This is a genomic window from Rhabdobacter roseus (assembly GCF_014202275.1).
GTDB classification, from domain to species: domain Bacteria; phylum Bacteroidota; class Bacteroidia; order Cytophagales; family Spirosomataceae; genus Rhabdobacter; species Rhabdobacter roseus.
The window spans coordinates 230,685-346,027 of sequence record NZ_JACHGF010000003.1 but is presented as its reverse complement, the minus strand read 5'-3'; the positions used below and the strand labels follow the sequence as shown (position 1 = coordinate 346,027).

Below are 115,343 nucleotides of genomic sequence, written 5' to 3'. Positions count from 1 at the left end.
TACATCTTATTATCTGGCCCGAACGCCAGCGTGCGGTTGGGGTGCTGGCCGCCGTCGGGCAGGTCGTCCAGGAGCATTTGCGGCTGGCCCAGGGAGCCGTCGCCGTTGATAGTAGCTCGGTACAGCTCCTTAACGGATACAATGTACAGCTGGTTGTCGTGAATGGCCAGCCCGTGGGCTTGCTCAATGGTAGCTACGACGCGCTTGCTGTCCGACACGCCGTCGGCGTTGGTATCTTGCAGCAGTGTCACGGTTCCGGCGTCGCGGTCAGAGAAATAGACGTGCCCGGCGCTGCTTACCGCCAGGATACGCGGCTTGCCGAGCTGCTCCGCAAATTTATTCACCTGAAAGCCCGCCGGTACCCTCAGTTGCCGCACGTTTTCGTCACTGGCGGGAGCCAAGGCTGGTTTGAATACATACCCGGCGATTTGGCTGGAGGTAGGATCGTCGTTAGTTTCGGGAATGAACGAATCCCAGAAGTCGCTATCCTTACAGCCCACTACCACACCCGCTAGCGCCGCTACGAGCATCGTTGATTTAACCCATGTCTTCATTGTTTTTAGTAGTTTTAGTTGACGTGTTGAATAGGATTATTAATTGGTACTTGAATACAGTTGTAAAAAAGGGTTGGGTAAGACTCACGATCATTGGCAAGGTACTTCGCGAGAGGCCCGAAAAAAATATACTCTTGGCAGCAGCCATAAGACTGAACTAAAACGATGCCAGGTGGAGAAAAGCAGCAGGTTGGCGATTAACAGCAACAAGGCGTGCACAGGGTGGCATTGAAAAAAATCCCCAACGGGGATTTCCTCAAAGTACTTTTTGGGGCCTGATACCAGGAGTGAACCGCTCTTTATTCTCTATAAAGAGCTTATTACTTCCAAAAGAAAGCCCAGAGCCTTTTGGGATAGTGCAAAGCTGTGGGCTAATAAGTGGGGTGGGGCAAAGGGTGGTATGGCTTTTATAACAGTAAGTGAAGTTTACATTACTAGCAACGAGAATTGAGCGGAGGATCATTAGAGACCGGAAAATTCTCACAACAAACTAAACTATGGACACTTCAGTCGCAGATCTAAAACAAAAGGTCGATCATTTCAATCCAGAACACAAAGAAGGGAAAGTGGCCAAGGCCATTGAAGAGCAAACCTCCAAGATACCCTCAGATACCTTTCTGTGGGCCGCACTGGGCGCCATGGGCGTATCGCTGACGCTGAAACTTCTCCGGAAAGACGAAGAGGCGTTGTTTGTGGGCCAATGGCCCGCTCCTTTTCTGCTCCTGGGTATTTATAACAAGCTGGTGAAGCAGGAAGGCCACGACTCAAAAAGCTAATTGCCGGTAGCTGTACGTAAGTACTGATACCCCAAAAGAGGAAGCGTAAGCCTCCTCTTTTTTTTGTGCCCAAGTACCTACAAAGTACCCCTACCGCCAGGCCAGTGAGCGGGTCTTGCCGTGCTCGGCCAAGTTGCCTGCGAAGGCATGGAGCGTGAGGTCCACCCCCTGTTTTCCAAACTTCGCCGTGAGCCAGCCCACGGGCTGGTCGTCGGCAAAGTTGTAGCCCACGGCCGGCTGGTTGATCAGGTGCAGGCCGTCCAGGGTGTCGTAGTGGTAGCGGTGCGAATGCCCGTAAAAGAGTGCTTTCACTTTTTGGTGGGGCTTGATGATCTCCAGCAGCCGCTCCACGTCCAGCAGGGAGCTGTCGTCGTCGGTGAGGGTGTGGTGCACAAAAAGCACCGTCGGCTTGGCGTCGGAGCTACGCAGGAACGTATCCAGCCAGGTACGTTGGCCCTTGCCCAGCAGGCCGGGCGTTTTGTTCACGTACAGTAGCGAATCCAGCAAAATAAAGCGCGTAGCGGGCTGCTCTACCACCAGCACGTGCCGGTCTTTGACGGCCTGAAGCTCCTGGCTGGGCGGAAACGCCTGGTGAAAATGGGCGCGGTCGTCGTGGTTGCCGAGGGTCATGTACACGGGTTTCTTGTCGGCAATGGGGGCCAGCAGGCGGGCTACCTGGGCGTAGTCGCCCGCTTCGCCGGTGAGTCGGGCTACGTCGCCGTTGATGAGCACGGCGTCGGGCTGGGCGGCCAGTACCTGCGGCACTGCTTTCTGGAGATTTTGGTGCGGAAAAAAGCCCCGGTACTGGTTCTGGGGATCTTCCGCAATGTGAATATCCGAGAGCAGCGCCCAGCGGGTTTCGTCGGCGCTTTGGGCCTGTACCCACGAAGTGCCCAGGCCGTAGGCCGTAAGTACCCCGGCGGCCTGGGCGGTGGTTTTGAGGAAGGAGCGGCGGTTTTGGGTATGGTAAAGTCCGGGCATAGCGAAGGTTGGTTTTGAGGGGTACTTTGGAAGAGTAAGTATAGAAAATGTTTCGTTGAGAAAGTACCTTCCGGATAAAAAATAACAGTTACGTAACGAACTTCCGGTTTCTATTTCGCCTCATTAAGATCTAATCGCCTGCTCAACCGGGCCGTGTGTGATCCCACTGGGGGCAGGGTACTTTGGAATGAGGTTATGGTCTATATACGTTCAACTGGGATTTGAAGACAACAGCGACATTCCTACCGAACCCCAAAACCCCGCTGGCATCAAGGTACTTTGGGGATCTTTTTTTTCACTAGAAACTGTATGCTTGTTGTTGTAAACTTGGTACTATGTAAATTATAATTTACATTTGGTGCTGTATACTTAACATCCTTATTCTGATGAAAACAAATAGCCAATCATTGATCTCCTGGTTCAGAGGAAGCTTTTACGTGGGTATGGTCTTTACCCTATTTGCCTTGGGAGCCTTGGTTTTTGAGATAATCAAGCATGGAAACTGGTTTGTTGAAAGCCTAGTCGGCCATTTGGCCCTGGGTTTGTTGTTCCTTTATTTTTCGGGAAAGCCCATGATCGACGAACGGATTCGGTACCTGAAGTTCAAAGCACTCACGCTTGGATTCGTCATTACCTGCCTGGCGGGGTCTATCATAAATTACCTAGTAACGTACCCCGATGGAAATCAAGAAAAGGCCGTATCATCCTATTGGTTTGCCTTGGTTTGTCTGCTTATTGCCTTTATCAGTTTTGGGGTTCTTAAGTCCAGAGAATGAAAAATCTTATTAAAGTGGAACGGGCCAGAAATGACTTGTCGCAAGCGGCCTTAGCAGAAAAAGTGAATGTGACCCGACAAACGATCCATGCCATTGAAAACGGGCGATTTGTGCCTTCAACGGCCTTGTCACTAAAAATCGCCTCGGTACTTAAGATCAAGGTGGACGATCTTTTTGAACTGGAAGAATCTGACTGGAACTGAGTTATTTCAGTATCCAGGGCAATGACGGGTACTTATGCAAGTACCCGAAACCACAAAGTGGAGTGATTGGCAACACGAATTATAAGATGGATAAGTCAGGGTTAAGGTACCCTGAAGGGTACGTTGCCTCACCGCCATCCTTCGCTACGGACGCTTCACGCCCATCACGATGCCCGTAGCCCATACCTGGCGGGTGAGCCACAGGTCGGGGCGCTGGTCCAGCGCGCGGAGGAGCCGGGTGGCCTTTTCGGCGTGGCCTTCGGGCCAGTTGGGCTGAGGCAGCATGTCGTCGATGAGGTACAGGCCACCGGGTTTGAGCATCGCCAGGGCTTCGTCCAATAGCAGGTACTTGCCGTGCCAGGTATCGGCAAAAATATAGTCGAAACGCTCGTGAAGATTCTCTTCAAACCACGCGCCGCCGTCGGCCTCGATCAGCGTGAGGCGCGGGTCGTGGCCCAGGTAGGTACGGGCGATGGCCAGGTACTCGGGAGCATTATCCACCGAAGTAAGGGTAGCGGCGGCATCCATGCCGTCCAAAATCCAGGACGTAGACAGACCTGTGCCGGTACCTAGCTCAAGCAAGCGACCACCCGGCTTGGTAGCGGCCAGCGTGCGCAGCAGCGAACCGGTGAGGGCGTCGGACGCCATACTGAAGTCGGCTTGCCGGGTAGCTTCTTCGATGAGGGCATAAGCGGCAGGAAAGCGGGCGATTTCGGTGTTCATGAAAAAGAGAAAATTAGAGAAGAGAAGAGTACCAGGTACCCAGGGCTGCTAAGGGGTACTTGGGCTGTATGAAAGGTACCTTCGTCATACGATTGGTTAAAGCAGGGGTAGGTAAATGTAAAAAGTCGCCCCACTACCTTCCTCGCTTTGGGCCAGGATGTAGCCGTGGTGATTCTCGACAATTTTCTTACAAAGAGCCAGGCCGATCCCCGTACCGGCGTAGGTTTGTTTGTCGTGCAGGCGCTGAAAAATGGTAAAGATTTGGTCGGCGTATTGCGCATCGAACCCGATGCCGTTGTCCCGAAACACCAGCTCGAGGTACTTGTCGTCCGGCTGCGCGTCCGTGGGAATGCGGATCTGAGCGGCGGAAAGAAAACGGGCCGTAATACGAATGAAAGGCTCTTTTTGCGAAAATTTAAGCGCATTGCCAATCAGGTTTGAAAAGAGCTGGTTGAGTTGCAACGGAATTCCCTTCACCACGGGCAGCGGGTCGCTCTGGATCACCGCTCTTTTTTCCAGAATTTGTAATTCAAAGTTATCCCGAATGTTTTCAAGTACCTGATTCAGATCGGTATACTCGAAGCTTTGGCCATTCATGGAAAGGCGGCTGTAGTTCAGTACGGAGCGGATCAACTCCTCCATGCGGCGGGCCGAGTCGTTGATCTTGGGGAGGTACTTCATGGCCGTGCCGCTGTGGGTGACGTTCTGCTGAATAATATCCGCGAAAGTCTGAATTTTGCGAAGCGGTTCCTGCAAGTCGTGCGAAGCGATGTACGCGAATTGTTCCAGCTCGTGGTTTGATTTTTTGAGAAGGATGTTAATTTCTTTCAGCTCGCGCGTTCTTTCTTCCACCATTTTTTCGAGCCGGTCCGACTGCATTTTTTGCTCGTTGATGTCCATCGCCGTACCGTGCATCCGGATGGGTACCTGATTGGCATCGAAGACGATCTTGCCGTTCAACCTCACCCAGTGGCTGGTGTGGTCGGGCCAGAGGATGCGGGCTTCGTACAGCAGCATTCCCGTTTTGAGGGCTTCTTCGTGGGCTTTGGTTCGTGCTGCCTGATCATCGGGATGAACCCGGTTGCGAAAATCGTTGCGGTTGAGCGGCTGGGTAGGGTCCATACCAAAGATGCGGGCAAAGCGGTCTGAATAGATGAGCTCGTCCGTAATCATGTTCAGGTCGTAGGTACCCATTTCGGCGGCTTCGATGGCCAGCTTTTGCCGGGCTTCGCTCTCTTCTACCTCTTTTTTGGCTTTCACCAGATCCGTTACTTCGTTGGAAACCGCCATGATGGCTGTCACATTCCCGGCATCGTCGTACAGAGGTTCCAGCGCAAAGCTGACAAAAACTTCCTCGGTCTTCTTACGGCGGGACAAGTGGAGATTGTACTCCGAGCCAAAAAAACGCTGGCCGGTAGTAAATACTTTTTTCAGAATAGCTTCTACGCCCTGTTCTTTCAATTCCGGAAGTACCTCGAAAAGGGGCTTGTTCATGACCTGGTAGGCCGATTGCCCCCAGAACTCCAGCAGCTTGTTATTGGCTACCTCAATGATAAAATCGGCCCCGCGGTAGATGCCCATCGCTACCGGGGCCTGCATGATCAGGGTCCGGATTAGCTGGTCATTTTCTACTATATTTTTGGGTTTTTCTTCAAGGGTTTTCAGCCTACCCAGCGCCGCCGCGATGGGTCTGGCGGCCATATCCAAAAAGAGCCGGTATTCTTCATCCAACGCCAGCCGGGGGTTTATACCGGCAATCAGGCAACCCAGCGCTTGCGGCTGGTCCGGCACCAGCAGGGGAAGCAGCAAGGCTCGGCTGGGCACCGGGCCCGGCGGAAGTACCGTCAGCTCCGGCGGAAGGTCGAAAAGAAGGGATTTTCCATTCATCCCAAAAACCTCGGAGAGGGGCCAGGTACCTGAGTCGCTCCGCAGCGGGATCGTTTCGGGCAGAGCCGCGTGGTTTTTATCGGCAAAGCCACTGTGCGCCAGAAGCCGCGCTGGGGACACGGGGTCCGGCTGGCTGTACAAAATCAGAAAGGGGAAATCCTGGGGATTTTTGGAAAGCACGTCCATCAACCGGGCCCCAACGGCTTCGGCCGTAGGTAGCATCGAAGCGTCAACCCGGGCCACAGCGGCCAACGTACCAAACCGACGCTGACTAAGTACCTGACGGGTGGTTTCGTGGAAAGTACAGTAAACGCCTCCGGTACGGGTGCCGTCGTCGACGGGAATAGGGCTGAACGAAAGCGTGAAGTAGCACTCCTCCGGAAAGCCCTGGCGGTTCAGAAGTACCGGCTGCGCGGTGATAGATGCGGGGATTCCGGTGTCGCGTACCCGCTCCATGCCGGGGCTCAGTTGCTCCCAGAGTGCGGGCTGGGTACCTATTACCGACTGGCAGGCGTCATTATAAAATAAGATCAGGTCCGTACCCCAGGCCAGCGCCATGGGTTGGTCCGAGCCTAGCATCCGGGCCAGGGCAGTTTTCAGGCTTTGCGGCCAGTGAGCGGGTTCTCCTAGTGGGGTGGAAGCCCAGTCGTACGCGTGGGGTACGAAGCTCGTTTCCCAACCATCCTGAAGGAAAAACTCTCTAGTCATGACGGGCCTGACAGCTACTAATTCTGAAATAGTTTAGACAAAGTACTGGTAAGCGCCCCGATGGTAGAGGGTTTCACGATAAAGTCGGCGGCGCCTAATTGCCTTGTTTGGGCAATGGCGCTGGGGTCGGCGGAGGTCGAGTACATGTATATAGGGATATGCTTCAGGCGGTCTATCTTTTTTATTTCTTCCAGGCACTGCACACCCTTCATGCGGGGCATGTTCATGTCAATAAAAATAAAATGCGGGATAAAGGCCTGATCCAGATTGAGCTTTTCCAGCGCCTGGACGCCGTCGTTGGCACATTCACAGGTGACGGCGTTGTAGGCATCCTGCAAGGCCATGGAAAAAATTTCCTGGTCGTCTAAGTCATCATCTATGAGAAAGCAGCGGATAGGTAGTTCCATAGCAAACAAAGCAAATAGGAATTTGGGTTTGCGAAATTGGGCAGCAAAATCGTAAAAAAATCAATACTCACAACGGAGTTCCGACTGTTCCAATCGGCACGGTGTACAAAATACTCAAAAAGCCTTTTGTGGAACACTGCATCCACAAACGAGCTATCAAATATACTACTCTTCTTGATATGTAGATAAGTACCCGACTGAAATAGCAGAAAGCGTGTACTTATCTATAACGATTTTAAGTACCCGCCCCAGCCGGTACCGGCCGAAAGAACCTCACTGGGCTCGCCAGAAGGGCTGTTCTATTGCATTTGGTGCTTGTGCAAGGCCGAGTCCGGTTTGTTGGTGATGATAAATTGCCGTACCTCTCCTTTTTCCCAGGCGTTGGCGGCAGGGTCGGGCTTGGGCATGGGTATGTCCGCCCGGTTCTGCCGGGTTTCTTCGGTCGATACCTTGAAACGCGCGTCGCGCTCCTGGACCAGGTGGGGGTGAATTTGCCCGTCTTTGGTGAAGCCCATCATGATCATCGGTGAGCCGATCGGCAGGTTGCGCTCCTGGTCGGTGTGCCAGGTATGGATGGTCTTTCCGTAGGTAGTTACGAGTTTTTCCATAAGCTCATGCTCGGCTACTTTGGGAATGCCCGGCGCAATCAGCAGGCCGGATTTGACCTCGTAGGCGTGGCTGTGCCAGAGTTTTTTTTCTTCGGCGGATAATTGGTCAAACATCCTTTTGGTCACGATGTACTCAATGCCCATGATCTTGGCGTCGTCGCCGTTGCCGTCCAGGATCAGCGCCTGGTACACGTCTTCGTTGAGCTGCATTACGTAGTGGTGGGCTTCCATTTGGGCGTTGGGGTTGCCGTTGTAGAAATGAAAGCCGTCCAGGTAGGTGTTGAATTTTTTCAACGGCGACTTATCCTGCATCAGGTCCGCACCTGTACTCAAGAGTTTATCCTTAGCGGTTTTTTCGTCGCCGGGTGCTTCTACGTTCGACGACGTATTACTCCCCCCGCAGCCCGCCAGCACAAGAGCGATCCCGACATAGCCGATCAGTACGTGTATCGTTTTCATAAAAGTACCTGTTTCGTTTATTTAGGTTGTATAAAATTGATGCCTAACAAAAACAAAACGCGTCGGGTACTTCGGGAAGGCCTGCCAGCAGAACCCGCCCAACGGCAAAAAGGTACTTATTTCTACCGAATGTTCAGGGTAGTACCAATGCGGAAGCCAAGCCCCTGATAACCCACGCCAGCCTGCGTGCCGGGCCGGAAGTTGGCCACGCCTTCGATCCGGAAGAGCCGCAGCAGTCCGTCGATTCCGTAGACTACTTCCGTGTAGGCACCTACCGGCTGGGGCGTAAACAGCGCGTGCGTTTGCAGCGTTTCTTTCAGGCCCAGCAGCCGCAGCGCCGGGATGCGGGTAATCAGAAAACGCTGCGACGACCATACCACGTGCAGCTGGGCAAAACGCTTGGCGGTACTGTATTGGTAGTAGGGCAGCATCCGGAACTGGGTGGTAGGATTGCCGGTCAGGAAAAAGAACTCATTGCCCATGAAGTGGCGGTAGTCCGGAAAGTAGAGCGAGCGGGCGCGAAGGAAAGCCCCCGCATTCAGGGCGTAGGAAAGCTCACTCCGCGGACCGAGGTTTTGGTTGTAAGTACCTCCAAGCTGGAGGAAATCGTAGTCGACGGGGTTGAGTCCAACGGGAATGCCCTTGCGGTAGTTGAACTGAAACGTCGGGCCGCTGGCGGAGCGGTAGTAGCGTTTTTGGCCGTTGCGGATCACGTACCGCTGCCAGGGGCGCAGGTTGGCCGTGAGCTCGATCGTCAGGGCGTTGTGGTTGGGAAAGCCCGTGTTAGGTACCTCTAGGGTAGCGGGGCGGTTGGGCGTGAAGGCGCGGTTTTGCCAGTCTATATAGGGACGCGGATTTTCCAGGTTGCTGAGCTCGCTGCGGTAGGCGTATTCTAAGCTGCCCGTCAGGCTCAGCACGTCGCCGAGGTACCGGTAGGTATAGTCGGTACGGAGGAATTGCTTCTGGTAGATCTTCATGAAATTCTGCTCGAAAAAGAGCGTCGTGAGGCTGTTCAGGCCCGGCGGGATGGGGTTGTTCGGATTGAACTGGTACACGTACTCGCCGCCTTCCAGCTGCCAGAGCCACTTGCGCGTAGCGAGCTGCGTGCGCAAGGTACCACTCAGCCGCTCGCGCCCGAAGGCGTACCTCCCCAGGGGCCGCAGGCTGAAGCGGTGGTCTTTGCCCCAGCGCTTGGTCCAGTCCAGGGCCAGGTCGAAGGCGTAACCCTCCACGGTATTGTAGACCAGCGATTGCAGCGGACTTTCGTAGGACAGGGTACTTCGGGTACCTAGCTTGTAGCCGTGCCCCGTGAGCAGGTGCAGCGGCTTGAAGCGCGTGGAGTCCTGCCGGATGCTGTCTTTGCGGGCTTGCTCCTGCCGAAGTACCTTCACGCTGTCCTGGAGCTGGTAGCTTTTTACCTCCAGCTGCGTGAGTGGTACGGGGCGGAGGGTTTCCCAGTAGGTACTATCGCGCTTATGCGCCAGCGAGTCTACCGAAATGGAGTCGTTGCGTAGTACCCGCACGTCTTCGCCCTGCTCCTTGCGCTCCTTTTTCTGGTCTTTTTCGTATTCCTTAATCAGCTTGCGAAAATTCTTCGTGGAAAACTCCTTCTGCTCTTCGATCATTTTTTCGAGCTCGGCCTTGCGGCTGGGGGCGGCCTTTTCGGGCTCTTTTTTATGGTCGTTAATTACGATGTCTTCCCGGAGGTTGGGGTCCACGTCGAGCTTAAGGTAGTTCATGGATACCACGTACTTAAACTCCCCCGCAAAGCCCAGGTACCCGCCCTTGATCCTGAACTGCTGGTTGATGGGCAGCCACACGTTCTGGATGGGATTGAACAGCTGCTTCACCTCCACGTCGAGCCCGCGGGAGGTGGTTTGGAGGTCGAAGCTGTGGATGGCCCAGCGGTCTTCCAGGATGTAGATACTCCCCCGAAACACGCCCTCGCCGTAGGCGCGCGGAATCACCCGGATCTTGTTCACGATCTCGCCCCGATCCTCAAAAAAACCTTCGTACTCAAACTTGTAGTAGGCAAAAGCCTTGGGCGAGAGCGGCGTGATGGTACCGGCTACCTCCGGGCTGTAGAAGCTCGCGAGTATGTACTCGTTGGGCGTAGGGGTACTGTTGTCGAGGCTGTTGCGGGTGGAGACGATCTTCTGGTTGTAGGTATTGGGCCGCCGGTAGCTGATGTCGGCCACGCTTTCGTTCAGGAAGGCTTTGCCCTGCTGTACACCCTCTTTTTTTAGTCGGTTTTCGAGTAAAAACGGAATTTTGGTGGGCAGGGCCGTGCTGCGCGTGTAGGCGCGGGCCGAGTAACTGCGGATCTGGAGCTGGTGAAAACGGGCCTTGGCCACGGCGCGCCGCATGACGCTGTAGGCCGGGTCTTCCTTGCCCTTCCCCACCTGGAGTTGAGCCAGGTTGAGGGCTTGTTCTTGCAGGGTAATATTCAGGTCACTAAAATCACCGCTGATCGTCACGGCCCGCGTTTCCGTTTTGAAACCCAGGTACTGAAACACGACTTCGTACTTGCCTGGTGCCAGGTTCAGCTCGTACTGCCCCTCGGCGTTGGCGAGGGTACCCGTGCTGGTCCCTTGCACCACGATGCCCGCGTAGGGGAGGGGTTCGTTTTGGGTAGTGGTAATGCGCCCCCGAATACCCTGGGCGTGGAGAGCGATGGAGCAGACACTTAAAAACAGGTACAGGGCGTAGCGCATGAAAAGCCAAACAATGGGTACTAATAACGTAAATATACCTAAAAAACGATGCGCGGGTGCGTACTGAATCGGGTACCTGGAAAAGAAACAAGGAGGCGGGTCCCTCTTGACCGTATATTTTGTGGCTCAATAAAAGTAGACCGGCCGCGTTTAACTCTTTTTGCCTCTGGGTAGGAAGCCCAACGGTATACCGTACCTATTCAATCATTCAATTTTTCGTATCATTTATCTATCTACCTATGGAAAGTAAACCTTCCCGCCGTACGGCCCTGAAAAATATGCTGGGTACTGCCGCCGCCGTCGCGGCTCCTTTTTCCCTGACGGATGCGTTGGCCGCCTCGGAGGCTGCGTTGGGGCCCAAGCTGAAAGGCAAGATCAATCACTCGGTATGCCGCTGGTGCTACGGGAAGATTCCGCTGGAAGACCTTTGCCGCGAGGCCAAGGCCATCGGCTTACAATCCATCGAGCTACAGGGCCCCAACGAGTGGCCTACCCTCAAGAAGTACGGACTCTACTGCGCGCTGCCCCAGGGAGCCGGGATGGGGATCGAAAAAGGCTTCAACAACCCGACCCTGCACGATGAGCTGGTAGCCAGCTACGAAGCAATTTTTCCCAAGCTCGTGGAAGCGGGCTATAATACCGTGATCTGCTTCTCGGGCAACCGCAACGGCATGTCTGACGAGCAAGGACTGGAAAATAGCGCCAAAGGCCTGAAACGCCTCATGGCCTCGGCCGAAAAACACAAAGTGACCATGATCATGGAACTGCTCAACAGCAAGGTCAACCACAAAGACTACATGTGCGACCACACGGCCTGGGGCGTGGCACTGTGCGAGCGGGTCGGTTCGGAGCGCTTCAAGCTGCTCTACGATATTTACCACATGCAGATCATGGAAGGCGACGTGATCGCGACCATCAAGAAGTACCACCCCTACATTGGTCACTACCATACGGGAGGCGTGCCGGGCCGCAACGAGATCGACGACACCCAGGAGCTGTACTACCCGGCCATCATGAAGGCCATCGTCGAGACGGGCTACAAAGGGTACGTAGGGCAGGAGTTTATTCCCAAACGCCCCGATGCCATCGCGTCGCTGCGCCAGGGCGTTGAAATATGTGACATCGCGTAGCCGCGGCGCGGGGGTACTTAGCCTAGTCTACAGTACAAAGGCCGAGTGAGCAGCGGGAAGTACTACACGACCCTTTGCTCACTCGGCCTCGCTTTTTTTAGAACACGCTACTTCGTTAATGATTTGTTAACCGGCTTATTCTCTTAAAGATGGTATTTTTGGGTCGAATTGGCGTAGTATGCTGTAATCAATCTATTTCAAGGCACATCTAAATCCTCCCGAAAACAATGGACTCAAGAAGAGAATTTCTGAAAAAAGCGGCGCTGCTGGCGAGCGGGGCGGGGCTGCTCCAGGCACTGCCGGCTTCTATCCAGAAGGCGATGGCCATTAATCCCCCGGCGGGAAGTACCTTTCTGGACGCCGAGCACATCGTGGTGCTGATGCAGGAAAACCGCTCCTTCGACCACTGCTACGGTACGTTGCGGGGCGTGCGGGGCTTCAACGATCCCCGCACCATCACCCTGCCCAGCGGCAACCCCGTGTGGCTGCAGACCAACGCCGAAGGACAAACCTACGCGCCTTTTCGCTTAAACATAAAGGATACCAAGGCCACCTGGATGAGCGCCCTGCCGCACTCCTGGGAAAACCAGGTGGACGCCCGCAACGACGGCCGCTACGACAAATGGCTGGACGTGAAGAAGTCGGGCAATAAAGAGTACGCCCCCCTGCCCCTCACGCTGGGCTACTACAACCGCGAAGACCTGCCCTTTTACTACGCCCTGGCTGATGCCTTCACGGTGTGCGACCAGAACTTCTGCTCCTCCCTGACGGGTACTACGCCCAACCGCCTGTACCTCTGGTCGGGGACCATCCGCGACAAACCTTCGATCACCGCCAAGGCCAACGTCCGGAACGAAGACGTCACCTACCGCCGCGAAGCCAGCTGGACTACCTTTCCCGAGCGCCTGGAGGATAATAATATTTCGTGGCGCATTTACCAAAATGAGCTAAGCCTGCCCATGGGCTTCACGGGCGAGGAGGAAGAGTGGCTGGCCAATTTTACCGACAACCCCATCGAGTGGTTTTCGCAGTACCAGGTGCGTTATTCCAAAGGGTACAATAGGTACCTGAAGCAGCAGGCGGCCCAACTACCCCAGGAAATTCTGCTGCTCGAAGCCAAGCTGAAAAACCTGACGGGGCCGGAAGCCGAAGCGGTCCAAAAAGAGCTGAATACCAAGCGGGTACTTTTAACCACCGCCCAAAGCGAGCTGGAAAAATGGAACGAGCAGCGCTTTGCGAAGCTGAGCCAGCGCGAGAAAAACCTGCACGAAAAAGCTTTCACGACCAACATCGGCGACCCGCACTACCACGAGGTCGAGACCGTCACCTACCGCGACGGCGCCACCGAGCGCGAAATGAAAGTACCCAAGGGTGATATTCTGTACCAGTTTCGGGAAGATGTCAATAACGGCAAGCTTCCGACGATCTCGTGGGTGGTGGCCCCGGAAAACTTCTCCGACCACCCCGGCGCACCCTGGTACGGTGCCTGGTACATTTCGGAGGTCATGGATATTCTCACCAAAGATCCCGAGGTATGGAAGAAAACCATTTTTATCGTGGCCTACGACGAAAATGACGGGTACTTTGACCACGTGCCGCCCTTCGTGGCCCCTCACCCCGACCGCCCCGACACGGGGGCCGTTACGGCGGGGATCGACCCCAGCGTGGAGCACGTTACGATGGAGCAGGAGCTGAAGCGCGAAAGCGCCAACGCCCAGAAACAAGCCCGAACGGGAACCATCGGGCTGGGCTACCGGGTACCTTTGCTCATCGCCTCGCCCTGGAGCCGGGGTGGGTACGTCAACTCGGAGGTCTTTGACCATACGTCCGTTCTGCAGTTCATGGAGATTTTCCTGAGCCACAAAACGGGCAAAAAAATCGAGGAGCCCAACATCAGCGCCTGGCGACGTACGGTCTGCGGCGACTTGACGTCGGTCTTCCGGCCCTACCAGGGCGAAAAAATCGAGCTGCCCGCTTTTCCCGAAAAGGAAACTTTTTTGGAAGGGGTGCATAAGGCGAAGTTCAAAGAACTACCCTCGGGCTTCAAGCAGCTTACGCCCGCCGAGATCGAGCAGATCCGGCAAAACCCCACCGCGCTGGGGGTACTTCCCCGGCAGGAGAAAGGTACCCGTCCGTCCTGCGCGCTGCCCTACGAGCTCTACGCTGACGGCCGCCTGGGTCCCGACAAAAAAACGTTTTCCATCCAGTTGGCCGCGGCCCATGCGGTGTTTGGGAAAAAAGCGGCGGGCTCGCCCTTCCACGTCTACGCGCCCGGCCAGTACCAGGGCCAGATGGTGAAGGCCTGGTCGTATGCGGTGGAAGCCGGACAGCAACTGACAGGTACCTGGCCCCTGGCCGACTTTGACGCGGGCAAGTACCACCTGCAAGTGTACGGACCCAACGGTTTTTTCCGGGAATTCAAAGGGCAAAGTACCGATCCGGCCCTGGAGGTAGCTTGTGCCTACGAAGCTGCCAAAGGCAAGAAAGGTACCTTGAGCGGCAACGTGGAGCTGAAGCTGAAAAATACCGAAGGCCAGCGCGCACTCTCCTTGGAGCTGCTCGACCATATGACTAAAAAAACGCTGTCTATCAAAGTACTCGCTGGGAAGACTACCACCGTACCGCTGGAAGCCAGTAAGCAGTTTGGCTGGTACGATTTCTCCCTGAAGGTACCCGGAGCCGAAGGCTACCAGCGCCGCTGGGCCGGCCGGGTAGAGACGGGTCAGGAAAGCCAGAGCGATCCGGTCATGGGTGGGCTTATCAGTTAATAAAACTACATGAAGTACCCCGGCTCGTGAGAGTGCTTACGAGCCGGGGTACTTCATCCAGAAAATCAAGGTGCCGTATTTTTTAGCTTTTCTATTTGCTGGATAGTAAGCCCCGTTGTCTCAGCAATGATGTCGGCATCTATTCCCATTTTAATCAAATTCTTGGCTACTTTCTCTATTGCTTCAAGTCTTCCTTTCTCAATTCCCTCTAAAACACCTTCTTCCCGAGCGGTATCCAACGAGTTTTTCAAATCGCGGTAGTACTTCAAGCTGTCCTCGTAGGAGCGGATTTGATCCGGGGTGAATTCTTCGCCGAATAATTCCTTAAATCGCTGCAGCAATCCGTCCGTAGTCAGTAAAAGGCCGGTGCCATTAATGTAGCGCTCTACGAATTCTGCCATGGGTTGCTGTTTTATACCCAAAGATACTGGTTTTTACCCCACATGAGTCATGGGTTAGTACAGATTTCTAGCCGCTATTCCACCTTACTCTCGGCGGCGAATAGCTCCTGCGGCAGCTGCCCAGCACTATCCCCATCCACGAAGAGCGTGGCGTTCGGGTGTTTGCGCAGGATCGTCGAAGGGTACTTTTCGGAGATGTCGTCCAGCAGCGTGTGGCCAATGGCGGCGGCTTTGTGGGTACCTGGTACCATGCAGTAGAGGTAGGTACCTTGCGTCAGGGCCGGTACGGTGAGCGTGAGGGCGTGCGTAGGTACCTGCGCCAGGCTTTCAAAGCAGCCGTCGTGTACCTGCTGCTGGCGGCTAGCTTCGTCCAGCGCTACTTGCTTTACCAGTACTTCGTCCTGAAAGTCCGCCACGTGCGGGTCATTGAAAGCAATGTGGCAGTTTTCGCCAATGCCCATGCACACCAGGTCGGTGGGGTACTGCCGCAGCAACGCCGCGTACCGTTCGCACTCGGCTTGCGGATCGGGTGCGTTGCCGTCGAGGTAATGCACGGCCCGCAGAGGTACTTTGTCAAACAACTTCACCCGCAGAAAATTCCCGAAGTTTTGGGGTGCGTCGGCGGGCAGGCCGATGTACTCGTCCATGTGGAAGGCGGTTACGCGGTTCCAGGGTAGGCTTGTGTCGGCGGCCAGCGCGTCCAGGAATTCATTCTGCGAAGGGGCCGACGCAAAGATGATGTTCAGGGTACTTTTTTTATCCAAAAGTTGGCGGATCTTTTCGGCGACCAACCGGGCGGCCTGGCGACCAAGCTGGGCGCGGGAGTCAAAAATCTGAACGTTCAGCTTGTCTACAATTACTTCTCTCATCGGATTGAAATTAGAACAAAAAAATATAGGTTTTTTACGTTAAAAGCGCGTGAAGTACCCTAGCGTTGGGTACCCCCGGAAGGGGTACTTTCGAATACTATTTTGCCCCGCACCAGGGTACTTTGAATGTTGATCTCTGCATCAAAAATAACCACGTCGGCATCCTTCCCGACGGTCAGGGAGCCTTTCTGTTTTTCCACCCCCATGATCCGCGCGGGCGTGGCGGTCAGCATCTCGACGGCCTCCGGCAGGGGTACTTCGGCGAGCTGAATCATGCTGCGAATGAGCTGGTTGGCGGTGGCCACGCTCCCGGCAAAGGCGGTGCGGTCGGGTAGTTTGGCTACGCCGTCTTCCACAATGACTTTCAGGCCATTCTTGAGCGAGCCCAGGGTACTTTCGCCGGGCGGCATTCCGGCGGCCCGCATGGCGTCGGTGATGAGGGCAATGCGGCTGGGGCCTTTGATTTTATAGACCAGCTTCAGCAGCGGCGCGGGCAGGTGGATGCCATCGGCGATGATTTCCACGTCCATGCCGTCGATCAAAAAGGCACTCTCCACGGCTCCGGCGTAGCGGTAGGCGTGGCGGCGCGTCACGCCCAGCATGCCTGAGTACAGGTGCGTAGCCAGGTTGTAGCCGTTTTCGTAGGCCTCAAGTACCTCCTCGTACACGGCCTCGGTATGGGCCAGGGCGGCCACAATGCCCCGTTCCCGGAGGCACCGCCCAAACTCCAGCGCGCCCTCAAGCTCGGGTGCGGCGCTCCAGCGCGCTATGGACGCCGACCGGGCAAGTACCTCCAGGTACTCGGCCGGGTCGGGGTTGCGGATGTAGCGCGGGTCTTGGGCACCGCGCTGGCTCATGGCGAAGTAGGGGCCTTCCAGGTGCATGCCCAGAAACTGCGCGCCCCGGTGGTTGTGGCGGTGCGCCTGCTCGTAGAGCTCCAGCGTGTGCAGCAGGTCCTTTTTTTCGCTGGTAAGCGTCGTCGGTACCAGGGCGGTAGTGCCGTAGCGGGCGTGGGTTTCGGCAATGGCCAGGAAAGCTTCCTCGGTACCATCCATGAAGTCGTGGCCGCCGCCGCCGTGCACGTGGATGTCAATAAAGCCGGGGGCCACGAAGTACCCCTTCGCGTCGATCTCGAGCGCATCGCTCACGTCCAGGTCTGTTTCGCTTACCGCCACTATTTTCCCGTTTTCGATCAGCAGTGTGCCGTTCGGGATGCGGCGGTAGGGCGTGAGCAGGGTGCCGTTGTGTATTTTAATTTTCATAGTAAGGTCAATCAAACGTGGGTTTTCTTAGCCAAAAAGGAGTACCCACGAAGTAGCGAGTACCTTGGGCGTAACGCCGCGGCTCGTCAAACCTGGGCCAGGCCCGGAACCGGTACGGGGTAGTTTCCGGAGGCATCGGGCATCACGGGCGGATTGGCGTCCCAGGCGAAGCGCTCGGGCAGGATACTGATCTCCGAGTTCAACGCCTTTTCCCACTCAATGACTTGCCCCGAGTGCCCCGCCATGCGGCCCATGATGCTGGCCAGGGTACTTTTGGCGCCCCATTCGGTATCGTTGATGGGCTGGCGGGAGCGGATACTTTCAAACAGCTTGTCATGCTCAATCTGGTAGGGATTCAGGGTACTTCGGGTATCTTTTTTCCAGATAAAATTCCCCTTGTGATCTTTGAGGCCGGTGTGGAAATCACCCGTTCCTTTACTACCCAAAAACTGCACCCCGCGCTTGCCCGAGGTGCCGTCCACGTGGCGTACCTGGCTGTGCAGCAGGCTACCGTCGGCGTATTCGTATTCGGTATAAAAGTGGTCGAAGATATCGCCGTGCTCGGGGCCTTTCAGGGCCGAGCGTCCGCCCACGCCCTGGGCCTTGACGGGGTACCCCTTCTTGACCCAATTCACGATGTCGTCGTGGTGGATTTGCAGGCCCGCCGGGGAGCCCGCCCACAGCCAGTTGAAATGCCGCCAGTTGCGCATTTGGTATTCCATCTCGGTTTGGCCGGGCTGACGCGCCACGAGCTTCACCCGCCCGATGAGGTAGTAACTATTGGCCGAAATCAGATCCCCGATGGCCCCTTCCTGCAAGAGCCGGACAAACTCCTGGTTCTGCGGATCGTAGCGGTACTGGAGGCCGACTACCACGGATAAGTTTTTCTTTTTGGCCACTTCGCCCGTGGCCAGAATCCGCCGGATGCCGGGGCCGTCCGAGGCCAGCGGTTTTTCCATAAATACGTGCTTATTGGCCGCCACGGCCGCCTCGAAGTGGTCGGGGCGGAAAGGAGCGGGCGTGGCCAGCAGCACCACGTCGGCCAGTTTTATGGCTTCCTGGTAGGCGTCGAACCCCACGAATTTATGTTTTTCCGGGACGTCGATCTGGTCCTGCAGCTTGGGCTGTTTGGTTAAATGAAAGTAGGCTTCGTCGAGCTGGTCGCGGAAGGCATCGGCCATCGCCACCAGCTTCACCTTTTTGGAGGTACTTAGGGCCTGTGCGGCGGCCCCCGCGCCACGTCCCCCGCAGCCGATCAGGGCTACTTTAAGTACCTCATCCTGCGAGTGGGTGGTGCCCAGGCCCGAGGAGGAAGGGCTGATCATGAACCCGCCTAAGGCCACGGAAGAGCTTTTCAGGAATTCTCGTCTGGAGGTGGAAAGTACCTCCGGGTTGGTGGAATGTTGGTTCATAATGGGTACTTGGGTTTTGAGAAAATACACTATAAAGTAAGGGGGTTGTCACGACTAGGTGGCCTTCCAGGTTTTGATCCGGTGGCCAATGAAGGCATAAAAAACCAGGTACAGGTAGCAGGGGAAAAGTACCCAGTAGGCCGTCCGGACGTCGTAGAGGTCGGCGAAGTGGCCGTAGAAAAGCGGCAGAATGGCGTTGCCACACAGCCCCATGATCAGCAGCGACGCGCCCAGCTTGGTGAAGCGCCCCAGCCCGTCCAGGGCCAGCGGCCAAATGCCCGCCCACACCAGCGAATTGGCCAGACCCAACAGTACCACAAACCAGATGGAGAGATCGGCCCGATGCCCCAGGAACTGCACCGTACCGCTGGCAAAAATAATGAGGAGCGTAAACAAAGTACCCAGCAAGGTACATACCCGCAGGGCGTTGGCCTGGCTGATGAACCGCGGAATGGTGGCAATGCCGATCAGGTACCCGCAGATGGTCACGAAGAGCGTGTAGGAGGGAAATACCTTGGCTTCGAGCAGGCTGATGCCCATCGAGTTGGCGTAACCAATGATGGTGTCGATGGCGATGACCTGGGTACCTACGTGCAGGAAAATCGCCACCGCGCCCAGGATCAGGTGCGGAAACTGGAAAATGCTGCTTTTGCCGGCGTTGGCCGAAGCTACTTCGGGGCTTTCGTGCTCGGTGTTGATTTCGGGCAGCGGCGAGCGGTAAACCAGGTACCCCAGCACCAGCAGGAAAGTACCTACCGTGGCGTAGGGCGGGATCACCCGCCGGATGAGCTCGTCCAGGGCGGCGCTGCGCGCGGTGTCGGTCATGGTACCTAGCTGCGCAAAGAGGTCGGTGTCGGTGGGGCGCAGAATCACGGCCGCAAACACGATGGGCGAGAGGATTCCGGCGGCTTTATTACAAATACCCATGATGCTGATCCGCTGCGCGGCGCGCTCCTTAGGCCCCAAGATGGTGATGTACGGGTTGGCGGCGGTTTGCAAAATGGCCAGCCCGATGCCGATGGTGAAGAGCCCCATCAGGAAGATCTCGTAGGTGCGGGTGAGGGCGGCCGGTACGAAAATAAAAGCGCCCAGCGCCATGGCCCAGAAACCCACCATCATGCCTTTTTTGAATCCGACGCTCTTCAGCAAATACGAAGCCGGTACCGACATGACGAAGTAGGCGATGTAAAACGCAAAGGCCACCAGGTACGACTGGAAGCTGGTCAGTTCGCAGGCGATCTTGAAGTAGGGGATCAGGATGGCGTTGACCCAGGACACAAAGCCGAAAATAAAAAATAACAGCCCGATGATGAGGATAGAAATGGTCGTATCGCTCTTGCTGAGGCTGCCGACTTCGATCGTGGCGGAGGTATTTGTTTTCATAGAGACACGAGGCATGAGGTACCCGATCCGCTACCCAGGGTAGTTCGGGTGGTTAAAAGATGAGGAAGAGGTCAGGAGCCGGAAAAACCGAATTGTACGGCTCCTTTCTTAAGTTAAGTGCAGGAACGGGAAGTACCTTATACGGTAGGCTCCCAGCCTTTCTGGTACTCGCGCTTCCAGAGTTTCTCGGCCTCCTTATTATTTTTAATATGTCCGTTTTTGGGGTCGATGTCGAGCATGCCGCCGCTGCGGAAGGCGATGTTCCCCAGCTGGCAGAGCAGGGTACTTTGGTGCCCACTTACGATGTCAGAATTCAGCGCCGTGCCTTTTTTGATGGCGTCGAAAAAATTCTGAATGTGGATGGCATCCAGCGCCTGCGACGGATTCATGCGGTCGCGCGGGTCGATGGTAAGGTCGTTCTTGACGTCTTTGACCAGCTTATTCTCCAGATCAAAAACCTTGTAGGCGTTGCCCGGCAAGATTTGCAGTGAGCCTTTTTCGCCGTAAAAAACCACCCCCACGCTCTCGCCCTCGATGGTGCGGCCGTTGCAGCTGCGGCCCTCCCAGCTCATGCCGGTGTTGTTGGCAAACTCCAGGTTGATCACCTGGGTGTCGGGCGTTTCCCAGTCGTCCTTATAGTGGTAGCGCCCGCCCGAGGAAGTTACTTTGGTAGGGTACTCCACGCCAAGGCCCCAGCGCATGAGGTCCAGCATGTGGGTGCCGTTGTTGAGGGCCTCGCCGGTGCCCCAGTTCCAGAACCAGTGCCAGTTGTAGTGCACCACATTGTCTTTGTAAGCCTGGCGCGGCGCGGGCCCTTGCCACAGCTCGTAGTCGAGCCAGGAGGGCACGGCGGCGGCTTTGCCGGTACCGATCGAGGCGCGGTTGTTGGTGTACCAGCCCTTGGCAAAGTAGGGCCGACCGATGGACCCGTTCCGGACCTCCTGCACGCCCGCCGCCACGTTAGGCCACGACCGGCGCTGGTTGCCCATCTGGATCACGTTCTTGTACTTTTTAGCAGCGGCTACCAACAGTTCGCCTTCGTGGGGGTTGTGGCTGCACGGCTTTTCCAGGTACACGTGCTTGCCTGCCTTCGACGCCAACAGCGCCGCCGGGGCGTGCCAGTGGTCCGGGGCGGCTACTACCAGTGCGTCCAGGTCTTTGTCTTCGAGGGCCTTCCGGAAATCCGGCTGGTTTTTGGGCTTCGACTTCTGGTTTTCTTCCACCTTCGCCACGCACTTCTCGGCGGCGCGCGAGTCTACGTCCGAGATGCTCACCACCTGGCAGTTGGGCTGCAACGAAAAGTTACTGGCCAGCGCCAGGCCGCGGCTGTTGACGCCCATCACGCCCACCCGTACTTTTTCGTTGGCCCCCAGGATGTTGGCGTAGCTTTTGGGGCTGAATCCGGGCAGGATACCGCCCAAGGAGAGGGCCGCTGAACCTACTACGGTTTTTTTGATAAAATCCCGGCGGGAGTTAGGAGAAGAATTGGTTTGGTTGTCCATAGTTCGAGTGGGGTTTCCCATTTATAACCGTTTGATTCTGATGTTTCTGTAATAAACCTGGTCGCCGTGGTCGGTGAGCATGATGTGGCCGCGGTCGGCCAGGGCGTAGTCGGGGTAGTCTTTGAATTTGGTGGCTGCTACTTTCTTCTTAAACTCCTCGGTACCCCGCGTGTAGGCGGTGATTTTTACGCCGTTGAGCCAGTGTTCGGCCTGTTTGCCCCGCACCACAAGCCGGGCTTTGTTCCACTGCCCGGCGGGTTTTAGCTTTTTGCCCTGGGGCGCATACAACAGGTAGGCCGCGCCGGTGGAGGAAGTACCGCTGGGGTCGGGCTTGATCTCCGGGTGGTTGTAGTCGTCGATGATCTGGTACTCGATGCCCATCGGCGAGTCCTTGTTGGTTTTGGCGTTACGAATCGAGCTCACCTGGTACTTGATTCCGCTGTTGGCGGCTTCCGTGAGGTTAAATTCCCACTCCAGCTCAAAATTATCGTACTGCTGGCGCGTTAGGATATCCCCTCCCCGCTGGCCTTTTTTCATGACCAAAGTACCCTTTTCAACCAGCCAGGCTTCCGAAGGTGCGCTCTCGTCCGTGGCTTTTCGCCATTGATCCAAATTTTTTCCGTCAAAAAGTACCTCCCATTTTTCGGCGGCGGGAGCAAGGTACCCCCGGGAAGGCGATGCGTCGGCGGGAAGTACCCGACTGGTACCCGGAAAGACAACGGGCCAGAGCGCCAGCACAAAACTTAAAACAACAGCGTAAGCAGGCATGAGCATACAGATTTTGAGGGACAGGGTTAGGTCATTTTGAACCGACAATAAAGAAATAAGGCAAAACCGGGTACGTACCCGAAATTTACAAAATTAGTTTGGAATACAAAACTATTGCCTTGCTACCAGCGAAAATTCCTCCGTGAGGACGAAATATTGATACTACCTAAAGTACCCTACAGCGGGCTATTTACTCAGGGTACTTGTTTTCCGGATTCGGGCCGGAATTTATCTTACCGAAAAAGAGCATCCGGGTTTTATGGATTACGGGACTGGATTTTAAGATCGGTGTCAAAGCGCGTGTAGTGGTGGTAGTCGCCGCTCATCCACAGCACATGCACCTGGTTGGCGGGAGCGTGGGCTACCACGTAGGGCCGCACGTTGTTTTTGGTGGAGCCTGAGGTGAGGGCTACGCGGTGCCAGGCCTTCTTCTTTTTCTTCTCCCAGCGCTCGATCTCGAAAGTACCCTCTACTGGCCGCGAAAGGTATACCTGGCGTACGTCAGCCGGGTTCAGCACCAGTCCGCCCGAGTAGTGCGGCTCCCGGGTTTGGCCGCTGGCGGGGGTGATGGGCATCCAGCCCCCGGCTTGGGCAAGTTCTTCATCGACCCACTTCCGGCCGTTCCAGCGGGCGTAGTGGTAGCGGTGGTCGGTTTCGGACGGGAAGCGGTTGTAGACCACCACGGGGCGGTTTTTTGCGTCGAGCGCTACGTCCCAAATCCAGGCGCGCTGGCCGGTCGTGGTAGCGTCGTAGACCTTATTGATGTTTCCGTGCTGTAGCGGTAGCTCCTCCCAGGTACCTATCCGCTCGCCGTTGGTTTGGTGAAAAGTACCTTTTTGGTAGTAGGCGTGGTACACCGAGTTGGTCTCCTCCCGGGAAGGGTGGCCGTCGGTAAAGATAAAATCAATGCGGTCCTGGTGGTTGGAGGTGACTTTGAGGTAGGGGCGGTGGGCGTTGCTCAGGCCCCGGCTGTCGATGAGGGGGCGTTCGTCGGCCCAGGTACTTCCGCCGTCGTTGCTGTACGAAAAGGAAGGACGCCAGTCGCTTCCGCGCCAGAACAGGTAGATGCGGTTGTTTTCTTTTTCCAATAGCACCGGGTGCGAGTAAGAAACCCGGTTGCCGAAGGGAAGTACCCGCTCGTCGTCCCAGGCGCTGATGTCGCCCGGTTTTTTACTTTTTCGCAGGAAGAATTTTCCGTTGTGTTCGGTATAAAAAGCCAGCAGGTGGCCGTCGGGCAGGATGAGGATAGACGGAACGTTGTGGTCGTCGATCTGGAGCTGCTCGTGCAGCACGCAGGTAGTTGTTTGGCCGGAGGCGGTGGTGCGGGCGCTGATGAGCACGTCGCCGCGGCTATTGATGTAGCCAAAGTACAGGGTACCCTGGTGGTACACGGCCCGCGGGTCAGAAAACCAGCACCAGGCGGCGTCGGTGGCGGCGGTTTCGGTGGTAGCCGGTCCTTGGGCCCAGGCTATTGGGCTAGTACCCACGGCGGTCAGGACCAAAGAGGACCAAACGAGGAGCCAGTTTAAAGATGCGTTTTTGAAAACAGGATGATGCATTGCGCAGGGGTCAATCGTATAAAGGAAACAAAGGTACCTATACCCGCTCGTCTTCCAGCTCTAGGCTTCAGTTTTTAGGTAGCATGGGAAAAAAGCGCCGGATCTCCTCGTCGCTGAGCTTACGGCCGTACTCACAGATTTCAAACGACTCCACGTGCGTCACCTTAGCGGCCTGGCTGGGGCCGTACCATTTTTCGAGCGACTTCCGCGCCTCGGCCGAGATCCGGCCTTCCGGGGTGCGGCGGGCCTTCAGCCATTTTTTTCGTTCCTCGGCACCAGCCGGTACCGACGTGTCGCGTTCGGTCCAGGGAAGCCATTCGTATACCTGCGACACGTGCGCGTCCAGCAACGCTACTTTTTTATCCACCACGGGACTGATGTCGATCACGACGTCGGGCCGGAACGGATTGGGGCGTTGAAAACCATCTTCCAGGTAGAGGAAAAGCGGATTTTTCTCCAGTGGCGGTACACTACTCAGGATGTTCGGCACAATGACCAGGTAAGCCGCGTCCTGCACCAGAATCCCCGTGTAGCGGTGGTCGGGGTGGTAGGTATTGGTGCGGTGCGAAATCACCACATCGGCCTTCCATTCCCGAATGCGGCGGATTACCTCCAGCCGGTTTTCCAGCGTCGGGAACAACTCCCCGTCGTGGTTGTCCATGACCTCGTATTCCACCCCGATGCGGCGTCCGGCTTCTTTGGCTTCCAGGGAGCGCCGCCTGGCCAATTCACCGCCGCCCATCTGCTGGTGACCTTTATCGCCGTTGGTCAACGACACAAACTTGACGGCGTGCCCTCCGGCGGCGTACAAAGCAGCTACACCACCTACCCCAAAGTCGCAGTCGTCGGGGTGGGCTCCGAACACGATTACCCGGAGCTTGGGGTCCTGGGCGTGCAGTAGGAAAGGCCCCAGGCACAGGAATAGTAAACCAAGTAGTACTTTTTTCATATGGCGGGTTTAGGAATCCACTCAAAAATGCAAATCTGTACGGCCAAATCCCTGGCAGGGTTGATACTGAAGATTTATTTTTGGGTACGTACCCGAAAGATAGAAATATCTACTAGGATAATGCACATTGCGAGAAATTATTTTGTAAACTAGGTTACAAGTAAAATTTTATAACTCCAAAAACCAGCTTTTCAAATGGTGAACCTCCAAGGGCTATCCAGCACGTGGTGCCCTTTGGTCTAAGGCCGGGGAAAGCCGCAAAGTACCCCCTCAGCCTCTGGGGAACATCGCCAGGTAGTGGGGAGAGGGCTCAAGTACCCCTCCGCTGCGGCGATAGTATTCTTCATCGAGCGCAAAGGTACCCTGGTTCATCCGTGTCCAGGGCGCGTCGGGGGCGGGATGGTAAGTTTGCATGTGGGGCCAGTTCAGGTAGTTCATGTCCCCGTTGGTTTCCAGCAGGCCCATGCCCAACTCCGGAAAGGGAGCCAGGCGGGCGGCCACGTTTTTGTTCCAATCCACCAGGATGGGGTTGGCGGTGAGGTCGGCGCAGAGGCAAGGTACCTGGCGTTCGTGGGCCACCTGCGCTATCTCGAGCGTGCGGCTCAGCGTTTTGGCAATGCCTTTCAAAACCAGCGCGCCGTAGCCCTGCTCGAGGCGTTGCCGTGCCGTGTCGGCATCATGAACACTCTCGTCCGCCGCAATCCGCACGCCCAGATCCGCCACGTTTTCGTGGTACTGCTCCGGGAAGGGTTCTTCAACGAACAGGATCTGCTCCGCCGCGCCGATTTTTCGGGCGTGATCCAGGTACCTGGCCAGCGTTTCCTTTTGCTCGTAGCGCCCGTTGGCGTCCAGCGTATACCACACCTTGCCCTGTGCGGTTTGGGGCGTACTGCACGTGCCGAGGACCGCGTGGATGTCGGTGAGCCGGGCCAGGTCTTTTTCCAGCATTTCCGACTGGCTACCCGGCTGTCCGGTCTTGATTTTAAATACAAAGTACCCCTGCTCCACGGCCTGCCGCAGTTCGGCGACGGGCATGCCGTAGGGTACCTGAAACAGCACCGCTACGTTTGCGTTGCGGTGAGCCAGGGTGGGCCGGTAGCTTTCCGGGAGCATGTCCTCGAAGCGACGGAGGCCATGCTCCGCGGCATAAAGCAGCCAGGCGGCGTTATCAATGCTTACCAGAGCATTTAGAATAAAATTCTCGTGCAGATCGGGTTTGCCCGTCAGTGTAATCGCCTCGGCCCGAAGTGCCGGGAATAGGGTACTTTGAAGGTCCAGCGGCGTGTGGAAAGGAATCTGCCTGACCAGCCGGAGGGCTTTCTCGGTGAGGGCGTACATGAGGGCGTTCCCGCCCGCCTCGGAGTAGGAGGCAAACAGCTCCGCATCGCCGTAGAGTACGCTTTGGGTAGCGAGGCCAATCTGGTGGTGGGAGGTGGTACTGAGCTGGCTTACCGTTTGCCAGAGCTCGGTGAGGTACCCCCCTTTGAAACCAAAGGGCCGGATGAGCTTTTCGCGTTCGAAGTTTGACTGGGTACCTATGACCCGAATCGGCCTGGTAGCTGGATGCATAGCGAGGTACTTTGTTAAGCCCTATTCCGGGCAGGTGCTTACAGCTGAGATAGGGTGGCGGGCATGCCTTGTTGTTGCCAGGCGTGCACAAAGGCATCGTCAACGAGCTGCGGGTAGGCCGCCGTGACGCGGTCGATCTCCTCGTGCTGGCCGGGCGAAAGTTTTTCCTCCGGGTTTAGGGTCCAGGTTCCGGCCAGGATACCTTGCCGCCGAAGTACCTCGTGAATGCCCGGAATGCAGCCATGAAAGGCGTGGCCCGGATCAAAAATAGCGGCGTTCATGTCGGTGACCTGGATGTTGCGGCTCAGCAGCTCGGGTGCGTTGGCGTAGCCGCTGTCCACGCAGGCTTTTACTTCGGCCAGGAGGGCCACGGCTTGCTGGGTCCAGACGGCCCAATGACCCAGCAAGCCCCCCACAAACCGTTTTTCAACCAGCGCGCCGTCTAGCTCAAAGCGATAGGGCGTGAGCAAATCGGCCACAATGTTGTCGTCGTTTCCCGTGTAAAGAGCCACGCCGTGGGTGCGGTCCGAGCCGCAGAGAGCCCGCACTACGTCCAGGGTTTGGTAACGGTTAAAGGCCGCTACCTTCACCGCCTGCACGTTGGGGATGTTCATGAACTGCTTCCAGAAATCGTAGCTAAAGGCGCGTCCGCCAATGGCCGTTTGGAGGTAAAAACCAAAGACCGGGATGATGTCCGAAATCGTCCGGACGTGCTCAATGACTTCTTTTTCCGAAAGAGTATCCAGGCCTGCCATGCTGACCAGGCCCAGGTCGTATCCGTACTTGACCGCCAACGTGGCTTCCCGACGAGCCTGCGCGGTGGAGCCGCAGACCCCCGCTACCTTGATAAAGGGGCGGGTGAGCTGGGCCTGGGCAATCTCCTCGGTGGCCAGCCTATAGACCGATTCCAGCAGGTTTATTTCCGGGTTTCGGATTTCAAATTGCGTGGTATGAACGCCCACGGCCACGCCCCCGGCTCCGCTCGCCAGGTAGTAGCGGGTCAGGGCCCGCTGGCGGGCTTCATCCAGGCCGAGCTGCTCGGTCAGGGCCAGCGGGTGCGCCGGTATGACAGTACCTTGGTGCAGTAATTCCTTTACGGCGGGGTTCAGAGCGGGGGTAGTCATGGCTTAGTAATTTCCTTTTCTTTCCTGAAAATGAGTTGGTTTATTAATGGTCTCACCGCCTTTAAGCAGCCAGTCGGCCGTGATCTGGATCATCTGCTTGAGGGTGGTACGGGGGTAGCCAAAGAGCCGGAACGACTCGGCGGCGTTGCTGAGCAGCGCCGTGGGCTGCTCTTCGTGAATAAACGTAGGTACTTGCTGGAAGTGGGCACCAAACTCGTGCGCGAGCCAGCGTAGGGAAACCGTTTCGGGACCGGTAATATTCAGGATTTTGGACGGAGCCTCGCAGTGCAGCAGCGAGCGCAGCGCCATTTCGTTGGCATCGCCCTGCCAGATGACGTTCACGTGGCCGGTGCTAAGGTCGATGGGTTGTCCCGCCAGCACGGCCTTGGCTACTTCCAGCAACACGCCGTAGCGAAAGTCAATGGCGTAGTTGAGGCGGTAAATCAGCAGGGGCGTACCGTAGACGGAAGAAAAATGCTGGAAGATGCGTTCGCGGCCCAGGCAAGACTGTCCGTACTCGCCCACCGGCTCGGCCCGGTGGGCCTCGGTAGCACCGCCCGAAAGTACCGAAGTGTACGGGTACACATTGCCCGTAGAATACACCACAATGCGGGAATCCCGGTACTTTTCGGCGACGCGGCCCGGCAGGTAGGTATTCATGGCCCAGGTGTAGGGTTCGCGGTTGGTGGTGCCAAATTTAGTACCGGCCAGGTACAACACATTTTTTACGAGAGGCAGCGCCTGGAGTTGTGCGTCGTCCAGGATATCGGCCACGATGGTCTCGATGCCCTCTTCGTTGAGCTGCTGGGCCAGACCCGGCTCGCCAAAGCGGGATACACCGATGACGCGCTTCGGTACCCCCGCCTGGCCCAGCGCCTGGCGGGCTAGCCGGGCTATGCTCGGACCAATTTTCCCCCCGGCTCCCAGTATCAGCAGATCGCCGTCGAGTGAGGCCAGTTCGGCCACCAGGGTATCCGAAGGTTTCAGTAAATCATGCATTTGGTCATTCATTTCCCAACAGTACGAGGTTAAAAAAATAGATTTTTGGCATTAGCCAGGGCCAGAATAATGAGCAGCGCCAGGCCCGCAAAGGCCAGTACGTTTTGCCAAAGGGTATTGACGAGCTCTTTCATCCGAATAAGGTCATTGGCAACCCGTATGAGCGCCACACCAATGAAAGGGACGATCAGGATGGTGATGCTCTGGGCAAATACAATGAGCTCCAGGGGTAGTTTGCCGAAGACGACGGCGATGGCCGCTCCCAGGATCATGACCAGCGCAATCAGCAGGCGAACCGGCCCGGAATGCAGCTGGCTGTTATAACCCAGGGCGTCGCCCAGCAACGAGCCTCCGATGGTGGCGTTCCCGATGAGGGAGGAAAAGGAGGCCCCAAATAAGCCGTACATAAACAGCGCTTTGGCCTGCGGACCCAGCAGGGGTTCGAGGGCTTTGGCCATATCCGTGGCGCTTTTTACCTCGATGGATTGTGGATTCAAAACGGCCGCCGCGCTGATGAGCACCATGCTCCCGATGAGCCCCAAAATCACGATGCCAGAGGTACTTTCCCGGTGGGCTTGCTTGCGCTGCTGGGCCTTCCAGCCCCTTTCCTGTACCAGGTACGACTGGTAGAAAGCCCCCACAACGGAAAACGTAGAAGCTACCAACGCAATGATCAACAGCTCCGAACCGGTAGGAACGATGGGGGAGAGGCCGGATAAAATACCCGTCAGGCTCGGGCGCGCCATCACTACCGTGCCCAGGAAGGCCACCAGCATCAGGCCCACCAGCAGCATCATTACTTTTTCCAGTACTTTATAAAAAGAGCGAAAAAACAGCAGCCCGATGCCAACGAGTGTCATGCCGATGATCCAGGGTATGGACGAAGTACCATACAGCTCGCTAAAAGCCAGTCCCACGCCGATGGTGTTACCGGCCTGAAAAGACGAAACGACCAAAAATACGCCGACACCCAGTAGGGTAGCTACCGGGTGTCCCCATTTTTCCCGGATGATGGTCAGCAGGCTGGCTTCGTTGGCCAGGCCGATCCGGGCGGCCATGCGCGTAAAAACGATCATGAATACCGTGGCAACCACGCTTACCCACAGCAATTGGTACCCGTAGAGCGAGCCGATTTTGGAGGCCAGCGTGAGGCTGCCCGGCCCAAAAACCAGCGCTGCCGTGATAATTCCCGGCCCCAGCGAAGCCAGCCATGAGCGTATTGCCTGATTCATACCCGATGCGTTTGCGGTTGAGATGGGCGAAAGCTACCCATTTTTTTTGAACCCAATACCTAAGTATCAGAACTTGGTATAAGGAATTGTCTAACGATTATATATATACGTAATCGGTTTATGAGCCCTCTTGCTACCACCAAGCCCGGCGGACTCTTACGCCTTACGGGCTTTTTCCAGGACACTCGCCAGCGTCACGGCGGCCCCGCCCCGGCGCTTGCTTTCGTCGGCGGCCTCCATGAACGCAAAAATCTCGATCGTTTCTTCGGGAGCCACGGGTACTTGGCCCGTCTCGAAGTACTTGATGATTTCGAGCAGCAGCGGCTGGTAGCCGTTGTAAGGGCCCAAGGTAGTATTTCCGTCCTGGGTATACACCGTGCCGCCGTAGTTGTGCTTGCCCGTCCGGGTACCCCGGAAAGTACCTACGCGGCCGTCGGCCCAGGTACCTACCACGATGTCGGTACCCTCGTTATGAACCCGCACTACGCTCTGGCAGCCGCGGCCCATCACCGTAAACAGCGTTTCGACGCCGTGCACGCCGTACCAGAAGAAATCCGGGTGTGTTTTTTCCAGCACGGCCGGGCTGTAGGTGTCGGCACCCACCACTTTGCTTTTGTCCAGCCCTTCCACGCCTTTGATGTAGCGCAGCGACGAGGCCGAGAAAAGGGGTACTTTGTATTTTTTGGAAGCTTCAAAAATTTTGAGGGTGTCGGACAGCGAGGCCGCAATGGGTTTGTCGATAAACACCCGCTTTCCGGCTTTAAGTACCTCCGTGGCTTGCTCCAGGTGCAGCCGCCCGTCGTTGGTTTCCAGCAGTACTACGTCTACTTTTTTGAGCAAATCCTGAATGGAATTTACGATTTCCACGTCCAGTTTTTTGACCTCTTCGATGTAGCCCGGAATCCGCTTGGTACTGGTTTCGATGTCCCGACTGCCGTAGGGGTAGGCGGCTACCACTTTATAGCCCAGCAACTCGCCGCTGGCGTCGGCGGCGTTAAGTACCTTGGTGAAGGCGGTACTGTGCGACGTATCCAGCCCGATGATGCCCACGCGCTTGCCGGGAGCAGGAGCGGCCAGGCCGGGTAGTTGGCCGGCCAGGCTAAGGCCCAGGCCGCTGAGGGCGGTTGTTTTCAAAAAGCGGCGGCGGTTATAGGAAGTATCCATGCGGGAGCTTGGTATAGGGAAAAGTAAGGGTTTGGAATAGCCGTTGATGTTAGAAACGGGTACGTACCCGAAAAGTAGGAAACTTTTGTTATTCTGCCTAATAAACCCCATTTATTTTTGAAAAAAGAGGTACTTAACGATGAAGAAAGAGATCAAAAGTACCAACGGAAGTAGATTCTGCGGGTACATTTGAAAAAGAGTAACCGAAGTACCTAGCGGCTCAGTTTCGGTAAAACTCGTGGTTCTCTTCGGTGATAATATCGATGGGCATGAAATGTACCTTGTCGATGCTGGCCGAAAATACCAGCGACTGGTATAGCGCCATGATACCCCGGTAGCCCTGCTCTTCGGGTTGGTGGCAAATCAGGAAATCAATGGTGCCCTGGCGAAGATGGGCTACGTTTTCGGGCAGAAAATCATAGCCAATCAGCAGCAGGTGCTGGCGGTTGGTCGCTTCCAGGAAGGTGGCTACCGTCGATACGCGGGAGTTGGTCACGAAGAGCGCCGCGAGGTCCGGGTGGGTAGCCAGCACGACCGCCAGCCCCGCCGCCACCGATGCGTAGTCGGTCTGGCCGATGTCCACGCGCAGGATCTCTTTTTCGGGCTGATGCTCCCGAAAAAATGCCCGGAAGCCTTCTTCGATGGGCAGGTAGTTGTAGTTAGCTACTTCCTTGGAAATATTCACCACCCCTACCTTGCCCGGCCGGGCCAGCCCGAAGGTAAGCAGGCGCGCGCCCAGGTACCCACTCTGGTAGAGCGGCGGCCCAATGTAGCAGAGGTTGGCCTGGTGGGGCAGGGTGGAGTCAATGTACACAAAGGGGATGTTGTTTTTCTGGCAATCCTGGCTGAACTGTGTCGCTTCCTCCAAAAAAGAAGGTGCTAAAAGTACCCCGTCTACGCCCGCAGCCAGAATCCGCTTTCCCTGCTCGGCAAACGAATGCTTATCGCTCAGGTCAAAGTGATACGGGCTGATCTGCACGCCGTACTGCTTGATTTCGCTCTCGGCCCGTTGAATGCCCTTGAGCGGGGCCGCCCAGAAATCCGTTTCCTGGGACTGGGGAATCAAAATGGCCAGGTGGAGGGTTTTGCGGGAAGCCAGCCGACTCGCCAGGATATTGGGCTGGTAGTTGAGCTCCTCGATGATCGCCATGATCTTGGTACGGGTCTTCTTCGATACGCCCGTCCGGTTGTGAATGACGCGATCGACCGTGGCAATGGATACATTGGCTCGGCGGGCAATCTCCTTTACGCCCATGTATTCGGTAGGTTTCTCCATAGTAGATGAGGTAGTTGAAAATAGCACTCAGGTACCTATGCTCCCGAGCGGGTAGTAGGGACCGTTTTTTTGGACGTATGCTTGCTAACTAAATTGGATTCGTACAAAAGGCGAATTAAAGCAAACGAAAATAATAGGGATATACAAATTGAAGGCTAAAATCAAGTAGTTTTTAGCTTCCGGGTCCTTGTCGTAGCGTAGTACGGATGTACTTTTTATTCCTAATCTCCCCATGAATCGTAGGAGTTTTATCGAACGCATTTCGACGGGTGGAGGCCTGCTGGTGGCCTCGTCCCTGCTGCCGAGCCTGGCAGCCCAGCCACCCGCCCGGGAGCTAACCGCCGACCTGGTGGTGGCCGGGGGTGGGTTAGGGGGCTGCGCCGCCGCGCTGGCCGCCCTGGAAAACAACCTGACGGTGATCCTGACCGAAGAAACCGACTGGCTGGGCGGACAACTCTCGCAACAGGGGGTCCCGCCCGACGAACACCGCTGGATCGAAACGCACGGGGCCACGCAGCGCTACCGCAACTTCCGGACGGCCATTCGCAACTACTACCGCCAGCACTACCCCCTTACCGACGAAGCCAAAACGCGTCCTTACCTGAATCCGGGCGACGGCTCCGTGTCGCGGCTCTGCCATGAACCGCGCGTGGCGGTGGCGGTGCTGACGGCCCTGCTGGCCCCTTACCTAAGTACCCGCAAGCTGACGCTGCTGCTGGAGCACAAGGTAGTAAGTGCCGACCGGACGGGCGACCGGGTGCGTTTCCTGAAAGCGAAGGATCTCCGTACCGGCCACGAGCGGGTACTTTCGGCCCCCTATTTTGTCGATGCCACCGAAACGGGCGAGCTGCTGCCACTCACCAAGACGGAGTTTGTAACGGGTACCGAATCCCAAAAAGAAACCAACGAACTGCACGCCCCCGAGCAGGCCGATCCCGCCAGCCACCAGGCCTTTACGGTTTGCTTTGCGATGGACTACCTCAAAGGCCAGAACCACGTCATCGACAAGCCGCACGAGTATGAATTCTGGCGTACTTTTTCGCCCCAAATGAAGCAGCCGTGGTCGGGCAGGCTGCTGGACCTACGCTATTCCAGCCCTTCTACGCTGGCTCCCAAAGCGCTGGGGTTTCATCCCGAAGGCCACCCCACGGGCCAGGACCTCAACCTCTGGAACTACCGCCGGATCATCCATAAGGCGAACTTTCGGGAAGGTACCTACCCCGGCGACGTGACGGTGGTCAATTGGCCCCAAAACGATTACTTTTTGGGAAATCTCGTAGAAGTAAAGGAGAAGGAATTCAAAAAACACCTGGACCGCGCCAAGCAGCTGAGCCTGTCGCTGCTGTATTGGCTACAGACCGAAGTACCCCGGCCCGACGGCGGCCAGGGCTGGCCCGGCCTGCGGCTACGCGGCGACGTGATGGGTACCGAAGATGGCCTGGCCAAGTACCCCTACGTGCGGGAGTCGCGCCGGATCAAAGCGTTGTTCACGATCCGGGAGGAGCACGTCGGGGCCGAAAACCGGGCGCTCATCACCGGCCAGAAAGCCGGCAATACCGCCGCCGACTTCCCCGACAGCGTCGGGATTGGGTACTACCACATCGACCTGCACCCCAGCAGCGGCGGCCACAACTACCTCGATTTCGGCTCCCTGCCGTTCCAGATCCCCCTGGGGGCGCTCATTCCCCGGCGCGTCGAAAACCTGCTGCCCGCCAACAAGAACATCGGCACTACGCACATCACCAACGGCTGCTACCGCCTGCACCCGGTAGAGTGGAGCATCGGCGAGGCCGTGGGGCTGCTGGTGGCGCAGGCTCTGAAGCAGCGGCAGATTCCCCGCGCCATTTACGAAAATAAAGACCAGCTCAACGCTTTTCAGGAGGTAGTGCGGGCGCAGGGCATCGAAACCCACTGGCCTCAGACGTAGGTACTTTGCGTAGCGGAAAGTACCTAGCCGCCCGCGTGGAGGTACCTGCCTGATTCTCCGAAGAAGAAACTACCGCTTGTCCACCGGCGCGCTGATGGCCCCCAGGTACCTACCCATCCAGTAAGGCAGCAGAAAGGTGTCGCCGGGGCTGAGGGTACTTTGGCCGTTGGCGGGGCGGTCGAGCTTGAAGAGGTTGCGGTTGTGCTTGAGCTCGGGACGCTCGTCGGGCGGAAGTACCTCCCTGAGCGTTTGTCCGCGGAAGTTGGCGGGTACTTTCTCGACGTCCTGCCGGTGGCTGTTCATAACTTGCCACTCAATCATATCCAGGGGAAATTCCCGCAGGTGCCAGACGGTCTCGGGTAGGTCAAATTCCCGCGCGCCCGTCATGGCGTAGCAGAGGTTCCAGAGACCGTTTTTCTCGGGGCGCTCCAGGTCCCAGTGCTCCCGGATGGCCGCCAGGTACTTTTGCTTCAGCTCGGGCGTAAACGCGTAGGGGTACAGGCACCAGTAGGCCAGGAAGTACATTTCGTCGTCGGAGTGGTTCCATTCCGCCGAGAGCTCCTTAGCATGAGCATCGGCGGTAGCGGGAGCCGGGCCGAGCTGGGTCATGGGGCGCAGCAGGTTTTCGAGGTACCCGTGCTTGTCCATGAGCTCGTAGGCTTTTTCTTTGTAAATCTCTTTTTTGGTAAAATGGTACGCCGCCTGCAAGAACCCAATCATATTGGAGGCATACAACTTGCGGTCGCCCACGTTGGTCGGGAAGCCATTGACGTACTCGGGGTTCCAGCGGCCCCAAAGGGTCGGTTTGCCGTCGAAGTCGATGAGGTACCAGTCGTTTTCGATGATGGTACTCATGAGTTCGTCCATGAGCGCAATGGCCTTTTGCCTGGGCTCACCGTCTAGGTGCTCGGCGATGAGCGTAAGCGCGAACATCTGGCCCACGGTCTGGTCGCTGCTGGTGGTGCCGCGCCAGTCCCAGGCGGGGTCGGCAGCGGCCGTCCAGCCGTGGGCGTAGGTACCATCCCACTGGGTGGGTTTGGTTTTGAAGTACCCCCGGCGCTCAAAACCCCGCGCAAAGTACCCCTTCATGCCCGTAATGGCAAAAAGCCGCTGCATGGCCTCGAACGACTCCAGGCAATTTTCCAGCGCCTCGGCCTCGCCCGTGACCTTGTAGCGAAAGAGCTGGCTCGCCAGGTACATGGACGTCCAGAGGTTGTCGCTATCGCGCTGGCCCATTTCCAGGGTACTTAGGTCGCCGTTTTTGAGGGTCGAAACGTCGCAATTGAAGCCGTAGCGAATGTGCCGCTGGCGCACCTGCTTTTCGTAGCGCAGGGCCTTCTGGTGGAGCGTCATTTCCTCAAAATGAATTTCCCCCAATCCTTTTTTAGTTAGAATAAGTAGGTTCCGGCCCTCGCCCTCGGCGATCTGCAGCACCTGGTTGTCGGGCGTCCAGCGCTCGCCGTAGTAGTAGTTGTACTGGCCGTCGGGCCGGAGCATAAAAGTACCCTGGCTGGACCCAAACCACCAGTGGCCGTGCGCGTAGGCAACGGTCGTGAGGTCGGGGCAGGGTAGTTTGGTGTTCAAAGTACCCTGCGGCTTAAAGTCGGCGGCACCAAGTACCTGGTAGCCCTTGGAAGTACCGGCGTAGATTTTCGAGTCAGCCACGTCGAAGCACGTAAGCGCGGCGTTTTGGTAAACGGTTCGTAGCTTTTTGTCGGCTAACGAAAGAGACGAAACTACCCCTTGGCTCAGCAGTAGGTACCGGTGGTGGGTGGCGTCGTACTTGAGGTCGCTTAGCGGCGGCTGGGGTACTTTTCCTTCCCAAAGTACCTGCTCGCCGCGGATGGCCCGCAGGGTACTTCCGTCGGAAACGAGAAAGGTGAAGTCGGGCCCGGCGGACAGGAAGCATGCCTGGGGTAGTTGATGCTGGATATAAAGTTTGCCCGCCCAGGCGTTGCTGAAAACGGTTTGATCGTCGAGATACACCAGCTGTTTTTGGTACAAGCCGAGGGCCGTCACGTTTTTGTCGGCGGTGGGTAGGTAGGCGCGGTCGGGCTGGAGCGAGCCGGGGTACTGAAACTGCCCGCCCTGCGGCCGCAGCAACCCCCGAGACGAAAGTACCTGTACCACCCCGTTGCGGTCGGCTTGGACCTGCCGGAGCTGCACGGTGCTGTCCGGCAGGTAGTACTTTACGCTAAAATCCTGCGCGTAGGGTACATCCCGGTAGGGCGCTGGCTGCGCGTGCAGAGCCGCCAGCGCGCCCAGGGACAAAAGGCTTAGGAACAGGTACTTCATGGTCAGTATCGTTTAGCTGATGCTCGCCCGGATTTGTAACTGCTGCTCGCCCGGATTTGTAATCAGGGCTTCATCTCCTAGCGTTTCAAACGCTATTCAGACACAACCCCTGATTACAAATCCGGGTTAGCGATTCACCGGCGCGCTGATCACGCCCAGGTACCTTCCGGCCCAGTAGGGCAGCAGCCAGATGTCGCCCGCGCTGAGCTCGGACGTGCCGCCGCGCCCGTTCTGGTCAATGGTGAAGCGCGTACGGTTGTGCCGGATCACGGGTAGTTCGTCGGGGGGGAGGATTTCCTTGGTCGTTTGCTTGTAAAAATTCGGCTCCAGCTGCTCGATGTCCCGGCGGTGGCTGTTTTGCATGCCCCATTCAATGAGGTCCAGTGGGTACTCCTGCAGGTACCATACGGCTTCGTTGAGGTCGAAGTTCGACACGCCCGTGATGGCCGTCAGGATGTTCCAGAGGCCGTCTTTTTCGGGACGCTCAAATTCCCAGTGGTCCAAGATGGCTTTCTTAAATTGGGTCTTGAGCGTGTCGTTGAATGCATAGCGGTACAGCCCCCAGTAGCCCATGTAGTACATTTCGTCGTCGGAGTGGTTCCAGCCGTCCGACATCTTCTTGGCGTGCTCGTCGGCGTCGGCGGGGGCCCGGCCGATGAGCTTCATGGGCCGCATGAGGTTCTCGAAGTACCCATGCTGTTTCATGAGTTCGAAGGCCTTCTGTTTGTATTTTTCTTTTTTGGTAAAATGGTAGGCCGTCTGGAGCATGGCCACAATGTTGGACGAATTGAGCTTGCGGTCGCCCACGTTGGTCGGGAAGCCGTTGACGTAGTCGGGATGCCAGCGGCCCCAAAGGGTCGGCTTACCGTCCCAGTCTACGAGGTACATGTCGTTTTTGACGATATGGCTCATGAGTGTGTCCAGCAGCGCCACGGAGCGGGCCTTGAGGTCTTTGTCATCAATGAGCTCGGCCATGGCCCCGAAGGCAAACACGTGCCCGATGGCCTCGTCGCTGCTGGTGGTCGACTTCCAGTCCCACTCGGGGTCGTCGGCGCGGCGCCAGGGTTTGTCGTCGTCTTTGTACCCGCGCCGCTCGAAGGAGCGCGACGGAAAGCCCGGCACGCCGTTGATGGTGTAGAGGCGCTCCATGGCCTCCAGCGACTCGCGGCAGTTTTGCAGGGCTTCGGGGTCTTTGGTGGCTGCGTAGCGGAATATCTCCCCGCCCAGGTACATGGTGGTCCAGAGGCCGTCGTTGTCGGAGTCGCGCAGGGAGCCGGTGGCCAGGTCGCCGTTTTTCATGCGGCCCAGCGTACCGTTGAAGCCGTGCCGGATGTGGCGGCTACGTACCTGCTTGTCGAAGAAAACGGCCTTGTCGTGCAGCGTCATTTTTTCAAAGACCAATTTGCCCAGTCCTTTATCCGTCAGGATCAGCACGGAGCCGTCGGGACCCCCACTGATGTGCACCACGCGGTCGGAGGGCAGCCAGCGCTCCGAGGCGTAGTAGTCGAATTTACCATCGGAGCGACGCTTAAAAGCACCGCGCGTGGAGCCAAACCAGAGCTGGTTGTCGAGCACGGCGAGGGTCGTGAGCTCGGGCCAGGGTAGTTTTTGATTCAAAGTACCCTGCGGCTTCCCGGTTTTGGCGTCCAGCTCCAGGTAACCGCCGGAAGTACCCAGCACGAGCCGCCCGCCGAAGAACTCAAAGCAGGTGAAATTCGTACCGCTGTGTACCTTTTGGAGTTTCTTTTCTTTTCCCGAAAACGAATACACCGACTGCCCCGTCAGTACCCAGAAAGTACCCGTGGTGGCGTCGGCTTTGAGGTCCAGGATCGGCTCGTTGGGCAGGTTTTGTTCCCAGGCCACGGCGTTGTTTTCCAGGTACTGGAGCTTGGATTTATTAGCGATTAAAAAATTGAAATCTTTCCCTCCGGCCAGCAGCCGGGCGTCGGGCAGGGTGTGCTTGGTGTACAGGTTGCCCGCCCAGGCGTTGCTGAACACGGCCTTGTCGTCGAGGTACACAAACTGCCCCTGGTAGAGGGTCAGGCCCGCTACTTTTTTGTCCGCCGTGGGTCGGTACGAAATGTCCTCGCGCAGGGTACCTGGGTACAGAAATGCCCCCGCGTGGGGTGCCCGCAGTCCGGCTCCGGAAAGTACCTTCACCACGCCGTTGCGGTCGGTATGTACCAGGCGGTATCCGGCCGTTTCGTCGGCGTAGTACTTCACGCTGTGCTCCTGCACAAAGGGTACATCCCGGTGCACGGGTTGTTTGGTTTTCTGTGCCCAGACGGGTTGTAAGCAAAGGGTTATTCCAATAAAAAGAAAAAAAGATTTCATGCGTCAATTCAATTATTTAAAAACATATACTCGCTGAAACTGGCTCAACTGGCTCGCCCTGATTTGTAATCAGGGCGTCATCTCCTGGCGTTTCAAACGCGATTCAGACCCAACACCCGATTACAAATTCGGGCGTCGCCACGCCGGGGTTAGCGATTCACCGGCGCGCTGATCACGCCCAGGTACCTGCCCAGCCAGTAGGGCAGCAGCCAGATGTCGCCCGCGCTGTGCTCAGAAGTACCGTTTCGGCCCACGCGGTCGAGCTGGAACATATTGCCGTTGTGGCGCTGGATGGGCCGCTCGTCGGGCGGAAGTACCTCCTTGATGGTTTGTCGGCGGAAGTTGGGCTCCATCTTCTCAATGTCCTTGCGGTGGCTATTCTGGATGTCCCAGTCGATGAGGTCCAGTGGGTGTTCTTTGAGGTACCAGGCGGCTTCGTTGAGGTCGAAGTCGGGCGTGCCGGTGAGGGCCGTAAAAATATTCCAGGCTCCTTCTTTTTCGGGCCGCTCGGCCTGCCAGTGGTCAATGATCGCCTCCTTAAAGTGGGTTTTGAGGGTGTCGTTGAAGGCGTAGCGGTAGAGGCCCCAGTAGCCCACGAAGTACATCTCGTCGTCGGAGTGGTTCCAGCCGTCCGACATGTGCTTGGCGTGCTCGTCGGCGTCTTCGGGTGCTTTCCCGATTACGCTCATGGGCCGCATGAGGTTCTCGAAGTACCCGTGTTTATTCATCAGTTCAAAGGCTTTTTCCTTGTAAATTTCTTTTTTGGTAAAATGGTAGGCCGTCTGGAGCATCGCCACGATGTTGGACGAATTGAGCTTGCGGTCGCCCACGTTGATGGGGAATCCGTTGACGTACTCGGGGTTCCAGCGGCCCCACTGGGTAGGCTTGCCGTCGTAGTCAATGAGGTACCAGTTATTTTTCACGATATGGCCCATGAGGGTGTCAATGAGCGCCACCGAGCGGCGGCGCATGTCCTCATCGTCGATGAGCTCGGCCATGGCTCCGAAGGCAAACACGTGCCCAATGACCTCGTCACTGCTGGTGGTAGCCTTCCAGTCCCACTCGGGATCGGGGGCGTGCTGCCAGCGCTCGGGATCGAAGAGCTGGTCGATGTACCCGCGCCGCTCGAAGGAGCGCGACGGAAAGCCCGGTACGCCATTGACGGTGTAGAGGCGCTCTATGGCGTCCAGCGACTCGCGGCAATTTTGCAGGGCCTGGGGATCTTTGGTAGCCGCGTAGCGGAATATCTCCCCCCCCAGGTACATGGCCGTCCAGAGGCCGTCGTTGTCGGAGTCGGCCAGGTAGCCGGTGGCGATATTGCCTTTTTGCATGTCGTCCAGCGAGGCGTTGAAGCCGTTGCGGATGTGGCGGCTCCGTACCTGCTCGTCGAAGAAAACGGCCTTGTCGTGCAGCGTCATTTGTTTGAAGCAAATTTGCCCCAAACCCGCCTTCGTCAGGATCAGGACCGAGTTCGCCGGGCCTTCGGCGATATGCACCACGGCGTTGGAAGGCAGCCAGCGCTCGCCGTTGTAGTAGTCAAACTGGCCGTCGGCGCGGAGTGCAAAGGCACCTCGCGAGGTACCAAACCACACCTTATCGCCGATGGCCTTTAGGGCCGTGATTTCGGTCCAGGGTAGTTTTTGCTGCTTTTCGCCCAGCTGTTTTTTCTCGCTAAGACCGTATTCCAGGTAGCCGTCCGAGGTACCTATAAGTACCTTTTGGTCGGTGAGATCAAAGGCCGTAAAGTCCGCGCCGTCCAGTACCTTGGTCAGCTGCGGGCTTGGCACCGAAAGCGTCGATAACGATTTTTTGCCCAGCACCCAAAACTGATTGGCCGCCGCCTGGTACCGGATGCTCACCACTTCGTCGCCCGGTAGGGTACCTTTCCAGAGAGTTTTAGAATCCTGCACCAGGTGCAGCGCCTGCCCGTCGGAGAGCAGGAAGGTGAAGCTGGCCCCGGCGGCAAAGAGGCGGGCGGTGGGCAGCCCGTGCCGGGAGTAGAGCGCCCCGGCCCAGGCGTTGCTCAGCACGGCTTTATTGTCCAGGTATACAAACTGCTGCTCCAGGCTGGTCATGGCGGCTAGCTTTTTGTCTTTGAGGGGGCGGTAAGTGTTGTCGGGCAGGAGCTCGCCGTGGTACAAAAAATGCCCGTTGTAAGGCTGCATCAAGCCGTTACTGGAAAGTACCTTGATGTTGCCGTTGCGGTCGGCGTAGGCTTCCAGCAGGGTGGTGTTGGCCTGGGGTAGGTAGTACTTGACGCTGTAATCTTGCCAGAAAGGTTGGTCTTCGTAGACGGGTTGGCTGCCCGGCTGGTTGGCGGAATTTTTGCTGCACCCAAAAAAAGCCAACAGGAAGCAACTCAAGGCTAAATAAGAAAATAATCGCATGGTTAGTAGGTACTTACGTTAACTAAGTATAAAGGTGTCTATTGAATTAATTTAGGATTGACGACTACGTACTTGATCGACTTCCGGGCTTTCTCGCGGTGGGCCGAGTAAGTCATATGCAGCAGGCCGTCGGGCGTCTGGATCAGCGAGGGGTAGGAGTAGCCGCCCTGGTCGCGCGGGTGATCTTCTACCCGGATTTTCCACTTCCAGGTACTTCCTTCGTCGTCGGAGAGGTAGAGGCTCAGGCGGTAGCGGCCGTCGTCGATGTCGTTGCCCAGAAAAGCCCAGCGGCCATCCCGCAGTACCAGCAGCTCCACGCTGGCCGTGTTGGGGATGTCGGTCTTGACGCTGGCCGTCCAGCTTTGGCCGCCGTCGGCTGACTCGCTGCGGTGTACGCGAGTAGGCTCGTCGCCGCTGTCGCGCAGGTAAGCCACCAGGGTGCCGTTTTTCTGGCGGGCCAGGGCGGGCTGAATCGGCCCGCGCCCCACCAGCGGCAGGCTGGGCCGCCAGGTAGCGCCGTGGTCGTCGGAGAGGGCCATCATCGACAGGTTGTAGCCGTCGGAGTAGAGCGGCAGCACGATGCGACCGTTTTCTAAAAGCTGGGGTTTGATGCGGGTCATCCAGCCAATGCTTCGCTTGGGTACATCCTTAGCCGCGGCGATGAGCAGGTCGTCGTACTTAGGCGCGTAGCCCGCCCAACCGGCGGTGTTTTCGGGTAGCTCTTTGAAGCGCTTCGCGATTTCGTCGGCAAAGCGGTCGTCGGGTTTGAGCAGGATGTTGTCCTGCCAGTTCCAGACGGGCGCGCCGCTTTGGGTGTAGTTGGTAGAGGTTTTAAACCGCAGGATCGACTGCTCCCACAGGTTGGCCTGCACGGCAATCCAGACCAGGAACAAAGTACCCTGGCTATTGAGAAAAAGCACCGGATTGCAGTCCGGAATATTCGGTGTATCGGCCAACAGAAAGGGCGCGCTCCAGGCCTTAGCACCCTTCCGGAGCCGGGCACCCATGATCTGGACGTCGTCGGCGGTACGCTCGCCGCTTCCCTCAAACCAGGCCACCAGGAAGTCGCCGTTGGGCAGGGCTACCAGGCTGCTTCCGTGCACGTGCTGCGCCTGCTCGGGAAAGATGAGCTCCGCCCGCACGACGGCCGGGTGCTGGGCCTGAGCCCGCTGGCCGGGTAAGGTACCTAGCAGGAGTACAAAAAACGCGACGAGCGCCAGGGGTACTTTCATTCGAAAAATCATGATTAAAAAAAATTATTTTACCTGCTTCCGTCGCTCCATCAGTTCTTTGAAGGTAGTGAGTACAATGCCCTCGGCCTGTACGTAGGCTTTCAGGTCGGGGTCGAGCATGGAGAGCATGTCGGCGTAGCGCGAGCCGCCCGAGGCGCTGATGTGCTGGAAGGCGTCGGTGATATCGCTGCTGTGCACAATGAACATGGCCACACCGGGCTGCATGGTTTGTAGTACTTTCTTGAATTGCTCGGCCTTGTATTTGCCCCAGGCTTCGGGCGTGACGGAGGTACCTTCGGGCTTCCAGTCGCCGCTGATGGTGTGGAGGTCGTCCAGAACGGGCAGCCCCGCTTTCCAGATCATCTCGCCCACGGCTTTGGATTTTTTAATAATATCCGGCTGGGGCAGCGGGGTACCTTCCTGCCATTTGCCTTCAGCTTTCAGTTTTTTGATCAGAGGCTGGTTGAGGCATTCGGCCAGGAGCTTGTTGTTGCCGCCCGGAAACATCACCGGAATGCCGTACTCTACCCCCACCTTGATGTAGCGCTCCAGGAAGGGCTGGTGCGCAAAGAGGGTACCCATGTGCGAGTCGAGGTGGGTAGGGCGAAGGCCCATGCGTAGCGCGCGCTCCACCTGCGCCCGAATCTCGGCCTCCACGTGGTCCGGATTGGCGTTTTTGACCACCTGCTCCACCGAATGCCACATGCAGCCCTCGTCGTCGACGAGGCTGTGGCTATGCATAAAGCCCGACAGCGGCGGCCAGCGGTACTGCTTCCACTCGGAGGTGAGCGTCAGGTGCAGGCCCGCGTCGATAAACGGGCGGCCTGGCGTTTTGTTGTTTTCCAGGACGTACTTGGTAAAAGCGCCCGCCCAGGGGCAGGGCATCATGATGCTGCACGAGGTAGCCAGCCCGCCCTCGATGGACTTGATGGTACCCTGGTTGGAGGAGTAGGACATCCCGGCGTCGTCGACGTGGAAGATGACCACCTTCGTGCCCTTCGGCCAGCCGAGCTTCTCGGCGTAGGTTTGGGCCTGCGCGTAGCCCAGGCTGAGCAGCGCGAGGGTAGTTAAAAGTACCTTTTTCATGGTTTTTATTTTGTTGAAGTACGTATTGAATAAAAAGACAACCTTCGTTTGTTTCTGCTTATGCGTTTTCGGGTACTTTTCGAAATGCGCTACTGAATCATGCCCAGGTACCGGCCCATCCAGTAGGGTAGTTGCCAGAATACCGGCTCGCGTTCCCGGCTGGGGTCGCCCCCGGCGGCCGTCCAGGGGTTTTTGTCCCAGCGCACGGTCATCCGGATGCTGGGTGGCTGGAGCCGGTCTACCTGCAGGTCTTCGAGCACGGGCCTCCGCACGATCCGGACGTCCTCGCGGCGGGTGTGGTCGATGGGCCAGTCGATAAGGTCCAGCGGGGTATCTTTCAGGAAGGCGATGGAGTTGGGTAGTTCGGCCTTCTGACCCCGGCAGTAGTTGTAAATAAAATTGATGAGCGGGTTGTGGTCGCCGCGGCGGCGCGCAAACCAGTCGTCCAGGTGTTTTTGGTAAAAAGCCAGTCGCTCGGGATCGGTCTCGCCCTTGATCAGCAGCGGGTACACGTAGGCCTGCAACATCACGTCGAAGTAGATAAACCAGGCCGGGTTTTGCTGGGGTACCTGGGCCATGTGGTCGAGGTACTTTTCTTGTTCGATGAGTCGCAGGTACTCTCGTTGGTACTTTTCGTCTTGGGTGAGGTAGTGCGCCAGCTTCAGAAAGGCCAGCAGCTCCATGGCGTTTTGGTGGCGGTCGGGAGCCCATTCGGGGTCACGGTTGAGCTGCTCGGGCGACCACACTCCCCAGCGGGTAGGGTGGCCGTCGACGTCGGTCAGGTTGTAGTTGTGGGCCATGAGGTGGTCCACGATGCGGGCCACGTGCTGCCGCACGGCGGTTTTTTCGGCTTCGTCGGCCGCGAGCTCGTAGTAGAAAAAGTACCCGAACATATGTCCGCACATTTCGTCGCTGCTGGTGTCGCCCTTCCAGAGCCACTGCCCGTCTTTGGACTTCCGCCAGCGCGTCTCGACGGGCTTGAAGCGCGGCTCCTTCACCAGCTCGTCGGCGCGTTGCTGAGGGCTGAAAGTCCGGTTGCCGTCGTGCAGCTCGGTCCAGTGGGTGGGCACGATGGTCCGGGCAAAGAAGCCGTCGGTACCTGTTACTTCCTGGAGTAATTTCAGAAAGCCAAAGGCCTTGCGGGCGTTTTCCCTGGCTTCGGGCGACTTCGTGACGGCGTAGCGAAAGGCCTCCATGGCCAGGTAGTTGCCCGTGTACTCGCCGTCGTTATCGTCGTCTTCGGGTACCCAGGTAGTGGTGTCGCCGGGGGTGGTGAGGCGGCACTGACCCGCGATCCAGGGCGCGCGGATGTGCCGCCTCAGAAGTACCTCCTGGAAGTAGTCGTTTTTCTGCGCCAGCGTCATTTGTTGGCGCTTGATGGCACTCACACCCCGGGCCGTAGCCACCCAGGCGTTGCCCTGGGCGTCGAAAGCGATGTCGTGGACGTGGTCGTGGAGCAGCCAGCGGCGGCTAAAGAGCAGCGAGGGGGTACTTTGGGCCGAATCGTAGCGCACCACCCCAGCCTCGGTACCTACCCAGAGCGTGCCGTGGGGCGCGCGCCGTACGCGGGTGACGTAGGCCGTGGGCAAGCCCTGCTCCGTGGTGAGGGTACCTGCTTTTTTTTGATTTTGTAAAATCGAAACCCCACCCAGCCCCCCGGCCCAGAGCCGCTGCCGGTCGTCGAGCGCGATGCCTTTGACGTAGGCGCTCAGCAAGGCTGTGGTATCCCGAAACAGGGTAGTTTCGGCCTCCGTGACGTGGTACAGCCCTACGTCTGACGCCACCCAAAGGCCACCGTGCTGGTCCGAAAGGGCGTCGCGGATGGAGCGGGCCATGGCGTAGTTTTTCTTCGTGAAAGTATCCCCATCGGCCGAAAACCAGACCCCGTGCGGGCCCAGCGCGTAGGTACCTTCCGGCGCTACGCAGAGGGTGGAGATCGGGGCCAGCGGTCCGTCGATTTTCTCCAAAGTACCCCGGTGGTACTTGTACAAGCCATCCCAGGTACCCAGCCACACGTTGTCCTGCGCATCTACCGCCACCACGTAAGCGGGGCCAGGAGTGGCCCGGCCGCCCTCTTGAAAGGGCGAACTCCAGGTACTTTCGGTTTCTTTTTTGACAAAAATCCCCGCCGCCGTGGCGATCCAGACCTGGCCCTGTCGGTCCACGGCGATGCTGCGCACGTCGTTGGCTTCGGGGGTACTTCCTACGGGATACGCCTCGTGGTACTCCTGCCAAAAGGGTACGTCCTGGTAGGTACTTTCGGCTACCTCCTGTTCCGGCGGGGTACTTTGGCAGGCCAGCACGAGTCCGCCCACCAGCGCCCACAGAGCGGCCCGGAGGGTACTTTTCGCCAAGAGCATAGCCTTATACATTCTCATTTTTAAATAAAGCACGTACTAAACATCTTACTTAGAAAGCGAATACGGAAGGGCGTCGGCCCCTATGCCCCACGACTTGTTGGGCTCGGGGCCCATCACAAACACCAGCTCTCCGCCCGCTACCAGCTCCGACTGCTCGATCCAGCAGCGGTTAAAAGGCTTGCCGTTGAGCGTAGCCGACTGGATGTAGCGGTGCTGCGGGCGGTTGTTTTTGGCAATCACTTTAAATTTCTTCCCCTGGGCTACGGCTACCTCGGCCTCGTCGAAGAGCGGGCTCCCGATGGCGTAGGAGGTACTTCCGGGCGTGACGGGGTAGATCCCCAGGCTGCTGAGTACGTACCAGGACGAGAGCGAGCCCATGTCGTCGTTGCCGCACAGGCCACCGGGACCCGTGCGGTAGAGGCGTTCCATGACCTCCCGCGCCCAGTACTGGGTTTTCCAGGGGGCACCCGCGTAGTTGTAGAGGTAGGTTACGTGGTGCGAGGGCTGGTTGCCGTGTACGTATTGGCCCAAAGTACCTACCACGCCCACGTACTTGGGTGGTGTAATGGAAGCGCTCATGGTAAAAAAAGCATCCAGTCGCTGCGTAAAGGCTTCTTTGCCGCCCAGGAGCTTGACGAGCCCGACGGGATCATGCTGTACCGACCACAGGTACTGCCAGGCGTTCGACTCGGTATAGTGACGGTTGGGGCGGCGGCCCACCAGCAGCGGATCGAAGTAGCGGTAGTAGGAATGTTCCCCAGCCTTCACGATCTCCTGCTCGTGCTGGCCCAGCTCGGGTAGCCAGGAGCCGTCCCGCTTACGGGGACGCATAAACGACGTGCTGGCGTCGAAGAGGTTACGGTAGTTGAGCGCGCGCTGGAAGAAGAGTGCCGCGTCGTCTTTTTTGCCCAGTGCCTGGGCCAGCTGCCCAATGCACCAGTCGTTGTAGGCCAGCTCAAGGGTGTTCGGTACCGACTCCGTCACCACGTCGCAGGGGGCGTAGCCCAGCTTGAGGTAGTCGGTCAGGCCCGAGCGGCCCGCCGAGGTCGGGAGCGGAGGCTTAGGTACTTCTAGCGCCTTGCGGCGCATGGCCTGGTAGAGCGCTTCGGCGTCCCAGTCGCGGTAGCCTTTCAGGTAGGCGTCCACGATCACGGGTACCAGGTGATCGCCCACCATGCCCTGGCCAAACTCGTTGCGGAAGTGCTGCGCGGGCAGCCAGCCGTATTCCTTGGTTTTATTCGCAATGGATTTTACAATATCGTTGACGCGCTCGGGGGCCATGAGCGTCAGCAGCGGGTACTCGGTACGGTAGGTGTCCCAGCACGAAAACGACGGATAAAAATCGTGACCGGCGGCCGTATGTACCTTTTTGTCCATGCCCAGGTACTGCCCGTCCACGTCTTGCCCAATGTATTGCGACAGCAGGCTGCGGTAGAGCGCCGTATAGAAAATCTGCTTCTTGGCCTCGGAGGTACTTTGCACGCTGATGCGCCGGAGCTCCTGGTTCCAGGTTTGGCGGGCCTGGGTTTTGGTTTTGTCAAAATCCCAGTGGGGTAGTTCGGCGGCCAGGTTCTTACGCGCGCCGTCCAGGCTCACGTGCGAGATCCCTACTTTCACCAAAATCTGCTCGTCTTTTCGGGTCGCGTAGCTCACAAAAGCCCCCACGTTCAGGCCCGTTTCTTCGTTTTTGTACGGCCAGGAACCCTCGCCCGACTCGGGCGTTTGGTAGTCGGAGTCCCAGGTGCCGTAGTAGTCGAAGGGGCGGCTAAACTGCGCCACGAAGTAAACCATCACGCCGTTGGCGTCCTTGTAGCCTTCTACGGTGGAGTCGTTGGGTACTTTCACGAGCGAGAAACCGCTGGTACTTTCGCCCCCGATCTCGTGGCCGATGTCCAGCAAGATGGTAGCCTTACGGGCTTTAGGAAAGGTATAGCGGTGCATGCCTACCCGCCGGGTGGCGGTGAGCTCGGCCCGGATGTTGTAGTCTTTCAGGCGCACGGCGTAGTAGCCCGGCGTGGCCGTTTCTTCGTCCTTATCGTAGCGCGAGCGGTAACCCGCGTCGGGGTTTTCTTTGGTGCCGGGCGTGAGTTTAATTTTATCGCCCACGGTGGGCATCACCAAAATATCCCCGCCCGAATTCATCCCCACGCCGCTAAAGTGCGTGTGGCTAAAACCAATGAGGGAGCTGTCGGCGTATTTGTAGCCCGCGCTGTAGTTCCAGCCCTGGGTACCGTGGTCGGGGCTGAGCTGCACCATGCCGAAGGGCAACGTAGCGCCGGGAAACGTATGGCCGTAAAAATCGGTGCCCAGGAAAGGATCGACGTAGTCGACGGGCTCTTGGGGGGGCGAGGGTACTTTATAAGAGGAAAAAAGTCCGGCTACGGCCAGGGCCAAGGGTACGGCCAGGAAATAGGTACTTGGTTTATAAGAGAAAAAGCGGGTCATACGGTAAGCCAGAAATTGATAAAGCCAGGGTAGCACTGCACGTACCCTGATCCCCCTAGTATACTGATTTTGGCGTATTCAGGGCTACTGAAACGCCCGGAAATTTGCGTGGGCTCCCAGCGAGGTACCTGCCGTAGTACTTTTCCCGTTTGGTCTCGTAGGGAATATATATTTATGGGTTAGCATAAAATAGCCACTAGGCCTCATTCGTAATGTATACCCAGGATTACTTCATCAAAAATGTACGATCATCCCCTTTCTTATGTTTAGTCAGCGTGTTTGTTTTCTCAATGCTTTCAGCCGGGTACTTTTGGTAAGCCTGTTGCTGGGTACTTTCGTGGCTCAAGGCAAAGTACCTCCCAAGGAGTTTTTGAATGTACCCTACGGCGATGCGCCCGGCAAAGCCAACCTGCTGGACATCTACCTGCCCGAAGGCCACTCCCCGGCTACCAAAATGGTACTTTACATTCACGGCGGCTCGTGGAGCCGGGGTAGTAAGGAGCAGTTTCCCCAGGCGTTTATTGCCTTATTACGGCAGAATAACTACGCCGTCGCGACCATGAACTACCGCCTGGTGCGCGAAGGTACCAACCAGTTTCCGAGCCAGCTCGACGACGTCAAAAAAGCCATTGCCTTCCTTAGTGGGCAGGCCGGTACCTATGGCTACAGTGGCCAGGAACTGGCTCTGATCGGCGCGAGCGCCGGAGCGCACCTGGCGCTGCTGTACGCCTACGGGCACGATCCGGAGCGGCACGTCAAGACCGTCGTGGACTTGTTTGGACCCACCGACCTGGCCGACCTGCTGGAGAAAAAGGGCGACGGCACGGGCAATAACTCCACGGCCCGTTTTCTGGGCGAGTTTAACCCCAAAGCCAAAATAGTACGGGACGCCAGCCCCATCAACCACCTCAGTAAAAAGACGGCCGTGCCGACCATCCTGTTCCACGGCGAGAGCGATGAGTTGGTACCCGTGGAGCAATCAAAGGTACTTTACGATAAGCTGACGGCCCTGGGCGTGCCGACCCAGCTGGAGCTCTACCCCAACGAGCGGCACGAGCTCAGCCCGCGCTCCCTGCCCGACGTAGCCATGAAGATGATCGGCTGGCTCGTTAAAATGTACCCACCCGCCTAGGCAGCCCCACCTAAGCGGCCCCGCTTAGGCAGCCCCACCTAGGCGGCCCCGCTAGGTATTTTTTGGTCGATGATTTTATTGCCCAGTAGAATAATGCCAATGCTGGTCAGGAACATGAGGAGGCTGTAAATGGCCGAGGGTACCGACATGGCGGCGTTTTGAAGTAGGGTAGAGGCAATGGCGATTCCCAGCGTACCATTCTGAATACCCGACTCGATGGCGATCGTCAGGCTCTGCTTGGTACTTAGCTGGCCCAGGCGGGCCGTGCCGTAGCCTACGCCCATCGTGAGGAGGTTAAGGAGGAGGGTCGCCGGGCCGGCCAGCCGAAAAAATTCGCCCAGATTTTCTTTTTCCTTCGCCAGCGCCGCGCCGATGATCAAAAACAGAAAGACCGCCGACAGGATGCGCACAGGACGTTCCAGCCGGGCCGCAAAGGCCGGGAAGCGGCTGCGGATGCCCATCCCGAGGGCCACCGGAATGATGGTGATGATGATGACGGACACGATGGTCTTGAAAATAGGAAGTACCTGCTCTTGCCCGTCGGGGATGAAATGCAGGATGGCCAGATTGACCAGAAACGGAATGGTAAAAACCGCAATGGCGCTGGACACCACCGTGAGCGTAATGGAAAGCGCCGTGTCGCCCCGGGAAAGATGCGCGATGAGGTTGGAAGTAGGCCCGCCCGGGCAAGCCGCCAGAATAATGATACCCACCGCCAGCTCGTTGGAAAGCCCAAAGGCCAGCACAATGAGCCAGGCGATGATGGGCAACAGCACGATTTGATTCAGAATGCCGAGCGCTACGGCTTTGGGGTATAACACAATACGTTTGAAATCGGCGGTAACCAGCGACAGCCCCATGCCCAGCATGATCAGGGCCAGGGCCAGGGGAAGAAACAATTCGGTCAATACGTTGGATTGCATGGAAGCGAGGAGAATTTTGAGCCTGAGTAAAATTTGAATGTCATCAGTAGTACGTATGGGGCAAAAATAGTACTATTAATTATATATATATTTCTGTGGGTACTTTGGTAGGTTAACAAAATATGGCCTCTGCTTTACCTGAGCGTTAATTCTGACAAGGCGTGCGCAGAATGAGGATTGTTTTGCGTAATCTGCGCAATAGTATGTTTGCATACCTTGTATATTTAGCTGAAAATTAAGCCTGTACTATATTAGCAGGGTACTTATGAGGACTATCGGGCGGCTTTGCGGCTCTTTTAGACCTACAAAAGAGAGCTCGCCGAACGTGCGAATTTTGCCTAAGTAGTAACCCCGGGTTGAATCGGTTACAACAGATTTTGGGTAGGGCGTGGGTTCTGGGAATTTTACCATTTGTTTTATAGACCACAGGCGGCTTTACCCTAAAGTACCTACTAGCAAGTAGCCGGAAAGAGGGCAGAACAAGGGGCGCTTTCGCAGCCAATTGATATGACTTCCACCCAGGCTTAGATGCCAGGTAAAGCAAAGTACCCACTGATCTTTCGATTGGTAAAAAGGGAGGAAAAAGATAGGAGGCAAACGCGTTTTTTCTGCCAATAAAATAAGAAATAACGGATCCGTAATCTGAGCCTGGAAAGGGGTGATTCGGGATTTGAAAAAGGAAAGAGGGGAAGCCGCTTTGGTTCTTCTTCCTTTAGAAGTAGAGCGTGTCAGGGAGTAACAAGAGGAGCTTCGTCCTGGGATAAGATAAGGTACTTGTTACAAGTGTCTTAAAGAAAGAAAAAGGGGACAACAGGGAAGGTCAAGGTTGGCAATAGACCAGCCAAAGCAATAATTTTAACTTAGTTACTTTTGATTGTTAATCGGGTACTTTCAATTGAATTATCTTCTCTTTTAAATCTTCTAAATTTATAAAAACGTAATCAATTACTAACAGTAAAATAAACCCTAGCTTGCCTTATGAAAATAGTATTATTTAATTATTATTTTATAGTTTATGTATAGCACTCACACAAAGACCTTTATCTAAAAACCCAAGCGCATGAAACAAAATTCTACTCAACATCAGGCAGCCCGCTGTCTGATGACGCTGGCCTTCGTCTCAGGGCTGTGTTTATTTAAGGCCGAGGCAAGTAGTTCTACTTATAGTACAACTACTTCCAGCGTAAAATCCGGGCCGTCGGCTACCGTGGTCAGTACGGTCAACGACGACCGCAGAATAACGGGGAAAATCACGTCCAGCACCGACGGCACGCCCATGCCGGGGGTGAACGTCATCCTGAAGGGTACGCAGATCGGAACTACCTCCGACGCCTCCGGAAACTACACCCTGACGGTGAGCACGGCCAATCCGGTACTGGTATTTTCGTACATCGGCTACGAGACTCAGGAAATAGCCGTAGGAAACCAGTCGATCATCAACATGGCGCTGGTTGAAAGTGTAGAAACCCTCCAGGAAGCCGTTGTGACGGCCCTCGGCATCAAGCGTGAGGAGAAGTCGCTGGGGTACTCGGTAGGAAAAGTAGACGGCAAGGAACTGAACCGCGTGGTGCAGGAAAACGTCCTGAACGGCATGGCCGGTAAAGTAGCGGGCGTCACGATCAGCTCCACCGGGGGCACGGGCTCGTCCGTGAGCATGGTGATCCGGGGCGCTACCTCGCTGAGCAGCGACAACCAGCCCCTGTTTGTGGTGGATGGGGTACCTATCGCCAACACGCTCAACAACGTGAGCCAGGTAGGAAATGACAACCGCGCCGACTTCGGAAACGCCATCTCGAACCTCAACCCTGACGACATCGAGAATATTTCCATTCTGAAAGGTCCCAGTGCCGCGGCATTATATGGTTCGCGCGCGGGTAATGGCGTGGTCCTGATCACGACCAAGAGCGGTGCCAAGGCCAAAAAGATGACGGTAAATGTGAATTCCAACACGGTTTTTGACCGACCTTTTAAATTCCTGAAGTGGCAGACGCGGTTTGGTTCGGGTCAGTTTTCGGCCATTCCGCCCGCCGTGAGTGGCAATCCGCTCACCAATCCCTTCGGGAAGCTAATCGAAGAAAACGTGGGTGCCACCTACGGGGCTGAGCTGGATAGAGGCTACGAAGAGGTGCAGTGGAACAGCCCGTTGGGTCCCGACGGCAAGCCTGTTCGGATGCCGCTGGTGTCGCACCCCGACAACGTTAGGAATTTTGTGCAGACGGGCATCACTACCACCAACGGCGTATCGATAGCCAACAGCACCGAGCAGGTAAACTACCGGCTATCGTACTCCAACATGCAGCATACGGGGATCATCCCTAACTCGGATTTGTTCCGAAACTCTCTGAACCTGAATACCTCGGTAAAGGTGAGCGACAAAGTACGCGTGAGCAGCAACATTGACCTCAGCCGCTCGAACTCCAACAACCGGCCCGCCGGTAACCGCGGGGCTAACCCCCTGGAGTGGGCTTACAACGTTTCGCCGCACATCAATATTCTGGATCTGAAAGACTACTGGATTCCCGGCCAGGAAGGATTGCAGCAACGATCGCAGTTCAGAGGCGTTTACAACAACCCTTACTTCCTGGCAAACGAGGTGAATAACGGCTTCAACCGCGACCGGGTGTTTGGGAACGTTCGGGCCGACTGGCAGATCACGCCGGCCTTTAGCCTGATGGGACGCTACGCCCTGGATACCTACAACGAGCGCCGCGAAATGAAGATCGCCAACAGCTACACCAACGATCCGCGCGGAGCCTACGGCATTATCAACATTGGTAATTTTGAAAGCAACGCCGATTTCCTAGGTACCTACCAAAAGGATTTCAACGATTTTAGTATTTCGCTCTCGGCCGGTGGAAACGCCCGCTACCAAAAAGGAACGAACGTAGTAAACGCGACCCGAGGTGGAACGGGACTTATCGTTCCGGGGGTGTATACCATCCAGAACATTGCCCCGGCCAACCTGGACTACAACAGCTCCTGGTTCCAGCGGGCCATTTACAGTGCGTACGGACTGGCCAACATCGGCTTCAAGGACATGATCTTCCTGGACGTAACCGCCCGCAACGACTGGTCAAGTACCTTGCCCGCTGCCAACCGCTCCTACTTCTATCCTTCGGCCTCGCTGAGCGTGGTGCTGAACGAAATGATCCCGATGACCAACTACGTGAGTCTGTTTAAACTCCGCGGAGGCATAGCGCAGGTAGGTAACGACGCCAACCCGTACATGCTGCTGGGTACCTTGGGCAACGCCGGAGCCTGGGATGGCGTACCTCGTCTGACGACGCCCGGTACCTTGCTGATCTCCGACCTCAAGCCCGAGATCGTTACTTCGTACGAAGCCGGTCTGGACCTGAACCTGTTCAACAACCGTTTGCGCTTTGCAGGTACCTACTACATGGTAGAGAACCGCAACCAGATCCTGAGCGCCAAGCTGCCGCCTTCGTCGGGCTATACGTCCAAGAATATCAACGCCGGACTATTGGTGAGCAAAGGGCTTGAATTCTCGCTGGGAGGTACCCCGCTGCAACGCAACAACTGGCGGTGGGACATCAATACCAACCTGACCCGCAACCGGACCACCATCAAGGAGCTTTCGGACGACCTGCCCTACTACACCCTCTGGACCGACGCCAAAGGTGGAGCCTGGACCTACGTGGGTGAGGAGATCGGCGACATCTACGACGCCCAGATCATAACCGTGACCGACAGAGAGTCGCCCTACTTTGGCTACCCAATCCTGGATCAAACCGGTAAGTGGCAGTCGATCGACGCCATCAATACCCGCAACAAGATCGGGAACTTCAACCCTAAATTTATCATGGGCATGCAAACGACGCTGTCCTACAAAGGATTCAGCCTGGGCATGTCTTTTGACTGGCGCAACGGGGGCGACTTCGTGTCGCAGACCTACCGTTACGGCGAAGAAAACGGCCGGTCACAGCTATTCCTGGATAAGCTCATCAACCCGAACGGCCTGGAAGGTCAAGCCCTGCGCGACTACCTGGTGGCCAACCAGGAGGAGTTGATCAAGATCAACGGCAATTACTTCCCGCTGGTGGGTGGCCCCACGCCGGAAGATGGCGGGTACCCCTTCAAGTACGGCCCCTACACGCTGCCCCACGGTGGGGTATTCATCCCCGGCGTAATCGCGACCGGCTACGACGCCAACGGCAACCCGACGGGCTTCAAAGAAAACCTGGGCGGACCCGGAACAACCATCCTTCCCTTTGCGGGTAGTACGGCCTGGTCGTTTACGCGGGCTTTCCTCTACGATGCTTCTTACCTGAAGCTCCGCGAGATCTCGTTTGGCTACGATTTGCCCCAGGGCCTGGTGAAGAAATTAGGGATGCAAAACGCCAGCGTAGCCGTATACAGCCGGAACATCATTCTCTGGACCGCCGCCAAAATCAACATCGACCCCGAAACGGCCTTCCAGCTGGAGTCGGGCGTGCAGGGTGGAGGTACCCAGTTTAAGCAAGGAATTGAACGTTACAACGTTAATCCCTGGGTTATCCCCATCGGTTTCAAAGTTGGGTTAACATTTTAAGGCTTTTTAACTACCAAACAAGATGAAAATTAGCACGTATAAATTTCTGGCCTGCCTGGTCGTCCTCTCCTGCACGGTACTCTCCTGCAAGGATCTGACCGAGCTGAACGAGAATCCCAACGGAGTGAACCCGGAAACGGCCAATCCCAACCTGGTACTTTCTACGGTACTTACCGAAACCGGCAAAGCCTTCGTGAACCTGGGCTACCAGGACATTGCGGGCGTGATGCAACATACCCAGAAAGACGGCTGGGTAGGCGGCCACAACGAATACGACTGGGGCGGCAGCCAAAGCTGGGCGGGCTACTACGACATCCTGCGCAACAACCAGTACGTCTACGACCGGGCCGTGGAGCTGAACTTTGAATTGCACCAGGGTATTTCGCTGGTGATGAAATCCATGGTATTTGGCCTCATCACCGACCTCTGGGGCGATGCCCCCTATACCAGCGCTCTGAAAGGGGCTGAAGGGGGCACAGCCAATACCTTCCCCGCCTTCGACTCCCAGGAGACGATCTACATGGGGATTCTGGCGGATCTGGAAAAAGCCAATACGCTGCTTTCCAAAAATGCCGCCGAATACACCGGCGCCGTGGGTACGGCTGATGTGTACTACGCAGGCAATCCGATGAAATGGAGAAGACTGGCTAACTCGCTGATGCTACGCTACTACATGCGTATCTCGAGCAAGAAACCCGCCGAAGCCAAAGCGGGTATCGAAAAAATCATGGCCAATGCCGCGCAGTACCCCATCATCACGGCCATCGCCGACGACGCCGCCATGCCTTTTGCTGGTAACAGCAACGAGGATTCCTGGCCCGCCAATACAGTCTACGATGCCGGTGCCAGCAACTACCGTCGCCTCAAAATGGCCGCTACGCTCGTGGATAAATTACTGGCTTTCAAAGACCCCCGGATTACGGTTTGGGCCAATAAAGTACAGATCCCGCTGGTGGTAGACGCCTCGCTGCCAGCAGGCACCGACCGAATCGAAGGTGGGAAAAGGTACCTTTCGCCTGATAAAGTAGCGGGCCGAGACGTAAATACCCATCCCGAGTACGTGGGCTTGCCCACGGCGATCATCGGCGGGCCTACCTACAACCTGAGCCCGACGGCCGAGCAGGCCGCCAATAATCCGCACGTGTCGTGGCTGAACGACATCTACCGGCAAGCCAAAGGGCCTTTGCTAAGAGCCCGGCTGATGTCGGCGGCGGAGGTACGGTTTATCCTGGCCGAAGCAGCGCTGAAAGGCTGGGCCGTGGGCGACGCCAAAACGCACTACGAGGCGGGAGTAAAGGCCTCACTGGATACCTGGGGCGTGGGTGGTGGCTATGCTACCTACATTGCAAACCCAGGGGTAGCTTATGAAGGTACCTTGAAGCAAATCATTGAGCAAAAATGGATTGCCAGCTGGACCGCCGCTACCGAGGCCTGGTTTGACTACCGTCGTACGGGCTATCCGGAGCTAAAGGCGGGCCCTCAGGCCAAGCGGCCGGTACTACCCGTCCGGTTTTATTACATGCTGGATGAGCGGAACCTGAACCGGGATAACGTCGATGCTGCCCTCAACCGCATCCAAACGACCACCTACTCCGAGGCCGACGGCAAGAACAGCCCCTGGTCCAAGCCGTGGGTACTTCAAGGCACCACCAAGCCTTGGTAGTTAGCCTTGTTTTTCAGTCCATTTAAAGCCGAAGGGCGGAACGCGTTCCGCCCTTCTTACTATAACCCTTATGAAAAAAAACCTCCTCGTCTTCCTGCTTTTGCTCAGTGTGGCAGGTACTTCTTCCTACGCCCAAACCTTCCGGGCCGGAGCTGCTTTGCGGGTCATTACCCCCAATCCGTTGCTGCCGGTTTCGGGCGGTATAGGTACCCCTAAGGCGGCCCAGGAAAAAAAGGGCGACCTCTTTGTGCGGGCGCTGGTGCTCGAAAACGGCGGTAACCGGGTAGCCATTGTGGGCATCGACAACCTGGGCTGGCCGTCGGCGCTGGGCAACCGCTCGCGGGCTTTGATCAAGGGCATCGCGCCGGAAAACATCCTGATCGGGGCCACCCACACCCACAGCGGACCCGACGCCTACGGCTTTCCGGACCAAACGGGCAAGTCCCTGGCCGACCTCAATTACCTCGACTGGTGCGTAAAGCAGGTAGCTGAAGCCGTCAACGAGGCCGTGGCGAAGCTAGAACCGGCTTCGCTCAAAGTAGCTATGGGCGAGGCCAAGGGCAAGATTGCCTACAACTACTACGCGCCCGAGCTCTACGACCCGCGCTGCGGGGTACTTCAGGCCCTGGCCACCAGCGGCAGCCGGAAAGGACAGACCATCGCCACGCTGGTGAACTACGCCGTGCATCCGGAGGTGATCGGAGCCGGGCGGGGGATCCTGAGCCCCGATTTGTGCGGGCCGCTCTACGACCGCATCGAGAAGCAGGTAGGGGGGATGGCGCTCTTCATGAACGGCGCGCAGGGCGGTATGGTGACCGCCGACACTCGGCGGGAAGCCGGTACCGAAGCCAACACCTGGGAAGAATGCATCCGGATCGGGGAGCTCCTGGCCGACGAAGCCCTGCGCCTCGTAAAAGACGCGGAGGTACTTCCCAACCCCGCGGTGTACTGCACGGCCCGCAAGATTGAGTTCCCGATCGAGTCCGACATCATGAAGTACATCCTGAAAAACTCGCCCCTCAAGTACGACATGACCACCACCGACCGGGCCGTGACGCAGCTCAATCTGCTCAACATTGGCCCGGCCCAGATCCTGACCATTCCGGGCGAGGCCCTGCCCAACATTGGCTACTACGTGAAGCGCCACATGCCTACCAAGTACCCCTTTCTGTTTGGGCTCACCAACGACGCCTTCGGCTACATGCTCACCAAGGTAGATTACAACAGCTTTAAGCGCTACGACTACGTGAGCCGTACCAGCCTGGGCGAAATGACGGGCGAACTATACATGGAGCAGGCGCTGAAGCTCGTCAAGGAAAGTCCCAAGCCGGAGGAAGCTGCCCTGACTAAAAAATAGGGACTTTATCCGTGAAGTATAAATCCAAACCATTCACCAATCCAATTCACTAAAAACCAGCAATGCTAATGAAAAGTAAAGTGCTAAGTATCGTTGTGCTCTGTACAACTTGTTTCTTTTTTACCCTACTGACCAGCCACGCCCAGTCGTCAGTCACGCCCGAAACGGCCTTGAAAAGCTACCTTGACAACGGCGACAAAACCTACCGCTGGGAGCTGAAAGACTCCTTCACGGCCGACGGCGTGACGGGCTACAACCTGCTGCTGACCTCCCAGAAGTGGCGCGAGCACACCTGGCGCCACCAGCTGACAATCTTCGTGCCCAGCGAAAACAAGCACGACGGCGCGTTGCTGTTTATTACCGGCGGCTCCAACAAAGACGAGCAACCCAACTGGAGCAAGAGCGACAAGCTGTGGCCGAGCCTGGCGGCGATGGCCTCCAAAAACAAGGCGATCGTGGCCCTGCTCAAGCAAACGCCCAACCAGCCGCTGTACGGCGATCTGACCGAAGACGCGCTGATCTCCTACACGCTGCACCAGTTTAAGCAGGACGGCGATTACACCTGGCCGTTGCTCTTCCCGATGGTGAAGAGTGCCGTGAAGGCCATGGACGCCGTGCAGGAGTTTGCGCAGCAAAAGCTACAGCACAAGGTAAACGGCTTTGTGATTTCGGGTGCCTCCAAGCGCGGCTGGACCACCTGGCTCTCCGGGGCCATCGACGACAAGCGCGTGAAGGCCATCGGCCCCATGGTGATTGACATCCTGAACATGCCCACCAACCTGGAGTACCAGCTCACGACCTACGGCGAGTACAGCGAGCAGATCAACGACTACGTGCAGCTGGGCATTCCGCAGAGCGCCAAAACCGCCCAGGGGCAGGCCATCAATACCATGATCGACCCGTACGCCTACCGCGCCAAGCTCACCATGCCCAAGCTGATCTTCATTGGTACCAATGACGAGTACTGGACCGTCGACGCCATCAAGCACTACTTCGACGACATCCCCGGCCAGAACATGATCCACTACGTACCCAACGCTGGCCACGACCTGGGCGGGGGCAAGCAGGCGCTGGAAGCCCTGAGTGCTTTCTTTGGTACGACCTTGCAAAACCAAAAGTACCCCGTAAGTACCTGGAAGGCCACCTCCACCAAAAAAGGCGTGCAGCTGACCATCAACCCCGAAGCCAAGGATTTGGTGGAGGCCACGATCTGGTCGGCCAACTCAACGGACCGGGATTTCCGCAACGAAAACTGGACCGCCAAACCGGTGGTGGTAAAAAACAGCGCGAAGATCGTCGTGGACGATACCTTCCCGGCCAGCGGCTACCGGGCCTTTTACGTAGATTTGAAATACAAAGACCCCAACGGAGGCGAGTACACCGTAAGTACCCAAACCTTCGTGACCGACCGCAAAGAGGTATTTCTGCGTAAGTAGGTCTCCTTTCTTTTTCGCATTCCCGCCCAGACGGCACCGGACTTAGCCCGGTGCCGTCTGGGCGTTTTAGGATGTCACCAGTTGTACGGTATTATGTAAATGTTAATTATGAAAAAAAGAAAAATACGAGTAGCCTTTTCCAGATAGGTGGCAGTATGATAGGTGGTTAACCATTTAAGACGAAGCTATGGCGCGCTCGCGGGCTGAATATTTACTCAACAAGCTTATTGACAATAGGCTGTCACGCCGCGAGCTTGACGAATTGCTGGACAACATGGGCCAGGACGAAATGAATGAGGAATACTCCCACGTACTTGAGAACTATTTCAACCAACTGCTGAGTGAGCAAGAAAATGAAGAGGTACCTGAGCCCAAAAAAGAGGACAGCCCCGAAGGGCCAAACCCACAGGAGCGAAACCGAACGACCAAGTTTTCGCTAAGGTACCCTCGGCGGGGTTGGGGTACCTGGCTATCCCAGCTCAAAGTACCTTCGTTCCTGGTGGCTTGGTCTTGGTAAAAAAACACAGCCCTGCGAGCATGAAGTACCTACCGCTAACCTCCGCTTCGTACCCGCTCAGGCTTTTTCCATTTTAATAAAAACAAACGCTAACCACCCCAGACCCATAAAGTACCCATGCACAGAGATTGACTTAACATAAAGAACCATGAAAACCCCCGGTAATACCTCCTAGATGACCAATGAAGAATACAAATGCTAACTCAAACACAAATGAAAAGATCACTACCTTAATTATGATGTACACTATGAAATCAAACCCATTTTTCCGACAAACGTTAAAGCGCCTGTTGGCTTTTTCGTTGGCCGCGGGGGTATGCTCTACTTCGGTGTGGGCAAGTACCCCCTTCACGAGCGAACTGGATAAAAAACGGACCGACGCGGAAAAGAAAGCGTCGGCGGAGACGAGCCAGGTAGCCCGGGTTGTTACCGGGAGAGTCACTTCGGCGGCCGACGGCGGTGGTATGCCGGGTGTCAACGTAGTAGTAAAAGGTACCCAGACGGGTACTTCCACGGATGCTTCGGGTAATTTTTCCATTGATGCGCCCAGTGCCACCACGGTGCTGGTGTTTTCCTACATTGGTTACCAGTCGCAGGAAATCACCGTAGGTACCCAGAGCGTCATTAATATTTCGCTGGAAGAAAGCGCCGAAACCCTCCAGGAGGCGGTAGTAACGGCCTTGGGAATTAGCAGAGATAAAAAATCACTGGGCTATTCCATTGGTCAGGTCAACGGTAAAGACCTCGTAAATGTACCCCAGGAAAACGTCATGAACGCCCTTTCGGGACGCGTAGCGGGGGTGCAGATCAATCAGACTTCCGGCGTGGGGTCTTCGGTGAGCGTGATCATCCGGGGCGCTACCTCACTGAGCAGCGACAACCAGCCCTTGTTCGTCATTGACGGGGTACCGGTAGCCAATGCGCTGAACAACCTTCGTCAGATGGGTGACCGGAATAACGTAGACTACGGAAACGCCATCTCGGACATCAACCCCGACGACGTGGAGTCGATCTCGGTACTGAAAGGCCCCAGCGCGGCGGCACTCTACGGCTCACGGGCCGGTAACGGGGTGATCCTGATCACGACCAAAAAAGGGGTAAAAGGCCGGGGTATGGGCTTGTCGTTTTCTACGAGCAACGTATTTGAGATGCCCTACCGGTACCTCGACTTTCACTACAAGTACGGCAGCGGTAGCCGCACCTCACGGCTCGACGAAACCTCGGCCTACTGGGCGGGCCCCGAGCTGAACGTGGGCAATACGGCCGTACAGTGGAATAGCCCGGTAGATGCCAACGGTAACAAGATCGCGACGGAGCTGCGTGCCTACCCCGACAACATGAAGAACTTCCTGCAAACGGGAATTACCTCTACCAACAACCTGGCCATTTCGGGCTCGAGCGATAAAGGTACCTACCGCTTGTCTTACAACCTGATGAAAAACCAGGGACTCATCCCGAACTCCGACCTGAGCCGGAATAGCTTGTCTTTGGCTACGACCTACGACATCCGTAGCAACGTCAAAGTAAGCTCCAACCTGAACTTCATCCGGTCTAACTCGGACAACCGTCCCTCAACGGCCAATCGCGGAGCCAACCCCTTGGAGGCAGTGTACATCTGGCCGCACGTGAACGTTCAGGATTTGCAGGATTACTGGCTGCCGGGCCAGGAAGGGATTCAGCAACGTCGTCCCGCTACCAACGGCGACAACCCCTACTTCCTGGCCTATGGCATCAACAACGGATTTAATCGGGACCGGGCTTTCGGAAACATCAAAGTAGACTGGCAGATTACGCCGGAGCTCTCGGCTTACGTACGCGGAATGCACGATATATTCATCGAAAAGCGCGAAACCAAAATTCCCTGGAGCTACTCGCGCGCTCAGTTTGGGGGGTACTTTCTACAAGACATTACCCGCCAGGAAAGCAATGCCGACTTCCTGTTAACCTACAAGAAAAAAGTAGGTGACTTTGACGTGAGCATATCCGGTGGAGGTAACTACATGCAGCAGTCGTACCAAGATGCGTTCATTGGGAGTGGCAGCGGCGGTCTGACGATCCCCGGCATCTACCGGGTAAGCAACATTGCCCGCGCTGGTGAAGGGGGAACCAACCTGCAAGTAAGCAACTACGCCGACCGCAAGGGTATCTACAGCCTCTTGGGAAATGCTTCGATCGGCTTCAAAGATATGCTCTATCTGGACCTAACCGCCCGGAACGACTGGTCAAGTACCCTGCCTATCAACAACCGCTCCTACTTCTATCCGTCGGCTTCACTAAGCTGGTTGGCTAACTACACCTTTAATTTACCTCAGGAAATATCGCTCCTGAAAGTAAGGGCCGGTTGGGCGCAGGTAGGTAATGACACGAGTCCATACCAACTGAACCCTATCCTGGGCACGGGTAGCTGGGGAAGCCTTATTACTACGAGCCTACCCGGTACTTTGCTGAACCCGCAGCTATTGCCCGAGATCGCTACGTCTACCGAGTTAGGCATTGACCTGAATCTCTTTGATAACCGCCTGCGTTTTGAAGGTACGTACTACTACGTAGAAAATCAGAACCAGATTCTGGACATCACCACGCCCGCTTCTTCGGGATATAACAGCAAGAAGATCAACGCCGGTTTGCTCGCGAGCCGCGGCTGGGAACTGGTGCTGGGTACCAGCCCTGTCCGGGATCGTAACGGCTGGAACGTAGACGTAAACGTGAACTTCACGCGCAACCGCACCACGATTAAGGCATTGGCGGATGGCATGGATTTCTACCAACTGTGGGATGACAACAACGGCGGGGCCTTTACCCGCGTAGGCGAAGAGATCGGAAATATTTACAGCCGGGGCTTTGCATACGTGAAAGATCCGGCCTCTCCTTACTACCGCTGGCCCATTCTTTCGGCAGCTGGGTCATGGATTGCCGCCAACGACCGCGATGACCGCGTGAAGGTAGGTAACTTCAATCCTCGCTTCCTAATGGGTGCCCAAACGTCCGTTTCGTACAAGCGCTTTACCCTGAACGCCAGCTTCGACTGGCGGTTTGGCGGGCAGTTCCAGTCTTACACCTACCGCTACGGTGGCTCCGACTGGAAGTCGCAGCTGCAGATCGACAAGATGACCCCCGGCGGGCTGTACACGCAGGATCAACTGGTGGCTTTGCTCAAATCCGATCCCGAAAAATACATCATTCCTCAGAATGGTAACTTCCCCCGGGTAGGTGGGTATACCCAGGCTACGGGTGGTATTGGTTTCGATTCCAACGGAGATGGTATCCTTGAATACGACGGCGTGTTCATCCCGGGCGTGATTCAAATGCCCGATGGTAGTTTTGTAGAGCACCTGGGAGGAGCTGGCACGATGGTTCGCCCTGCTTCCAACCAGTTCGCCTGGAGCTTCAACCAACAGGTTACCTTCGACGCCTCGTTCCTGAAGCTGAGAGAAATATCATTTGGCTACGATCTGCCCAACTTTGCGGGTATTCGTAACGCCAACATCTCTGTATTCAGCCGGAACATTGTTCTGTGGACCGCGGCCAAAATTGGTATCGATCCTGAGCGGGCCTTCCAAGCTGACGGCGGACGCTTCCGGCAGGGTATCGAACTCCAGAACGTAATGCCCTGGACGGTTCCCGTTGGATTTAAATTGAATTTCTCTTTATAAGACACTGAAAAAATTATAATCTTATAAAAAATGAACCTACTTAAATTAGCAACCAAGACGATTTTCGCGGGCGTGCTGCTGATAGCTACTTCCTGTGGCGATCACCTGACCGAGCTCAACGAAAATCCCAATGGGATAGACCCTGCGTCGGCCAATCCCAACCAACTCATGCCAACTGTCATGACCGAAGCCGCCAAAGAATACCTGGGCCTGGGCTACGGTGATGTGGGAGGTACCATGCAGCATACCCAGAAAGATGGCTGGTTTACGGGCCACAATAGCTACGACTGGTCCCCGCGCGACTGGAACGGCTGGTACGGCATGCAGCGCAATAATAATTTTCTGCAAAAGCGAGCCAAGGAGCTAGGTTTCAAATTCCACGAAGGAGTAGCCCTCACCATGAAGGCCTTTATCTTCGGAACCGTAACGGACCTGTGGGGAGATGCACCCTACACCACGGCCGTTCGCGGAGGAGAGTCGAATGAGTTCCTGACGCCTACTTTTGATAGCCAGGAGGTGATCTATAGCGGAATCATCGAGGATCTGAAGGCTGCCTCGGCCCTCTTTGCGACGGGCGACAAAACCGGCGTGATCAACAACTACGATGTATACTACGCCGGTGACCCGGCCAAGTGGCAGAAATTTGCCAACTCCCTGTTGCTCCGGTACTACATGCGTATTTCCGCTAAGAAGCCGGATGTAGCGAAGGCGGGTATCGAGAGCATCTATAGCTCCGGGATCTACATCAAAACGGCGGCCGAAGATGCGGTTATGAACTACATTGGGGCTAACAGTGCCAACTCCTGGCCCGAAACCGTTGCTTTTGACCTGACCGAATCCAACTGGAGAAGGATCAAACCCGCTAAAACGCTATTGGACAAACTGGTACCCAGCAAAGACCCTCGGCTTACCGTATGGTTTTCGACGGTGCACGTACAATGGGTAGCAGATCCTACGCTCACCGTGGCCATCGACGATTTCATTCGTAAAGATGGGGTTGTTCAAAACGGAGTAAAATTCCTGACGGACACCCAGTTTCGGGCTCAGAAGGCGCTGGGGCACAAGTTTACCCGCCACTTCAATCCTAACCTGATCCCGGCTACGCTGCGGCTGGACACCAGCGAGTACGTAGGCTTGCCCGCGGGCTTGCTCGATCCTTCGGAGTACAACTACAACCCGACGCCGGGACAAACGGTCGAGAACCAGCACGTTTCGCAGCTTTCTAATGTATACCGCAACAGCAGCGGAGGCATTCTGAAAGCTCGTCTGGCATCGGCCGCCGAGGCTTCGTTTATCCTGGCCGAGGCCGCCCTGAAGGGTTGGTCGGTTGGAAATGGGCAGGCGCACTACTACGCCGGTATCAAAAACTCTCTGGATGCCTGGGGAGTAGGTGGCCAGTACGACGCCTTCATCAAGCAGGAAGCGGTAGCCTACAAAGGTACTTTGGCGCAAGTGATGGAGCAAAAGTGGATTGCCAGCTGGACGGCCGCTACGGAAGCGTGGTTTGACTACCGCCGTACGGGGCTGCCTGCCCTTACGGCCGGACCCGCCTCTCCCCAGCCGGTGTTGCCAGTGCGCTTTATCTACGGCGACAACGAGCAGAATTTTAACAACAACAATTACAAAAGCGCCGTGAGCGCCCTCCAGGATACTCCTTACTCGGTACTACGCGGCAAGAACAGCCAGTGGTCGAAGCCCTGGATTGTACAAGGTACCAACAAACCTTGGTAATGGATAGATAAATAGATTGATTAGGTTAGTTTATTTAGAGACGGGGGCGATGTCTACCCGTCTCTAAATTTTTTAAAACCGTTGATCATTAATTATTTGACTGAAATTAAGGTCGTTATAGTATATTTTAAAAGTAGATGGACCTAGTAAAAGAAAGGATGAATAAAAATCAAAAAATGGGGAAAGGGTACTTTGCGCTCGTGGCGCTGGGCTTACTGTACTTAACAGCCTGCCAAACCCCCTCTGCCCCCTCGGGAAGTACCGTCAAAGACGTCATGGACGCCGTCGTGACACGGCTCTACGAATCCCTCACGCCCGCGCAGCTCGATACGATCAGCCAGGCGTACCTGCTCGCTACCCTGACCGCCGAGGAGAAAAAAGTACTGGCCACCCGCTACTGGACCTTCGAGGTAGACCAGCCCGTAACGGTGTCGCTCATGCGGCATGTAGACCAAAAGGTAGTACCGTTCTGGCTGCCCGAAAGCGGTTTTCAGAAAACCGACATGGTCGTTCGGAATGAAGAGTACACCTACGAAGTTTGGCAAAAGAATTTTGAAAAAGGAAGCGTGAAGCTGGGGATCAACGGCTTCGACAAGCACCGCCCGGTGTACTTCATCACGGTGGGGCCCCAAAGTACCTCGGGTGGCGCGGTGAAGATCTCCGGTATTTTTCCCGAAAACCAGCACCTGGATACCATGCGGCTGGGCGCCTTTACCTACCACGATTGGGACGAGCTCGTGCTCACCGAAGTACCCGAGCCGCTGGTGGGGCATACGCTCTTTACGACCATCCGGGGCCGCGCCCGCGAAGCGCACGTAGTAGGTGCCTTCCGCGAAACCAAGTACCCCTCCTCCGCCCGACCCGACCAGGTGCTCCTCAGCTGGAGCGACGACCCGGCCCGTACCGTGGCCGTGCAGTGGCGTACCCACCCTTCCGTGGCCGATGGCGAGGTACTTTACTGGCTCGAAGGTACCTCCGACACCCTACGTACGTCGGCGGCGGTGTACAAAATGGAAGACCGCCTCCTGCGCAACGACCGCTACGTACACCGCTTTACGGCCCAGCTCAAAAACCTGACGCCCGGCACGACCTACCACTACCGCGTAGGAAGCAAACAAGGCGAGTGGTCGGAAACGGCCTCTTTCAAAACGGCTGCTCAGGGTACTTCGGAGCCGTTTTCGTTCATCTGGTTTGGCGATACGCACAAGTCGCCCGTGTGGGGTGCTATGGCCCAGAAAGCCTTCCAGCGCCATCCCGAAACGGCCTTCTTCTCTATTGTGGGCGACCTGGTGAGTACCGGTCTGAACCGCGACGAGTGGGACGAGCTTTTTCAGTACTCGGGCGAGGTGTTCTGGTCCCGGCCGCTGATGCCCATTCCGGGCAACCACGACAGCCAGGACGGCCTCGGTGCCTGGATGTACCGCGAACAATTCAGCCTGCCTACCAACGGCCCCGAGCAGGTACCTGCGGAAATGACCTACGCCTTTACCTATCAAAACGCTCTCTACCTGATGATGGACGTGACGCAGCCCATCGCGGCCCAAACGGCCTGGATGGAAAAACAGCTGCGCGACTCGAAGGCCCAGTGGAAGTTTGTGATGCTGCACTTTCCGCCCTACAACTTCGTGGAGCCTTACGACGAGATCGTGGCCGAGTGGGGTACTTTGTTCGACAAGTACCACGTCGACATGGTCATGAGTGGGCACATGCACTACTACCTACGTACCAAGCCCATGCACGCCCAAAAGGCCGTGGCCTCGCCCGCGCAGGGTACCATTTACACTATGTCAATTAGTATCGAAGGCAAGCAGGATACCTGGCCCGCCGAAGAGTACGCCCTGGTAAGGTACCCCGACGGCCCGCTCTACCAGCACCTCCGGATCACGGGCAACAAGCTCGAATACCGCTGCCTGGACCCCGAAGGAAACGTAAAAGATCAACTGACGATTGTGAAGTAGTAAGAAGGTAGTTGGTTATTTTTGCCGCATCGCCGGTACCTGGGCATAGGTACCGGCGGTTTTTTAATGATTAATCTCTTTCCAACAGCTTGTACAGTTACAAAACCAGCACTATCCTTGCTCAGAGCTTATCCAGAATATACCGTTTTACCCAAGCAGGTACTTGATCGGTTTTTAATTCCAAAGAAGAACTTTCTGCTACTTCAGCTATCCAAACTTTGGAATCGCCGGAATTATCAAAAATGTACGCCCTATTGCTCAGCCGGATGGCATCAAGTAACAAGTCTAGTGAGCGGTAATACCGCTCTATTACTTTTTCTTCGGGTACGGCATGGCCTCCCATGCGCACTCGGTGTCGTATGCGGCTAAGATTAATCAATGGGTCTTCCGTTGCAACATAATACAGGTAGGTCCGAAAGCCACAAGCGCGTGCCTGAGCTAGTGTGCGTAGCTTATCAGGAGAAGACATTACTGATTCAAACGTAAAGCTTTGTTTAAGGAGGATGAATTGTTGTCGAAGAAAGTCTGTCAAAATAGCACTTAGATAAGCATTAAAGCTCACGTCGCCAAAGTTGATAAGGTTACCTTCAACCAGTGTTATGTTATCAATGAGATGTGCTTCCTCCGTACGATTAAGCAAAGGATGTTTTTCAAAAAAAGAAATTATCTCTTCCCGAGTGATCGTCAGATTCAGCTCACGTAGATCATAAAATCCTCGATTCTGTACTTCTTTTTCAATTTCATCAGGATTGAGATAGTAGCCTAGTAAATTAGGGGGAATGACCGACTTTATCGTACTTTTTCCCGAACCATTGGGGCCGGCAAATAGTCGTAATCGTCGGACGCTCATTAGGAGGAAATCGTAAATTGACGTTTTTGAACGAACGAAGGAGCGGTAATGTCTTTAACAAACTTCCGGTTACCGTCAGGAAATACCTCCCAGAGTTTACCTTCGTGAGCAACCACAACAGAATCACCCGAAGCGAGCGTGTGCCAAAAGGCTTGCCGGGTAGCTTGCTCAGCCAGTTCAGGAATCTGTTCTTCTACGTACTGCATTGCTCTTTCCTGTAGTTCCATACTAATGCCCTTCTAAATATTTTAGTCGATCTTCAATGGCTTATATGTCAAATATACACGATTAGTGCCTAATATCACACCAACTATATGGTAAAATAGAAGAGCTATTTTACATAAAGGGAAGCAGTGGTACTTGGATAAACAGCGTTTTTTTAACACGTGCAACGTTCCCGTATGGGAATAGTAATAGCATCACGTTCCCCTACACCCCAAATCCAGGTACTTTCACCCCTTTTATTTTTAGCTCTCGCGGCGGAGCGGTTACTTTGAAACAAACAACAAGCCCATGCGTTTCAAAGTTGCTATTCGTCGTCCCTCTTTTTGGCAGCAATGGCTGCTCCACGCGCTGGCCGTGTGGGTGGTACTTACCCTCAACGACGCCCTCACGTACGGGTACGAAGTACAAAAAAACGGCCCATATATTTTTAACGAAGACGGTAGCCCCTACACGCCGTGGGAGCGTTTCGTCAACCACAACTACTACCAGGTAGTTTGGCTGGTGGTGCTGGTGGGTACTTTTCTGGTGGAGGCCAACTACCACGTGGTTTTCCGGCGGCGGCCGCTGCGCTACTTTGTGGGCAGTGCGTTGCTGACGGGCGTAGCGTTTCAGGTACTGCTGGTTTGGTTCAACCACTGGAAGTTGGGGCTGCAGCCCGGGGGTACTTTGGGGCCTTTCGTGGTTTTGGCCGTGTATAGCGGCGCCTATGCGTTACTGCGGGATGCGGTTCAGCGGCGCATTCAGGAAGCCGAGCAGCGGATGCACCGGTCGGAGGCCGAGCTCCGGGCGTTGAAGGAGCAGGTAAATCCGCACTTTTTCTTCAATACTCTCAACAGCATTTACGGCACGGCCCTCTATGAGCAAGCCGGGCGTACGGCCGAGAGCATCGAGCAATTGGCTAGCCTGATGCGCTACACCCTGCGGGAGGCGCAGCAAGACTACGTGCCGCTGGCCGAGGAGCTAAAATTCACGGAAGACTACCTGCGTTTGCAGCGTCTCCGCCTACCCGAGCGGGACGCGATCCGGGTCGACACGCAACTGCACTCCGACGGAAAGCCAGCCCTGATAGCACCTTTGCTCCTGATTCCATTCATTGAAAATGCCTTTAAGTACGGCATCAGCATGGACCAGCCGTGCTTCGTGTCGCTCCGCTTAGTGATTGAAAACGGGCAACTCGATTTTCTACTGGAAAACAGCGTACTGCCTAGCCGGGCTGGGCAAAAAGGGCAGGGGACGGGCCTGCTCCACACGCAGAAGCGCCTGGAACTACTTTATCCTGGTAGGTACCAGCTGACCCTGACCGAAGACGCCGAACACTACCGGGTAGCCTTACGTATGCAGCTTCAAGAATCTTAACTAATCTATACTTATGCGACTATTACTTCTTGGGATCGCGCTTGGCGCGGTTACCGTAGCGCGCGCGCAGATGACGCTTTCGGGACAGGTACTTTCGAGCCCGCCGGGTACTTTTTTGGTAGTAAATGTACCCTACGACTGCTGGTACTATCCGGCCAATTCCGTGGAAATCAAAACCGACGCGCAGGGGCAATTTTCACTGGAAGTACCCGTGACGAAACCCCAGACCATTTTTCTGGATTATGCCGGTACCCGGCTGCACCTATACGCCGAGCCGGGGCGGTCGCTTTCCGTTCGGCTCAATGCACAAGATTCGTTGAAAACGACCGATTTTGGGGGTACTTTGGGGCAAGAAAATGAGCTGCGCCGCCGCCTGGGGCTCACTTTCTCCCGGCTTGAACCACAAACCTGGACCGATACCCTCACGGCCCCCGACGAAATCCTGGCCACCATCCAACAGAACCAGCGGGCAGCCCTGGGCCAACTTGAAAGTACCTCAAGTACCCTGTCAGGTACCTTCCGCCGCATTACGGCGGCGGAGATTCGCTTCTTTGCCACCAGCAAGCTCTGGGATTTGATCTGGAAAAATGGCGTCTGGGCCGGCCGCAACCTATCCCGGCACGGGCAGGAAGCCTGGCGGGGTACTTTGGTAGAAGCGCATCGGGGCCTGGACTTGTCGGATACGCTGGCGCTGGAGAGCTACCACTACCAAACGACCCTGGCCTACTACCCGCGCTACCTGGAGTACCAGGCGGCCACCCGGGAGGAGTTCCGGCAACTAGCCGAAACCATTTTTAAGAAACCCTTTGCGGAAGTAAACCAGGACGTACGGCAAAAAGGCCGACGCTACTGGGAGTACACGGCCCTGCACTACGGCCTGCGCGGGCGCGCGCTGGAAAGCGCCCTGGCCGCCTTCCTGGTGCACGGTATCTACCAGGGGGACTTGGAGTACTTGCAGGAAGCCTACGACGATTTCACCCGGCGCTTTCCCCACAGTAGCTACCGGGCTGAAGTAGAAACCCACATGAAGCCCTACCTGGCTAGCGTCGCCCAAGCCCAGCAGGATATGCCCGGTATTTCGTTTGTACCGGAATCGCCGCAGGTACCTTCGCTGGACTCGATCCTGGCGCGCCACCGGGGGCGGGTCGTTTATATTGACCTGTGGGGTACCTGGTGCGGGCCGTGCCGAGCCGAATTTGCCCACAATCCGAAGCTAAAAGAGCGCTTTCAGGGCCAACCCGTCGACTTTGTGTACGTGGCCGTAGAGCACAGCCCGCAGCCCGAAAAACGCTGGCGCGAGACCATCGCTTTCTACCAGCTTACGGGCGAGCACCTCCTGGCCGGGAAGGAGCTGGAAAAGTACCTGCGCGAAATGTACGCCCCCACGGGTACTTTCCAGTTTCCATCCTATATCTTAGTGGATAAAAACGGCCGCATCGTGACGATCCAGGCGCGGCGTCCGTCCGACCAAGAAGCATTATACCAGCAAATCGAGCAGCTACTGTGAGTGAAGGTACCCTTCGGAAAATCCGTTGCGTGGCCGTCGACGACGAGCCCATTGGCCTGAGCGTGATCGCCGCGCACGCGGCCAAGGTACCTTACCTGGACCTGCAAGGTACCTTCACCAGCGCCACCGAAGCCCTGGCTTACCTGCAGCGCCACCCGCTGGATTTGGTTTTCCTGGATATCGAAATGCCTGACCTCTCGGGGCTGGAAGTGGCGCGACTAATAGGTACCCAGGCGCGCATTATTTTCACCACCGCGTATCCCCACTACGCCGTCGAGGGTTTTGAGCTGGCCGCGACCGACTACCTGCTCAAGCCCATTGGCCTCAGCCGTTTTTTGCAGGCCTGCGGGCGGGTATCGGAGCAGCTGGAGGCCGCGGGCAGGTACCTTTTTGTGAAAGATGGCTACGACTGGGTGCGGGTGGACCTGGCGGCGCTGCGGTACCTGAAAGCCGACGACAACTACCTGACTTTTTACGAAACCCACCAAACTACCCTGACCCGCATGACCCTCACCGAAGCCTTGCAGCGGCTTCCGGCGGAGCGGTTTGTACGGGTGCATAAGTCGTACGTGGTTTCGCTGGATTTTGTAGAAAAAATTGAGCGGCACCAGCTCACCGTGGCCGGGGTGAAAGTACCCTGGTCGGCTACCTACCGCGAGGAGTTGCTGCGGCGGATTGGCTGAGGTAGAAATAGTAGTGAGAAGTTCATTAATATAGCAATCTAACGCTTAATTTAGGGCTGTCTTCTCTAAAACCAAAAAAGCCCTCATGCCCAAACTACCCCTTCTTCTCGGCCTCGCCCTGGTGATCAGCGCGTACCTGGTCTCACCCGCCGTCGCCCAAAGCTATACCTCCCCAACGCTGGTGGTGGAGAAGCTCAAAAATAACGTGTACCGGCACACTACCTTCCTCCAAACCGAGAGCTTTGGCAAGGTACCTTGCAACGGCATGGTGGTGGTGGATAAAAAGGAGGCGATTGTCTTCGACACCCCCGGCCAGGACTCCACCTCGGCCGAGCTGCTCGACTGGATCAAAAGTACCCTGGGCTGTAGGGTGGTGGCGGTCATTCCCACCCATTTTCACGCCGACTGCCTGGGCGGCCTGGCTGAATTTCACCGGCGCGGCATTCCTTCCTACGCTGGCCACGCCACCATCCGGGCCGCCGCCGCGGAAAAGTACGTCGTGCCTCAGCGCGGCTTTGATAACGTGCTGGAGCTTAAAGTAGGGAGGAAGAAAGTGATCCTGGAGTTTCCCGGTGAAGGCCACACCCGCGACAACACCATTGGGTACTTTCCCAGCGAAAAAGTACTATTCGGCGGCTGCCTGATCAAAGAGGTTGACGCCAGCAAAGGCTACCTGGGCGACGCCAACGTAGCCGCCTGGCCCGCCACCGTAGCCAAACTAAAAGCCAAGTACCCCGACGTGCAGGTGGTTATCCCCGGCCACGGCCAGCCCGGTGGCACCGCCCTGCTCGACTACACCATCCAGCTCTTTGAGCCTAAGTGAGGTACTTTGGGCTTTTAACCAGGGTACTAAAACCGGTAGGCTAACAGGGCGTAGAAGCGCTGGACGGGCGAGCTCAGGTTGGTAAAGGCTGACATGCCGTTGCTGGCTTCGTAGCGCACCTCCAGCGCGTACCGCTTCACGCCTGCGCCCAGTCCCAGTAGCAGCCCTTGCTCGTAGGCGCGCACCTCCGCCAGCGCTTGGCCCTCGGTAACCTGCCCCTGCTCGGAGTAGAAGAACGCCTCCCGGCGGCGCTGGTTGGTCTGCGTCAGGGCTAGCCCGTTGGACAAGCCCACGTTCAGAAACAAATGCATCGACTGGAGCGGAATGTGGTAGCGCAGCAGGTGGTTGAGCTTGAGGTAGTCGTAGCCCAAGGTCACGTCCGAGAGGGCGTAATCGTTGGCGTTGGTGTACTCTTCGTAATGGCTTTTTACCTGGAAGCTCGTATAGAGCAGCTCGTTGCGGATCGAGAAGCGGCGTTTGGGCAGCAGCACGTCCAGGGAGAGCCCTCCCGTCAGCTGGGTGGAGCGGGGAAGATTCACGTTGGTCAGGTAAGGGTGATTGGAGCCCCTAAAACTAACCTTGGTAGACGACCCGCCTAGCAGCAAGCCCATCTGTACCCGCACGCGCTCACCGCGTTGCAGCAGGGCGGGGGCTTCGGTGGTGCATTGGGCGTAGTAGGTAGTCAGAAGCTTTGTCAGCGCCTTTGGGGAGTACGGCAGGGCCGGAATCTGGCGCTGGACGGCGGGGCAGTCGGGCAGGTAGTTTTGCAGCTGTTGCTTGAAGCGATCCTGCGTGATGGCCGTCTCCTGACCCTCCCGGCTGGCCAGGTAGCGGTAGTTGGTCAGCAGCTGGTACTGTCCGTCCAAATGAATGTAGAAGTGCTCCTTGTCGCTCTGATCCCGCAGGGAGTAGAGGCTTTTGGGGCCACTAACCAGCACCCGCAGGAAGACGGTCTGCTCCTGTAGGGTAGGGGTGGGCGAGCGGGAGAGCTCGCTGGTTTTGGTGGGGCTGACGTCCACGGGGACCGTAGCGCTAAGGTAGTGCTCGTCTTGTACCCCAAAGCCGGTGAGCTCCGAGGTGCCTAAGGTCTTAAAGGGCCCCTGGAGCGAAGTGGCGAAGGAAATGGTTAGTGGATTTTTGGCACGGGGGGACTCGGCCAGGTAGCCTCTTATCGTGTCTTGGCCGGACTGGATAATGTAGCCGGGTAGGGGGGACTGCTGGGCCAGTAGATTTGGTAGAATAAACAAAAGTAGCAATCCTTTCCAAAGTAAAATTCGCAGCATAATAAAGAGATGTGGTAGGTAATATGAAATCAAAAAAGTACTGAATGCACAAAAAGAAAAAAGCCAGACAGCTTAATTAATACTTTAGATTGAAAAGTGGCACTTTAAAAGTAGTGCCACTTTTTTGTCATACGATTAGTTGTAGGTTAAAATGTTAGTGTGACAAAAATATGTAGAATGTTCTCTTATTGGTTAATTATTTGAAATTTATTTTTGAATAATGGGTTGTTATCAAAATAAATATACAGATAGTTACTATTTATTCAAAATAATATTTTTAGTTAATTTAAATCATGAGGCATAGTAAAAGAAGCAAATAAGTAACTACATGACCATAATCGACACCTAGTTAAACTAGCATAGAAGTAGTATTGAACCACACAAATTCAAGAGAAGCCCCCCGACGCAAGGAGGAGAAAAAAAAGAGTGAAGCCGCAGGTGCCTGACTTTAATATTTGGCTTCGATCCTGTATTAGTAATAAAATACAGACCCTCCAAACCCTATGAAAAAAGATTGAATGAAAGCGAGAACAGCGCACTATTCACTGGTTAAGGGCAGGCTCGTCAGGGGCCACGTAGGCGCTGTTTCCGGAGGCGGTGATGGCCGGAGCCATGCTCCACTCAACGGCAGGTAGGTACTTTGGGCAAGCCCTTCGTGCCGACACGCGCGCGTACTGAATGCTAGCACAAGCTAACAACTTCCGCGTTTTTCGGAGAAGGGTTACCCGGCTAAAAAAAGTACCCGGAGGTACTTTGTCTGCCTGAGGTAGGGGGCTCCTTTATGAAAAATAAATAGTGTCGCTGAAGCGAAGGAATTTTGTTAGTTCTAATTGCTTCTGTGAGCAGGAATGCTTAACTACGCTCTTTATTTGTAATTCGTAAACCCTTAAAATAAAAACATGACAAAAGTATTGACTACCCCCATCGGGCAGTCGCCTCTAGGTACCCCGCCGCTACACCGGCTGAGTGCGGGCCTATTGCGGTGGACGGGGGTATTGCTGGTCAGTACGGTGTGGGTCAGCGCCGGGCTGTTTGGTTTGTATATTCTGGCCTTTTACGCCGCCGCCCTTTACGAGGGCAACATGGACCGCTGGAACCAGGTACTGCCGCGGCTGTACGAGCAAAATTCCGCGGCGGCGACGAGCGGCATCGGCCTGCACTTTGCCATGGGTGGCATTATTCTCATTCTGGGTAGTTTGCAGCTCATCGAGTGCGTTCGGCAGCGTTTTCCGGCTTTGCACCGCTGGGTGGGGCGGCTCTACGTGGTGTCGGCGGTGCTGGCGGCGGTAGGCGGTTTGGTGTTCATTGCCCTGAAAGGTACCATCGGCGGGCTGGTCATGAACGTGGGCTTTTCGCTCTACGGCCTCCTGATGCTCATCGCGGGCGTAGAAACCTACCGACACGCGGTGGCCCGGCGGCTGGATCGGCACCGGGCGTGGGCACTGCGGCTGTACGCGCTGGCCATCGGGTCCTGGCTCTACCGCATGGACTACGGCTTCTGGATCATGCTCACCGACGGGCTGGGACATACCAAGGGTTTCTCCGGGCCGTTCGATCACATCATGGCGTTTTTCTTCTACCTGCCCAACCTCCTGGTGGCTGAGCTCTTCATCCGGGCGCGCAGCTACCAGGCCCCGCCCGCGCTGAGGCTGCTGGCTTCGGTGGTGCTGCTGGGAGCTACGGGCTTTCTGCTCGTAGGTACCTACTATTTTACGCTATACTACTGGGGGCCAGCCATCCTGAGCTGGCTATCGATGGCCTGATCATAAAATTAAACTGGATTTCAACCCCCAAAGTACCTCCGCTCGACGCTGGAGCGGAGGTACTTTGGGGTACTTTACTTACTCAAAACGTTTATTGGCGTGCGGCAGCTCAGCGTGCGAGTGGATCAGGATAAAAGCCAGCAGCGCCAGGAAAGCCACCACGGCCAGAAAGCCCAGTAGCCACTTGCGAGGGGGTACTTCGCGGGGCACGAAGGGCGCTTGTACCTTCCCGATCAGCAAGGCAATCACGATAAAATTCACTACGTAGAGGTACTGCTCGATGCGGTAGGTACTGATCACCGCGCCCGTGATGAGCAGACTGAACGCCGTGTAGAGCCCAAAATGCCCCAGAAACAGCGTCCGGATGTCGGCCTCGCCGTAGCGCAGCGCGTCCGTTTTGGGGGAGAGGTAGTACTTATTGAACCAAATGGCCGCCAGCAGGAGCAGCAGCAGCAACGACAACCCCTGTACCGCCGACACCAGGGCGAGGTTGTCGGTAATGGCCGAGTAGATCTTCGTGACCCGCTCGGTGCCGAAGGATTGCTCCCACACGATGAACGGAATCAGGAGCACGAGCAGCAGCAGTGGCACGAGCACCCCGGCCTTGGTTTCGGGCTCGTCGGACTGCTCCCAGCGTGCGGTGTAGGTACCGTAGGCCATGCCCGCACCGCCGAAGAAGCCCAGCGAGTACTCCATCACGTTCCAGAAGTTGAACTTGATCTCGGCGACGTTGCCCAGTACCTGCAGGAAATTTCCGAACGCAAAGCCAAAGCCTCCGCCCAGGCCCGCAAACACGGCCACGCGCAGCGCCGCGTAGTGCTGCTGGCGTACCAGGTACCAGGTCAGCGCCAACGCCACGCCCAGGCAGACGGCCCACACCTCGGAGCGCGGGGGCGTCATGAGCCAGCCAAACTCTTCGATGAGAAAAAAGTAGAACAGGATACCACCGACGGTCATCTCGACGATCAGCTGCGGCCAGGGTACTTTGGTTTGGCGGGTGCTGGTGAGCGAAAGACCGAACAGCGCGCCGCCCACGTAGCCGTAGAGGCCGCCGATCACGAACAGCATCAGCAGGCCGTAGTAGACATTGACGAACTCGATGCCCCGGCCGTAGCCCACCACCACGCCGTAGCTCATGATGCCGCCCAGGCCCCAGCCCAGCGAGCCCGCCAGCGTAGCCCGGAAGGCCTTGTTGTACCAGTCGGGACGCTTGGCCAGCAGCAGCACGCTCAGCGAGCCCACGGCCCCCGCCCAGGCAGCGCCGTACTCGTGCCCGAACTGCCCGCGGATGGCCCAGGCCGTACCCAGCGACATCCCCGCCAGGATCAGGCTGTACCAAAAGGATTTGTTTTTCATAGAATAAAGGTAGGGTTAGGAAAAGAGAGGTAGTTTTAAAAGGAAAGGGTACTTTGCCTTAGTTTGGAAATAGTACGGAGAAAGGATAGTAGTGGACTATCGCCCCAAATATTTATACGCCGACGAATAGCCTAAAAGCAGCCCAAAGAAGTACTTTAAGGGAAAAATTGCCCTTATTTTTGGGGCTGAAGGATGGCTCCCCATGGCCCAACAACCTACCTGAATGCAATTGACGGATTTACTCATGAACGAAGGCTTGGCCCAGCACGGAGGCCCCAAAACCGTGACCAGTACCTTTTCCTGGCCCCTCTACGACGACACCGAAGTAGAGGCCGTGGCCGCCGTAGTACGCAGCGGTGCCTGGGGCAACCCCGACTGTGCGGGCCTGGTGGCGCAGTTTGAACAAGAATTTGCGGCCTACTGCGGCAGCAAGTACGCCGTATCGTGCGTCAACGGCTCGGTGTCGCTGCGGCTGGCGCTCATTGCCTGCGGCGTCAAGCCCGGCGACGAGGTCATCGTACCTCCCTATACGTTTATTGCCACCGCTTCCACGGTGGTTGAGGCCAATTGCGTACCCGTGTTTGTGGACATCGACCCCGATACGTATAACCTCGACCCCCGCGCCATCGAGGCGGCCATCACCGAGCGCACGCGGGCCATCATTCCCGTGCACTTTGGGGGCCAGGCCTGCGACATGGACGCTATCTTGGACATCGCCCGGCGGCATAACCTCCGCGTGATCGAAGACGCGGCCCACGCCCACGGTGCCGAGTACAAAGGAAAAAAACTAGGTACCTGGGGCAACGTAGGTAGTTTTAGTTTTCAGTCGTCCAAAAACCTCACGGCCGGCGAGGGCGGAATCGTCGTGACGGACGACGACGAGCTCTACGCCCTCATGAACTCCCTGCGCAACGTGGGCCGGATCGAGGGTGGGCAGTGGTACGACCACTACAACCCCGGCTGCAACTACCGCATTACCCAAATGCAGGCCGTACTGCTGTCGGCCCAGCTCCAGCGTCTGGAAGAGCAGACCCTCCGGCGCGACGAAAACGGCAGGTACCTCAACGAGTTGCTGACGCCCATCGACGGCATTACGCCGCTCACGCGCGGCCACGGCGAAACGCTCCACTGCTACCATCTGTACATTTTTAAGTACGATAAAAGCCATTTTAATGGCCTCCCCAAAAACGAGTTTGTGGAGCGGCTCGCCGCCGAGGGAGTACCTTGCTTTAGGGGCTACCCGCATCCGCTCTACCGGCAGCCGCTTTTCCAGCAAAAGAATTTTATGTGCTACGCCCTGCCCGAGTCCGTGGACTACAGCCAGGTACTTTGCCCCGTGGCCGAGCGGGCCTGCGCCGAGGAGGCCGTATGGATCTTGCAGCACGCCATGCTAGGTACCCGGCAGGACATGGAAGCCTTTGCGGAGGCCATCCGGAAAGTGCAGCGGCTGAGCTAGTTATTATTTTGTTATAGTCCCTTTTGTTTGTTCCAAAAAGTGTATCAAGTGTGAATCCCATTCGAGTAAAAGTACCCTTTCGCGTTTTATTTTTTGTCGTAAGTACCCTGTGGCTGTACGGCTGCGGCTCGTCCGTGCGCGTGGAGGAGCGCGTGCTGTCCGAAAACTGGCAGATCGCCTCCTCGAAGGAGGTAGGTACCGATGCCGCCGCGCTCTCGGCCCAGCTCGTAAACCCCGATAAATGGGTGAAAGCCCAGGTACCTACTACCGTGCTGGGCGCGCTGGTAGACGCGGGCGTGTACAAAGATCCTTTTTACGGGAAAAACCTGGAGAGCATCCCCCGCGAGCCTTTTGAAAGTACCTGGTGGTTCCGCACGACCTTTGACGTGGCGAGCCTCAATACCGAAAAAGAACAGCTCCGCCTGCTGGTGGATGGCGTCAACTACCGCGCCAATTTCTGGGTCAACGGTACGCAGGTGTCGTCGCAGGATACGCTGTTTGGGGCCTTTCGCCAGTTTGAAATTGATATTACGGAGGTGGCCAAGTCGGGTGAGAATACGTTGCTGGTGGAGGTATTTCCGCCGCAGGTGCGCGACTTCTACATGGGCTTCGTAGACTGGGCCCCCACGCCCCCCGACCACTACATGGGCATCTACCGCGAAGTACGCCTCAAGCGTACCGGCAAGGTCTCCATCGACGCACCCTTCGTCGCACCGGACCTCGATCCGGCCGATTTGACCAAAGCCACCCTGACCGTCAGCACCGAAGTAACCAACCACAGCGACGAACCCCGCACTGTAACCGTGCAGGGAAGCATCGAAACGATCCAGCTGGAGCAGGAAGTGACGTTACAGCCGGGCGAGAAGCGGGAGGTCCGTTTTACGCCCGACAAGTACCCCCAGCTCCAGGTCAAGAACCCGCGCCTGTGGTGGCCCAACGGCCTGGGAAATCCCGAATTGTATAAACTAACCCTGGACCTGAAGGAAAAAGGTACTTCGCTGGACCAGCAACAGACGCGCTTCGGCATCCGGAAGATTGAAAGCTACCTGAACGACAAGGGCGTGCGCGGCTACAAAGTGAACGGCCGGGAGGTACTTTTGAAAAGCGGCGGATGGGTGGACGACCTTTTTCTGCGCTACATGCCCGAAAAAGACGCCGCGCAGATCCGGTACGTGAAGGAAATGAACATGAACTCGCTGCGCTTTGAGGGCGTCTGGGGCAACAACCACCACATCTACGACCTCTGCGACGAAAACGGCATCCTGCTTATGGTGGGCTGGAGCTGTCAGTGGGAGTGGCCCGACTACCTCGGCATGGAGCTGAACATCAAGCCCGGCGACGAAAACCTGCCCATCAACGAAGGCGTGGACCTGTACGCCGTGAAGCTCACGCCCGAGGAAGAAACGCTGCTGTCGGACTACTTCCGCGACCAGGTGAAATGGCTGCGCAACCACCCCAGCATCTTTACCTGGGCCGGGGGCAGCGACGCCATGCCCAAGCCCAGCCTCGAGAAAAGGTACCTGGCTACGCTGGAGCGCTACGATTCCACGCGGCCTTTTCTGGTATCGGCGGGCGAGTTTACCAGCGAGCTCACGGGGCCTTCGGGCATGAAGATGAACGGCCCCTACGAGTACGTGCCGCCGGTGTATTGGTATGAGGATAAAAAGCTGGGCGGCGCCTTCGGGTTCAATTCCGAAACGGGTCCCGGCCCGCAGGTACCTCCGGTGGAAAGCATCAAAAAGATGATCCCCGAGGCCGACCTCTGGCCCGCCGACAACGCCACCTGGAACTACCACTCGGGCCGCAAGGATTTCAGTACCCTGGGCGTGTACCTGAAGGCACTGAACGCCCGCTACGGTGCACCGAAAAACCTCGACGACCTGGCCCTGAAAGCCCAGCTGATGAACTACGAGGCCATGCGGCCCATGTTTGAGGCGTTTGTGATCAACCGGCCCACAGCTACGGGCGTGGTGCAGTGGATGCTCAACTCGCCCTGGCCGGAGTTTTACTGGCAGCTCTACGACTACTACCTCATGCCTACGGGCGCCTACTACGGTACCAAAAAAGCCGGGCAGCCCATTACGCTCATCTATGACTACCACAGCCACAGCGTCCACGTCAGCAACGACACGCGGGGTACGGCCCGCTCGCTGAAAGCCGAGCTGCGCCTGCTGGATCAAAATTCCAAGCTGGTTTTTTCCAAAAGTGAAGTACTGGATTTGACCGAAAACAGTACCCGCAAATGGCTGGACCTGCCCGCGCTGGCGGGTGATAAGTCGGTTTACTTTCTGGATGTGAAACTGACCAAAAACTCGGGTGAGCGGGTGTCTGAGAATTTTTACTGGCTGTCGTCCCGTCCCGACCAGCTCGACTGGAAGCAGTACTTCTGGTTTTATACACCCCAAAAACAATTCGCCGATTTCTCAGCCCTGAATGCCTTGCCCAAGGTAAAGCTGCGTGCTAAAAAAAGCGTGAGCAAAAGCGAAAAAGAATACGAGGTCGTGGTTACGCTCACCAACCCGTCCGACCGGCTGGCGTTTTTTGTGGAGTTGGAGCTGGCCCAAGGTACCTCGGGCCCGGCGATTCTGCCCGTGTTTTGGTCGGACAACTACGTGTCGCTGCTGCCCGGCGAAACCAAAACCGTGACGGTGCGCTGCTACCAGCAAGATGCTGACAACAAGGAGCCCAGTGTCCGGATCAAGGGGTATAATCTGGAAAATCCGACGACCCTTTAAGTACCCAACGACATGACAAACGCTTTTTTTAGGCTAATAAGAAAACGAGTACTCACGCTGGGAATGCTGCTGGGGTTGCTGCTGCCAGGTACCCTGTGGGCGCAGCCGCAGGAGCTCAAAGGCGCGGCCGTGCTGGTAGCGCCCTCGGTACCCGCGCCCATGCGCGAAACGGCCCCCAAGGTACTTCGGGAGGAAATCGCCCGGCGCACCGGACAGACGCTCCCCCTGGCGACGAGCTGGCCCAAGGGGGCGGTCATCGTGCTGGCGCTGGCGTCCGATCGGGAGGTACTGGGCGTACCCGTGCCGGTGGCTCGGGAGGAGCAGACCGTTACGCTGATCAAAGAGGAGGGGTACCGGGTAGTTAGTGAGCCCTACGGCAAAAGTACCCGCATCTGGGTGCTGGGCGTAGATGCGCGCGGGGTACTTTTCGGGACGGGCTGGCTGCTGCGGCATTTGCACATGACGCGCGCTCAATTCCAGCTCGACCAACCCGTAGACGTAGCCAGCGCCCCGGCCTACCCCATCCGGGGCCATCAGCTGGGGTACCGCAACACCGCCAACTCCTACGACGCCTGGACCGTGGCGCAGTACGAGCAGTACATCCGGGAGCTGGCCATTTTTGGGACCAACGCCATCGAAAACATTCCGCTCAACGACGACGACCCCAGCGTACACCTGAAGCTCCGGCCCGCCGAGATGAACATCAAGATGAGCGAAATCTGCCGGGCCTACGACCTCGACTACTGGGTATGGACGCCCGTGACCATCGACCTGGTCGACGCCGACAAGCGGGCCGAAGAGCTGAAAATTCACGAAAAATTTTACCGCGAAACCCCCAAGCTCGACCATATTTTTGTGCCGGGCGGCGATCCGGGCCATAACCACCCGCGCGAGGTACTTCCGTTTCTGAAAGACCTGCACGCTAGTTTAATAAAGTACCACCCCAAGGCCAAGATCTGGCTTTCGTTACAGGGCTTCAACGTGGAGCAGGTCGATTATTTCTATAGGTACCTGACAATCTTCGAACCCACTTGGCTACAGGGCGTGGTATCGGGGCCAAGCAGTCCGCCCATGTCCGACACGCGCTACCGCCTGCCCATCCGCTACCAACACCGCCAGTATCCTGATATCACCCACACGGTGCGCTGCGAGTTCCCGATGGAGAAGTGGGACCAGGCCTACGCCCTCACGCTGGGGCGCGAGCCGGTGAATCCAAGACCCTACGGTTTTGCCCAAATCCACGCCACCTGGGCACCCTACACCGACGGCTTCGTGTCGTACTCCGACGGCTGCCACGACGACCTCAACAAGGTACTTTGGAACCTGCGGGGCTGGAATCCCGAGCAGGACGTACGCGAGATTTTGCAAGAATACAGCGGATTTTTCTTCGGAAAAGAAGCGGCCTCCGCCGCCGCCGACGGCATTGCCGCCCTGGAGCAAAACTGGAAGGGGCCGCTGGCCGAGAACGGCGGCGTGGAAAGTACCCTGTTTTTCTGGAAAAATCTGGAGTCTAAGTACCCTGCGCTCAAAACCAACTGGCGCTGGCAAATGCTGCTGCTCCGGGCCTACTACGACGCCTACACGCGCCGCCGGCTCATCTACGAGCAGGAGCTCGAAAAACAGGCCAACGCCGTGCTGGCGCGGGTGGATCGCCTCGGGGCCGAACCGGCCATGAACACCGCGCTGGCGCTGGTGGAGAAGGCCGACAAATTCAACGTAGCGCCCGACCTACGGGAGAAGATCGAGGTACTTTGCGAGGAACTGTTCCAGTCCATTGGTCTGCAAACCAGCGTGCCCAAGCACCACGCCCGGGGCTACGAGCGCGGCTGCGTACTCGACTTCGTAGACTACCCCCTCAACAACCGCTGGTGGCTGGCCGACGAATTCGCCAAAATAAAGGCCCTGCCTACCGCCGAGGAGCAGCGCACCAGTCTGCACCAGCTTAGTACCTGGGAGAATCCGGGGCCGGGTAGCTACTACGACGACGTGTCGAACGTGAGCAAAGGGACGCGCGTCAGTACTACCTCCAACGACGCCACCGACGTGGCCTGGTGGAACAACGGCTTCAGCCGCGCGCGGCTTTCGTCGCAGCTTTTCCAGAAAAGTCCGGTGCTGCACTACGACAACCTGCAGCCCGGCGCGCGGTATAAAATCCGGGTGGTAGGCTACGGCGAGGCCCTGCTGCGGGTAGATGGTCATCGGCTGTCGCCGGTGGTGTACAACCGCGAGGCCGATGCCGTGAAGGAATGGATCGTGCCGTTGTCGCTCACGCAGGATGGCCGGATCACAGTGACCTTCGACGGGCCGGAGGAATCGCACCTCAACTGGCGGGAGCAGTCGCGGATCTCGGACGTGTGGTTGCTGAGGCAGTAGTGATGAAAACGCTTTATCCCGTGCGGGGTATCATCACGGTGCTTAACACACCCTTCGATGCCCACGGGCGGATAGCCGAGGATGATCTGCGGCAAAACGTGCGCCTGGCATTGCGGGCGGGTGTGGCGGGTTTTCTGGTACCGGCCCTGGCTTCGGAGGTGTACAGCCTCCGCGTCGAGGAGCGGCTGCAGATGGTGGCCGCGGTGCGGGAAGAAGTAGGAGGGCGGGTACCCGTGTTTGCCGGAGCGGGCGAGACGACCCCGGCGCGCCGTTTACAAATGGTGCAACACTACCGGGAGCTGGGCTGCCAAGAGGTACTTTTACAAATTCCGTTTACGAACGAAGCCGAATTCAAAAAGGAATTTTACCAATTGGCCGCCAAAGGCCCCGAGGTACTGATGCTGCAGGACTGGGACGCCAGCGGCTACGGCCTGCCCGAGGCACTCGTTCTGGAGCTTTTTCACGACGTAGAAAATTTTCGTTGTTTGAAAGTAGAAACCGTACCGGCGGGCGTGAAGTACAGTCGGCTGGGTACCTTGACCGAAGGACAACTGCACCTGAGCGGCGGCTGGGCCGTGACGCAGATGATCGAGGGACTGCGGCGGGGCGTCCATGCGTTCATGCCCACGGGTATGCACCGGATTTACACGGCCCTCTACCAGTATTTCCAAGCGGGACAATTCGAAAAAGCCGAAGCGCTTTTCCACCAGCTCCTGCCCGTGCTGGCCTTCTCCAACCAGCACCTCGACATCTCCCTGCATTTCTTCAAGCGCCTCTTGCACCGCCAGGGCGTGTACCGTACGTCACTGGTGCGGGCTCCCACGCTGCCCTTCGATACCTTCCATGAGCAATTGGCCGACGGACTTATCGAGCGAGTAATCCGGCTGGAGCGGGAGCTGGAAGGTACCTTGGAGGTACTTTAGTATTTTGTATAACGTTGTAGTGTGACCCCGCTGGGGTCATAGTTGTATTGATGCCCTACTATTCTATAAACATGTGACCCCTCCGGGGTCTGGACGGTGCTAGTTGATTCGCAAGAATCCGGAGGGGTCGAACGTAAGCGCACTATCGTACAAAGTACCCTTCCTCGAATAGTTACCCCACAACTTGCCGCCGCTTTAAGTACCTTTACACCGCCCATTGACCCCAAGGTACCCGTAAGAAGCTATGCTCGATTTCCGTTTACACGTTTTTTATACCGTCGCCAAGCGGCTTAGCTTTACCAAAGCCGCCGCCGAGCTGTTCATCACGCAGCCCGCCGTTACCAAGCACATCCATGAATTAGAGCAGCAGTTTGGGGTGGCGCTCTTTGAACGCCGCGGCAAGCAGATCAGCCTCACACCCGCGGGAGAATTGGCGCTGCACCACGCCGAGCTGATCCAGGCCAACTACCGGCAGCTCGAGTATGACCTCAACCAGCTCAAGGGCCTGCAAGCCGGGGCGCTGCGCCTGGGCGCGAGCTCCACGGTGGCGCAGTACGTGCTGCCACCGGTACTGGCTCGCTTCCACGAGAGGTACCCCGACATCGCCATTTCGCTCATCAGTGGCAATACGGAGCAGATCGAGCAGGCGCTGCTGCACAACGACATCGACATGGGGCTGGTGGAAGGCCGTACCCACGGGCAGGAGATCCGGTACACGCCCTTCGTGCAGGACGAAATCGTGCTCGTGACGCACCGGGAGCACCCGCTGGCCCAGCAGGACGAAATCACGCTGGAGGTACTTCGCACGCTCCCCCTGGTGCTGCGGGAGCGGGGCTCAGGTACCTTGGAGATCATCGAGCACGCCCTGCGGCAGGCAGGTCTTAAACTAACTGATTTGTCCATTGCCATGTACCTGGGGAGTACCGAGAGCATCAAATCCTACCTCTTTCACGCGCGCAGCGTGGCGTTTATTTCCATTTATGCCATCGAAAACGAGCTGCGCGCAGGTACCTTGCGGATTCTGGACGTCCAGGATCTGACCATCCGGCGCACGCTTTATTCGGTTCAGAAGCAGGGCGACAGCGACGCGCTGACCGAAACCTTCCTGCGTTTTGCCCGGCGGCACTATAACCAAACCTAATGGTGCATAACCAATAGTAATTGGCCTGGGGTACTTCCGTGCCGTACTTTTGTAGTAATCCAAGGCCCGCCGAGGGTACTTGGGTACTTTTAAGTATAGCAACTTTATATACTAACCAGATTTATGATTACGACCGATATATGCATCATTGGGGCCGGTCCCGTGGGACTGTTTGCCGTCTTTGAAGCCGGATTATTGAAAATGCGCTGCCACCTCATCGACGCCCTGCCGCAGGTGGGCGGGCAGCTGTCCGAAATTTACCCGCAAAAACCCATCTATGACATCCCTGGTTTTCCCGACGTGAAGGCCCAGGAGCTGGTGGATAACCTCATGGCGCAGGCTGCACCCTTCCATCCAACCTTTACGCTGGGGGAACGGGTGGAAGCCCTGGACCGGCAGGAGGATGAATCGCTGATCGTCCGGACCAACGAAGGTACCCAGGTGCACTGCCAGGTGGTGGTGATCGCGGGTGGTTTGGGCTGCTTCGAGCCGCGCAAGCCGGAGATCGAAGGCCTGGCCGACTTTGAAGGAAAAGGCGTAGGGTACATGGTGCGCAATCCCGAGCTGCTGCGCGACCAGCGCGTGGTACTGGCCGGGGGCGGCGACTCGGCCCTGGACTGGACCATCTACCTGGCCAACATCGCCAAGGAGGTAACGCTGGTACACCGCAGCGATTCGTTCCGGGGTGCGCCCGACTCGGCCGAGAAGGTATTTGAGTTGGCCAAAAACAACAAGATCAATCTGTTGCTCAATGCGTCCATCAGCAGCGTGAGCGGGAATGGTCGGCTCAAGGAACTGACCGTGGTAGGGAAGGACAAAAGCCGGATTCAGGTACCTACCGACCACTTCATTGCGCTCTTTGGCCTCACGCCCAAACTGGGGCCCATCGCCGACTGGAACCTGGCCATCGACAAGTCGGCCATTAGCGTCAATACCTTCGATTACAGTACCAACGTGGAGCGAATCTACGCCATCGGCGACATCAATACGTATCCGGGCAAGCTGAAGCTGATCCTGTGTGGTTTTCACGAAGCGGCGCTGATGTGCCAGAGCGCGTTCAAGTACGTGTATCCGCAGCAAAAGCTGAGCTTTAAGTACACGACCGTCAACGGGGTACACGCTTTTTAAGGTACCTGTTTTTTCAAGAAAGACTAAATTCTCCTATTCATGATCAACTTTGTTGTAGAAGACCGGGACGGCACGCGCCAGCCCGTAGAAGTACCCGAAGGCATTGGCCTCAACCTCATGGAGGTACTTAAGGCCTCCGAGTACAACATCCAGGCTACCTGCGGCGGCATGGCACTCTGCGCTACCTGCCACGTGCAGGTGCTGGAAGGGCTGGACAGCTTGCCGCCCACCAACGACGCCGAGCTGGATATTCTCGATACGCTGCCCAGCGCGGGCTTCGACAGCCGCCTGGCCTGCCAGCTCCGCGTGGACGAAACGCTGGAAGGGGCGCTCTTCTGTATCCGGGGCGAAGCGGGGTAGGGTACCTCTGGCACTGTTTCAAACAGTGCCAGAGGCGGGCGTATATATGCCAAAAGTTGTAGTTAAAGTACCCTAGGACAGAATAAAGTTTTTGTAGCACAATAGCCTATTGGAAGCGTAGGGGAGTACTTATGAAGAAGAACCAAAGCGTTCCTTACTCCCTAAACTCCTTATGGCATCCATTCCTTCTTCCATAGAGGTACCTGACAGCAGCAGGACCACCACCACCCACAAAAAAGCCCTGTCGGTACTGACGACCCTCTTCTTCATGTGGGGGCTCATTGCCGTCATGAACGACATCCTGATTCCCTACCTCAAGAAAATGTTCGAGCTTTCGCGGGCGGGCTCCATGATGGTACAGATGGCCTTCTTTACGGCCTACTTCACCGGTTCGTTGCTGTACTTCCTCATCTCCTCGCGCCGCGGCGACCCGATCGAAAAAATAGGCTACAAGAACGGCATGTTGCTGGGGCTGTTTACGGCGGCCTTCGGCTGCCTGCTTTTTTACCCGGCGGCGGAGCTTAAGCTCTACGGCTTTTTCCTGGTGGCGCTGTTTATCCTGGCGCTGGGGCTGGCGCTGCTACAGATCGCCGCCAATCCGTACGTGGCCATCATCGGTCCGCCCGCCACGGCTTCCAGTCGGCTCAACCTGGCGCAGGGCGTCAATTCCCTGGGAACTACCCTGGGGCCCATCGTGGGGGGGTACTTTATCTTCCATTTTTTTGCTACCTGGGGCGAGCCCCTGCTCAACCGGGCGGGCGAAATCATCCGGACCGACACCGGCATGCCCATGACGGTCGCCGCCGTGCAGCTGCCCTACATTGCCTTTGCGGTCCTTTTCCTGATCCTGGCGGCGCTCGTCAAATTCACCGAGCTACCAACCTTTGCGCAGACGGGAAAAATCGAGAAAGGAGCCGGGGCGCTGCGGCACCGCCACCTGGTGCTGGGGATGGCGGCGATCTTTTTTTACGTAGGTGCGGAGGTGAGCATCGGTAGTTTGCTAATCAACTACATCCACGAGCTCGTGGGGATTCCCGAAACCCAGGCCAAGTCGTACCTGGCGTTTTACTGGGGCGGCCTGATGATCGGGCGATTCTTGGGCGCTTACACGCTCAGCGACAGCCAGCTGAAAGTAAGCCCCTGGCTGGTGATGGCGGGTATTTCGCTGCTCACGCTGCTGGTGATTTATACCGCCGTAGCGCTGGAAAGCGGCTTCTCCTTTCCGGTGAGCCAGGTACTTCCCTTCCTGTTTTTTATCGCGCTCAACCTGGTCGCGTTCCGCCTGGGCCGGAACAATCCGGCCAAAACGCTGTACATTTTTTCCCTGATCGTGATGGGGCTCATCGTGGCGGCTATGCTCCTGGATGGCTACGCCGCGCTCTGGACGGTCATCAGCATCGGACTGTTTATTTCCATCATGTGGTCGAATATTTTCACCCTGGCCATCGCCGACCTGGGCAAAGACACCGCGCAGGGTTCTTCGCTGCTCATGATGTCGGTGCTGGGCGGAGCACTGGTGCCGCTGCTGCAAGGCTACGTGGCCGACCTCGTCGGAGGGTACCACTACTCGTTTTTTGTGCCGCTGCTGTGCTACGTATACCTCTTTTACTACGGGCTCAAGGGCCATAAGGTGGTTCGGTAACTGTATTCATTTTTGAGCGTAATCATGCGTTTGACAAGTACCCTTTTTCGTGCTTTCCTGCTAAGTACCCTGGGCGTGGGTAGTTGTTTCGCCCAAACCGGCAGCCCCGCCGAGCCGGTGCGCTACGTGGGTGGTGAGAGCGTGGACCCCAGCGTACACGAAGGCCGCCTGCGGTACGCCATGGGCGTAGAAAGCCGCCAGACGGTGCGCGCCAACCGCACCAAGCCGGAGCTGTCCGACGGCCACGGCTGGACCTACAACCACGCTTCCAACCTCTGCTACTGGAACGATACCTTCTACCAGCAGTACCTCAGCAACCCGGTCGACGAGCACATCGCGCCGGGTCAAACGCTGCTCACCACGTCCAAGGATGGCCGTACCTGGGCCCAGCCGCAGGTGGTTTTTCCGCCCTACCAGCCGCCCGCGGGCGTGAAGATCCCCACGGGCTCGACGGGCTACATGATGCACCAGCGCATGGGATTTTACGTCGCGCCGGACGGGCGCCTGCTGGTGCTGGCCTTTTATGGCCATACGGAAGATCCCTTTGCGGAGGGCGGCATTGGGCGCGTGGTGCGCGAAGCCTACCGCGATGGTACCTTCGGGCCCATTTATTTTATTCGGTACAATACCCTTCCTACTACGGACGGGGTACTTTGGAACGAGACGAATACCAGTTTTCCCTTTTACAAAAAAGCCCCCGACGCGGGTTTTGTACAAGCCTGCGAAGCCCTCTTGGCCAACAAGCTCATGACCCAGCAGTGGTGGGACGAAGACCAGGGCCTGGACGGGTTCTTTAACCTGACCAACGCCAAGAGTGCGCTCTCGTACTACCACCGCAAGGACGGCCAGGTGGTGGCGCTCTGGAAACGCTCGTTTGTGGCGCTCTCGCCCGACGAAGGCGCTACCTATTCCGAGCCCGTGAAGGTACCTACACTGGTTATGGCCGGGGGAAAAATGTGGGGCCAGCGCACCGACGACGGCCGCTTTGCCATCAGCTACAATCCCATCGACATTGACGAATACCGCTACCCGCTGGTGGTGGTGACGGGCGACGACGGCATTCTTTACGATAACATGCTGCTTGTTCAGGGCGAAGTACCTCCCCGGCGCTTCTACGGCCGCTGGAAGGACTTCGGTCCCTGCTACGTACGTGGTATCGTGGAAGGCAACGGCAACCCGCCCGGCCACGATATGTGGCTGACCTACAGCATGAACAAAGAAGATATGTGGGTGAGCCGGGTACCTACGCCCATCAGGTACGAGGTGAAAGGAAAGGTGTCGGACTCGTTTGACAAACTGGACCTCAACGGCCCCGTGCCCGACTGGAACATCTACGCGCCCCAATGGGCTCCCGTGGCGGTGGTGAGCTCCCCCGGCAAGCCCGGAAAATCCCTGGAACTTACCGACCGCGACCCCTACGACTACGCCCGCGCTATCCGGGTGTTTGAGGAAGGAAGCCGCGTGGAGGTGAAGCTGAGCGTGTACGCCGCCCAGACTACCGGCGGGCTGCTGGAAATTGACCTCACCGACCGCTACGGCAACCGTCCCGTGCGGCTGCGCTTCGACGCCCAGGGCCAGATCGTGGCCACCGATGGCAGTACCGAAAAGGTACTTCAAGCCTATACCTCCAACCGCTGGTATGCCCTCACGCTCCGGGCCAACGCCTCGCTGCGCGGCTCCTACGATCTGCTGATCGACGGCAAAGAGGTACTTAAAGGCGCGGCGCTGGCCGAGGCCGTCAAGTCGGTGGAGCGGCTGTCGGTCCGGACGGGTACTTACCGCGATTTGCCCAACCGCCGTACCCCCAACGAAACGCCCGAGCCCCCGCTGCCCGGTGCCGATGAGCCGGTCGCGGCGTCGGTCTTTTACGTAGATGACGTCCAATGCAAAGCTTCCAAGTGATACTCTTTATTCCTGATGATGAATTCTAAAAGTACCCCCGTGTTTTCTTTTTTTAGACAAAGTACCTGCGTAAGTACCTGGCTGATTATTCTTTTTTTGGGAATGGCTAATGGCCTTTCGGCCCAGTCGCTGGATTTGTCGCGGGCGCAAATTTATACGCCGATTAAAGATAAAAAAGTACTCCGGCGCAGCGTGGAGGTACTTCGGGAAGAAGTACAGAAGCGTACGGGTACCTTGCTGCCGCTGGCCACCAAAGTACCTACCGACGGCCGCCCGCTGATGTACCTGACGCTACAAAAAGAAGTACCTAACCTACCCGCCAAGTACCGCCAGCTACTGGGCCAGGTACCTACCCTGGCCGCCGAGGGTTTTTCGCTGGTGGCCGACCCGGCCTCCAACGCCGTGCTGCTGGTGGCCGCCGACGCCCGGGGGGTACTTTACGGCGTGGGGCAATTGCTGCGAAAACTGGAGCTGCGCCCCGGGCAGGTACTTTTGCCCCAACCGCTCCGGGTCACGACCAGCCCCAAGTACCCCATCCGGGGGCATCAGCTAGGCTACCGACCCAAAACCAACTCGTACGACGCCTTCACGGTGGCGCAGTTTGACCAGTACATCCGCGATCTGGCGCTGTTTGGGGCCAACAGCATCGAGATCCTGCCGCCGCGTACGGACGACGACTTCAGCAGTCGGCACATGAAACTACCCGCCATCAAGATGATCGCCGAGCAGTCGCGGATTTGTGACGAATACGGCCTGGACGTGTGGATGTGGTACCCGAATATGAACCCCACCTACGAGCATCCCGACTCTATTCAAAAAGAATTGAAAGAGCGCCACGAGGTATTCAAGGCCGTGCCCCGGCTCGACCACGTGTTTGTGCCCGGCGGCGATCCCGGCGACCTGGAGCCGGACGTCCTCTTCGGTTGGCTGCACCAGATGGCGGAGGTACTTCACCAGTACCATCCCCAGGCCAAGATCTGGGTGTCGCCGCAGGTATTCCGGCCCAACCAGGCCTGGTTCGACGCCTTTTTTAAGCACATCAACGCCGGGTACCCCTGGCTGGGCGGCGTGGTGTTTGGGCCGTGGGTAAAAATGCCCGTAACGGAAATCCGGAAGGTACTTAAGCCCGGCATCCCGATCCGGATGTACCCCGACATCACCCACAGCCTCAGCTCGCAGTTCCCGGTGCCGCACTGGGACCTGGCCTACGCCATGACGTTGGGGCGCGAGTGCGTGAACCCGCGGCCTTACGACGAAAAGATGATCCACAACGCCCTGGACGAGTATGCCTCGGGCAGCATCAGCTACTCGGAAGGTACCAACGACGACCTCAATAAGTTTGTGTGGAGCGATCAGGACTGGGACCCCAACCGCGACGTCATGGAAACCCTCCGCGACTACGGCCGGTTGTTCATCGGTCCCGACGTGGCCGAGGCCGTGGCGCAGGGCATGGTGGCGCAGGAGCGGAACCTGCGCGGTCCGCTGCTGCCCAACGAGGGGGTACTTCGTACGCTCACCCAGTGGCAGGCCATCGAGAAGCAGGCCGCCCAGCAGGTACCCACCAACTTCCGCCTCCAGATGGGCCTGCTGCGCGCCTACTACGATGCCTACGTGTACCGGCGGCTGATCTACGAAACCGAGCTGGAGCAGCAGGCGCGCGAGTACCTGCGCCAGGCGGGTACGCTGGGTACCCAGGTAGCAATGGAAAAAGCCCGAACTACCTTTGAGAAAGCCACCAAGTACCCCGTTGCGCCAGACTACCGCCAGAAATGCCTGGAGCTGGGCGAGCTGCTTTACCAGAGCATCGGCGCGCAACTGACCATCGAGCCCCACGGGGCGATGTCAGGCCGGGGTAATTTCCTGGACAACATCGACCTCCCGCTCAACGACGTACTCTGGGTCATGGACCAGCTCAGCGAAGTGGCCAAACTACCCTCCGAGGCAGAACGCCTCCGCGGCATCCACGCTCTGCTGCACCGCACCGATCCGGGGCCGGGGGGCTTCTACGATAATTTCGGCGCACCTGAGAGCTGGTATCGCGTGGTGTCGGACCGAAGCTACGAGGACGATCCGGGTAGTTTGCTTTCGCCGCGGGTGAGCTTCGGCGTGGGGCTCATTGGCGAGGAGTGGGTACACGAAGTGCGGGCCACGGGCTTCGACGGCAAGGCCACGCCCCGCGCCTGGATGCACCAGGTCAATACGCTCTACGACACGCCCCTGAAGATCCGCTACGACGGCCTGGACCCCACGGCTTCGTACAAAATCCGGGTGGCGCACACGGGGCGTTTTCGTTCCAAAATAAAACTCACCACCGACGACGGCTCCCTGATCCACGATTTCATCCAGACGGGCCGCCAGCCTTTTTACGAGTTCAAAGTACCCCAGGCCGCCAACGCTGACGGGCAGATTATTTTCCAATGGACCTGCGGCGAGGGCGAGCGCGGCGCGCAGGTAGCGGAACTCTGGTTGATTCGGGAGTAGGGAAGGTAGTAGCCAAAAGCTTTTAGCTAATCCAAGGGCTTCCATTTTCCTTTTGTAAAAAAAACGTTGCCAAATTTTGGAGAGTAGAACACGTAATAAAAAGACCCGACTTGCCGGTATAGCGTGGGCTTTTCTTCCATTATGTGATGTGCCGAACCAGTGCCGTAGGCACTAGATGTTTATAGCTAAAATGACCACCCAATCTACCTTCGTACCGTCAGGTACGTAACCCACCGCTGGTTGCGTACCTGACGGCACGCGGGTTCCCTGCCTAGGTCCTCTTTTCTATAAACATTCGACCGCTACGCGGCCATAAAGGCGTGCTTGTAAACGCTTCTGAATCCTAAAGAAAAACCCTACAAAAGGTACTTTGTGAACCTATTCACCAAGCAATAAAGAGAGCCATTTTTTAAATACAAAAATGAAGAAACACTACCTACTGACCTTGTTGCTACTTTTTAAGGTACCTGCGGCCTGGGCGCAGCCGAAGGCGACGGGTACCGTGTATCACGATCTGAACAAAAACAACCGGCGCGACGCGGGCGAGCCGCCGCTGGCGGGCGTTTGCGTTTCCAACGGGCGCGAGGTAGTGACCACCGACCGGGCCGGAAAGTGGGTACTTCCCGCCGGGGACGACGTTGGTTTTTTTGTGATCAAACCGGCGGGCTACGCGCCGCCCACCAACGCCCAGCAGCTTCCGCAGCACTACTACCTGCACAAGCCGCAGGGCTCGCCCGCGCTGGCCGTGCGGGGCGTAGACCCGACGGGCCCGCTGCCCGCCTCGATTGATTTTCCTTTGTGGAAACAAGACGAGCCAGGTACCTTCTCGGTGCTGCTCTTCGGGGACCCGCAGGCGCGGGGTATCCGGGAGGTGAACTTCGTCACGCGCGACGTCGTGGAGCAATGCGTAGGTACCTCCGCGCGGCTGGGCATCACGCTGGGCGACATCGTGGCCGATGATCCGAACCTGTTTCAGGAAATCAACGAGAGCATCGCCCAGATCGGCATCCCCTGGTACAACGTCTTCGGCAACCACGACTTCAACCGCGGCGCTACCCACGACCGCTTCTCGGACGAAACCTTCGAGCGCTTTTACGGCCCCAGTACCTACGCTTTCGAGTACGGGCAGGTGGTTTTTATTACGTTAAAGAATATTTATTTCAACGCCGACGGCAAGTACAAGGGCCACTTCACGGACGAGCAGCTCGCTTTTGTCAAAAACTACCTCGCGCAGGTACCTACCCACAAGCGGGTGGTGCTGCTCATGCACGCGCCCGTGATTAGCTGCGACAACCGGGCGGAGCTGTTCCGCTTGCTCGAAAAAAGACCGCATACGCTCTCCATCGCCGGGCACACCCACGAGATGGCGCACGTCTTTGTGGATCAGAAATACGGCTGGAACGACGCTACGCCCCACCACCATTTTATCAACGCCACGGTATGCGGAAGTTGGTGGTGCGGCACGACCGATGAGCTGGGCATTCCGCACGCTACCATGAACGACGGCGCGCCCAACGGCTACTCGGTCCTTTCGTTCGAAGGGAACGAGTACTCACTGCGCTTCCAGGCCGCCCGCCGCCCGGCCAGCTACCAGATGAATCTTTACCTCCCCGACGACCTGCCGCGGGCCGAGCTGGATACCACCGCCCTGGTGGTGAATGTCTTTGCGGGCTCGGAGCGCTCGGTGGTAGAGATGAAGGTACGCGGGCTCACCGACTGGGTACCTTTGACCTACACGCCCATGCGCGATCCGGGCATTGCGGCCCTGCAACCACTCAATAAGTACCTGAGCCAGAAGGTAGATGGCGTGGGGCTGGACACCGTTTTTGGTTGGGAAATGGACAAGCCCTCGGTGGCCTACCACATCTGGAAAGGCGCACTGCCGGCCACGCTGCCCGTAGGTACCCACACAGTGGAAGTCCGGACGCGCGATATGTTCGGGCAGGAGTACCAGGCCCACCGGATTTTTCGGGTCAGACCGTAAAGTACCTTCTGTTTTATTACGGGGAAAGATCTAATTATCGTAGTATTGCGTTAAGAATTTACTCTTTTCCAAAACTACCCCCTTCGGTACCTGTGCGCCATGTCGGTGAAAGTCAAAAATAAGCTGAGCCACGAGGAGCTTTTCCGGATCAAGCCCATGAAGCCGGTGATCAAAACCACAAGCCCGCACGGCCACAAAGACTACCTCGAAATCATTTTTCTGGAAGAGGGCGCGGGCTACCACCAGATCGACTTCAACCGCTACGAGGTCCGGCCCCAGAGCCTGTACCTCATCCTGCCCGGCCAGGTACATTGCTGGGAACTTACGCAGGTACCTAAGGGCGTGGTGCTGATGGTCCATAAAGATTTTTTGTTGGAAAGTACCCTCTACGACCCGCTCTTTACGCACTTTCCCTGCGCCTACCAGGGCTACTACGCTACCGACTCCCTGCGGGAAGAGTTGGCACAGGTACTGGAGCGCATCACCAACGAGTACGAGCAGCAACGCCCGCACCACCAGGCCGTGATCCAGTCGTATCTCCAGATTTTGTTTACGTTACTGAAGCGCCTGGAGGGAGAGCCTTCCACCACGGCTACGCCGGGGGTGATCAAATCGTTTTTTCAATTAGTAGAAGAGCACTTCAAAACCCGCCGGGAAGTGGCCGAATACGCCGCGCTGCTGCACATCACCCCCAAAACCCTCAGTGCCACCTGCAAAAAGTACCTGGGCCAAACCGCCGGGGAGATCATCGCCGGGCGGCTCACGCAGGAGGCCAAGAAGCTCCTGTTGTACTCCGAATTCAGCCTCACCGAAATTGCCTACGAGCTCCAGTTTTCGGACCCCTCGCACTTCAACAAATTTTTCGTAAGGCAAACGGGCGTGACGCCCCTGCAGTACCGCAAAGGCATTTCGTAGATCTACCACAGATTTTCCGTTTTGTACCAAAAGGCGGGGCCGGGAGCCGGTACTTTTGTACCCATTCCTAAACAACCCACGTAGGGTACCTGGAGCGCCACAGGCGGTGAAGCAGGTACCTGAGTTTTGTCATGAAACGTTTTTACAGTACCTGTTTTCTCCTCGTTTTCTCCCTGGCTACTGCCTACGCCCAAACCAGTGCCGTGCTGGGGCGCATCGCGGACGCCAGTACCCGCCAACCCCTCGAATACGCCAGCGTAACGCTGCACCTGGCCGCCGACTCCGCGCTGGTGGAAGGCACCGTCACCAACGCCGAGGGGTACTTTGAAATCTTGAAACTAAAACCGGGCAGCTACTACCTCCAGACCTTTTTTATGGGCTACAAAACCCACCGGCAGCCGCTCCGGCTCGACAGAGGCCAGCGGCTGGACCTGGGTACCCTGGCCATGGCCGTTGACGCCAAAGTACTGGACGCCGTGAACGTGACGGGCCAGCGCGCGGCCGTGACCACCCAGCTCGACCGGCAAATCTACCGGGCCGACCAGTTTCAGTCGGCCGTGGGCGGTACCGCCGTGGATGTGCTGCGCAACATGCCCTCGGTGACGGTCAACGCCGAAGGCGAAGTGAGCCTGCGCGGATCGAGTGGCTTTTTGGTGCTGCTCAACGGCAAGCCCATCCAGTCGGACCTGGTGGCGCTGCTGAACCAGCTCCCGGCCAACGCCATCGAGAACATCGAGATCATCACTACGCCCTCGGCCCGCTACGACCCCGACGGCAAGGGGGGTATCATTAACATCACGACCCGAAAGGGAGCCAGCGACGGCTTTTCGGTCCTGGCCAACGCCCAACTAGGCTTGCCCAGCGTGCAGGATTTCGACAACGCCGAAAAACCCCAGCGCTACGGCGCTGACCTGACGCTCAACTACCGCCGAGACAAGTGGGATATATCGGTGGGGGGAAACTACCTCCGCAACGACATCGCCGGGCGGCGCGAGGGCGACGTACGTACCACCATCGGCAACCGCCTCACGCGCTTTCCTTCGGTGGGGGAGCGGAGCTTCGATAGGTACAACCATTCGGCGCGGGCGTCGGTGGCCTACGAGCCTTCTAAAACAGATGCCTTCAGCGCGGGCTTTTACTACGGGCACCGCACCGAATACCGCCTCGCCGACATCCTGTATAACAATACCACGCAGGACCTGACCACGGGCCAGACCATTGGGCAGATTACGTACTTCAATTCCAATTTGGTCAAAAAACGGGGGGAATTCTATTCAGGTACCTTCGACTACACCCATACCTTTGCCAACAAGGCTACGCTCATGGCCTCGGCGCTCTACGAGTACGACTACCTGGATGGCTACACCAAAAACCGCAACCTGGACGAGCGGGATTTTCGGGATACGCTGCAGTACACGCTCACGACCACCGCGCGCCCGCTGCGGGGCTACCGCGCCGCCCTCGACTACAGCCTGCCGCTGGGTACCCGTAAGCTGGAGCTGGGGTACCAGTACCGCAACCAGCAGGACGACGGTACTTTTGTGTACCTGGAAAAAGAAGGGAATTTTACGCCGCTGGTGCTGTTTCCGGAGTTTACGGGGAGTATCAATGTCGACAACCAGATCCACTCCCTGTACAGCCAGTACTCGGGCCGGACCCGCCGACTGGAGTACCTGGCCGGCCTGCGGTTTGAGTACGCCACCCGTGACGTACGCGTTGGCCCAGGTACCCAGACCTTCGACCTACGGTTGACCAACCTTTTCCCTTCGGTGAATCTGCTCTATACCTTCGACGACCACCTGAAGGGCAAGGCGGGCTACAGCCGCCGGGTGCAGCGGACCAATAACTTTGCGCTGAATCCGCTGCCCGAGCGCGAGCACTCCGAAACCCTGGAGCAGGGCGACCCCAACCTGCTGCCCGAGTTTGTGGGCCTCTCGGAGCTGGGGCTGATCCGGACGTTTGACAAGGGGTCCTGGTTTGCGACGCTCTACCACCAGCAGATCACCAACGTCATCAACCGCGTGAACAGCGTCTACGCCGACACCATCCTGAACCGGATCTTCACCAACGCCGGTACCGCCCGCCGCTGGGGCCTTGAGCTGGGCCTGGACGTGGAGCCCGTCAAAGGCTGGAAGCTGTACCTGGGCGGCAACCTGTACGACTACCGGATTCGGGGCCAGCTGTTTGAAAATACCGTGGTATTCAACAACAACAGCCTGGTGTACTCGCTCAACGGCAACAGCAGCGTACAGCTTTCGCCCACCCTCACGTGGCAGACCAACCTCAACTACCTCTCCCGGCGCATTACCGCCCAGGGGGAAGATTCCCGCTTTGTGATACCTAATACTTCGTTGAAAAAAACGTTTTTGAAAGGTAGGTTGGCCACCACGCTCCAGTGGCAGAACATGAGCCTCGGGTTGCTCAAAAGCAACGAGCAGCGGATCACGACCTCCGGCCTGGATTTTTTCACCACCACCAACTACATCCTGGAAAAAGACATTTTCATGCTCAACGTGAGCTACAGCCTCAACCAGCTCAGCAAACGCTCCAAACTACCTACCAATGAGTTTGGCGAGAAGGAATTCTGAGCGCTGGCGGCTTCGCAAAGAGGCGGTACTTGCCTGCTAAGGGTACTTTAGTCTTCTACTTTTTCCAACTCCTTACCGCAGTGGCTACAGTAGTTGGCACTCATGTGCATTTCTTGTCCGCAGTGGGGGCAAGGCCGGATTTTGGTGTCGTGCTTGAGGGCAGTTCGGGAGAGCTCTACCGTCACGATGCCCGTAGGTACTGCAATGATGGCGTAGCCGATGATCATCACGATGGTCGAGAAAAATTGCCCCAGGGTAGTTTGGGGGGTGAGGTCGCCGTAGCCCACGGTCGTGATCGTCACCACGGCCCAGTAAATACTGGTAGGAATGCTGGTAAACCCATGCTCTTCGCCTTCGGTAACGTACATGATGGTACCGATGATCAACACCAGGCTCACGATGGTCGACATGAAGATGATGATCTTCTGGGCGCTGGCTATCAGGGCGGTTTCGAGCATTTCGGCGTGGTGCACAAAATTGCTGAGCTTCAGGATTCGGAACACCCGCAGCAGCCGCAGCGTACGGATGGTAATGAGGTAGTGCCCGCTCACAAAAAACAGAAAGTAGGTAGGCAGGATGGAAATAAGATCAATGATGCCGTAAAAACTGATGAGGTAGCGCAGGGGCTTGGGGTGGGAGTAGATACGCAGCAAATATTCGATCGTAAAAATGGCGGTGAAGAAGATCTCCAGCGATAAGAAAAAGGAGCCGAAGCGGTCGCGAAGGCTGGGGACACTCTCGAGGCAAACGGACAGAATGCTGATCAGGATCAAGACCAGCAGGATGATGTCGAAGCGCCGACCCGAGCGGGTATCGGTACCAAAAATAACGGTGAATAATTTTTTGCGTACAGAAACGGGAGCTACGGTCATGGGTTAGGCAGGAGGTAAGTAAAAGCGTAAAGTACCTGGGGCGGCGTGGTACCTACCTAAAGCTAGGCATGAGGGTCTTTTAATATATCCTTGATGTAAATTTCCTTCACCAGTGTCATCACTACCACCAGGGCGGGCGTGGCGATGATCGTGCCGGGAATGCCCAGCAGCACGCCTCCCAACAGGGCCACCAGCATCAGTAACACCGGCGGCACGGCAATGGTTTTTTGTTGCACGAGCGGTACCACCAGGTAGCTCTCGATGTTTTGCACCACCAGGTATACCAGCCCCACGTAAAGTACCAAGCTGGGATCGTAAGAAAAAGCCACCAGAATACCCGGAATAGCTCCCAGGAACGGGCCAATGAAGGGGACAAAATCAAAGATGAAAATAATAACGCCCAGGATCAAGGCCAGGGGTACCCCCAGGATTTCCAGGCCGATCCAGGTAAGTACTCCCACGCTGAGCATGGCGATAAACTGGCCCAACAGCCAGCCTTCCAGCTTGGTGATCACCTGGCAGATCACCTCAAAGCCCCGTTTACGGGACGAAATCGGGAAGAGTTTGAGGAGCCCATTGACGTATAACCTGGGGTTGAGCGCCAAAAAAAGACCGCCCACGATGATTACCACGGTATGCGTAATGGCCCCCAAAACACCGCCCACGATGCCCGTTAGCTGGCTAAAGCTGCCGCTGCCTTGGAGGGCCTGGATATTTTCGAGCACAATGCGGCCCAGGCGACTTTCGTTGAGGGTACTTTCTACCTTCTGAAGCGCCTCGGGGATTTGTTCGGTTAGGCTGGCAAACTCACTGGAAATGGTAGGGGCCGCGTAGATAAAGAAGGCGACCAGCAGCCCGATCAGCAGGACGGTGGCCAGCCCCACGGCCCATTGGGTGGGGATCTGCGGGATGCGTTTTCGCAGGAGCCGGGCCATGGCGCGCAGAATCACGGCAAACAAAATACAGCCAAAGCCCAGCATGAGGATGGGGCGGCTGGCCCACAAAAAAATCATCAGCAATACAAACAGGATTACAATGCCCGTGGCCGTGGCTATTTTTTGGGCAAAGCTCCGGTGGGTAGGGGCCGGATTTGGGGTGGCTGTGGGCAAGGTTTCGGGCCGGACAGCTACTTTGGGGGCTGCTTCGGCAGGTACTTGGTTGGGCTTTGATGAGGCAACGTTTTCAAGGGTACGGAGTAAATTAGCAAACATGCTTGGGCTTGTATAGTAGTAGTAAAGAAATAAGCAGGTGAAGTAGCAGGAAAGGTACTTTGGGAGGTACTTGTTTGCTTTAACTTCGTTTGTATACGTACGTAAAGGCGAAATACAATGCCGCCTCTGGTAGCCGCTCCCATGTACCCGCCCGCGTAAGTACTGCTACCTAAAGAATCGTGCCGGATGATTAGAAAAAGGTGCCCAATAGACTCCGCAGCGCGGTCGGCTGCGGAGTCTATTGGGTCTGGGTACTTGAAAAGAGCTGATTTCGCCCTTAACCTGGTGTCTCTCCATGCTAAAACTTCAAGGGTACTTTTTTGCCCGTTCGGGCGGCTTCGTAGGTAGCCAGCAATATCTTGACGTCCCGCAGGCCCATCTCGCCAGGTACCCTGGTTTTTTTCTTGTTGATAATACAGTCGGCGAAATCGTCCATTTGGCGGGCCTGCTGGCTGACGTTTTTCAGCCCCATGTCGCCCTGGCTGGTTTTTCCCTTGATGCCCGAGTAGGGGTAGGCGGGGTCGAGCTCGTACCAACCTTTTTGGGCCTCCACGCGCAGCTTGTTCATGTCTTCGGCGTAGCTGGTGCGGCAGTGGGCCACGGCTCCGCTGGGAAATTGCAGCTGCCAGTCCATCGACTGCTCCACCTCTTTGAAGCGTTCCATGTCCGTTTTTTTGCCCTCCTGGGCCGTCACCGAAACGGGTAGTTCGCCGGTACTGTACAGGGCCGCCTGCACGCAGTAAATCCCTACGTCCATGAGCGGCCCGCCGCCCGCCAGCCGTTTTTCCAGCCGCCATACGTTCGGGTCAATGTCCATCCCGTCGTCGGCAATGACTTTTTTAATGGGCCCATAAGTTTTCTTTTTGGCAAACTCCATGAAGCTCAGATGGTGCGGCTCGAAGTGCAGCCGGTAGCCAATGGACAGCATCCGGTTGGCCTCCCGACAGGCCTTGATCATTTCTTCGCCTTCCTTCACGGTTACGGCCATGGGTTTTTCACAAATTACGTGCTTGCCCGCTTTGGCCGCCCGGATGGTATACTCGGCGTGCATGGAGTTGGGAAGTACCACGTACACAATGTCGATGTCGGGGTTGTTCTTAATCTCGTCAAAATTTTCGTAGTTGTATACGTTTTGGTCGGGGATGGAGTAGCGCTGCTTCCATTTATCCGCTTTCTCGCGGGTACCCGTCACGATGCCCGCCAGGCGGCAGCGCTGGGTTTCCTTGAGCGCCGGGGCCAACTCTTCGGCGCTGTATTTGCCCAAACCTACCAAGGCTACGCCCAGCTTTTTGCCGTCCTGGCGGCGAAGGTCCGTCTCCGATCCGGGCAGGGTTAAGGCATGCTCGGCGGCGACCTCATCCAGCGAAAGCAAACTGAGGCCCGGTAGCAAGAGGGCAGCCTGGCCCATATGGTGCAGAAATTGGCGTCTTTGGTACGTATCCATAGTTCATTTCCCGTTTTACGTTTGTGATGAAAAAGGGAAAGTCGCTTAAAAAACAGTGCCAATGAAGACTCGGATTAGCTGCAGAACTGGAGAAAAAGGGATGGAGGTACCTGAAAACTAACCTCCGAGCCAGCGCGAAGCTTCCACAAAAAAAGACGACTCGTGCGAGTCGTCTTTTGGTAAGAAAGGTTGGAATAGGTACTTCGCGCTTATACGACCAACCGGTTGATGCAATTCAGATCTTCGAAAGCGGCCTTCAGGCGCGCTACCATGCTTTCTTCGCCTTTGCGCAGCCATACGCGCGGGTCGTAGTATTTTTTGTTGGGCGAGTCGGGGCCTTCAGGGTTGCCGAGCTGCGTTTGCAGGTAGGCCTCCTTGGCTTGGTAGTACTTAAGCAGTCCTTCCCAGGTAGACCACTGCATGTCGGTATCGATGTTCATTTTGATGGCTCCGTACTCGATGGCCTCCCGGATTTCCTCGCGCGAGGAGCCCGAGCCTCCGTGGAACACGAAGTTGACCGGGAGCGGATCGGTGCCGAATTTCTCCTGGATGTACTGCTGCGAATTGTGCAGGATCTTCGGCTCCAGCTTCACGTTGCCGGGCTTGTATACGCCGTGTACGTTGCCAAAAGCGGCCGCCACGGTGAAATTAGGCGAGATTTTAGAAAGCTGCTCGTAAGCGTAAGCCACCTCTTCGGGTTGGGTATAAAGCTTGGAGCTGTCAATGTCGGTGTTGTCCACGCCGTCTTCTTCACCGCCGGTTACACCCAATTCGATCTCCAGCGTCATGCCCATTTTGGCCATGCGCTCGAAGTACTTGCACGAAATCTCGATGTTTTCCTCCAGCGATTCCTCCGAAAGATCCAGCATGTGCGAGCTGTACAGCGGAATGCCGTGCTCCTCGTAGTACTTCTCACCGGCTTCCAGCAGTCCGTCGATCCAGGGCAGGAGCTTTTTGGCGCAGTGGTCGGTGTGCAAAATCACCGGTACACCGTACAGCGCGGCCATCTGGTGTACGTGCATGGCTCCCGAAATACCCCCCGCGATGGCCGCTTTCTGGCCGTCGTTGGAAAGGCTTTTGCCGGCGTAGAAGCTGGCACCTCCGTTAGAAAACTGAACAATAACGGGGCTATTGACCGCGCGGGCGGTTTCTAATACGGCGTTGACGGAGTTGGTACCTACCACGTTGACGGCGGGTAAGGCGTAGTTATTTTCGTTGGCGTGCCGGAAGATTTCACTGACTCCCTCGCCGGTAACTACCCCGGGCTTAAAGCGGATCATGGTTTCGCTCATGGTAAAAAAAAGATTATTTCAAGAAATTATTTATTATAAAATCTGGCCCAGGGCCAAACGTTGACTTTCCCCGGCAAGTTAGGTATTTTAGCTGAAAATGGGGGAAATACGGCGGCGATATTAGCGGCATCGGCCTGGAAGTACCTAGTTTGCGGCAATCTGCCTATCTTTGAGACCAAAGAAGGCCGTTCGTCTTCTCGTTATTTTGTCTATACCGATGAGTCCCAAACTTATAAAAACGTTGCTACTGGCTAGTGCCATTGGTTTTCTGGTACTTTGGATCCTTGAGTTCCGCCGCACCAGCCTGGCCGAAAGCTACTGGCTGCTGCTGCTCTGCCTGATATTCCTGCTGTCTTTTCAGTACTACCGCCTCAAAGTACCTCTGCTGCCGGGCTCGGGCCACAAACCCACCTCCCCGGCTGCGCCCAGAAAAAACCCACCACCCAAACGTACCCGCCGCAAATGATCTTTCAAGCCTTGGTTGCTTCTTTTTTTCTTTTTGTACTGGCGGGCTATTACGGAGCCGTGCGGGCTGTGCTGGTGGATGGTACGTTGCCCGGAGGCTTGCGGGCCCTGCCCGAAGAAGTAGAGGCCATGGAGCGGGTACTTTACTGGCGTCGCATCCTGCGCATGGCCCGGCTGCTGGTGCTGGCGCTGGGCTGCTACGCGCTGGTGTGGGCGGGGTACCCCTTTCTGCGGGGCTCCGTGGCGGTGGGCGAGGTAGTAGCGCTGGCGGCTTTGTTTGCCGTAGCCGCCCTGGCCTGGGGCTCGCTGTACCTTTCCTGGCTTAGCCTGGGCCGCCGCTACCCGGCGCTGGTGGATCTGCAACGGTTTCCGGTGCGCCTGGCCGAGTGGCTGCTCACCCCGCTCTACTGGCTCATGGAGCCCTTACTCATGAAGAAACATGCCGGAGCCAGTACCATTCGGGAAGAGACGGAGTCGGCCGATGATCCCGACTTTGAGGATCACAGCATTGAGGAGCGGATGTTTATCAACGCCCTGGATTTCAAAGATGTGCGCATCCGCGACTGCATGATTCCCCGTACCGAGATTTCGGCCGTCAGCCTGGATGACACCATCGAAGACCTCCGCCAGGCCTTCATCAGCAGCGGGCATTCCAAGATCGTGGTCTACCGCGACTCCGTCGATGAGGTAGTAGGCTACTGCCACTCGCTGGCCTTGTTTCGCAAACCCAAGGAGATAAGCGCCATCGTGACGCCCATCCTGATCGTACCCGAAGCCATGCCCGCCTCCGACCTCATGCTGCGCTTCCTGGAGGAGCGCAAGAGCCTGGCGCTGGTCGTGGATGAGTTTGGAGGTACTTCGGGCCTGGTGAGTGTGGAGGACGTGGTGGAGCAGATTTTTGGTGAAATCCAGGACGAATACGACTCCACCGAAGACTGGACCGAACGCCAGCTCGACGAACATACCTACCTGCTGAGTGCCCGCCACGAAATAGACTACCTCAACGATAAGTACGAGTGGAATCTACCCGAAGGCGACTACGACACCCTGGCGGGCCTGCTCATTCATACGCACGAAGATTTACCCAAGGTCAATGAGGTGATTCAGGTACCTCCCTACGTATTCAAAGTGATTTCGATGCAGGATACCCGCATTGAGCTGGTGCGGCTTTCGATCATGGAAAAAGAAAATGATGCCTAAAGTACCCCCGCAGAGGTACTTTTTGGCGCTGAACGCGTACTTGTATCACCAGGTATTTTCCCGAACAGAACAGATACGGGGCCGGGAAGTACCCCACGGGGCAGGGTAGCAGGTACCCTTTGCCGTCTTTACGCTTAACAAAACTACCCAAAGCATTTACCATCATAATTAGCTGAATCGTTTCTAGAAAGTTCATGGCAAGTATTTTGAAAATTCATCCCGACGACAACGCCATCGTAGCGCTTCGGGATCTTAAGAAGGATGAAACCGTGCGCCTGGACGGTCAGGAGTTCACGTTGCAGGACGACGTCGCGGCCAAGCACAAATTTGCCGAGCACGACCTGGCTCCCGGCGACTCCGTGTACATGTACGGGGTACTGGTGGGGAAGGCCCAAAGCGCCATTCCGAAGGGCGGACTGCTGCACGTTTTTAACCTCAAGCACGCCACCAACTCGTTTGCGGTAGGTACCCGAAAAACCGACTGGCAAAAGCCCGACGTGAGCCGGTGGCAGGGACGTACCTTTCGGGGCTACCACCGCGCCGACGGCAGTGTGGGCACGGCCAACTACTGGGTGGTGGTACCCATGGTGTTTTGTGAAAACCGGAACGTCGAAGTACTGCGCGACGCGCTCGTCAATACCCTGGGCTACAGCAAGCGCGACCCGTACCTGCGCAAAGCCGAGCACCTGCTGTCGCTGATCCGGCAGGGGACAAGCGGACATGACCTGGCGGTAGCTACCCTGCCCGAGCTGGGCGTAGAAACCCTCGCCAGCCGGGTATTCCCCAACGTAGACGGCATCAAGTTCCTGACCCATGCGGGTGGCTGCGGCGGTACCCGCCAGGACGCCCAGGCGCTGTGCGGACTGCTGGCCGGGTACATTACCCACCCCAACGTGGCCGGGGCTACGGTGCTGAGCCTGGGCTGCCAGAACGCGCAGGTGAGTATGCTGCGCGAGGAAATCGAGAAACGCGTACCGGGCTTCGACCGGCCGCTGTTCATTCTGGAGCAACAGGCGCTGGGTACCGAGGAAGCCCTCATGGACGAAGCCCTCAGGAAAACCCTGGCCGGGCTGGCCGCGGCCAATGAGCTCACGCGCCAGCCCGCGCCGCTGAGCCAGCTCTGCCTGGGGCTGGAGTGCGGCGGCTCCGACGGTTTCTCGGGGATTTCGGCCAACCCTACGCTGGGGTACGTCTCCGACGTGCTGGTGACGCTGGGAGCGAAAGTGATTCTCTCCGAATTTCCCGAGCTCTGCGGCGTGGAGCAGGAGCTGTCCGACCGCTGCGTGGACGAAGCTACGGCGCAGCGCTTCTCGGAGCTCATGACGACCTACAACGCCCGCGCGCTGGCTGTGGGTTCGGGTTTTGACATGAACCCCTCGCCCGGCAACATCAAGGACGGCCTCATCACCGACGCCATCAAGTCGGCCGGGGCGGCCAAAAAGGGAGGTACTTCGCCGGTGGTAGACGTACTCGACTACCCCGAAAAAGCCACTAAGCCCGGCCTGACGCTGCTCTGCACCCCCGGCAACGACGTGGAGTCGACCACCGCCGAGGTAGCCGCCGGAGCCAACGTGGTGCTGTTCACCACGGGACTGGGTACCCCCACGGGCAACCCCATCGCGCCGGTCCTGAAAGTATCCAGCAACACGATCCTGAGCCAGAAAATGCCCGACATCATCGACATCAACACGGGCACGATCATTGAAGGTACCCAGACCATCGAGCAGGCGGGCGACGCCATGCTCGAGCACCTGATCGCCGTGGCAAGCGGCGAGGTAGAAGCGCTGGCCGTCAAGAATGGTCAGGACGACTTCATCCCCTGGAAGCGCGGCGTGTCGTTGTAGTACTTCGGGCGCTGAGGGGTACTTTCAAAGTACCTCCCGAGTCCATTTGATTTTCATTTTTGGAAAACCCAAAGTACCCCGCTGGAAGTACCCGGTGGGGTACTTTGCTGTAAAAGGTACCTTCCACCTGCCCGCGGCCAGAATAGTACTTTTGCGCTTATTGCACAAAAAGTACTATTTTCACCCGTTCTAAAAAGTACCTAACCACCCGCAACCATGTCCGAAGCCCATTCGCTCGAAGACGTAAAAAAAGACGGCGACGAATCTTCCAAGTACCACGTACCCAACCTGGAGCGAGCGCTGCAATTGATGGAGCTGTTGGCGCAGCATCCGGCGGGCCTGGGCATTACCGAAATCAGCAACCTGCTCCAGATCCCTAAGAACAGTACGTTCCGGATCGCTACTACGCTGCTGAATTTTGGGTACCTGGCCCGCGACGAAAGCTCCAAGGCCTTCACGCTTTCCGGCAAGCTCCTGTCGCTGGGCTACGCCGCCGTGAGTGATCAAAACCTGGTGGAAAAATCGCTGGATGTGATGCGGAGCCTGCGCGATACCCTGCGCGAAACCGTGCTGATCGGGGTGATTCTGAACGACGAGGGCATTGTGCTGGATCAGGTACCGGGCCTGCATTCGTTCAAATTCTGGGTCGACGTAGGTACCCGCTTTCCCATGCATACCGCCGTGCCCAGCAAAGCCATGCTGGCCTTCCTGCCGCAGGACATCCAAAAGAAGATTTGTGAAAAAATGGACTTCAAGCGTTACACGGACCATACCATCACCAACCTGAGTGATTTCTATGAGGCGCTCCAAACGATCAAAGAGAAAGGGTATGCCGTCGATTTTGGCGAAGAAGTTGATGCCATGCACTGCGTGGGCGCGCCCGTCTTCGACCGGAATGGGTACCCCGTGGCTGCCATCTGGATCACCGGTCCGGCCGACCGCCTGCCTGCCAGTTCCTTTGAAGCCATCGGGCATACCATTCAAGAGCACGCCCGCCGCATTTCGCAGCGCCTGGGGTACTACACCACCTGAGCCCCAGGGGTACTTGGTAGGTACCTTGGTTTAAAAGCGATTTTTCTTAAAAAAGCGAATGCAACGCCGGTCGTTGCATTCGCTTTTTTTATGCTTTCCCGAGCAGTAATAAGTGCTGCAAGTACCCTTGAGAATCTTCTCTGCCTTATAATGTGCTAGATTTTGTAAAAAAAATGTAATAAATCTAGGGTCTGAAAAATTTACGTTCTATATTTGAAATACTAAACCAAATATAGAACAATGAAAAAAGCCGCTACTTTAGCAAAATGCACGGTACTGCTGGCCTGGCTGCTCGGATTATCGGGTGGGCAGGCCGCGGCCAGGGCAAGAGAGCAAGTACCTTTTCAGCTGGTGCAGGGAAAGGTGACGGACGCGGGCACCAACACGCCGCTGCCGGGCGTAAACGTACTGGTAAAAGGTACCCTGACGGGGACGACCACCGATGCCGATGGCAACTACCAGCTTACGGTTACGGAGCCGGGGGCCATCTTAGTCTTTAGTTTTTTGGGATACGAGAAGCAGGAAATCCCCGTGGGTAATCAAACCACCCTGAACGTAAGGCTGGCCGAAGACCAGAAAACGCTGGAAGAAGTCGTGGTGGTGGGCTACGGCGTACAGCGCAAGTCGGACCTGACGGGCGCGGTGGCCAGCATAAGCAGCGAGGAAATTACGCAGCTACCGGTGGCTACGTTGCAGGAAGGCTTGCAGGGTAGGGTACCCGGCGTCCAGGTTTCGCAGACGAGCGGCGCGCCGGGGGCCAATCCCCGCGTACGGATCAGAGGTAGTAACTCGATCCAGTACGGCAACGACCCGCTGTACGTCATCGATGGCTTTCCGATCAACAGCGGCTCGGGTACCGGCAACATCGGGGCGGGCAATGCCTTCGGTAATAACCAGGGTACCAGTCCGCTGGCTTTTATCAACCCCAACGACATCGAGTCGATCACCGTACTGAAGGATGCCTCAGCCACGGCCATTTACGGGGCGCGCGGGGCCAACGGCGTCGTGATCGTGACCACCAAGAAAGGCAAAGCGGGCCAAACGCAGATTAACTACGATACTTACGTGGGCGTGCAGCAAATCTCCAAAAAGCTGGACCTGCTCAACGCCCCCGATTGGGCCGAGCTCGACCGCCTGTTCTGGGCGCGCTTCCGCAACGGCAGCCTGCTGAGCCGCGCCTACACGCCCGAGCAGATTGCCGCCATGGATGCGGGTACCGACTGGCAGGATGCCATTTTCCGGACGGCCCCCATCCAGAGCCACAACCTGTCGCTGAGCGGCGGTAGCGAAAAAACGCGCTTTTCGATTTCGGGCAACTACTTCGATCAGCAGGGAATCATCATCAATTCCCGCTTTCGGAAAGGTACCGCGGGGATCAATCTGGAGCACGACGCCAACGACCGCTTCAAGGTAGGGACGAGCCTCATTGCGAGCTTCATCGAAGACGACGCCGTGCCCCACAGCACCACCGGCCACGACCAGGGCGGTATCCTCTACGCGGCCATGCACATGGTACCTACGCTACCCGTCCGGCAGCCCGACGGCTCGTATTCTTCCCAGGAGAAGCTCTTCAACACCACGGGTATTTTCGCCAGTCCCCAAACCCAGAACCCGGTCGAGACGGCCGAGCGGATGAAGAACAATAAAACCAACAGCCGGGTACTTGGCAACCTTTTTGCGCAGTACCGGATCGGGGAGAGCCTGGTGGCGAAGGTGAGCCTGGGGGCCGATATTTCGCACGTACGGCTCAATGCCTACATTCCCTCCGACTTCGTTATATCGCGGGGCGTGGGCGGCACCGGTCGCGTGGCGGTCAACCAGGTTTTTAACTGGGTCAATGAAAATACCCTCACCTACCACAAAACCTTGGCCGAGCGCCATACCTTCAACGCCCTGGCGGGCTTCAGCGTGCAGCGCGAACGCACGTCGAGCGTGACGGCCATCAGCCAGAATTTCTTTACCGACATCCTAGGCTACGAAAACCTGGGGCTGGGTAGTTCGCCGCAGTTTCCGGCTTCGGACGCCTTCCGCTGGTCGCTGGTTTCGTTTTTGGGGCGGGTCAACTACGACTACGCCGGCAAGTACCTCTTCACGGCCTCGGCCCGCTACGACGGCTCCAGCCGCTTTGGGCAAAACAACCGCTACGGCTTCTTCCCGTCGGCCGCCGTAGCCTGGCGCGTGAGCCAGGAAAAATTCCTGCGCGAAAACCGCTGGCTGAGCGATTTGAAAGTACGAACCAGCTACGGCCGTACGGGTAATCAGGAAATTCCGCTCTACCAAAACGTACAGACCTTTGGGCTGGGAAGTCCGTATGCCTTTGGCAACAACTTCGTGACGACGATCGTGCCCGGGGCGCTGGTCAACGAAAACATGAAGTGGGAAAGTACCGACCAGTGGGACGCGGGCGTAGACCTGGGCCTGTTCAACAACCGGCTGAGCCTCGTAGCCGACTACTACTACAAAGTCACGCGTGACCTGCTCTTCAACGTGGCCATTCCGCGGCAGGGCGGGTACACCTCTTCCCTGATGAACATCGGGAGCGTGCGCAACAAAGGGTTGGAGCTGGGGCTCAATGCCATCATCGCCGACCAGGCCCTGAAGTGGAATCTGGCCGCCAATATTTCCTTTAACCGTAACAAGGTACTTAAGCTGGCCGACGCCGACCGCTTTTTTGGGTCCACCATCAGCAGCTACCTCATTCAGCGCAACGGCGGCGCGGGGACCGTCATCATGGAGGGACAGCCCATCGGGGTATTTTGGGGGAATATTTTTGACGGCCTCTGGCAAACCCAGGAGGAATTTAGAGCCGGGCACATGGCCAACAACAGCAACGTGGGCCCCGGTTTTGAAAACTACCGTGACGTTGACGGAAACGGCGTTTTTCAGGAAGGCTTAGACGAAACCGTGGTGGGTAATCCGCATCCCAAGTACGAATTTGGGATCAACAATACGCTTTCCTTCAAGGGTTTTGACCTGAGTATTTTTGTCAACGGTACCCAGGGCAATGACGTGCTGAACCTGAACCTGATCGACCTCACGACGCAGATCAACGGCAAGAACGGCCTGGCCATTTACAAAGAAGCCTGGGACGGCCCCGGAACCAGCAACCGCATCGCCAAGATCGACCGCCCCGACGGCCGGGAGGGTACTTTCCCCAACCGGGTGAGCTCCAACTACATCGAAGACGGCTCGTTCGTTCGGCTTCGCAACCTCACGCTGGGGTACAATGTACCCCTGGCACCCGGCGCATTCCTGAAAAGAGCGCGGGTGTACGCCGCCGCCGAAAACCTCCTGACGCTGACCAAGTACTCGGGCTACAACCCGGAAGTAAGCTCCATGGGGAATAACAACACCGTGTTCGGCGTCGATATGAACGCCTATCCGCTGGCCAAAACGTACCGGCTGGGCGTACAAATCGGTTTTTAGTACTTGATCACGCAAACAAGTTAATCATGAAAAGATTCCTGTATAAATCCGCCCTCGTGCTGAGCGCCCTGGTAGGTACCTGGGGCTGCGAGCAGTTCTTGGACGAAAAACCCTTGTCGCAGATCAGCGGTGATAATTTCTTCCGTACTCCCGCCGACGCCGTGGCGGGGGTGAACGCCGTGTACTCGGCTATGACGGGCTACTACAACAGCAACGGCTGGTACTTTGGGGACGTATCGACCGAAATCGCCAACCGCGGGGAGCTAACCGGCGGCCTGGACGCCATGCAGTACTCCCCGGCCGACCCCGTCTTTCGGGATTTCTGGACGGTCATGTACCGGGGCATCAACTACGCCAACGTGGCCCTGGCCGCGATTCCGGCCATTGCGATGGACGAAACCCTCAAAGCCAGGTACCTGGGCGAGGTACGTTTCCTGAGGGCCTTATTTTACTTCAACCTGGTGCAGGGCTTCGGGGATGTACCCTTGATCACCGAGCCAACCCTCGACGACGCCAACAACCGACTACCCCGCGCTGAGAGCGGAGCCATTTACAGCCTCATCGAGGAAGATTTACGGGCCGCCGAAGGGGTACTTCCCGCTACCTACGCCAATGCGGAGCTGGGCCGGGCTACGCAGGGGGGCGCCCGGGCGCTGCTGGCCAAGGTCTACCTGACGCGGCAAAACTGGCCGGGCGCGCGCGACAAAGCCCAGGAAGTGATGCAGTCGAACCGGTATAGCTTATTTCCTGATTTTAGGAATGTATTTCGGATACAAAACGAAAACGGCCGCGAGCACATTTTCTCGGTTCAGTTTAAGTCGGGCAATGCGCGGGGTGGGGGCAGCGCGTTCACGTCGCAGTTTGCCTCGCGAAATCCCAATATTCTCCTCAACGGAGCCATTGCCGGTACGGCCATTGCCGCCCAGCGGTCTTTTTACAATGCCTTCCCCGACCACTACCGCAAGCACATCACGATGGTCGACTCCTTTCCGAGCCCGCATTACCCCGAGATCACCGCCCGCGGCAAGGCCCAGGCCGGACCGGCCCCGATGAAGTACTGGGATCCTACCTTTGGGCAGGCGCAGGGCGGCGACGCCAACTGGATCGTACTTCGCTACGCCGATGTACTGCTGCTATTTGCCGAAGCCGAAAACGAGCTCAACGGTCCCACGGCGGCGGCTTACGAGGCGGTGAATCTGGTCCGTAAGCGCGCTCGCGATGCCAACGCCAACGGGACCGACGAACCGGCCGAGCTGGCGGCTCTGCCCAACCTGGCGGGCCTTACCCAGGCGCAATTCCGGGAGGCGGTGTGGGAAGAACGGCGTATGGAGCTGGCTTTTGAGGGGCACCACCGCTGGGATTTGCTCCGGACGGGCCGGTTTGTGCAAGTACTGCAAAGTAGCGGGAAACCGGCGGAGCCGCTGCACCGACTGTTCCCGATTCCGTTGCTGGAAACCCAGGCCAATCCGAACCTGACGCAAAACCCCGGTTATAATTAATAAACGAGAGTAAGGTGGGTAGAGCCTCATTGATAAGAAAAAGGATGGGTAGTTATAAACTAATAACCAGGTACTTGCTTTGGGTACTTTTAGTGGGTACGTATCAGGTAGAAGCACAACCCTCCAAGGTACCTCGGCCCAATGTCATTTTTATCCTGGCCGATGACATGGGCTGGGGCGACGCCGGTTGCTACGGGAACCGGCGCTTCAAAACGCCCGCGATCGACCGCCTGGCGCGCGAAGGGCGGCTGTTTACGGAGTTTTACGTCAACGGCTCGGTATGCTCGCCCAGCCGGGCGGCCTTCCTGACGGGGCGCTACCCGGCGCGCGACAGTATCCACGGTCATTTGGCTACGCCCGAGGCCAACCAGCAACGCGGCATGGCCAACTACCTGAATCCGTCCTTGCCGACGCTCCCCGGATTGCTGCGGCAGGCGGGCTACGCTACGGCGCAAATCGGGAAGTGGCACCTGGGGCACAGCCCGGACGCGCCCCTGCCCGGTAGCTACGGCAACGAGTATTTCATCACCAACACCAGTCGCGATACCGCCGACTTCGACCTTTGGGCACCGGCCAATCGCCCCCGGGCTACGGGAATGGTCGTAGACGAAGCGCTGGGTTTTATTGAAAAACACCACCCAGCCCGGCCTTTCTACGTAAACATGTGGCTGGTCGATCCGCACGCCGTGCTGGCTCCTTCGGAGGAGCAGCTCCGGGAATTTGAGAACGGGGCCTCCGCCAAACCCTACGCCCGCAAGCACTACCAGGCCGAGATTCCTTTCTACGGCGCGCCGCAGGTGTACTTTGCCGCCATGACCGAGATGGACCGGCAGATCGGTCGGCTGATCGACCGCCTGGTACAGCTGGGGGTATATGAGAATACCATCCTTATTTTTTCCAGTGATAATGGTCCTGAGGACATGGCGGTAGAAAACGCCGCGCACAGCGCGGCGGGCAGTAACGGCCCCTTTCGGGGGCGGAAGCGCAGCCTGTACGAAGGCGGTATTCGGGTACCTTTTATTGTAAAATGGAGCGGCAAAGTACCCGCAGGTACCATCGACTCCACCACCGTAGTCAGCGGCGTGGATCTGTTGCCCTCGGTGCTGCGCCTCTGCGGGGTTTCTCAGCCAAGTACCCTCGCCATCGACGGGGAGGACCTGTCGGCGGCCTGGCTTGGCAAACCCACGCCGCGCCGACGGCCCCTGTGCTGGGAGTGGCGTTACGCTATTCCGGGCCACGTGCTCGACCGCAGCCCGCAGCTGGCCATCCGGGATCAGGACTGGAAGTTGCTCATGAATCCCGACCGCAGCCGGGTGGAACTGTATCATCTCCGGCAAGACCCCTCCGAGCTACGTAACCGGGCGGCCGAAGAGCCCAAAGTAACCCAACGACTGATGAAGTACCTCCTGGACTGGCACAAAACGCTTCCGGCCGGGCCCGTCGATGCTTCGGTGGGTAAAAATGATTACCCCTGGCCGGGACGTAAATAGTACCTATTTAATTATTTGTTATATTACTTAATTCGCTGAATGAAAAAACTAGAAAAGGCCGTAGCGATTGTTACGGGAGGTTCCGAGGGATTTGGAAAAGGAATAGCGCAGGCGCTGCTGGCGGAAGGATGTACCGTATGGATCACGGCGCGTCGGGCCGAAAAACTCTTCGACGTAGCCGAGGAAATCGGTGCCAAAGCCTTGGTAGCTGACGCCACCAGCCCCGCCGACTGGGACCGGGTGTTTGCTACGGTGCTGGCCGAATCGGGCCGCCTGGACATCCTGGTCAATAACGCGGGGGGCGGGATCGCCATTAGCCCCATCAGCGAGCAGTCCGACGAGGACATTGTGCAGAGCATTCAGGTCAACCTGGTGGCGGCGATTTTGGGAAGTAAGCGGGCGGCCAAGGTGATGCAGGCGCAGCGCAGCGGTACTATTATTTCGGTGTCGTCGGTTTGTGCGGTCCAGGCTTGGGAAGGCTGGGGGATCTACGCGGCGGCCAAAGCTGGGCTGAACCAATTTTCGAAGTCGCTGTACGTCGAGCTGCGCCCCCACCACGTGCGGGCTACCGTGCTGGTACCTTCCTGGGGCGCCACGGGCTTTCAGGAGAGCTCCCATATTCCTTCTTTTGAAGAAAGTATCGCCGCCCAGGCCATTAGTCCGCAGGACATGGGGCGGGTCGTGGTAGATATTTGTACGCTCCCGGCGCACCTGGTGGTGCCCGAGCTTACGTTATTACCCCTTATTCAGGAAATTGTTCCTTACTAATTCCTATTGAATGTATGAGTGAAGCAGCCAATACGTACGAGGTCGTGGTGGTAGGTGCGGGTAGTGGCGGCATCGGGGCGGCCCTGGCGGCGGGTAGGCTGGGGCTTAGGGTACTTTTGCTGGAAAAAGCGCCGCGCCTGGGGGGCAACGCCGCCCTGGGTGGCGTATCGGTGTGGGA

81 protein-coding genes (2 of these 81 cut by a window edge) are annotated in these 115,343 nt (G+C 57.0%); 42 read left to right on the top strand and 39 right to left on the bottom strand.

Annotation, left to right across the window (positions count from 1 at the left end):
• A protein-coding gene (locus HNQ92_RS11285) for a PQQ-dependent sugar dehydrogenase (RefSeq protein WP_184174124.1) crosses the window boundary here: on the bottom strand, positions 1–554 show its beginning. Its footprint begins 661 nt before the window's first position; the window shows 554 of its 1,215 coding nt (coding positions 1–554); the start codon lies at positions 552–554; its stop codon lies beyond the left edge, outside the window.
• Between the two features lie 497 nt (positions 555–1,051).
• Here HNQ92_RS11285 and HNQ92_RS11280 point away from each other — a divergent pair, with 497 nt between their 5' ends.
• Entirely contained in the window at positions 1,052–1,330 is a 279-nt protein-coding gene (locus HNQ92_RS11280) for a hypothetical protein (RefSeq protein WP_184174123.1), read from the top strand.
• Between the two features lie 90 nt (positions 1,331–1,420).
• On the opposite strand, the gene HNQ92_RS11275 is transcribed toward HNQ92_RS11280, so the two are convergent.
• The gene (locus tag HNQ92_RS11275; protein ID WP_184174122.1) at positions 1,421–2,311 is read right to left on the bottom strand and encodes a metallophosphoesterase family protein; all 891 of its coding nucleotides are present in this window, start codon (positions 2,309–2,311) and stop codon (positions 1,421–1,423) included.
• Positions 2,312–2,697: 386 nt separating this feature from the next.
• Between HNQ92_RS11275 and HNQ92_RS11270 the strand changes: the two genes are divergently transcribed.
• Positions 2,698–3,087, top strand: coding sequence for a hypothetical protein (locus HNQ92_RS11270; protein WP_184174121.1), 390 nt, complete (start codon positions 2,698–2,700; stop codon positions 3,085–3,087).
• Positions 3,084–3,290 (top strand): helix-turn-helix transcriptional regulator, encoded by a 207-nt coding sequence (locus tag HNQ92_RS11265; RefSeq protein ID WP_184174120.1) that lies wholly within the window; start codon positions 3,084–3,086, stop codon positions 3,288–3,290. The genes HNQ92_RS11270 and HNQ92_RS11265 overlap by 4 nt, the downstream gene beginning before the upstream one ends.
• A gap of 144 nt (positions 3,291–3,434) precedes the next feature.
• On the opposite strand, the gene HNQ92_RS11260 is transcribed toward HNQ92_RS11265, so the two are convergent.
• The 5 genes from HNQ92_RS11260 to HNQ92_RS11240 form a co-directional block, all read right to left on the bottom strand.
• Positions 3,435–4,013, bottom strand: a complete 579-nt coding sequence (locus HNQ92_RS11260) for an O-methyltransferase (RefSeq protein ID WP_184174119.1) — start codon at positions 4,011–4,013, stop codon at positions 3,435–3,437.
• A gap of 96 nt (positions 4,014–4,109) precedes the next feature.
• On the bottom strand, positions 4,110–6,608 hold the full coding sequence (locus HNQ92_RS11255; protein WP_184174118.1) for a sensor histidine kinase: 2,499 nt from the start codon (positions 6,606–6,608) through the stop codon (positions 4,110–4,112).
• Between the two features lie 17 nt (positions 6,609–6,625).
• Positions 6,626–7,015: a response regulator gene (locus HNQ92_RS11250; protein WP_184174117.1), complete on the bottom strand. Its 390-nt coding sequence runs from the start codon at positions 7,013–7,015 to the stop codon at positions 6,626–6,628.
• Positions 7,016–7,314: 299 nt separating this feature from the next.
• Positions 7,315–8,082, bottom strand: coding sequence for an OBAP family protein (locus HNQ92_RS11245; protein WP_184174116.1), 768 nt, complete (start codon positions 8,080–8,082; stop codon positions 7,315–7,317).
• 122 nt (positions 8,083–8,204) lie between these two features.
• Positions 8,205–10,796 (bottom strand): DUF5686 and carboxypeptidase regulatory-like domain-containing protein, encoded by a 2,592-nt coding sequence (locus HNQ92_RS11240; RefSeq protein ID WP_184174115.1) that lies wholly within the window; start codon positions 10,794–10,796, stop codon positions 8,205–8,207.
• A 239-nt stretch (positions 10,797–11,035) separates the two neighbouring features.
• Here HNQ92_RS11240 and HNQ92_RS11235 point away from each other — a divergent pair, with 239 nt between their 5' ends.
• Both HNQ92_RS11235 and HNQ92_RS11230 read left to right on the top strand, forming a co-directional pair.
• The gene (locus tag HNQ92_RS11235) at positions 11,036–11,926 is read left to right on the top strand and encodes a hydroxypyruvate isomerase family protein (protein WP_184174114.1); all 891 of its coding nucleotides are present in this window, start codon (positions 11,036–11,038) and stop codon (positions 11,924–11,926) included.
• A gap of 227 nt (positions 11,927–12,153) precedes the next feature.
• Positions 12,154–14,694, top strand: coding sequence for a phosphocholine-specific phospholipase C (locus HNQ92_RS11230; protein WP_184174113.1), 2,541 nt, complete (start codon positions 12,154–12,156; stop codon positions 14,692–14,694).
• A 65-nt stretch (positions 14,695–14,759) separates the two neighbouring features.
• Here the strand turns inward: HNQ92_RS11230 and HNQ92_RS11225 are convergent, their stop codons facing one another.
• The 15 genes from HNQ92_RS11225 to HNQ92_RS11155 form a co-directional block, all read right to left on the bottom strand.
• Complete coding sequence (locus HNQ92_RS11225) at positions 14,760–15,095, bottom strand: hypothetical protein (protein WP_184174112.1); 336 nt, start codon at positions 15,093–15,095, stop codon at positions 14,760–14,762.
• Between the two features lie 74 nt (positions 15,096–15,169).
• Positions 15,170–15,964 (bottom strand): glucosamine-6-phosphate deaminase, encoded by a 795-nt coding sequence (locus tag HNQ92_RS11220; RefSeq protein ID WP_184174111.1) that lies wholly within the window; start codon positions 15,962–15,964, stop codon positions 15,170–15,172.
• Between the two features lie 59 nt (positions 15,965–16,023).
• Positions 16,024–17,226 (bottom strand): N-acetylglucosamine-6-phosphate deacetylase, encoded by a 1,203-nt coding sequence (gene nagA, locus HNQ92_RS11215; RefSeq protein ID WP_184174110.1) that lies wholly within the window; start codon positions 17,224–17,226, stop codon positions 16,024–16,026.
• Positions 17,227–17,312: 86 nt separating this feature from the next.
• Entirely contained in the window at positions 17,313–18,638 is a 1,326-nt protein-coding gene (locus tag HNQ92_RS11210) for a Gfo/Idh/MocA family protein (protein WP_184174109.1), read from the bottom strand.
• A gap of 54 nt (positions 18,639–18,692) precedes the next feature.
• Positions 18,693–20,021, bottom strand: a complete 1,329-nt coding sequence (locus HNQ92_RS11205; RefSeq protein ID WP_184174108.1) for a sugar MFS transporter — start codon at positions 20,019–20,021, stop codon at positions 18,693–18,695.
• A gap of 137 nt (positions 20,022–20,158) precedes the next feature.
• On the bottom strand, positions 20,159–21,523 hold the full coding sequence (locus HNQ92_RS11200) for a Gfo/Idh/MocA family protein (RefSeq protein ID WP_184174107.1): 1,365 nt from the start codon (positions 21,521–21,523) through the stop codon (positions 20,159–20,161).
• A gap of 21 nt (positions 21,524–21,544) precedes the next feature.
• Complete coding sequence (locus tag HNQ92_RS11195; RefSeq protein ID WP_184174106.1) at positions 21,545–22,291, bottom strand: 3-keto-disaccharide hydrolase; 747 nt, start codon at positions 22,289–22,291, stop codon at positions 21,545–21,547.
• Positions 22,292–22,548: 257 nt separating this feature from the next.
• Entirely contained in the window at positions 22,549–23,850 is a 1,302-nt protein-coding gene (locus HNQ92_RS11190) for a BNR-4 repeat-containing protein (protein ID WP_184174105.1), read from the bottom strand.
• 67 nt (positions 23,851–23,917) lie between these two features.
• Positions 23,918–24,799 carry a PIG-L deacetylase family protein gene (locus HNQ92_RS11185; RefSeq protein WP_184174104.1) on the bottom strand — a complete coding sequence of 294 codons (882 nt, stop codon included), beginning with the start codon at positions 24,797–24,799 and terminating at the stop codon, positions 23,918–23,920.
• Positions 24,800–25,069: 270 nt separating this feature from the next.
• Positions 25,070–26,368 carry an enolase C-terminal domain-like protein gene (locus tag HNQ92_RS11180; protein WP_184174103.1) on the bottom strand — a complete coding sequence of 433 codons (1,299 nt, stop codon included), beginning with the start codon at positions 26,366–26,368 and terminating at the stop codon, positions 25,070–25,072.
• 38 nt (positions 26,369–26,406) lie between these two features.
• Positions 26,407–27,492: a dihydrodipicolinate synthase family protein gene (locus HNQ92_RS11175; RefSeq protein ID WP_184174102.1), complete on the bottom strand. Its 1,086-nt coding sequence runs from the start codon at positions 27,490–27,492 to the stop codon at positions 26,407–26,409.
• 3 nt (positions 27,493–27,495) lie between these two features.
• Positions 27,496–28,491: an NAD-dependent epimerase/dehydratase family protein gene (locus tag HNQ92_RS11170; protein WP_246439992.1), complete on the bottom strand. Its 996-nt coding sequence runs from the start codon at positions 28,489–28,491 to the stop codon at positions 27,496–27,498.
• Between the two features lie 29 nt (positions 28,492–28,520).
• Positions 28,521–29,723, bottom strand: a complete 1,203-nt coding sequence (locus HNQ92_RS11165; RefSeq protein WP_184174100.1) for an Nramp family divalent metal transporter — start codon at positions 29,721–29,723, stop codon at positions 28,521–28,523.
• A gap of 156 nt (positions 29,724–29,879) precedes the next feature.
• Positions 29,880–30,887 (bottom strand): Gfo/Idh/MocA family protein, encoded by a 1,008-nt coding sequence (locus tag HNQ92_RS11160; RefSeq protein WP_184174099.1) that lies wholly within the window; start codon positions 30,885–30,887, stop codon positions 29,880–29,882.
• A gap of 220 nt (positions 30,888–31,107) precedes the next feature.
• Entirely contained in the window at positions 31,108–32,163 is a 1,056-nt protein-coding gene (locus HNQ92_RS11155; protein WP_184174098.1) for a LacI family DNA-binding transcriptional regulator, read from the bottom strand.
• Between the two features lie 232 nt (positions 32,164–32,395).
• Here HNQ92_RS11155 and HNQ92_RS11150 point away from each other — a divergent pair, with 232 nt between their 5' ends.
• The gene (locus HNQ92_RS11150) at positions 32,396–34,090 is read left to right on the top strand and encodes an FAD-dependent oxidoreductase (protein ID WP_184174097.1); all 1,695 of its coding nucleotides are present in this window, start codon (positions 32,396–32,398) and stop codon (positions 34,088–34,090) included.
• A 69-nt stretch (positions 34,091–34,159) separates the two neighbouring features.
• On the opposite strand, the gene HNQ92_RS11145 is transcribed toward HNQ92_RS11150, so the two are convergent.
• The 7 genes from HNQ92_RS11145 to HNQ92_RS11115 form a co-directional block, all read right to left on the bottom strand.
• Positions 34,160–36,385, bottom strand: coding sequence for a hypothetical protein (locus tag HNQ92_RS11145; protein ID WP_184174096.1), 2,226 nt, complete (start codon positions 36,383–36,385; stop codon positions 34,160–34,162).
• Positions 36,386–36,511: 126 nt separating this feature from the next.
• A complete protein-coding gene (locus tag HNQ92_RS11140; RefSeq protein WP_184174095.1) occupies positions 36,512–38,719 on the bottom strand; it encodes a hypothetical protein in 2,208 nt (735 codons plus the stop codon).
• A gap of 149 nt (positions 38,720–38,868) precedes the next feature.
• Positions 38,869–41,106: a ligand-binding sensor domain-containing protein gene (locus tag HNQ92_RS11135; protein ID WP_184174094.1), complete on the bottom strand. Its 2,238-nt coding sequence runs from the start codon at positions 41,104–41,106 to the stop codon at positions 38,869–38,871.
• Positions 41,107–41,144: 38 nt separating this feature from the next.
• A complete protein-coding gene (locus HNQ92_RS11130; protein ID WP_246439989.1) occupies positions 41,145–42,350 on the bottom strand; it encodes a sialidase family protein in 1,206 nt (401 codons plus the stop codon).
• A gap of 12 nt (positions 42,351–42,362) precedes the next feature.
• Entirely contained in the window at positions 42,363–43,424 is a 1,062-nt protein-coding gene (locus HNQ92_RS11125) for a polysaccharide deacetylase family protein (RefSeq protein ID WP_184174093.1), read from the bottom strand.
• A gap of 89 nt (positions 43,425–43,513) precedes the next feature.
• Entirely contained in the window at positions 43,514–45,784 is a 2,271-nt protein-coding gene (locus tag HNQ92_RS11120; RefSeq protein ID WP_184174092.1) for a ligand-binding sensor domain-containing protein, read from the bottom strand.
• A 45-nt stretch (positions 45,785–45,829) separates the two neighbouring features.
• Positions 45,830–48,229, bottom strand: coding sequence for a GH92 family glycosyl hydrolase (locus HNQ92_RS11115; RefSeq protein ID WP_184174091.1), 2,400 nt, complete (start codon positions 48,227–48,229; stop codon positions 45,830–45,832).
• A gap of 262 nt (positions 48,230–48,491) precedes the next feature.
• On the opposite strand from HNQ92_RS11115, the gene HNQ92_RS11110 reads away from it, so the two are divergent.
• The gene (locus tag HNQ92_RS11110) at positions 48,492–49,361 is read left to right on the top strand and encodes an alpha/beta hydrolase (RefSeq protein ID WP_184174090.1); all 870 of its coding nucleotides are present in this window, start codon (positions 48,492–48,494) and stop codon (positions 49,359–49,361) included.
• Between the two features lie 38 nt (positions 49,362–49,399).
• On the opposite strand, the gene HNQ92_RS11105 is transcribed toward HNQ92_RS11110, so the two are convergent.
• Positions 49,400–50,284 carry a bile acid:sodium symporter family protein gene (locus HNQ92_RS11105; protein WP_184174089.1) on the bottom strand — a complete coding sequence of 295 codons (885 nt, stop codon included), beginning with the start codon at positions 50,282–50,284 and terminating at the stop codon, positions 49,400–49,402.
• 1,060 nt (positions 50,285–51,344) lie between these two features.
• On the opposite strand from HNQ92_RS11105, the gene HNQ92_RS11100 reads away from it, so the two are divergent.
• The 8 genes from HNQ92_RS11100 to HNQ92_RS11065 all read left to right on the top strand — a co-directional run bounded on the left by HNQ92_RS11100 (position 51,345) and on the right by HNQ92_RS11065 (position 67,148).
• Entirely contained in the window at positions 51,345–54,833 is a 3,489-nt protein-coding gene (locus HNQ92_RS11100; RefSeq protein ID WP_246439988.1) for a SusC/RagA family TonB-linked outer membrane protein, read from the top strand.
• A gap of 22 nt (positions 54,834–54,855) precedes the next feature.
• Positions 54,856–56,496, top strand: a complete 1,641-nt coding sequence (locus HNQ92_RS11095) for a SusD/RagB family nutrient-binding outer membrane lipoprotein (RefSeq protein ID WP_184174088.1) — start codon at positions 54,856–54,858, stop codon at positions 56,494–56,496.
• 70 nt (positions 56,497–56,566) lie between these two features.
• Positions 56,567–57,853: a hypothetical protein gene (locus HNQ92_RS11090; protein WP_184174087.1), complete on the top strand. Its 1,287-nt coding sequence runs from the start codon at positions 56,567–56,569 to the stop codon at positions 57,851–57,853.
• 68 nt (positions 57,854–57,921) lie between these two features.
• On the top strand, positions 57,922–59,289 hold the full coding sequence (locus HNQ92_RS11085; protein ID WP_184174086.1) for a PhoPQ-activated pathogenicity-related family protein: 1,368 nt from the start codon (positions 57,922–57,924) through the stop codon (positions 59,287–59,289).
• Between the two features lie 187 nt (positions 59,290–59,476).
• A complete protein-coding gene (locus HNQ92_RS11080; protein WP_184174085.1) occupies positions 59,477–59,806 on the top strand; it encodes a hypothetical protein in 330 nt (109 codons plus the stop codon).
• A gap of 248 nt (positions 59,807–60,054) precedes the next feature.
• On the top strand, positions 60,055–63,459 hold the full coding sequence (locus HNQ92_RS11075; protein WP_184174084.1) for a SusC/RagA family TonB-linked outer membrane protein: 3,405 nt from the start codon (positions 60,055–60,057) through the stop codon (positions 63,457–63,459).
• A gap of 30 nt (positions 63,460–63,489) precedes the next feature.
• Positions 63,490–65,190: a SusD/RagB family nutrient-binding outer membrane lipoprotein gene (locus tag HNQ92_RS11070; protein ID WP_184174083.1), complete on the top strand. Its 1,701-nt coding sequence runs from the start codon at positions 63,490–63,492 to the stop codon at positions 65,188–65,190.
• A 158-nt stretch (positions 65,191–65,348) separates the two neighbouring features.
• The gene (locus HNQ92_RS11065) at positions 65,349–67,148 is read left to right on the top strand and encodes a purple acid phosphatase family protein (RefSeq protein WP_246439987.1); all 1,800 of its coding nucleotides are present in this window, start codon (positions 65,349–65,351) and stop codon (positions 67,146–67,148) included.
• A gap of 121 nt (positions 67,149–67,269) precedes the next feature.
• Here the strand turns inward: HNQ92_RS11065 and HNQ92_RS11060 are convergent, their stop codons facing one another.
• A complete protein-coding gene (locus HNQ92_RS11060) occupies positions 67,270–67,998 on the bottom strand; it encodes an ATPase (RefSeq protein ID WP_184174082.1) in 729 nt (242 codons plus the stop codon).
• Entirely contained in the window at positions 67,998–68,225 is a 228-nt protein-coding gene (locus HNQ92_RS11055; protein ID WP_184174081.1) for a hypothetical protein, read from the bottom strand. The genes HNQ92_RS11060 and HNQ92_RS11055 overlap by 1 nt, the downstream gene beginning before the upstream one ends.
• Positions 68,226–68,511: 286 nt before the next feature.
• Between HNQ92_RS11055 and HNQ92_RS11050 the strand changes: the two genes are divergently transcribed.
• The 4 genes from HNQ92_RS11050 to bla all read left to right on the top strand — a co-directional run bounded on the left by HNQ92_RS11050 (position 68,512) and on the right by bla (position 72,592).
• Positions 68,512–69,579: a sensor histidine kinase gene (locus tag HNQ92_RS11050; protein ID WP_184174080.1), complete on the top strand. Its 1,068-nt coding sequence runs from the start codon at positions 68,512–68,514 to the stop codon at positions 69,577–69,579.
• Positions 69,580–69,592: 13 nt separating this feature from the next.
• Positions 69,593–71,086: a TlpA family protein disulfide reductase gene (locus tag HNQ92_RS11045; RefSeq protein ID WP_184174079.1), complete on the top strand. Its 1,494-nt coding sequence runs from the start codon at positions 69,593–69,595 to the stop codon at positions 71,084–71,086.
• The gene (locus tag HNQ92_RS11040; RefSeq protein WP_343062988.1) at positions 71,083–71,769 is read left to right on the top strand and encodes a LytR/AlgR family response regulator transcription factor; all 687 of its coding nucleotides are present in this window, start codon (positions 71,083–71,085) and stop codon (positions 71,767–71,769) included. Before HNQ92_RS11045 ends, HNQ92_RS11040 begins: the two co-directional genes overlap by 4 nt.
• Before the next feature lie 85 nt (positions 71,770–71,854).
• Positions 71,855–72,592: a subclass B1 metallo-beta-lactamase gene (gene bla, locus HNQ92_RS11035; protein ID WP_184174078.1), complete on the top strand. Its 738-nt coding sequence runs from the start codon at positions 71,855–71,857 to the stop codon at positions 72,590–72,592.
• 26 nt (positions 72,593–72,618) lie between these two features.
• Here bla and HNQ92_RS11030 read toward each other — a convergent pair whose 3' ends face one another.
• Complete coding sequence (locus tag HNQ92_RS11030; RefSeq protein ID WP_184174077.1) at positions 72,619–73,839, bottom strand: outer membrane beta-barrel protein; 1,221 nt, start codon at positions 73,837–73,839, stop codon at positions 72,619–72,621.
• 578 nt (positions 73,840–74,417) lie between these two features.
• Positions 74,418–74,573, bottom strand: coding sequence for a hypothetical protein (locus HNQ92_RS11025; protein WP_184174076.1), 156 nt, complete (start codon positions 74,571–74,573; stop codon positions 74,418–74,420).
• A gap of 201 nt (positions 74,574–74,774) precedes the next feature.
• Here HNQ92_RS11025 and HNQ92_RS11020 point away from each other — a divergent pair, with 201 nt between their 5' ends.
• Positions 74,775–75,638 (top strand): DUF2306 domain-containing protein, encoded by an 864-nt coding sequence (locus HNQ92_RS11020; RefSeq protein WP_184174075.1) that lies wholly within the window; start codon positions 74,775–74,777, stop codon positions 75,636–75,638.
• 78 nt (positions 75,639–75,716) lie between these two features.
• On the opposite strand, the gene HNQ92_RS11015 is transcribed toward HNQ92_RS11020, so the two are convergent.
• Positions 75,717–76,994 carry a hypothetical protein gene (locus tag HNQ92_RS11015; protein ID WP_184174074.1) on the bottom strand — a complete coding sequence of 426 codons (1,278 nt, stop codon included), beginning with the start codon at positions 76,992–76,994 and terminating at the stop codon, positions 75,717–75,719.
• A 223-nt stretch (positions 76,995–77,217) separates the two neighbouring features.
• Between HNQ92_RS11015 and HNQ92_RS11010 the strand changes: the two genes are divergently transcribed.
• The 13 genes from HNQ92_RS11010 (at position 77,218) to HNQ92_RS10950 (ending at position 98,622) form a co-directional block, all read left to right on the top strand.
• On the top strand, positions 77,218–78,450 hold the full coding sequence (locus tag HNQ92_RS11010; RefSeq protein WP_246439986.1) for a DegT/DnrJ/EryC1/StrS family aminotransferase: 1,233 nt from the start codon (positions 77,218–77,220) through the stop codon (positions 78,448–78,450).
• 50 nt (positions 78,451–78,500) lie between these two features.
• The gene (locus tag HNQ92_RS11005) at positions 78,501–81,185 is read left to right on the top strand and encodes a glycoside hydrolase family 2 protein (RefSeq protein ID WP_343062987.1); all 2,685 of its coding nucleotides are present in this window, start codon (positions 78,501–78,503) and stop codon (positions 81,183–81,185) included.
• A gap of 12 nt (positions 81,186–81,197) precedes the next feature.
• A complete protein-coding gene (locus tag HNQ92_RS11000; protein WP_184174073.1) occupies positions 81,198–83,558 on the top strand; it encodes a hypothetical protein in 2,361 nt (786 codons plus the stop codon).
• Positions 83,559–83,560: 2 nt separating this feature from the next.
• Entirely contained in the window at positions 83,561–84,481 is a 921-nt protein-coding gene (locus HNQ92_RS10995; RefSeq protein ID WP_184174072.1) for a dihydrodipicolinate synthase family protein, read from the top strand.
• Between the two features lie 244 nt (positions 84,482–84,725).
• On the top strand, positions 84,726–85,622 hold the full coding sequence (locus tag HNQ92_RS10990; protein ID WP_184174071.1) for a LysR family transcriptional regulator: 897 nt from the start codon (positions 84,726–84,728) through the stop codon (positions 85,620–85,622).
• Positions 85,623–85,745: 123 nt separating this feature from the next.
• Positions 85,746–86,750 (top strand): NAD(P)/FAD-dependent oxidoreductase, encoded by a 1,005-nt coding sequence (locus tag HNQ92_RS10985; protein ID WP_184174070.1) that lies wholly within the window; start codon positions 85,746–85,748, stop codon positions 86,748–86,750.
• Positions 86,751–86,789: 39 nt separating this feature from the next.
• Positions 86,790–87,110 (top strand): 2Fe-2S iron-sulfur cluster-binding protein, encoded by a 321-nt coding sequence (locus HNQ92_RS10980; RefSeq protein WP_184174069.1) that lies wholly within the window; start codon positions 86,790–86,792, stop codon positions 87,108–87,110.
• Positions 87,111–87,282: 172 nt separating this feature from the next.
• A complete protein-coding gene (locus HNQ92_RS10975; protein ID WP_184174068.1) occupies positions 87,283–88,752 on the top strand; it encodes a sugar MFS transporter in 1,470 nt (489 codons plus the stop codon).
• 24 nt (positions 88,753–88,776) lie between these two features.
• Complete coding sequence (locus HNQ92_RS10970) at positions 88,777–90,654, top strand: hypothetical protein (RefSeq protein ID WP_246439985.1); 1,878 nt, start codon at positions 88,777–88,779, stop codon at positions 90,652–90,654.
• Between the two features lie 15 nt (positions 90,655–90,669).
• Positions 90,670–93,135 (top strand): hypothetical protein, encoded by a 2,466-nt coding sequence (locus HNQ92_RS10965; RefSeq protein ID WP_343062986.1) that lies wholly within the window; start codon positions 90,670–90,672, stop codon positions 93,133–93,135.
• A gap of 421 nt (positions 93,136–93,556) precedes the next feature.
• Entirely contained in the window at positions 93,557–95,119 is a 1,563-nt protein-coding gene (locus HNQ92_RS10960) for a calcineurin-like phosphoesterase C-terminal domain-containing protein (protein WP_184174067.1), read from the top strand.
• 99 nt (positions 95,120–95,218) lie between these two features.
• Positions 95,219–96,034, top strand: a complete 816-nt coding sequence (locus tag HNQ92_RS10955; RefSeq protein WP_184174066.1) for a helix-turn-helix domain-containing protein — start codon at positions 95,219–95,221, stop codon at positions 96,032–96,034.
• A gap of 131 nt (positions 96,035–96,165) precedes the next feature.
• Positions 96,166–98,622 carry a TonB-dependent receptor gene (locus HNQ92_RS10950; RefSeq protein WP_184174065.1) on the top strand — a complete coding sequence of 819 codons (2,457 nt, stop codon included), beginning with the start codon at positions 96,166–96,168 and terminating at the stop codon, positions 98,620–98,622.
• A 47-nt stretch (positions 98,623–98,669) separates the two neighbouring features.
• On the opposite strand, the gene HNQ92_RS10945 is transcribed toward HNQ92_RS10950, so the two are convergent.
• From HNQ92_RS10945 to fbaA, 4 genes are all read right to left on the bottom strand, one after another.
• A complete protein-coding gene (locus tag HNQ92_RS10945; protein ID WP_184174064.1) occupies positions 98,670–99,494 on the bottom strand; it encodes an ion transporter in 825 nt (274 codons plus the stop codon).
• A 62-nt stretch (positions 99,495–99,556) separates the two neighbouring features.
• Positions 99,557–100,705 carry an AI-2E family transporter gene (locus HNQ92_RS10940; protein ID WP_184174063.1) on the bottom strand — a complete coding sequence of 383 codons (1,149 nt, stop codon included), beginning with the start codon at positions 100,703–100,705 and terminating at the stop codon, positions 99,557–99,559.
• Positions 100,706–101,003: 298 nt separating this feature from the next.
• Entirely contained in the window at positions 101,004–102,149 is a 1,146-nt protein-coding gene (locus tag HNQ92_RS10935; RefSeq protein ID WP_184174062.1) for a Gfo/Idh/MocA family protein, read from the bottom strand.
• A gap of 209 nt (positions 102,150–102,358) precedes the next feature.
• On the bottom strand, positions 102,359–103,441 hold the full coding sequence (gene fbaA, locus HNQ92_RS10930) for a class II fructose-bisphosphate aldolase (protein WP_184174061.1): 1,083 nt from the start codon (positions 103,439–103,441) through the stop codon (positions 102,359–102,361).
• Between the two features lie 217 nt (positions 103,442–103,658).
• Between fbaA and HNQ92_RS10925 the strand changes: the two genes are divergently transcribed.
• The 9 genes from HNQ92_RS10925 to HNQ92_RS10885 form a co-directional block, all read left to right on the top strand.
• On the top strand, positions 103,659–103,907 hold the full coding sequence (locus HNQ92_RS10925; RefSeq protein WP_184174060.1) for a hypothetical protein: 249 nt from the start codon (positions 103,659–103,661) through the stop codon (positions 103,905–103,907).
• Positions 103,904–105,106, top strand: coding sequence for a hemolysin family protein (locus HNQ92_RS10920; protein ID WP_184174059.1), 1,203 nt, complete (start codon positions 103,904–103,906; stop codon positions 105,104–105,106). The genes HNQ92_RS10925 and HNQ92_RS10920 overlap by 4 nt, the downstream gene beginning before the upstream one ends.
• A gap of 194 nt (positions 105,107–105,300) precedes the next feature.
• Positions 105,301–106,950, top strand: coding sequence for a UxaA family hydrolase (locus HNQ92_RS10915; protein WP_184174058.1), 1,650 nt, complete (start codon positions 105,301–105,303; stop codon positions 106,948–106,950).
• Between the two features lie 216 nt (positions 106,951–107,166).
• Positions 107,167–107,982 (top strand): IclR family transcriptional regulator, encoded by an 816-nt coding sequence (locus HNQ92_RS10910; protein ID WP_184174057.1) that lies wholly within the window; start codon positions 107,167–107,169, stop codon positions 107,980–107,982.
• Positions 107,983–108,222: 240 nt separating this feature from the next.
• Complete coding sequence (locus tag HNQ92_RS10905; protein WP_184174056.1) at positions 108,223–111,408, top strand: SusC/RagA family TonB-linked outer membrane protein; 3,186 nt, start codon at positions 108,223–108,225, stop codon at positions 111,406–111,408.
• Positions 111,409–111,434: 26 nt separating this feature from the next.
• Positions 111,435–112,907, top strand: a complete 1,473-nt coding sequence (locus HNQ92_RS10900) for a RagB/SusD family nutrient uptake outer membrane protein (RefSeq protein WP_184174055.1) — start codon at positions 111,435–111,437, stop codon at positions 112,905–112,907.
• 44 nt (positions 112,908–112,951) lie between these two features.
• Complete coding sequence (locus tag HNQ92_RS10895) at positions 112,952–114,397, top strand: sulfatase family protein (RefSeq protein WP_184174054.1); 1,446 nt, start codon at positions 112,952–112,954, stop codon at positions 114,395–114,397.
• A 39-nt stretch (positions 114,398–114,436) separates the two neighbouring features.
• Positions 114,437–115,165, top strand: coding sequence for an SDR family oxidoreductase (locus HNQ92_RS10890; RefSeq protein WP_184174053.1), 729 nt, complete (start codon positions 114,437–114,439; stop codon positions 115,163–115,165).
• Positions 115,166–115,179: 14 nt separating this feature from the next.
• Positions 115,180–115,343, top strand: partial view of an FAD-dependent oxidoreductase gene (locus tag HNQ92_RS10885; protein WP_184174052.1) — the beginning only. It continues 1,312 nt past the right edge of the window; the window shows 164 of its 1,476 coding nt (coding positions 1–164); it begins with the start codon at positions 115,180–115,182; its stop codon lies off the right edge, out of view.

Excerpts from the sequence above, each read along its gene's own strand:
- HNQ92_RS11080 (WP_184174085.1), top strand. The coding sequence starts at position 59,477 with ATGGCGCGCTCGCGGGCTGAATATTTACTCAACAAGCTTATTGACAAT.
- HNQ92_RS11190 (WP_184174105.1), bottom strand. The coding sequence starts at position 23,850 with ATGCATCATCCTGTTTTCAAAAACGCATCTTTAAACTGGCTCCTCGTT.
- HNQ92_RS11130 (WP_246439989.1), bottom strand. The coding sequence starts at position 42,350 with ATGATTTTTCGAATGAAAGTACCCCTGGCGCTCGTCGCGTTTTTTGTA.
- HNQ92_RS11085 (WP_184174086.1), top strand. The coding sequence starts at position 57,922 with ATGAAAAGTAAAGTGCTAAGTATCGTTGTGCTCTGTACAACTTGTTTC.
- HNQ92_RS11280 (WP_184174123.1), top strand. The coding sequence starts at position 1,052 with ATGGACACTTCAGTCGCAGATCTAAAACAAAAGGTCGATCATTTCAAT.
- HNQ92_RS11110 (WP_184174090.1), top strand. The coding sequence starts at position 48,492 with ATGTTTAGTCAGCGTGTTTGTTTTCTCAATGCTTTCAGCCGGGTACTT.
- HNQ92_RS11020 (WP_184174075.1), top strand. The coding sequence starts at position 74,775 with ATGACAAAAGTATTGACTACCCCCATCGGGCAGTCGCCTCTAGGTACC.
- HNQ92_RS11180 (WP_184174103.1), bottom strand. The coding sequence starts at position 26,368 with ATGCATCCAGCTACCAGGCCGATTCGGGTCATAGGTACCCAGTCAAAC.
- HNQ92_RS11170 (WP_246439992.1), bottom strand. The coding sequence starts at position 28,491 with ATGCATGATTTACTGAAACCTTCGGATACCCTGGTGGCCGAACTGGCC.
- HNQ92_RS11115 (WP_184174091.1), bottom strand. The coding sequence starts at position 48,229 with ATGACCCGCTTTTTCTCTTATAAACCAAGTACCTATTTCCTGGCCGTA.
- HNQ92_RS11090 (WP_184174087.1), top strand. The coding sequence starts at position 56,567 with ATGAAAAAAAACCTCCTCGTCTTCCTGCTTTTGCTCAGTGTGGCAGGT.
- HNQ92_RS11010 (WP_246439986.1), top strand. The coding sequence starts at position 77,218 with ATGCAATTGACGGATTTACTCATGAACGAAGGCTTGGCCCAGCACGGA.
- HNQ92_RS11055 (WP_184174081.1), bottom strand. The coding sequence starts at position 68,225 with ATGGAACTACAGGAAAGAGCAATGCAGTACGTAGAAGAACAGATTCCT.
- HNQ92_RS11105 (WP_184174089.1), bottom strand. The coding sequence starts at position 50,284 with ATGCAATCCAACGTATTGACCGAATTGTTTCTTCCCCTGGCCCTGGCC.
- HNQ92_RS10925 (WP_184174060.1), top strand. The coding sequence starts at position 103,659 with ATGAGTCCCAAACTTATAAAAACGTTGCTACTGGCTAGTGCCATTGGT.
- HNQ92_RS11150 (WP_184174097.1), top strand. The coding sequence starts at position 32,396 with ATGAATCGTAGGAGTTTTATCGAACGCATTTCGACGGGTGGAGGCCTG.
- nagA (WP_184174110.1), bottom strand. The coding sequence starts at position 17,226 with ATGAAAATTAAAATACACAACGGCACCCTGCTCACGCCCTACCGCCGC.
- HNQ92_RS11255 (WP_184174118.1), bottom strand. The coding sequence starts at position 6,608 with ATGACTAGAGAGTTTTTCCTTCAGGATGGTTGGGAAACGAGCTTCGTA.
- HNQ92_RS11225 (WP_184174112.1), bottom strand. The coding sequence starts at position 15,095 with ATGGCAGAATTCGTAGAGCGCTACATTAATGGCACCGGCCTTTTACTG.
- HNQ92_RS11175 (WP_184174102.1), bottom strand. The coding sequence starts at position 27,492 with ATGACTACCCCCGCTCTGAACCCCGCCGTAAAGGAATTACTGCACCAA.
- HNQ92_RS11135 (WP_184174094.1), bottom strand. The coding sequence starts at position 41,106 with ATGCGATTATTTTCTTATTTAGCCTTGAGTTGCTTCCTGTTGGCTTTT.
- HNQ92_RS10985 (WP_184174070.1), top strand. The coding sequence starts at position 85,746 with ATGATTACGACCGATATATGCATCATTGGGGCCGGTCCCGTGGGACTG.
- HNQ92_RS11015 (WP_184174074.1), bottom strand. The coding sequence starts at position 76,994 with ATGAAAAACAAATCCTTTTGGTACAGCCTGATCCTGGCGGGGATGTCG.
- HNQ92_RS10935 (WP_184174062.1), bottom strand. The coding sequence starts at position 102,149 with ATGGATACGTACCAAAGACGCCAATTTCTGCACCATATGGGCCAGGCT.
- HNQ92_RS11230 (WP_184174113.1), top strand. The coding sequence starts at position 12,154 with ATGGACTCAAGAAGAGAATTTCTGAAAAAAGCGGCGCTGCTGGCGAGC.
- HNQ92_RS11075 (WP_184174084.1), top strand. The coding sequence starts at position 60,055 with ATGAAATCAAACCCATTTTTCCGACAAACGTTAAAGCGCCTGTTGGCT.
- HNQ92_RS10990 (WP_184174071.1), top strand. The coding sequence starts at position 84,726 with ATGCTCGATTTCCGTTTACACGTTTTTTATACCGTCGCCAAGCGGCTT.
- HNQ92_RS10975 (WP_184174068.1), top strand. The coding sequence starts at position 87,283 with ATGGCATCCATTCCTTCTTCCATAGAGGTACCTGACAGCAGCAGGACC.
- HNQ92_RS10960 (WP_184174067.1), top strand. The coding sequence starts at position 93,557 with ATGAAGAAACACTACCTACTGACCTTGTTGCTACTTTTTAAGGTACCT.
- HNQ92_RS11185 (WP_184174104.1), bottom strand. The coding sequence starts at position 24,799 with ATGAAAAAAGTACTACTTGGTTTACTATTCCTGTGCCTGGGGCCTTTC.
- HNQ92_RS10890 (WP_184174053.1), top strand. The coding sequence starts at position 114,437 with ATGAAAAAACTAGAAAAGGCCGTAGCGATTGTTACGGGAGGTTCCGAG.
- HNQ92_RS10955 (WP_184174066.1), top strand. The coding sequence starts at position 95,219 with ATGTCGGTGAAAGTCAAAAATAAGCTGAGCCACGAGGAGCTTTTCCGG.
- HNQ92_RS11100 (WP_246439988.1), top strand. The coding sequence starts at position 51,345 with ATGAAACAAAATTCTACTCAACATCAGGCAGCCCGCTGTCTGATGACG.
- bla (WP_184174078.1), top strand. The coding sequence starts at position 71,855 with ATGCCCAAACTACCCCTTCTTCTCGGCCTCGCCCTGGTGATCAGCGCG.
- HNQ92_RS10980 (WP_184174069.1), top strand. The coding sequence starts at position 86,790 with ATGATCAACTTTGTTGTAGAAGACCGGGACGGCACGCGCCAGCCCGTA.
- HNQ92_RS11235 (WP_184174114.1), top strand. The coding sequence starts at position 11,036 with ATGGAAAGTAAACCTTCCCGCCGTACGGCCCTGAAAAATATGCTGGGT.
- HNQ92_RS11165 (WP_184174100.1), bottom strand. The coding sequence starts at position 29,723 with ATGAATCAGGCAATACGCTCATGGCTGGCTTCGCTGGGGCCGGGAATT.
- HNQ92_RS10895 (WP_184174054.1), top strand. The coding sequence starts at position 112,952 with ATGGGTAGTTATAAACTAATAACCAGGTACTTGCTTTGGGTACTTTTA.
- HNQ92_RS11240 (WP_184174115.1), bottom strand. The coding sequence starts at position 10,796 with ATGCGCTACGCCCTGTACCTGTTTTTAAGTGTCTGCTCCATCGCTCTC.
- HNQ92_RS11200 (WP_184174107.1), bottom strand. The coding sequence starts at position 21,523 with ATGGACAACCAAACCAATTCTTCTCCTAACTCCCGCCGGGATTTTATC.
- HNQ92_RS10995 (WP_184174072.1), top strand. The coding sequence starts at position 83,561 with ATGAAAACGCTTTATCCCGTGCGGGGTATCATCACGGTGCTTAACACA.
- HNQ92_RS10900 (WP_184174055.1), top strand. The coding sequence starts at position 111,435 with ATGAAAAGATTCCTGTATAAATCCGCCCTCGTGCTGAGCGCCCTGGTA.
- HNQ92_RS11065 (WP_246439987.1), top strand. The coding sequence starts at position 65,349 with ATGAATAAAAATCAAAAAATGGGGAAAGGGTACTTTGCGCTCGTGGCG.
- HNQ92_RS10970 (WP_246439985.1), top strand. The coding sequence starts at position 88,777 with ATGCGTTTGACAAGTACCCTTTTTCGTGCTTTCCTGCTAAGTACCCTG.
- HNQ92_RS10965 (WP_343062986.1), top strand. The coding sequence starts at position 90,670 with ATGATGAATTCTAAAAGTACCCCCGTGTTTTCTTTTTTTAGACAAAGT.
- fbaA (WP_184174061.1), bottom strand. The coding sequence starts at position 103,441 with ATGAGCGAAACCATGATCCGCTTTAAGCCCGGGGTAGTTACCGGCGAG.
- HNQ92_RS10920 (WP_184174059.1), top strand. The coding sequence starts at position 103,904 with ATGATCTTTCAAGCCTTGGTTGCTTCTTTTTTTCTTTTTGTACTGGCG.
- HNQ92_RS11120 (WP_184174092.1), bottom strand. The coding sequence starts at position 45,784 with ATGCTCTTGGCGAAAAGTACCCTCCGGGCCGCTCTGTGGGCGCTGGTG.
- HNQ92_RS11210 (WP_184174109.1), bottom strand. The coding sequence starts at position 18,638 with ATGAACCAACATTCCACCAACCCGGAGGTACTTTCCACCTCCAGACGA.
- HNQ92_RS11260 (WP_184174119.1), bottom strand. The coding sequence starts at position 4,013 with ATGAACACCGAAATCGCCCGCTTTCCTGCCGCTTATGCCCTCATCGAA.
- HNQ92_RS11050 (WP_184174080.1), top strand. The coding sequence starts at position 68,512 with ATGCGTTTCAAAGTTGCTATTCGTCGTCCCTCTTTTTGGCAGCAATGG.
- HNQ92_RS11275 (WP_184174122.1), bottom strand. The coding sequence starts at position 2,311 with ATGCCCGGACTTTACCATACCCAAAACCGCCGCTCCTTCCTCAAAACC.
- HNQ92_RS11205 (WP_184174108.1), bottom strand. The coding sequence starts at position 20,021 with ATGAAAACAAATACCTCCGCCACGATCGAAGTCGGCAGCCTCAGCAAG.
- HNQ92_RS11195 (WP_184174106.1), bottom strand. The coding sequence starts at position 22,291 with ATGCCTGCTTACGCTGTTGTTTTAAGTTTTGTGCTGGCGCTCTGGCCC.
- HNQ92_RS11160 (WP_184174099.1), bottom strand. The coding sequence starts at position 30,887 with ATGGATACTTCCTATAACCGCCGCCGCTTTTTGAAAACAACCGCCCTC.
- HNQ92_RS11265 (WP_184174120.1), top strand. The coding sequence starts at position 3,084 with ATGAAAAATCTTATTAAAGTGGAACGGGCCAGAAATGACTTGTCGCAA.
- HNQ92_RS11140 (WP_184174095.1), bottom strand. The coding sequence starts at position 38,719 with ATGAAATCTTTTTTTCTTTTTATTGGAATAACCCTTTGCTTACAACCC.
- HNQ92_RS11250 (WP_184174117.1), bottom strand. The coding sequence starts at position 7,015 with ATGGAACTACCTATCCGCTGCTTTCTCATAGATGATGACTTAGACGAC.
- HNQ92_RS11070 (WP_184174083.1), top strand. The coding sequence starts at position 63,490 with ATGAACCTACTTAAATTAGCAACCAAGACGATTTTCGCGGGCGTGCTG.
- HNQ92_RS11125 (WP_184174093.1), bottom strand. The coding sequence starts at position 43,424 with ATGAAAAAGGTACTTTTAACTACCCTCGCGCTGCTCAGCCTGGGCTAC.
- HNQ92_RS11060 (WP_184174082.1), bottom strand. The coding sequence starts at position 67,998 with ATGAGCGTCCGACGATTACGACTATTTGCCGGCCCCAATGGTTCGGGA.
- HNQ92_RS11000 (WP_184174073.1), top strand. The coding sequence starts at position 81,198 with ATGACAAACGCTTTTTTTAGGCTAATAAGAAAACGAGTACTCACGCTG.
- HNQ92_RS11220 (WP_184174111.1), bottom strand. The coding sequence starts at position 15,964 with ATGAGAGAAGTAATTGTAGACAAGCTGAACGTTCAGATTTTTGACTCC.
- HNQ92_RS10905 (WP_184174056.1), top strand. The coding sequence starts at position 108,223 with ATGAAAAAAGCCGCTACTTTAGCAAAATGCACGGTACTGCTGGCCTGG.
- HNQ92_RS11155 (WP_184174098.1), bottom strand. The coding sequence starts at position 32,163 with ATGGAGAAACCTACCGAATACATGGGCGTAAAGGAGATTGCCCGCCGA.
- HNQ92_RS10915 (WP_184174058.1), top strand. The coding sequence starts at position 105,301 with ATGGCAAGTATTTTGAAAATTCATCCCGACGACAACGCCATCGTAGCG.
- HNQ92_RS10950 (WP_184174065.1), top strand. The coding sequence starts at position 96,166 with ATGAAACGTTTTTACAGTACCTGTTTTCTCCTCGTTTTCTCCCTGGCT.
- HNQ92_RS11270 (WP_184174121.1), top strand. The coding sequence starts at position 2,698 with ATGAAAACAAATAGCCAATCATTGATCTCCTGGTTCAGAGGAAGCTTT.
- HNQ92_RS11045 (WP_184174079.1), top strand. The coding sequence starts at position 69,593 with ATGCGACTATTACTTCTTGGGATCGCGCTTGGCGCGGTTACCGTAGCG.
- HNQ92_RS10940 (WP_184174063.1), bottom strand. The coding sequence starts at position 100,705 with ATGTTTGCTAATTTACTCCGTACCCTTGAAAACGTTGCCTCATCAAAG.
- HNQ92_RS10945 (WP_184174064.1), bottom strand. The coding sequence starts at position 99,494 with ATGACCGTAGCTCCCGTTTCTGTACGCAAAAAATTATTCACCGTTATT.
- HNQ92_RS10910 (WP_184174057.1), top strand. The coding sequence starts at position 107,167 with ATGTCCGAAGCCCATTCGCTCGAAGACGTAAAAAAAGACGGCGACGAA.
- HNQ92_RS11145 (WP_184174096.1), bottom strand. The coding sequence starts at position 36,385 with ATGAAGTACCTGTTCCTAAGCCTTTTGTCCCTGGGCGCGCTGGCGGCT.
- HNQ92_RS11095 (WP_184174088.1), top strand. The coding sequence starts at position 54,856 with ATGAAAATTAGCACGTATAAATTTCTGGCCTGCCTGGTCGTCCTCTCC.
- HNQ92_RS11245 (WP_184174116.1), bottom strand. The coding sequence starts at position 8,082 with ATGAAAACGATACACGTACTGATCGGCTATGTCGGGATCGCTCTTGTG.